The sequence below is a fragment of the Streptomyces sp. NPDC088157 genome, from assembly GCF_044741545.1.
GTDB lineage: Bacteria > Actinomycetota > Actinomycetes > Streptomycetales > Streptomycetaceae > Streptomyces.
Genome location: NZ_JBIUSU010000008.1, coordinates 94,936 through 209,514, shown reverse-complemented (window position 1 = coordinate 209,514; position 114,579 = coordinate 94,936). Strand labels below are relative to the sequence as shown.

Sequence of the window (114,579 nt, the reverse complement as noted above, 5' to 3'; positions counted from 1 at the left end):
TCTTTCCCATGTCTAACGATTATCCGGGAAAGTCATTCGCGCGTCTAAGGAAATATCGGATTCCCCTCGTGCCGGTGGCGGCAGGGGCGGCCGCGGTCGGGTTCGCGAGGTGCGGACACGCCACAGCGGCCGCCCCGGTCGATGCGTCTCGGGGCGGCCACCGTGCCTGTCACGTCACTTGTTCAGCGTGCAGGCGGCCAGGGCGTCGAGCCCCTGCGGCTTGGTGCCCTTGCGGCCGATCGAGATGGCGATGCGGTCGATCGTGGACACGCGCTTGTCCTTCAGCGGGCCGAGGATCGCGTTCTGCACGAAGTTGGCGCCGCCCTGGCCGACGGTGTTCTGCAGCCGGGTGTTGGCCTCGTCGATCTGCGTCTGGAGCAGCGTGAGGTTGCGGTCGACCTCGGCCTGCGCGGTGGCGGGGATCGCCGGGAGCTGCGAGGCGACGTCCGGGCAGCTGATGGTGCCCACGCCGGCCGCGTCGGCGCCGGTGTCGCCCGTCCCGGCCCCGTTGTCCGCCGCGCCGTTGTCCGCTCCTCCTGCGGCGGCGGTCTCCTCCGCGCCCGGGGTGGCCTCGGCCTCGTCGCCCGTGGCGGCACCCTCGCCGGTGTCCGCGACGCCGCCCGCGTCGAGGGCGCACGGGGCGAGCGCGTCGAGGCCCTGGGGCTTGGTGCCCTTGCGGCCGATCGAGATGGCGATGCGGTCGATCGTGGACACGCGCTTGCCCTCCAGCGGGCCGAGGATCGCGTTCTGCACGAAGTTGGCGCCGCCCTGGCCCACGGTGTCGACCAGCCGCTTGTTGGCCTCCGCGATCTGCGTCTGGAGCAGCGCGAGGTTGCGGTCGACCTCGGCCTGCGCGGAGGCGGGAATAGCGGGAAGCTGGGAGGCCACGTCGGGGCACGAGATGGTGCCGGGACTGGCGAGCGTCTGGGCGTTGGTGGTGCCGCTGCTCTTGGACTCCCCGGCGAGGGCGGAGTTGACGACCACCGCGCCGGTCAGTGCCAGAGCGGCGGCCGCGCCGATGACAACCACGCGACGCTTGTTGTACTTCGGAAGAGCCCTGGACATGCGGAAGCCTCACTTGGGTCAGGAGTGGGTTGACAAACGCGGCGCCGGCGTTCAGTCGTGAGTACGGGTAAGCGGTTGCCGTTGTTCAAACCCCCTGCAAAAACTTCTCAAGATCGGGTACCGGGCGACACCGTGAAGTCGAATTGACGATTCATGCAGAGCACTGCATACTCATGCATGTCGTTGAGCGCAGTCGTGAGGAGCAACGCAAGTGAGCAGCAACAGCGGTGACGTACGGCTCTGGGGCGGACGTTTCGCCGACGGTCCCGCCGAGGCCCTGGCGAAGCTGTCCGCCTCCGTCCACTTCGACTGGCGGCTCGCGCCCTACGACATCGCCGGTTCGCGTGCCCACGCGCGCGTGCTGCACAAGGCGGGCCTGCTCACCGAGGACGAGCTCACGCGGATGATCGCGGGCCTCGACCACCTCGAGGCGGACGTGGCCGACGGTTCCTTCGTGGGCACCATCGCCGACGAGGACGTCCACACCGCCCTGGAGCGCGGCCTCCTGGAGCGCCTCGGCGCCGACCTGGGCGGCAAGCTGCGCGCGGGCCGCTCCCGCAACGACCAGGTCGCCACCCTCTTCCGGATGTACCTGCGCGACCACGCCCGGATCATCGCCGGCCTGATCGCCGACCTCCAGGACGCGCTGATCGGTCTGGCGGAGGCCCACCCGGACGTGGCGATGCCCGGCCGGACCCACCTCCAGCACGCCCAGCCCGTGCTCTTCGCCCACCATGTCCTCGCACACGTGCAGCCGCTGTCCCGGGACGCGGAGCGCCTGCGCCAGTGGGACGAGCGCACGGCCGTGTCGCCGTACGGCTCCGGCGCCCTGGCGGGTTCCTCCCTCGGCCTGGACCCGGAGGCCGTGGCCAGGGACCTCGGCTTCGAGCACGGCAGTGTCGGCAACTCCATCGACGGCACGGCGTCGCGCGACTTCGTCGCCGAGTTCGCCTTCATCACCGCGATGATCGGGGTGAACCTCTCCCGGATCTCCGAGGAGATCATCATCTGGAACACGAAGGAGTTCTCCTTCGTGACGCTGCACGACGCGTTCTCCACCGGCTCGTCGATCATGCCGCAGAAGAAGAACCCCGACATCGCGGAGCTGGCGCGCGGCAAGTCGGGCCGCCTGATCGGCAACCTGACCGGCCTCATGGCGACCCTGAAGGCCCTCCCGCTCGCGTACAACCGCGACCTCCAGGAGGACAAGGAGCCGGTCTTCGACTCCTGCGACCAGCTCGAGGTCCTGCTCCCCGCCTTCACCGGCATGGTCGCCACCCTCACCGTCCACCGCGAGCGCATGGAGGAGCTGGCCCCGGCCGGCTTCTCGCTCGCCACCGACATCGCCGAGTGGCTGGTCAAGCAGGGTGTGCCGTTCCGTGTCGCGCACGAGGTGGCCGGCGAGTGCGTCAAGGTCGCCGAGGCCGACGGCAAGGAGCTCGACGGCCTCACCGACGAGCAGTTCGCGAAGATCTCCGCACATCTCACCCCCGAGGTGCGCTCCGTCCTCAACGTCCCCGGCGCGCTCGCCTCCCGCGACGGCCGCGGCGGCACGGCACCGAGCGCGGTCGCCGTCCAGCTCGCCGAGGTCAAGGCGGACGTGGCGACCCAGCACGCCTGGGCGACCGCGAAGGACAAGAAGTAGGGCGATCCCCGCACGGGTCCACGCGCGCGGCGCCTTCGGGGCACGCGCGCGTGGGGCTTTTCGCGCTCACGCGCGCGTGAAGCGAAGGCATCGCGGTTACGTTGGTCGGGAACTGTCAAGGAGCCGACCGAACGGAGCCCGGGATGCCCTTCGCCCGCCTCGCCTCAGCGACGACCCCCACCTGCCACCTCGGCCTGGGTCTCGCCGCCGTCGGCCGTCCCGGCTACATCAACCTCGGCCGGGACGAAGACCTCGGAGAGGACCGCGGCGTCGATACGCTGCGCGCCCGCACCCACGAACTCCTCGACGCCGCCTACGCGCAGGGCGTCCGCTACTTCGACGCGGCCCGCTCCTACGGCCGTTCCGAGGAGTTCCTCGCCGACTGGCTCAAGGCCAGGCCCGATGCCGACGACATCGTGGTGGGCAGCAAGTGGGGCTACACCTACACCGCCGACTGGACCACGGACGCGGAGCGGCACGAGGTCAAGGACCACGGCCTCGCGACCTACGAGCGTCAGCGCGCCGAGACGGCGGACCTGCTCGGCGACCGGCTCGACCTGTACCAGATCCACTCGGTGACCCCGGACAGCCCCGCCCTCACCGACAAGGAACTTCACGCGAAGCTGGCCGAGGCCGCGGCGCAGGGGCTCACCGTCGGTTTCTCCACCAGCGGCCCCGCCCAGGCCGACGCCGTCCGCGCCGCCCTCGCCGTGACGGTCGACGGCGAGCCCCTCTTCCGTACCGTCCAGTCGACGTACAACGCGCTGGAGACCTCGGCCGGCCCCGCCCTCGCGGAGGCCCATGACGCCGGGCTCACGGTGATCGTGAAGGAGGGCATGGCCAACGGACGCCTCGCGCCGGCTCACGCGCCGGACGTCCTGAAGGCGGTGGCGGCCGAGACGTCCCTCGGCTGTGACGCGGTCGCCCTCGCCCTGGTGCTGCGCCAACCCTGGGCGGGCGTCGTCCTCTCCGGCGCGGCGACCGCCACCCAGCTCGCCTCCAACCTGCACGCGGCGGTCGTGGACCTCGACGACGACCAGGTGCACCGGCTGGCCGCACTGGCCGAGGAGCCGCGGGCGTACTGGGAGCGGCGCGGCAGCCTGCCCTGGCACTGAGGTATCCGTCAGACCGGCAAGCATGAGTCAGACCTGCCCGGCGTGAGACACTTATGTCTCACATGGGTTATTCTTGTCTCATGGCTGTTGATCGTGATCACGTGCTGCGCAGTGCCGCGGCCCTGCTGACCCGCAGATCCACCGCGACGATGGACGAGGTCGCCAGGGCGGCCGGTATCAGCCGGGCCACCCTGCACCGTCACTTCGCCGGCCGCGACGTGCTCGTGCGCGCCCTGGAGACCCTCGGTATCGCGGAGTGCGAGGCGGCCCTGGACGCGGCGCGTCCGGACGAGGGGCCGGCGCGCGAAGCCGTACGCCGGCTCGTCGGGGAGTTCGAACCGGCCGCCGGCCTGCTGGCCTTCCTCTACACCGAGAACCAGCTGTTCGAGGGCGCGGAGCAGAACCAGGGCTGGACCCGGATCGACGAGCGGGTCTCCGGCCTGTTCCGGCGCGGACAGCTCGGCGGCGAGTTCCGCATCGACCTCACGCCCGCCTGGCTCACCGAGGCGCTGTTCGGCCTGCTGGCCTCCGGCGCCTGGATGGTGCAGAGCGGCAAGGGCGCCCCCAGGGACTTCCAGCACATGATCACCGAGCTGCTGCTCGGCGGCGCCCTACGGCAGCCGGTGCCGCGGAACCCTGCCCCGTAGCCCCGTAGCCCCGTAGCCCCGTAGCCCCGTAGCCCCGTAGCCCCGTAGCCCCGCAACATCCCGGGCCATAGAACCCCGGGCCACAGAACCCAGGGCCACAGAACCCCGGGCAGAATCCCGGGCCACAGAACCCAGGGCCACAGAATCCCGGGCCACAGAACCCCGCACCACGAAACCCCGCACCACAGAGAGAGGAATCATGACCAGCACCCTGCGGCCGGCGTCCACGACCGAGGCGGTGAAGCGTCCGGACCGTTGGCTCGCGCTCTCCGTCCTCGTGCTCGCCGTGCTGCTGGTGGCCGTCGACGCGACCGTCCTCGGTCTCGCGACCCCCTACATCAGCGAGGACCTCGAGCCCTCCGGTACCCAGCTCCTCTGGATCGGCGACGTCTACTCGTTCGTCATCGCCGGTCTGCTCGTCTCGATGGGCAGCCTCGGCGACCGCATCGGCCGCAAGCGGATCCTGCTCGTGGGCGCCACCGCGTTCGGGCTGATATCGATCCTCAACGCCTACGCGACGACCCCGGAGACGATGATCGCGGCCCGGGCCCTGCTCGGCGTCGCCGGCGCGACCCTGATGCCCGCCACGCTCGCCCTGATCCGCAACCTCTTCCTCGACCCGCGCGAGCGCAGCCTGGCGGTCGGCATCTGGGGCGCGACCGCCTCCGCGGGCACCGCGGTCGGACCCGTCGTGGGCGGTTTCCTCCTCGAACACTTCTGGTGGGGCTCGGTCTTCCTCATCAACCTGCCCGTGATGGTCGTCCTGGTCGTCGTCGGCATCAGGACACTCCCGGAGTCCCGCACCCCGAACCCCGGCCCGTGGGACCTGCCCAGTGTGCTGCTGTCCCTGGTCGGCGTGATCGGCATCGTCTACGCCGTCAAGGAGGCCGCCACACACGGCGTGACCTCGGTCTCGCTCGGCACGGGTCTGCTGGGCGCGGCCGCGCTGTACGGCTTCGTCCGCCGTCAGCTGACCCTCCCCGCGCCCCTGCTGGACATGCGGCTGTTCCGCCACCGCGGCTTCAGCGGCGCGGTCCTGGCCGACCTGCTGACCATCCTGGGCCTGTCCGGCCTGGTGTTCTTCCTCTCCCAGTACCTGCAACTCGTCCAGGGCAGGCGTCCGTTCGAGGCCGGACTGGCGGAGTTGCCCGCCGCCGTCGGCGCGGTGGTGGCCGGTCTGATCGCCGGCCGGGTGGCCCGCCGCTTCTCGGTACGGGCCGTGGTCTCGGGCGGCCTCGCGGCGATCGGCCTGGCGCTGGCCGCGCTGACGCTCATCGACCAGGACACCGGCTACCCGATGCTGGGCGCCGTCCTCCTGGTGGTCGGCGTGGGCGCCGGCTTCTCCTTCACGGTGACCTCGGACGTCATCCTCAGCTCCGTACCGAAGGACCAGGCGGGCGCCGCCTCCGCGGTCTCGGAGACGGCGTACGAACTGGGCGCGGCCCTGGGCATCGCCGTGCTCGGCTCGATCGTGACGGGCGTCTACAGGGGCTTCGCGGCCCCGGCGGGCACGCCGGAAGGGGCGCACGAGTCACTGGGCGGAGCGGTGGAGGCGGCGGGGCATCTGCCGACGTCCACGGCCGAGCAGATGCTGTCGTCGGCCCGGGAGGCCTTCGTGGACGGCCTGACCGTGGCGTCAGGAGTGGGCGCGGCAGTCCTGCTGGCTACGGCGGCGGCGGCATGGTTCATGCTGCGGAACGAGCGGCTGGACAGCCGACCCTGAGAGACGCGGGGGACAGGGCCTCCACCTCACCGGGTGAGGCCCGCGACCTCGGGGGCGCGGGGAACCGCGCGACGAGCCACAACGCACCCGCACCAGAACACGGCCCCCCCGCCGGAGGCGTTACGCGGCCTTCGCCTTGGTGGCGTACATGTCCACGTACTCCTGCCCCGACAGCCGCATGACCTCGGTCATCACGGAGTCCGTCACGGCCCGCAGCACATAGCGGTCCCGGTCCATCCCCTCGTACCGGGAGAACTCCATCGCCTCGCCGAACCGGACGGTGACCCGCCCCGGCCGGGGCATCCCCGCACCGCCCGGCTGCAGCTTGTCGGTGCCGATCATCGCGAACGGCACGACAGGCGCACCCGTCATCAGGGTCAGCCGGGCGATACCGGTCCGCCCCCGGTACAGCCGACCGTCGGGCGACCGGGTTCCCTCGGGGTAGATCCCGAAGACCTTCCCCTCCTCCAGCACCCGCCGTCCGGTCATCAGCGCCGCCACACCGCCGCGGCCGCCGTCGCGGTCGACCGGGATCATGCCGACTCCCGTGAAGAACCAGGCCATGAGCCGGCCCTTGAGGCTCTTGCCGGTGACGTACTCGTCCTTGCCGATGAAGAAGACCTGCCGGTCGCACACGAGCGGCAGGATCATCGAGTCGATGAACGTGAGGTGGTTGCCGGCCAGGATGACGGGGCCGTCGCCCGGGATGTGCTCCGCGCCCTCGACCCGAGGGCGGAACATCAAGCGCATGACCGGGCCGAGCACTGCCTTGATGAGCGCGAAGCGGGACAACGAGCCCTCCGATGTCAAGGGAAAACGGTATGAGTCTGTGCAGGTGAGGACGATACTCGCGGCCGAGGGGGTGACGCACATCGGGTCACCCAGGTCTTACGCACTGTTGACGTACGTTTACCTGTACGGCGGTATCGTCGCCTGCTTGTCATCTGCCCGGAACGAAGCGAACCACCGCGCGGAACCTGCCGGATGGCCGTACGGCACCTGCCATCCGCCGTCACCCGCGTGTTGGGGCCGAGGTCTCCCGACGGTCATGTCCACACCCCTACGATCGGCCCGCACGGACGAGCCGACGGCAGGAGACCCCTCATGGGAACGCAGGGCACGCAGGAGTCGAACCAGCAGGCGGGCGCGGGCGGAACCGGACGGCGGGCGCTCCTCGGCGCGGCCGTGCTCGGTGCCACCGGATCGGTCCTCGGTCTGTCGGGCCCGGCGAGAGCCGCCGAGCCGTCCCGCTCCGGCAAGGGGCTCGGGAGCCTGCCGGTGCCGACGATCATCGGTCACCGCGGCGCCAGCGGCTACCGGCCGGAGCACACCTTCGGCTCGTACCAGCTCGCCCTCGACCTGGGCGCCGACATCGTCGAGGCGGGGGACCTCGTCCCCACCAGGGACGGCCACCTGGTGTGCCGTCACGAGCCGGAGATCGGCGGCACGACGGACGTCGCCGACCGTCCGGAGTTCGCCGGCCGCAGGACGACGAAGATCCTCGACGGCGTCTCCACGACCGGTTGGTTCACCGAGGACTTCACGCTCGCCGAGCTGAAGACCCTGCGGGCTATCGAGCGCATCCCGGCCAACCGCCCGCACAACACGCTCTACGACGGCCGCTGGGAGATCCCCACCTTCGAGGAAGTCCTGAAATGGCAGGACGAGCAGACCCGCAAGCGCGGCAGGCAGGTCTGGATCTACCCCGAGACCAAGCACCCCACCTACTTCCGCAGGCTGGGCCTGGGGCTGGAGGAGCGGGTCGCCAAGCTGCTGCACAAGTACGGCAAGGACAGGAAGCACTCGCCGGTCATCGTGCAGTCCTTCGAGCCGAGCAGCATCCAGCGACTGAACAAGCTGGTCGACAACCCCCTCGTGGTGCTGCTGTCCGGCGCGACCTCGCGACCGTGGGACTTCGTCGAGGCGGGCGACCCGCGCACGGTCGCCGACCTGGTCACGCGGGCCGGCCTCAGGGAGATCGCGGGCTACGCCCAGGGCATCGGCCCGACCCTCGACCTGGTGATCCCCAAGGACGCCGCCGGCAACCTCACCACCCCGACCACCCTGGTGAAGGACGCCCACGCGGTCGGTCTGGTCCTGCATCCCTACACCATGCGCAACGAGAACCCCTTCCTGCCCACGAGCTTCCGCAAGGGCACGGACGCGGACGCCTACGGCGACTCGTTCGGCGCCTTCCGCACCTACTTCGCGACCGGCATCGACGGTGTCTTCACGGACAACCCGGACACCGGGCTGCTGGCCCGCGCGGACTTCGTCAACGGCTGAGTCCTCGTTGGAGTGACAGTCGGCCGCCCGGGCAACCAGCCACCCGGGCGGCCGCATCGTGTGGCACATGACGCACGATCTGCTCACCAGCCTGCGCCCGCTCCTCGCCGCGGAGGCCTCCGCCGAGGCCCACGCCGCCGGAACCGAACCCGGCGACCTCGAACAGGCGGTCTGGCTCCGTCTGCTGGAGCACCTCGCCGCCGACGGCCCGCCCCTCGACCCGCAGGGCTGGCTGCGCAGGGCCGTCCGCGCCGAGGTCCGCCGCGCCCGCCGTACGACCCGCCGGGAACAGCCCTACGAGAGCGACCCCGCCGACGACACCGACCGCGGACCCGAGCAGCTCGCCCTCACCGCCGCACGGCACCGCGCCCTGCGCGAGGCGGTGCACCGCCTGCCCGGCCGCTGCTCCCGTCTCCTCCAGGCACTCCTCTCGCCCCGGGACCTCACCTACCGCGAGATCGCGGGCGAGTTGGGTATCTCACAGGGCAGTCTCGGACCGGAACGTTCCCGATGTCTGGGATGTCTACGGCGTTTGCTGACGCCGGAGGTTGCGGCCCGCGAAGTGCGGGGATAGGAGTGAGGGACCACAGGCGATCAGGTGAGCGGGAGGCGTGCGCACATGGGCATGAGCGTGACCATCTCGGTGGCGACCGAGCAGGATGCCGAGCAGATCTTCAGATTGCAGTACCTGTGCTTCCAGAGTGAAGCCGCGCTGTACGCCAACTACCGCATCGCCCCGCTCGTCCAGAGCCTGGACTCGGTCCGGCAGGAACTCGCCGCCGACTGTGTCTTCGTGGCCCGTCTGGGCGAGGAGGTGGTCGGCTCGGTACGCGGGAGTCTCACCGAGGACGGCGCCGCCGCCATCGGCAAACTCTGCGTCCACCCGCGCCTCCAGGGCCACGGCATCGGAGCACGGCTGCTCCGCGCGGCCGAGGCGGCGCTGGCCGAGGAGCGCGGCGCCAAGAAGTTCCGCCTCTTCACCGGCCACCGCAGCGAGGGCAACCTCCGCCTCTACCGCCGGGTCGGCTACGAGACGGTCGGCACCTCCCAGGGCACGGACGGTGTGCCGATGATCGTCCTGGAGAAGCAGGCGGGGGAGTACGCGGCTACCGCGTAGCCGTACGGGACCTCCGCGGCACGCGCTACCGCGTAGCCGTACGGGACCTCCGCAGCCAGTACAGGGCCGACAGCGGCAGCAGCACCGGGATGAACACGTACCCCATCCCGTACTTCGACCACACGGTCGAGTCCGGGAAGGCGGACGGCTCGACCAGGGTCCAGGTGCCCACGATCAGCACCCCGGCAAGCTCGGCGGCGCAGCACACCTGCGCCGCCCTGCGGGCCGTCTCGCCGCCCCGCACCAGCGAGTACGTGATGAACCCGTACACCACGCCCGCCACCGCCGACAGCGCGTACGCCAACGGCGCCCGGTCGAAGCCGGTCGCGATCTCGTACGCCGACCGCGACACGGCCCCGACGACCATCACGCCGTAGAACCACACCAGCAGGATCCCGGGCCCGCTGATGAGCCGGTCCGGCTTGTCGTCCACCGACGTCATCTCAGCCTCCCCAGATGTCGTAGAGCCGCACTTCGAGCACGGCGAGCACCACTCCGCCCGCGGCGGCGGTCACCGAACCCCAGCGGGTGCGCTCGGACAGTGACATGAACCCCGCCGCCGGAACGCACGCGAACGCGCCCAGCAGATACGCCACGAAGATCGTCGTGCCCTGCTCCGGCTTCTCGCCCCGCGCCAGCTGCACGATCCCGACCACCAACTGGATGGCGGCCAGCAGGGAGACCACGGCCATCCCGATGAAGTGCCAGTCCTTGGTCGGCTGGTCGCGGTAGGCGGCCCAGCCGCACCAGGCGGCGAGCAGCAACGCGGCGACGCCGGTCGCCGACGTCAGGGCATCAAGCATGCAGTGACCCTATTACGGCGAGATCGGCGCCCTGCGATCGGCCCCGAGCCCCGGCGCGGGGTTCCCCGGCCGCGCGAGGCGCCGCACGGCACCCTGTCCGGCGGCCGTGGCGTTGGCCACAACCCACGGGGTGCGCGAACCCGACGCCTGCCTCGCGGCGAGGGCCCCGCCCGCCTTGCCGGCGCTGGTCACGGACGGGGAAGCGAAGATCTCCGGTCCGGGCCGGGGCAATCCCGAAGGCCGTCCACGGGTGTCCGGCATCCGGACAGCGGGGTCTTGGTCAGGACCGTACTTCTGCTTTACTGATGCTCATGACCACGACGAGCAGCCGCACCCTTGCGACCGAGGCGACCATGACGCCCGGTGCTCGTTGTATGTGTCGAATGTGCGCCTTCTAGAGGGCCCCCGCACCACCCCCGAGCTCGCGCCCCGAAGCGAGACGCCGTGGCAGGTCCGTACGCCGCATGCCCGCCGTACGTGACGCAAGCCGCGCCCCGCGCACATGTTTCTCCCCGGTTCCACGCCACAGCGAGAACCGTGTCGCGTCCTGACAGCCTGCACCCGTGCGCCCGGGCACACCCACGCCCGCGCACTCGACAGTGACGGAAACCCACGTGATCACCACCACGGGCCTCACCAAGGTCTACCGCTCGCGCGGCCGTGAGGTCACCGCCCTCGACGGCGTCGATCTACACGTCCGCGAAGGCGAGGTGTACGGCGTCATCGGCCAGTCCGGCGCCGGCAAGTCCTCGCTCATCCGCTGCATCAACCTCCTGGAGCGTCCCACCGCCGGCACGGTCACCGTCGCCGGACAGGACCTCACCGCGCTCGCCGGGCGCGGACCTCGCGCCGGCAAGGAGCTGCGGCAGGCACGCAGCCGGATCGGCATGGTCTTCCAGCACTTCAACCTCCTGTCCACCCGGACCGTGCGGGACAACGTCGAACTGCCCCTGGAGATCCTCGGCGTCTCGGGGCGGGAACGTTCCCGCAAGGCCCTGGAGCTGCTCGACCTGGTCGGACTCGCCGACAAGGCGAAGTCCTTCCCGGCCCAGCTCTCCGGCGGCCAGAAGCAGCGCGTCGGCATCGCCCGCGCACTCGCCGGCGACCCCAAGGTGCTGCTCTCCGACGAGGCCACCAGCGCACTCGACCCGGAGACCACCCGCTCCATCCTCCAGCTGCTGCGCGACCTGAACCGGCAGCTGGGCCTGACCGTCCTGCTCATCACCCACGAGATGGACGTGGTGAAGTCGATCTGCGACTCCGCCGCGCTGATGGAGAACGGCCGGGTCGTCGAGTCCGGCACGGTGAGCGAGCTGCTCGCGACCCCCGGCTCCGAACTGGCCGACGCGCTCTTCCCGGTCGGCGGCGAGGCCACCGGCGAGGACCGGACCGTCGTCGACGTCACCTTCCACGGCGAGGCCGCCACCCGCCCCGTCATCTCCCAGCTGTCGCGCACCTACAACATCGACATCTCGATCCTCGGCGCCGCCATCGACACCGTCGGCGGGCTCCAGGTGGGCCGCATGCGCATCGAACTGCCCGGCCGCTACGAGGACAACGTCGTGCCGATCGGCTTCCTGCGCGAACAGGGCCTGCAGATCGACGTCGTGGACAACGCGGCCCAGGAGCCCGTGCTGCTGAAGGAAGGTGCCAAGTGACCTGGTCCGAGATGCAGCCCCTGCTGTCCCAGGCATGTTGGGACACCCTCTACATGGTCGGCTGGTCCACGCTCATCGCCGTCGTCGGCGGCCTTCCGCTCGGCGTCCTGCTGGTCCTGACCGACCGGGGCGGCCTGCTGCAGAACCTCGTCGCCAACAAGGTGACCGGGCAGGTCGTGAACGTGGCCCGCTCGCTGCCGTTCATCATCCTGATGGTCGCGCTGATGGACTTCACCCGCACGATCACCGGGACGACCATCGGCCGCGAAGCCGCTATCGTGCCGCTCGCCATCGGAGCCATCCCGTTCTTCGCGCGCCTGGTCGAGACGGCCGTCCGCGAAGTGGACGGCGGACTCGTCGAGGCCGTGCAGGCGATGGGCGGCAACACCTGGACGATCGTGCGCAAGGTCCTGGTGCCGGAGTCCCTGCCCTCGCTCATCGCGAGCACCACGACCACGATCGTCGCCCTCATCGGCTACTCCGCCATGGCCGGCACGGTCGGCGCCGGCGGACTGGGCGACATCGCCATCCGCTACGGCTACCAGCGCTTCGAGACCGAGCTGATGTGGATCACCGTGGCGATCCTCGCCGTCGTCATCTCGCTCATCCAGTTCGCCGGCGACTACGCGGCCCGCTCCGTGCACCGCCGCGGCGGCCGCTCGGGCCCCGCGCCGAAGCTCCGCCTCCTGAAGGCCAAGGAGCCGGCGGCCGCGGACATCAGCAAGGTCGCCTGAGCCCACCCAGGGCCGCCCCCTTTGACTCCCCGCACACCCCACGCGGGGCCGCAACACCCTCAGGAAAGGCACTTTTCGTGCGTAACACCACCAAACTCACCGCCGCAGTCCTCGCCGTCGGCGCCCTCACCCTGGGGCTCACCGCCTGCGGCTCGGAGAAGGACTCCGGCTCCGCCTCCGACACCAGCGGTCCGCTGGTCGTCGCCGCGAGCCCGACCCCGCACGCCGAGATCCTGAACTTCGTCAAGGACAACCTGGCGAAGAAGGCGGGACTCGACCTGGAGGTCAAGGAGTTCACCGACTACGTCACGCCGAACACGGCGACGGAGGACGGCTCGGTCGACGCCAACTACTTCCAGAACCAGCCGTACCTCGACGACTTCAACAAGAAGAACGGCACCCACGTCGTGCCCGTCGTCACGGTCCACCTGGAGCCGCTCGGCCTCTACTCCCACAAGGTCAAGAGCGCCGACGCCCTGAAGAGCGGCGCCACCGTCGCCGTCCCGAACGACAGTGTCAACGAGGCCCGCGCCCTCAAGCTGCTCGCCGCGAACAAGCTCATCACGCTCAAGGACGGCGTGGGCAACGACGCGACCCCCTCGGACATCACCGAGAACCCGAAGAAGCTCAAGTTCAAGGAGCTGGAGGCGGCCCAGACCCCGCGCTCCCTGGACGACGTGGACGCCGCCGTCATCAACGGCAACTACGCCATCGAGGCCGACCTGAAGCCCGCGTCGGACGCCCTCGTACTGGAGTCCGCCACGGACAACCCGTACGGCAACTTCCTCGCCGTCAAGGACGGCGACGAGGACGACCCGCGGGTGAAGAAGCTGGCCGAGCTCCTCACCTCCGCCGAGGTCAAGAAGTTCATCGAGGACAAGTACGACGGCTCCGTCATCGCCTCCTTCTGAACACACCGGCCGACCGGGGAACCGACGGCCGCGCACGGGGTCCGCGCCTTCGTCCGGTGCGGACCCCGTGGTGTGGTTCCGGGTCACATGCTGCATGCTGGGCAGTTCAGCGGGCCCTGACGGACCGGCAGGTCACACCCCGAAGTTTCGAAGGTTACGGAGCGGCGCATGACGAGCACCTTCCCCACCATCTCCATCAGCACGGAGCGGTTGGTGCTGCGTCCCTTCGACGAGGACGACGTGCCCGCCCTGGCCGACATGATGAACGACGAGCAGGTCGCGGCCTGGACCGCCGCTCCCCAGCCCTACAGCGAGGCGGCCGCCCGCCGTTGGATCACCGACCACGCGCCCGCCGAACGCACCGCGGGCCGCGGCCTCGACCTCGCCGTCACCGAGTTCCTCACCCAGCGCCTGGTCGGCGTCATCCAACTCGCCAAGACCAACTGGCACGTGCGCTCCACCGAGCTGTCGTACATCATCGCGCCCTGGGCGCGCGGCGAGGGCTACGCCTCCGAGGCCGCGCTGGCCACCGCGCAATGGCTGTTCAACGACCAGAAGTTCGAGCGGATCGAGCTGCGCACGGCCGCCGACAACACCGCCTCCCAGCAGGTCGCCCAGAAGATCGGCTGTATCAGCGAGGGCGTGCTGCGGGGCGCCTGCATAGCGCGCGCCCGCACCGAGGACGGCACCTGGACCGACGTGCGCACCGACTACATCGTGTGGAGCCTCCTCCCGGAGGACCTGGACGGTGCCGGGGAGCACTTCGCGGAGAGCGGCGGTTTCACGTCGTACACCGACTGGAACTGACCCCCGGGCCGGTGCCACCACCGTTGCCGTGACCCGCCGAACAGGTACCCTCACGGAGCCCGCTGCCTGCGTGAACCCCGGGGGAGACTGACGACGATGGCCGACCGCGTCACGGTGATCGGCTGGGACGGTTCGCCGCTGACCGCAGCGGCCCGCTCGGCCCTGGGAGCCGCCACCCTGGTGGCCGGCGCCCCCCACCATCTGGCGCTGTCCGAGGTGCCGCCCGCGGCGGAACGCGTCCGGCTCGGCAGTGTCTCCCTCGCCGCCCGCCGCATCGCCGGCCACCGCGGCACCGCGGTCGTCCTGGCCGACGGCGACCCCGGCTTCTTCGGCGTCGTACGGACCCTGCGCGCACCCGAGTTCGGCCTGGAGGTCGAGGTCGTCCCGGCCGTCTCCGCCGTCGCCGCCGCCTTCGCCCGGGCCGGCATGCCCTGGGACGACGCCCACGTGGTCGTCGCACACCGGCGCACTCTGCGCCGTGCGGTGAACGTGTGCCGCGCCCACACCAAGGTCGCCGTTCTCACCTCCCCGGGCGCCGGCCCCGCCGAGCTCGGCCTGCTCATGGAGGGTGTGCACCGCACGTTCGTCGTCTGCGAGGAACTCGGCACCACCCGCGAACGGGTCAGCGTCCTCACCTCCGACAAGGCCGCCGACCACACCTGGCGCGACCCCAACGTCGTCATCGTCATCGGCGGCCCCACCGGGCCGGTCGTCTCCGGGGACAGCGGCTGGATCGCCGGCCGCGACCCGAGCGCCGGCCCGCGGGGCTGGGCCCTGCCCGCCGAGGCGTACGGCGGGGGACTCGGCGAGGGGGAGGCGGAGCTGCTCCGCGCCGCCCAACTCGCCCGGCTCGGCCCGCGCGTCGGCGACCTCGTCTGGGACATCGGCTGCGGCAGCGGCGCCTTCGCGACCGAGGCCGCGCGGGCGGGTGCCGCCGTCATCGCCGTCGACCGGGACATCGAGGCGTGTGCCCGTACCGACAGCTCCGCGCGCCGCTTCGGCGTCCAGCTCCAGATCGTCCACGGCACCGCCCCGCACGTCCTGGAGAACCTGCCCGAACCGGACGTCGTCCGGGTCGGCGGCGGGGGAGCGGCCGTGGTCTCCGCGGTCGCCGACCGCCGTCCGCAGCGCATCGTCACCCACGCCGGGACCCGCGACGCCGCCGAACTCGTGGGCCGTGACCTGTCCGAGCACGGCTACCGAGTCGAGTGCGCCCTCGTCCAGTCCGTCGAACTCGACACGCGGGCCTGGACGGAGCGGGAACGGAGTGTCGCGTTCCTCCTCACCGGAGAAATCGTGCGGAGCGCATCGCCTCGCTGAGGCCGCGGACGAGCGACGAACGCGAGACGGTCGGGCCGTGGTGGGGCCGTGGCCGGGGCCTTCACGACCGTCGATCGTGACCCCCCGCGCCCTCCCCGTGATCCTGTTGTCGTACCGCGCGCGGTAGGCTGGCCGATCGTCGTACTGCTTCCGTTCGCCCGGCACTTCGTCGGCCAATGTCCGGAAAACACATCCCTTTTGGGGTGGGTGTGGTACGGCAGAACCGGAGGGCGCGCAACGTGGCGCAGTCCACAGCGGGGCGTCGCGGATCAAGCTGTCGCGACGCGGCTACGACCGGGACAATGCCACTGAGTGGCTTTGTCGCTTTTTCGGGCGGGTCGTTCGTGCCGCTGGGCACGGACGCTCGTTCTTCACTGGGGGCGGTCGGTGCGCCGCTCCGGGTGAGCAGGTCGTAGAAGCACTAACCGATGGGCGAGGGGTACGCATGACCGACACCGGCCAGGTTCCGGGCGAGGGACTGCCGGAGAACGCAGGCATGGTGGAACAGCCGGGCGCCCCCGCGCACGGCGCGTACACCTACCTCTCCGAGACCACCGCCGAGGACGAAGACCTGTTGCTGCTGCCGGGTGCCCAGAGTGCGTGGGGCAACGAGGTGGCGCCGCCCGCCCCGGAGCCGGTGGTCGAGGCGGTGCACGAGCCGGGCCCGCACGAGACGGCCGGCCGCGACAGCGGTTCGGTGGACCTCAGCGCCGTCCGCCTCCCCGGCCCGTCGGCGCCCCAGGCGGCCCCGCGCCGCCCTCTGCACCTCGGCCCGCCGATCCCCGACACCTCCGCCAGCCCGGTCCGGTCCCTCGCCGACCGGGGTCCCGCCGGCGCGCCGGTACGACAGTCCGGTCCGCCCGCGTCCGGTCCCGAGTACCTCGACGTCCCGCACCTGCGCGAGATGCCCCCGCAGGGGGCGTCCCCCTGGGGCGCCGCGCAGGCCACGGCCCAGGTGACAGCCCAGGAGCCGGTCACGCACGGGGTGACGGCCGCGGAAACGGTTGTTCCGGCGCCCGTCGCGACGTCGCAGCAGTCCGAGCCGGCCGGCGCCGCCCAGGCCGTCGTGGCCCGGGTGGCGACCGAGGCGATCGCCGCGACCGCCCCACAGGAGTCCCAGGATGTCCAGGAGGCCGAGGCCGCGTACGCCGCGAGTCCTGGTGGTGGAATGCCCAGGCCCGGGCGGACTGCCTCGACCTATGGCGTGGTCGACCCCGGTGAGTTGCTCGGTGCCGCGATGATGGCGGAGGCGGAACAGCTTGCTCCCGCCGTCGCGGCCGGGGACTGGGGGCAGGACTCGGCCGCCGTTCCCTTCTCCGGCGACGACGCGGCCGTGAACGTCGGCGCGGTGCCGGCCGCCGGAGTGCCGGTCCAGGCGGCGCAGGCACCGGAAGTGACCCCGGACGTCGAGGCGGCGTACACGGAGCGGGCTGTCGTCCCCACCGATGGCGCCCAGCCGACCGAACCGATCACGACCGAGGTGGCAGAAACCACCGAAGTGGCAGAAGTGGCTGAGCCGGCAGAAGCGGCTGCGGTGGCAGAACCGGCTGAGCCGACAGAAGCCGTCGACGTGGCAACACCGGCTGAGGTGGCAGAAACCGCTGAGCCGGCAGAAGCCGTCGACGTGGCAGGGCCGGCCGGGACGGCGGTGCCGAGCCGGGCGGCCGAGGTGGCACAGGTGCCCGACTCTACGGAGATTCCTGAGGCGAACTCCGTGGAGGCAACTTCCGGTCAGGTGGTCGAGGTCGTTCCGTCGAGCCCGGCCGACGACCTTCGGCAACCGGAGCCCCAGACCCCCGAGGCAGCCCAGGAGCCCCACGTCGAGCTCGGCGGCACGCCGGCCGAAGCCCACGAGGCACCTGCCGCGGAGGGCGTCCCGAGCGCGGAGGGCGTCCCGAGCGCGGAGGGCGTCCCGAGCGCGGAGGGCGTCCCGAGCGCGGAGGGCGTCCCGAGCGCGGAGGGCGTCCCGAGCGCCGAGGTCGTTCCCGCATCCGAGCCGGTCGAGGCCCTTGAGTCCACCCCCGAGTCCGGATTCGCTCAGGCTTCCGAGCCCGCGGCGACGGTGACCCCCGACGAGGCCGAACCGGTGGCACCCGCTCAGGAAGCGGCCGTCCCCGCGCCCGAGGCCGGCACCGCGAGCACGTCCGTCGAACCGGAGGCCCCCGCTCCGGCGCCTGTCGACGTCGCCGAAGCCGTGCATCCGGTCGACACGTCCGTGGCGCCCGCCGAGGGCGCCCGCGTCGACTCGGCCGCGCAGCAGGCGGAGCCCGAGTCGGCCCCGCCGGTGGAGCCTGCTGCGGACCAGCCCGTCCAGCCGGTCCCGGACGCTCAGTCGGTGCCGCAGCCCGACCCGGAGCCGCAGCCGGTGGTGGAGCCGCAGTCCCAGGCAGCGGATGCCTCGGACGAGACCCCCGCCCCCTCCGTCCACATTGCGGCCCCCGTATCTCACGTTCCGGAAGTCGCGCCCTCGGAGACGGCCCCGCACCCCGCACCCGAATCCGCAGCCCTCACCGAAGAGCCGGAGCCCGTCCCCGCGGCAACCCTTGCGGAGCCGGAGCCGGAGCCGCAGCCGCAGCCGCAGTTGGAGCCGCAGCCGCAGCCGCAGCCGCAGTCGGAGCCGGTGACAGGTGAGTCGCCCGTCGGGGCACCCCCCGTGGAAGCCTCCCCCGAGCCCACGGCGGTCCCCTCGGACACCGTGGACGCCTCCGTCACCCCGCAGCACGCGCCCGCGCACCCGCAGCCGGTCCAGGCTCCGGTGACCGCTCCCGCGCCGCTCGCGGACGCACCCGGCGCGGAACTCCCCTCCGTCGCCTCCTCCTTGACGCAGCCGGACCGGACAGACCAGCTGGGCCGGACGGACCGCCCGGAGCCGTCGGACCAGCCGGAGCAGCCGGAGGAGCCCGTCGCGGACCAGTCCCAGGGCCGGTTCACGCCGGTCGAGGGCACGGTGCCCACCGCCCCGCACCTCGCTCCGACCCCGCCGCACCCGCTCGCGCTTCCCACGGACGAGCCGGTCCCCGACACGGTGGCGGAACAGCCGCGGGCCGCCGACGCGGGCGAAGCGGGACCCGCGCCGGCCGACGCCACGGTTCCCGCTCCGCGCGCCGCCGACCCCGCTCCCGCCCCGGCGATCCCGGACGCGGAGCACGAGACCCACATCGACCCCGATGTCGCACAGAGCCCGGAGGACCTGCGAACCAGGGCCGCCGACCAGGAAGAGAGCCCGGCCGCAGTGGAAGAAGTGCACGAGTCCACCGGCCCCGCCGCGCCTGCGTACGACGACGCCGAGCGCGAGGCGGTCCTGAAGGTCATGCGCGAGCGCCGGGACATCCGCAACGGTTTCCGCTCCGACCCGATCCCGCACGAGGTCCTGCTGCGCGTCCTGGAGGCCGCCCACACCGCGCCCTCCGTCGGCCACTCGCAGCCCTGGGACTTCGTCGTCATCCGCTCCGCCGACACCCGGCGCGCGATGCACGAACTGGCGGTCCGCCAGCGTGACGCGTACGCGAAGTCCCTGCCCAAGGGCCGGGCGAAGCAGTTCAAGGAACTGAAGATCGAGGCCATCCTCGACACCCCGGTGAACATCGTCGTCACCGCCGATCCGACCCGGGGCGGCCGGCACACCCTCGGCCGGCACACCCAGCCGCAGATGGCGCCCTACTCCTCCGCGCTCGCGGTCGAGAACCTCTGGCTCGCCGCCCGCGCCGAAGGACTCGGCGTCGGCTGGGTCAGCTTCTTCGACGAGCGCGAGATGGTCCGCGCGCTGGGCCTGCCCGAGCACCTCGAAGTGGTCGCCTACCTCTGCGTCGGTTACGTCGACGAGTTCCCGGACGAGCCCGAACTGATGCAGGCCGGGTGGGCCAAGCGCCGTCCGCTGTCATGGGTCGTCCACGAGGAGACGTACGGCCGTCGCGCGCTGCCCGGCGAGGACCCGCACGACCTGCTCGCCGAGACCGTCGCCAGCGTCCGCCCGCTCGACGCCAAGGCGCTCGGCGAGGCCTGGGAGCGGCAGAAGCGCATGACGAAGCCGGCCGGGGCGCTCGGCATGCTGGAGATCATCTCCGCGCAGCTGTCCGGCCTGTCCCGGCAGTGCCCGCCGCCGATCCCGGAGCCCGCGGCCGTCGCGATCTTCGCCGGTGACCACGGTGTGCACGCGCAGGGGGTCACCCCGTGGCCGCAGGAGGTGACGGCCCAGATGGTCGCAAACTTCCTCGGCGGGGGAGCGGTCTGCAACGCCTTCGCCACCCAGGTGGGCGCCGAGGTCTGCGTGGTGGACGTGGGCGTCGCCGCCGACCTCCCCGCGACCCCCGGTCTCCTGCCGCGCAAGATCCGCGCGGGCACGTCGGACATGACCACCGGCCCCGCGATGACCCGCGAGGAGGCCAAGCAGGCCATCGAGGTCGGCATCGAGACCGCCCGCGACCTGGTCGCGGCCGGCAACAAGGCGCTGCTCACGGGCGAGATGGGCATCGCGAACACCACGGCGTCCGCGGCCCTCATCTCGGTCTTCACGGGCGCCGACCCGGCCGAGGTCACCGGCCGCGGCACCGGTATCAACGACGAGACCCTCGCCCGCAAGACCGAGGTCGTGCGCCGCGCCCTGGATCTCCACCAGCCGGACCCGGCCGACCCCATCGGCGTCCTGGCCGCGATCGGCGGCTTCGAACACGCGGCGATGGTCGGCCTCCTCCTCGGCGGCGCCTCGCTCCGTACGCCCGTGATCCTGGACGGCGTCAGCGCCGGCGCCGCCGCCCTGGTCGCCCGTGCCATCGCCCCCGAGGTCCTCGCGGCCTGCATCGCGGGCCACCGCAGCGCCGAACCCGGTCACGTGGCCGCCCTGAACAAGCTGGGCCTGCGTCCCCTGGTCGATCTCGACCTCCGCCTCGGCGAGGGAACGGGCGCCCTGCTCGCCCTGCCGCTGGTGCAGAGCACGGCCCGCGCGATGCACGAGGTGGCGACGTTCGATTCGGCGGGTGTGACCGAGAAGTAGGGCCCGCCACGGGGCCGACGGGCATGCGCTTGTGCTGCCCCCGGCCCCGCCGCATGCTGAAGCCACCTCTAAAATGCGCACGTCAGGGCCGCTCCAGAGCCGCAGCGCCCACCCTCTGCTCTCTGCCCCTACGAGGAGCCGCACCCCTCATGGCCGAACACCCCGCCTACCCCGTAGGTCTCCGCCTCGCCGGCCGCAGGGTCGTCGTCCTCGGCGGCGGCCAGGTCGCCCAGCGCCGTCTCCCCGCGCTGATCGCGGCAGGCGCCGACGTCCACCTCGTGTCCCCCGGGGCGACCCCCTCGGTGGAGGCGATGGCGGACGCGGGCGAGATCACCTGGTCGAAGCGCCCGTACGCCGACGGCGACCTCGCCGAAGCCTGGTACGCGCTCATCGCCACGAGCGACGTCGAGGCGAACGGCCGGGCCTCCGCCGAAGCGGAGGCGCACCGCGTCTGGTGCGTCCGCTCCGACGACGCCGACCAGGCCACCGCCTGGACCCCGGCGACCGGCCACAGCGAGGGGGTCACGGTCGCCGTGCTCACCACCGACGCCCGCGGCCGAGACCCGCGCCACACCGCGGCCATCCGCGACGCGGTCGTCGAGGGTCTGCGCGACGGCACCCTCGTCGCCCCCCACCACCGCACCCGGACCCCCGGAGTGGCGCTGGTCGGCGGCGGTCCGGGCGACCCGGACCTGATCACCGTCCGCGGCCGGCGCCTCCTCGCCGAGGCGGACGTCGTCATCGCCGACCGGCTCGGCCCGCGCGACCTCCTCGCCGAACTCCCGCCGCATGTCGAGGTGATCGACGCGGCGAAGATCCCCTACGGCCGGTACATGGCCCAGGAGGCGATCAACAACGCGCTGATCGAGCACGCCAAGCAGGGCAAGTCCGTCGTCCGCCTCAAGGGCGGCGACCCGTACGTCTTCGGCCGTGGCATGGAGGAGCTCCAGGCCCTCGCCGAGGCCGGTATCGCCTGCACGGTCGTGCCGGGCATCTCCAGCTCGATCTCGGTGCCGGGCGCGGCCGGCATCCCGGTCACCCACCGGGGCGTCGCCCATGAGTTCACGGTGGTCAGCGGGCATGTCGCCCCCGACGACGAGCGTTCCCTGGTCGACTGGCCCTCCCTCGCGAAGCTCACCGGCACGCTGGTGATCCTCATGGGGGTCGACAAGATCGGGAGGATCGCCGAGACGCTCGTCGCGCACGGGAAGTCACCCGACACCCCGGTCGCCCTCGTCCAGGAGGGCACCACGGCCGCCCAGCGCCGCGTCGACGCGACCCTCGCCACGGTCGCCGAGACGGTCCGCACGCAGGAGGTCAGGCCCCCGGCGGTGATCGTCGTCGGCCCCGTCGTCGCCGTCGGCTCGCGGACCTCCGAGTAACCGCGGGTAACACAACCGTTCCGAGCCGTTGGCACCGCACCCAGGACAAGGCAGTATCACCCCTGTGGCCGATCTCATCACCGTTGAGGACCCCGACGACCCGCGCCTGCGCGACTACACCGGCCTGACCGACGTCGAGCTGCGCCGCAAGCGCGAGCCCGCCGAGGGCCTGTTCATCGCCGAGGGCGAGAAGGTCATCCGCCGGGCCAAGGACGCCGGGTACGAGATGCGCTCGATGCTGCTCTCCGCCAAGTGGGTCGACGTCATGCGCGACGTCATCGACGAGCTCCCGGCACCGGTCTACGCCGTCAGCCCGGAGCTCGCCGAACGGGTCACCGGCTACCACGTCCACCGAGGTGCGCTGGCCTCGATGCAGCGCAAGCCGCTGCCGGACACCGCCGGACTCCTCGTGACCGCCCGCCGGGGTGTCGTCCGCGGGGATCGGCAGGACGGCGCGGGCGAGCGTGTCGCGATCTTCGAGGGATTCGTCGATCACGCGAATCTCGGGGCCGCCTTCCGGAGCGCCGCGGCGCTCGGCATCAAGGCGATCCTGCTGTCACCGGACTGCGCGGACCCCCTCTACCGGCGCGCGATCAAGGTGTCGATGGGCGCCGTCTTCTCCGTCCCGTACGCCCGTTTCGACGCGTGGCCGGCGGGCCTCGACGTCGTGCGCGACGCCGGGTACGACATCCTCGCGATGACGCCGGACGAGAAGGCGACCCCTCTCGACAAGCTGGATCCGGAACGCTTCGACAGGTGCGCCATCATGCTCGGTTCGGAGGGACACGGACTGTCCACCTACGCCCTGCGGGCGGCGGACGAGTGGGTGCGTATCCCCATGTCCGCCGGGATCGACTCCCTCAACGTGGCCGCCGCCTCCGCCGTCGCGTTCTACGCGACCCGGCCCAGGCCCGTCTGAGCGACGTGCCGGACGGCGCCGACGTGAGGGCCGGACAGAGGCGACGCCGGCCCTCGTCCGCGAGCATCCGCGGTCAGCGCTGGTGGCACTCCCCGTGTCCCTTGACCCACTGGTGCTCCCGGTGGCCGGGAACACAGGCCCGTGTGGCCGACGGCGACCCAGATGCCTTCACCCACGCCATCGGCGCGCCCGGTGGGACGGGAACCGTCGAACCGGCCGGCGGCTCGCCACAGCCCATCACCCGGCCCCTCGGCATCGTCCCCGTCACCGCCTGACGCGGCACCGAGGGGGGAGCGCCGGGTCAGTCCCCGAGCGGGTCGCCCTCATGCGGCCGCAGATGCTGCTGCTCGTGCCGTACGACGCCGTCGTTGCCGCCGAGCCCGCGCGCCGGACCCTCGCAGCCCTGGACGACGGCGATGCCGAGCGCGACCAGCAGCGTCACCACGACGAACACGAACAGCCGCTGGCGCAGCAGACGCGGGTTGGCGGGCCGCCGCCCGCTCCCCGTGGTTCTCGGCCCCGGGCGCCCGGCCCCACCGCGGGACGCCGGCCGACTGCCGCCTCCGGGACGGGTGCTGCGCGAGGGAGCCGGCCGGGCCGCGGACCGCGACGACGGAGCACCGCCACTGCGTGCGGCACCGCTCCCGCGAGCCGGCGCTCCGCCCCGCGAAGGAACCGGACCGCGCGCGGACGGCGCCCCGCTGCGGGGCGGCGTGGCACCGGGACCGGACTGGTGGCGCAGCGTGCGCTCCGGGTGACCGGTCTCGGAGAGCCGCCCCGTGGGACGGTCCGCCTCGGCCGCCCGGGGCGCCGGAGGACGTGCGTCCGCCAGACCCTGGGCCTCCCGGGTCGCGATCTCCTTCAGGCGCAGGGAGAGATCGAGGGTGCTGGGCCGCTCCTCGGGGTCCTTCGCCAGACAGGCCCGCACCAGCGGGGCCAGCGCGTCCGGTACGCCGTGCAGCTGCGGCTCCTCGTGCACCACGCGGTACAGCATCACCTCGGAACTGCCGTGCCCGAAGGGCGAGTCGGCCGTCGAGGCGTAGGCGAGCGTGGCGCCGAGCGAGAACACGTCCGTGGCGGGGGTGACCAGCGCCCCGCGCACCTGCTCCGGCGCGAGGAACCCGGGAGAGCCGACCGCCGTACCGACGTGCGTCAGCGTGGAGGCGCCCGTCGCCCAGGCGATGCCGAAGTCGATGATCCGCGGGCCCTTGGGGGAGAGCAGGATGTTCGAGGGCTTCAGGTCTCGGTGCACGACGCCGGCCTCGTGGACGGCGACGAGCCCCTCCGACAGCGCGGCCCCGATCGAGGCCAGCTCGGCGGCACCGAGCGGCCCCTCGTCGTTGACCTTGTCATGGAGGGAGGGCCCGGGCACGTACTGCGTGGCGAACCACGGCCGGTCGGCGTCCAGATCCGCCGCGACCAGCCGCGCCGTGCATCCGCCGCGGATCCGCCGGGCGGCCGACACCTCGCGCGCGAACCGCGACCGGAACTCCTGGTCCTCCGCCAGATCGGGCCGGATCACCTTCAGCGCGACCCGCTGGCCCTTCTTGTCGGAGCCCAGATAGACGACGCCCATCCCGCCCGCGCCGAGCCGTCTGTGAAGCCTGAACGAGCCGACGACGCGCGGGTCCTCGCGCCTCAGGCGCATCATCGCCATGTTCATCCCCGCTGCCCGGTCCGTGTGACGTGGCACAGCTTACGTTTCCGCGGCCGTTCGCGCGCAGAGGCCGCGCCCTCTCGTACCGATCGATTGTCAGGGTCCGCCGGGAGACTTGAAGGGTGGTCAGCAGGCCTGCGAGCAGGCAGGTTTTGGCGGACCGACGACCTCAACCACCGCTCACGGAGGGCGGGTTGTCCCTGGGGAGGGTGACCCCGCCGGGAGCGGTGCCGACGCCGGCGACACGACGCGCACCCCGGGGGCGGCGGCCGGCCGGGCGGGCGGCCGAGCGGATACGGGGGTGCGTCGCAGGGTGCTGGAAGTGAGTGAAGTCACGCCGGGGCCCCGTCCCACCCGTGAAGCGATGCGGGAAAACCGGACCGGACCGGACAGCCCCTCCGGGAAGACCCCGAGACCCAGGACCATGTCTCCACCCAGGGGAGTACTCCGCAGGTCATGGCTCATCCTCCGGGAGGCCCGGCAATCGGTACGAGGGCATGACGCCCGGCGGCGGCCACCCGCCTAGATTTGAGGTCAAGCGGCGGGTGCAGCACTCGTCCCCCGAGGTCAGACACCCGCCGCTGCCAACGACAACTGATCAGGTCAGGAGAGGGACCATGGCCCTTACGGCACCGCGGACGATGATCCGCACACAGGGACGCGGCACGCGTCCCCGTCGCACGGGCCGCCGCCACCCCCTGGTGGCGACGCTGATGGCCCTTCCCCTGGCGGTCCTGCTCCTCGTCGTCTTCGACGGCTGGGAGACAGTGGCCACACAGGCGTCGTCCGTGGGAGTGATGCTGGGGCGCTGAGCGGCGACCCCAGGCCCGGAAGAGCGGTCCGGGCGGGGACATCCACCCATGAAACCCCGTGGGGACGGGGGTGCGGCGGACGGCAAATGATGCAGGCGCAGCTGGGGAGCTGCGCCTGCATTGCTTTTCCCCCGCCCGCGACCTCGGTGAGCTCGGCTGCGTACCCTCGCGGGCAGACCCGACCGCCGCCGCCCAGGGAGCCCCGTGACCAGCCCCGTGACCGCGCATCCCCTGCTCGCCGAGCTCACCCTCCGAGCCGGGGCCCGGGCCCACGAGGGCACGTCGGCCTGTCCCTGCGGCGGGGCCACCCTCGCCGACCGCCCCGACGCCACCGTCGTCCGGCATGCCGCCACCGTCGCGAAGGCGCACGCCCCCGACACCGACCCGGCCGGCCTCGCCCCGCGCCTCGCCCTGGCCGCCGGCCTCCCCGGCATCCTCCTGCCGCCGCTCACGCCGGCCGCGACCCCGCTGCACGGCCGTCTCGTCACGTTCTGGCCGTACGGCACGCCGGTGGACCCGGACGACCCCGACGCGGCTCCCTGGGAGGCCGCGGGCATCCTGCTCGCCCGTCTGCACCGCACGCCCGCCCCGGCCGCTCTGCCCGCGATGCGCGGCCCCGCCAAGGCGGCCCACGCCGTGGCGCGTCTCCGCGCGGCCGGGCCGCACGCCGCCGTCGCCCCGGTCCTGAGCGCCTGGCGCGCGCTCCCCGCCTGGGCCCGCGCCGAAGCCCCCATGCCCGACACCACCACCCTCTGTCACGGCGACCTCCACCTCGGCCAGCTCGTCCGCCACCCGGCTCCGGACGGCCCCTGGCGCCTGATCGACGTCGACGATCTCGGCGTCGGCGTCCCGGCCTGGGATCTCGCCCGCCCCGCCGCCTGGTACGCCTGCGGTCTGCTCCCGCCCGAGGAGTGGAGCCGTTTCCTGGCCGCCTACCGGGCCGAGGGCGGCCCCGCCGTCCCCGAGGAGGGCGACCCCTGGCCCGCCCTCGACGTACCGGCGCGCGCACTCACCGTGCAGGGTGCGGCACGGACCGTCACGAAGGCGGTGGTGCAGGGCCGGGCGCTGGACGAGGTCGAGCAGTGCCTCGTCGACGCCTGTGCCCGAATGGGTTTCGTCCCCCCGCGGTTGGCGGCGGATTCCGCGAAGTAGGGTGCAACCGACCGCAGCCGGACAGTGTCTGTCCTGGCGGTACGCGAAACAGCACCGACCGGCGAGGAGTTGAGCCGAACCATGCAGTGCCCGAAGTGTCACGCTCAGATGCACACGTACAACCGCAACGGCGTCCAGATCGAACAGTGCAGCAACTGTCGTGGGATCTTCCTCGACTACGGCGAGCTGGAGGCGCTGACCCGAGTCGAGTCCCAGTGGTCCCAGCCGGCTCCGCCGCCCCCGGGCGCCCCGCAGGCGTACCCCGCCGCCCCGGCCGCTCCCGCCTGGGGCGCCCCGCACGGCGGCGGTCACGGGGGTCACTACGGCGGCCACCACCGCCAGAAGAGCTTCGGCCACATGCTGTTCTCCAGCTGAACCGGCATCGACAAGAAGCCCCCGACCGCGAAGGCGGCCGGGGGCTCTCGGTGTGTGGACGATACTGGGATTGAACCAGTGACCTCTTCCGTGTCAGGGAAGCGCTCTCCCGCTGAGCTAATCGTCCGCGGGATCACGACGCGAAGGCCGTGTGCACTGCGTGCGCGATACTGGGATTGAACCAGTGACCTCTTCCGTGTCAGGGAAGCGCTCTCCCGCTGAGCTAATCGCGCGGGTACGGATCTTGAACAGATCCAGTGGACGATACTGGGATTGAACCAGTGACCTCTTCCGTGTCAGGGAAGCGCTCTCCCGCTGAGCTAATCGTCCTTGGAGGTGGAGACGGGATTTGAACCCGTGTAGACGGCTTTGCAGGCCGTTGCCTCGCCTCTCGGCCACTCCACCAGGAGTGTAGGGGACCGGGAGGACCCCTTGTTCCTTCGAGCGGACGACGAGGCTCGAACTCGCGACCTCAACCTTGGCAAGGTTGCGCTCTACCAACTGAGCTACGTCCGCCTGTCGGTTCGGTCGGCTCTCGCGTCCCGGCGACGTGTTGAACTCTAGCGGATTCCCGGGCCAGTACAAAAACGCGTTTGTGCAGCGTGCTGCGCTGTGTCTACGCGCGGACCTGGTCAGGGCCCCCGGCCGGGACATGCGGGACAGGCCCGAACCGCGTCCCGGGAGCGCCGCCATACACTCGACCACGTGCCCGACCTCCCTCCCTTCGCCCGTTTCGGCACCCGTGTCGCCACCGGCCTCCTCGACGTGACCAGCGATCCCGCGGCCCTCGACACCGCCGGATTCTGGGCCGTCTGTGCCGACTTCGAGGGCCGTCCGGTCTGCGCGCGCTTCGCCGACGTACGCGAGGAGGCCGTCCCCGCTCCCGTGCCCGGGGCGTGGCGAGGACCCTCGGCCGGTGACTGGACGTCCTCTCTCGACCACGCCGCGTACACGGCCGGTGTGCGCCGCGTCCGCGAGCACATCGCGGCCGGCCAGGTGTACCAGGCCAACCTCTGCCGCGTCCTGACCGCGCCGGTGACGACCGACGCCGACGTGGACGCGCTGGCCGCCCTGCTCGCCCGGGGAAACCCGGCGCCCTATGCAGGAACGATTCGCCTACCGGCTCACGGCATCGAGACCGCCACCGCGTCGCCCGAACTGTTCCTGCGCCGCGACGGCCGGGTCGTCGAGTCCGGGCCCATCAAGGGCACCGGACGCACCGAGGCGGACCTCCTCGAGAAGGACTACGCCGAGAACGTGATGATCGTGGACCTCGTCCGCAACGATCTGGGGCAGGTCTGCGCCACCGGCAGCGTGACCGTCCCCGACCTGTGCGCCGTCGAGAAGCACCCGGGCCTCGTCCACCTCGTGTCCACGGTCCGCGGCGAGCTCCGCGACGGCGTCGGCTGGCCGGAACTGCTCGGCGCCGCGTTCCCGCCCGGCTCGGTCACCGGCGCCCCCAAGTCCAGCGCCCTGCGGATCATCGACGCGCTGGAGACGGCGCCCCGCGGCCCGTACTGCGGCGGCATCGGCTGGGTCGACGCCGACCGGGGGACGGGCGAGCTGGCCGTCGGCATCCGCACCTTCTGGATCGACCGGGCGCCCGAGGGCTCGGCGGTGCTGCGCTTCGGCACCGGCGCGGGCATCACCTGGGGTTCGGACCCCGAGGCCGAGTGGGCGGAGACCGAGCTGAAAGCCTCCCGGCTGCTCGCGATAGCGTCGGGGGCGTACGAGGCCACGGGAGCGTACGAGGCCGAGGGAGAGGGACTGACGTGAAGATCTGGCTCGACGGCGGGCTGCAGGACAGCGAGGCCGCCCGCGTCTCCGTCTTCGACCACGGACTGACCGTGGGCGACGGCATCTTCGAAACGGTGAAGACGGTGGACGGCGTGAGCTTCGCGCTGACCCGCCATCTCGACCGGCTGACCCGGTCCGCGCGCGGTCTCGGCCTGCCGGACCCCGATCACGACGAGGTCCGCCGCGCCTGCGCGGCCGTCGTCGAGGCCAACCCGATGCCGCTCGGCCGGCTGCGCATCACCTACACCGGCGGATACGGCCCCCTCGGCTCGGACCGCGGCGAACAGGGTCCCACGCTCGTCGTCGCCCTCGGCGGGACCACCCGGCGCGCCGACTCCACAGCCGTCATCACGGTCCCCTGGACCCGCAACGAACGCGGCGCGCTCACCGGCCTGAAGACGACTTCGTACGCGGAGAACGTCGTCGCCCTGGCCCGCGCCCATCAACACGACGCCACCGAGGCGCTGTTCGCCAACACCGTCGGACAGCTCTGCGAGGGCACCGGGTCCAATGTGTTCGTCGTCCTGGACGGTGAGATCCACACCCCGCCGCTCTCCTCCGGCTGCCTCGCGGGCATCACGCGCGAGCTGACCGTCGAGTGGACGGGCGCCAAGGAGACCGACCTGCCGCTGGACGTGCTGGAGCGGGCCGAGGAGGTCTTCCTCACCTCCACCCTGCGCGACGTCCAGGCCGTCCACCGCGTCGACGGCCGCGAACTGCCGGGCGCACCCGGGCCGGTGACGGCCAAGGCGATGCGGATCTTCACCGAGCGGGCCGGCGACGACCTCGACCCGTGAGCACGTGAACTCGTGGGTCCGGGACCGCAAGGGCCCGGGAAAACAGGCTGACGTCGCCCGCCGTGGCGGGTAGAAAGCCCTTGATGACCACGACCCTGCGGCCGACCGAGCCGCTTCAGCGCACCTCCGACGGGGCGCTGTCGCGCCACTACCAGGTCTGCGTGAACAGCCGTCCCGTCGGAACGGTCCGCGTCTCGACGTCCCCGAGCTTCGGGCCCGGGGCCGCCCGGATCACCGACCTGCGCATCGAAGAACCGGACCGCGGGCGCGGCCGGGGCACGGTGGCCGCGCTGGCCGCCGAAGAAGTGGCCCGGGGCTGGGGCTGCGGGCGGATCGAAGTCAGGGTGCCCGCCGACGCGCACACCGGGCTCAGGCTGGCGACGGCGCTCGGCTACGTCCACCGCAACCGCGGCATGGAGAAGCCGCTCGCCGCCACCGCTCCCCGGCTGCCCGAAGGCAGCCGGGGCAGGCCCATGACGGAGACCGAGTTCCTGCCCTGGCTGGAGCACGGCGTCGCGGTCTACGCCCAGGACTGGGCGGACCGCGGGGTGCCCGAGGACGAGGCGTGGGCCAAGTCCCGACGGGACCACGAACTGCTGCTGCCGCAGGGCCGGGCGACGGAGAACATGCTGTTCAGCGTCCTGGAACAGGAGGGCACCCCGGTCGGCGCCCTCTGGCTGGCCTTCGCCGACGACAAGGCGTTCGTGTACGACGTCGAGGCCGACGAGGCCTTCCGCGGCCGGGGCCACGGCCGCTCCCTGATGCTGCTGGCCGAGGCGCAGGCGATCACGGCGGGCAAACGCGTTCTCGGCCTCAACGTCTTCGCCGGCAACACCCCGGCCGAGCGGCTCTACGAATCGCTCGGATATCTGCCCGTGCACTACTCGATGTACAAGAACCTGCTCTGAGCCGGCCCGCGCGGAGCCCGCCTCACGCCTGCTCGGCCAGCAGCCGGTCGGCGATCTCCTCGACGCGCTCGCGCAGCCCCTCCTGGCTCTTGCCGCCGTCGAGACGCTCACCGCCGATGACGTACGTCGGGGTGCCGGTGACGCCGATCGCCTTGCCCTCGGCCTGGTCGGCGTCCACGATCAGGATGTGCCGTCCGTCGATCAGGGCGGTGTCGAACTCCTCGGCGTCCAGACCGAGTTCACCGGCGACCTCGATCAGGAAGGGTTCTCCCCCACGGTCCAGCTCCTCGACCCGGCCCAGCACCGCCTCGACGTAGGGCCACCCCTGTCCCTGTTCCAGGGCCTCCTCGGCAGCCTGCGCGGCGGCGAAGGCGTGCTTGTGCTTGTCCAGCGGGAAGTGCCGCAGCCGCAGCTCCAGCCGGTCGCCGTAGCGTTCGCGCAGGGCGCGCAGGTCGTCGAGAGCGCCGCGGCAGTCCGGGCACTGGAGCTCGCACCAGATGTCGAGGACGGCGGCGGGACGGGCGGCCGCGGTGCCGGGCGCGGGGACGGATGCCTGGGCCGGGGCGGAGGAGGAGGTCGGGGACGAGTCGCTCATGACGCCAGTCTCCCAGTCCGTGTCCCGCCGCCCCAATCCGGACCGCCGGCCGCCCGGACAGGGCGCTGCGTCCGGCGCGGAGGCCACGGGTACGTGCGGCACGGTCCGTGCGGCACCTGCGGAGGAGTCGACCCGGAGATGTCCCTGATGTCCGGCCGGGGCATGGCCCGTGAGCGGTGCGCAGGTGCAGGATGGAAGGGAAGAAGCACGGGCCCCGTCGGCCGTGGTGCCTGGTCGACGTGACCTCTGCCCGAGTGAGCCAACGCCTGGAGGACCGGATGATTGCCGAGACCGTCTGTTCCGCCGTCGCCGCGGCCGGCCTCGGCATCGCGGTCGTCACGGCCTACCGCAAGCGCTTCCTGGCGGCCGCCCGTATCGCCGCCTATGCCCTGGTGCCGCTGGGCCTCGTGATGACCGGCGTCGTCGACTGGATCGCCGACACCGCCTTCAGCCCGACGGCCTGGGCGGGCTTCGTCGTGCTCGGCGGGGCCTGGGCCCTGTTCGCCACCACCCGGGCCGTGGAGCGTCGCCGTGGCGGCACCCGCAAGGAGCGCAGAGCGGCGGCCCGCGCCGCGCGGACCGAGCCGGTGGCCCCCGCCGCCTCCGCACCCTCCCTGGATCAGGCCTCCCGCCCGGCGGCCCGTCCCGCGCCCGCACCCCGGGCGACCGGTGGTTCCGACGACTTCAGCGACATCGAGGCCATCCTGAAGAAGCGCGGCATATGACGGGCCGCGTATGAAGCGCCGCGCGGCAGCGTGACGCCCGACTCCTGAAGCAGGGCGGAGGGCGCGGGGCGCCTCCGCCGGGGCCTCGCATCAGACGTCGGCCACGGCCGCGGTCATGGACCCGTTGCCGGTGGCCTCGCGATTGAAACGACACAGTCGGCCTGCCCGTGCGCGGAAGTGATCACGGCCTGAAAGCGGTGTCACGGATTCCGGCGAACTCCCGCTCAAACCGCGCGGGTGATCGCGCCCGGGGCGTCGGCTGCGTCATCATCGCCCGCGAGATGCTGGACACGACACAGAGCGACGCCGCGCCGCCGCAGGACGAGCCGCGCGGGTGCCTCTTCGCCCTTTCCCAGCCACCGCTGATGATCTTTCTTGCGGTGATCGGGTGTCTGCTGCTCATGGCTTCGCTGCATGATCTGCTGCTGCTCTGAGCCGTACCCGCGGTCCCCGGCGCCACCCGCCGGGGCCGCGTCGGCAGCGAGGACCGCCGAGGACCGCCGAGGACCGCCGAGGGATGCCTGGGGCCGCCGAGGGACGCCGGGGAGCGGCGGGCCGGCGCACCACCGAAGGCCACCGAGGAACGCCGAGCGTCGGCGAAGGCGTGGAGCGGACCCGGCTGGGGGAGACCGGTCTCAGCCCGCCGCCTCCTTGCGGCGCGCCCGGTAGGCGGCCACATGCAGACGATTGCCGCAGGTGCGGCTGTCGCAGTACCGGCGGGACCGGTTGCGGGAGAGATCGACGAAGGCGCGCCGGCAGTCCGGGGCCTCGCAGCGCCGAAGCCGCTCCTGCTCCCCGGCCACCACGAAGAACGCCAGCGCCATTCCGCAGTCGGCCGCCAGATGATCGGCGACGGAGGCGCCGGGGGCGAAGTAGTGCACATGCCAGTCGTAGCCGTCGTGATCCGTCAGGCGAGGCGTGGTGCCCGCGGCGGCGACGAGCTCGTTGATCAGTGCGGCGGCGGTCCGCGGGTCCGACGCCGCGAAGATGCCGGCGAACCGCCCACGGATCTTGCGCACCGCGGACAGGTCGAACTCGGAGAGCACGCCGACGTCGCTGATCTCGTGCTTTCGCACGAAATCCGCGAGAGTGGCGACATCCGGCAGCGCGTCCGGAGAGATGTCGTCCTCCGGTGCGGTGTTCACCAGTTCCACCACGGCATCGAGCGCACACCGGGTGTCGTGGGTGATCAGCACATTTCGCTCCCTGGCCTGGGGGTCGGGCGAGCGCCCGCCGATGCTGGCCGATGGTAGCCGCACCGGGCCGTCGGGCAACGGCCGCCGACGGACCGGACCCTCTGGGCGCCGTACGCCGCCAGGCCGGGGGAGACCGGTCCGCCCGTGGCGCACGCACGCCGACGCCGCCCCACGGCAGCCCGTGGTGCGGCGTCGGCGCATGCCCTATTCGGTTGTCCTGGCCCGAGCCGTCTCCCCGAGTGGACGGCGCCGGGCAGCTCGGTGTGAGCCTCGCCCTAGCTCTCCGCCAGGATGTGCGAGAGCTCCTGATCGAGATCGAAGTGCCGGTGTTCCGTGCCCGGGGGCACGGCCGCGTCCGTCCGCTTCAGGAAGGACTCCAGGGCCCGCGCAGGGGCCTCGAGCAGGGCTTCGCCCTCGGGAGAGCTCAGGGCGATGCAGACGACGCCCTGACCGTGACTGCGCGACGGCCAGACACGGACGTCGCCGGTGCCCGTGGGCCGGTGCAGGCCCTCGGCGAGCAGGTCGCGGGCGAACACCCACTCGACGGTCTCCTCGGCACCGGTGTGGAAGGTGGCGTGCACGGCGTAGGGGTCGGCCGTGTCGTACCGCAGGCCTGCGGGGACAGGCAGGGATGACTCGCTCGACACAACGAGGCGCAGGTGCAGCTCGCAGCTGACCGTGGTGTTCATAAGCGCCAGGGCCTTTCGCTCAGTGTGCGCTCGGGGATTCGCACGTCGGCGAAATCGACATGCCACCTACGGTGCCGTTGTAAACCCCTCTGAGTGTTTTGCGTGCCTTTACGTAACTCTTCCGGCCGACAGCGCGTTCGCCCCGTACCACCATTCCGGTGACCGGATTCTCTCGGGTAGGGTCAGGCTGTATGAACACGGGGAGTAACGAGTCGGGCGAGGCGGTCGTGGCGGCGGACAGGTCGAATTCGCACGGAGCGGCGGAGCCCGAGCAGGGGCTCGGCTCCAGGGCGCCCGAATTCGTCAAGGCGCGCCGCATGCTCCACCTGAGCTGGCAGGTCGGCGTCTTCGTGATCGGCCTGGCCGTGGTGGTCGCCGGCATCATCATGCTGCCGTTGCCCGGTCCCGGCTGGGTCGTGATCTTCGGTGGCATGGCGATCTGGGCGACGGAGTTCGTCTGGGCGCAGCTGGCGCTCCGCTGGACCAAGCGCAAGGTCACCGCGGCGGCCCAGCGCGCGCTCGACCCGAAGGTCCGTCGTCGCAACATCACCCTGACCGTGATCGGCCTTGTGATCATCTCCGTTCTGGTGGGCGTCTACGTGTGGAAGTTCGGCTTCGAGATGCCCTGGAAGATCAAGGATCAGTGATCCGCCGCGGCGGCGCGGGAAGGGGTCGGTCGTGGTCACGGCCATCCCCTGACATGGGGTAATGTTCTTCCTGCGTCCGGGCGATTAGCTCAGTGGGAGAGCGCTTCGTTCACACCGAAGAGGTCACTGGTTCGAACCCAGTATCGCCCACCCGGAACGGCGGCCCGTCTGCGAGAACGCAGACGGGCCGCCGTCGTTCGGCGCGCCGGCAGACCCTCGTCGGTCGACGCCCGCCACCAAGATCACTCCCGTCTGCCGTACGGGACAGCGCCGGCTCCTCGGCCGCCCCGCTCCCGCGGCACCACTGCCTGACGGCCCCCGCTCCCACCCGGCGGCGCCGCTCCCGCGGCCACCACGGTCGACGCACACCCGCCGGGCTCCTCGGGCACCCATGTCGCCGGCCTCCGTCCCAGCCCAGCGGTGCGACTCTCGCGGCCACCACGGTCGACGCAATCCGCCGCGTTCCTCGGGTACGGTCGACGGCCCCAGCCCCCACCCAGCGGCGCCACTCTCGCGGGCGCCACGGTCGACGCCACGCGCCCCGCTGGGCCACCCCACCCCCGACGCCCACTGCCTGCGCATCCCCTGCCCGCCCGGCCGCGCAGCCGCCTCGGCTGCCGCTGTCGGCGCATTCCCTCCCCGCCGGCCGCCCCGCTCGGCACCCCTGTCGGCACATCCCGCCCCGCCCCGCCTGGCCGCCCCGCCTGGGCCACCGCTGCCGACGTGCACCCTTCTCACGGCCCTCCCGCGCCGCCGTGCTCCGCCGCTCGTCTCACCTGCCCCGGCCGCCCGCCCTCGCACAGTCGCCCGGCCGCCCGCCCCACGCGGTGGTCCCCGCAGCCCCCTACGGCCGCGCCTCCACGCCTCCGCGCCTCCCGAGCCTTCTCCGCAGCCCCGCCTCCGCGTCTCCCGAGCCCCTCCGCAGCCGCGCCCAGCACTTCCCGAGCTCCTGCGTCGCCGCCTCTCCAGAGTCCCCACGCCTCCACGCCTTCTCTGCAGCCGAGCCTCCGCGCTTCCCGAGCCCCTCCCCAGCCGCGCCCAGCACTTCCCGAGCTCCTGCGTCGCCGCACCTCCAGAGTCCCCGCGCCTCTGCGTCCCCGACTCTCCTCCGCAGCCGCACCTCCAGAGTCCCCACGCCCTCCGGGCCTCCCGAGCCCCCTCCGCAGTCGCGCCCCCGCACTTCCCGAACCTCATGCATCGCCGCACCTCCCGAGCCCCGCGTCGCCGCACCTCCCCCCTCTCCCCCCGGTCCCGGCGGGCTCGCGCCCCCTGCGGCAACTCCTTTCCTCCGCGCGGATTTCGCCCCCCGGCTCGTGCGTCCCGACGGCCCGTCAGCGGTTCGGCGCCTCGAACAGCCGTCTCTCACCTGTGAGTTCGCCGGGCCGGTGAGCCGGTGCCGCCCCTTCAGGGGCGGTTCGCCGCGAGGTCCGCGCACAAGAAATTCCTGTCCGAATCATTGACGCTCTCTCAACCCCCTCGTACCTTGTGCCAGCAAGCGCTTTCTTGAAACGATTCATGCAAGCGGCAACGACGCTGCGGGGAGGGTCCGACTGTGGGAACCAGCAGGAATGTTGAGAGGCGAACGATCCTGAAGGCCGCGGGGGCGACGGCGGCCACACTGGGCCTGGCCGCGACCACGGGGTGCGGGGGAGACAGCGGTACGTCGGCGGACGGGACGGTCACGATCCGTTACGCCTGGTGGGGTTCCGAGGACCGTGCCCAGCGCATCAACAAGACCATCGCGCTCTTCGAGAAGAAGTATCCGAAGATCAAGGTGAAAACGGACTTCCAGCCTTATGTCGACTTCTGGAAGAAGTTCAACACCCAGGCTTCGGGCGGGAATCCGCCGGACGTCTTCCAGAACGCCATTGGATTCCTGCGCAAATACGACGCGAAGAATGTGCTGCTGGATCTCGGCGGTCAGGTCAAGGCGGGCAATCTCTCCATGGACGGCTTCCGGGCCGGGCTGGACAAGTTCGGCGAGGTCGACGGCAAGCTCCTGGGCATCCCGGTCGGTTCCAACTCGATGGCCCTGGTGATCGACAAGCCCGTCTACACCAAGGCCGGCGTGAAGCCTGCGCAGGGATGGACCTGGGACGACTTCGACGCGGCGATGAAGAAGATCCGCGACAAGGCGGGGCGCGCCGGCGACAGCGGCATGTACGGCGTGATGTACCTGTACGACCTCTATCTGCGCCAGAACGGCAAGGCGTTCTTCACCCAGGACGGACTCGGCTTCACCGAGGCGGATCTGACGGACTGGTGGACGAAGGCCAAGAAGGGCGTCGAGGAGGGGATCTACGCCGATCCCAAGAAGGTCGCCCAGATCAAGCCCAAGTCGGCGGTCTCCGGGGAGCTCGCCGCCAGTGAGTTCACCTGGGACAACTTCACCGTCCGCTACACCTCGGAGGGCAAGAGCGAGTACGGGCTCGCGCCCATTCCGACCACGGACGGCAAGAAGACCGGTCAGTACCTCGGTTCTCTGATGCTCAGCGCCTCCAAGCGGACGCAGCACCCCAAGGAGGTCGCCCAGTTCATCGACTTCATGGTGCACGACCCCGAGGTCGCCAAGATCATGGGCTACGACCGGGGCGTGCCCGCGACGCAGGCCCAGTTCGACGCGTTCAAGCCGACCGACGAGGTCAACAAGTCGATCGCCGCCTACGAGACGTCCCTTGTCTCCGCGGGAGTGCTGGAGCCCATCACCCCGCACCCGAACGGCGCCGACATCTGCGAGGCGGCCTTCCTGCGCATCGCCGAGGAGCTCGCCCTGGGAACGCGCTCGGTGAGCGAGGCCGTCAAGCAGTTCTTCACCGAGTCGAAGACGGCTCTCGGCAGCTGATGGGAACCACCGTGACACACGCCCCTGCGATGGAGGACCTGTCCAAGGACTCCGAGCCGCGGCACGGTCCGGTCGACTCCTCGCGCCCCGCCGCCCTCAAGCGGCGGGGCCGCCGGGAGAACCTGGCCGGCTATCTCTTCATGTCCCCCTGGATCGCCGGATTCCTGCTGCTGACCGCGGGTCCGATGGTCGCCTCGCTCTACTTCGCGTTCACCGACTACAACCTGTTCGACGCGCCGAAGTGGATCGGGCTCGACAACTTCTCGGAGATGTTCGGCGACCCGCGCTGGCGCCACTCGGTGAAGGTGACGCTCTGGTACGTCGCCGTCGGTACGCCGCTCAAGCTGCTGCTCGCCCTCGGAGTGGCGCTTCTGCTCGCGCAGAAGCGGCGCGGCCAGGCCTTCTACCGGGCCGCGTTCTACGCGCCCTCGCTGATCGGGGCGAGCGTCTCCGTCGCGATCGTCTGGAAGGCGATCTTCGCGGACGACGCGATCGTCGACCGTACGCAGCAGATCTTCGGAGTCGATGTCGGCGGCTGGACCGGCGACCCGGAAATGATCATCTACAGTCTGGTGGCGCTCACCGTCTGGCAGTTCGGCGCCCCCATGGTCATCTTTCTCGCCGGCCTCAAGCAGGTGCCGCGCGAGCTGTACGAGGCAGCCGAGGTCGACGGGGCGGGCAAGCTGCGGCGGTTCTGGAACATCACGCTGCCGATGATCTCCCCGGTCCTCTTCTTCAACGTCCTGCTGGAGACGATCCACTCCTTCCAGATCTTCAGCTCGGCGTACATCGTCGGCGGCGGCGCCGGCAGCAACGCCTGCGGGCCCGCCGACGGTTCGATGGTCTATACCTGCTACCTCTACGTCCAGGGCTTCGAGAACAGCCGGATGGGTCTGGCCTCGGCCATGGCCTGGATGCTGCTCGTCGCGGTCGCCCTGGTGACGGCGGTGCTGTTCTGGTCCCAGAAGCGCTGGGTGCACTACGAGGAGGGCGCCCGATGAGCGCACAGGCCACCGACCTCACGCCGGCCCCGTCCACGCGGGCGGGTGCCTTCCGGCGCAGGCTGCCCGGGTCCCTGGCCTGGCACATCGGGGCGCTGGCGATCCTCGCGGTGATCCTCTACCCGGTGATCTGGGTCATCGGCGGCTCCTTCAAGAAGAGCGAGGACATCGTCGGGAGCCTCGACCTCTTCCCGGGCGACCCGATCGTCTCGAACTACACGGGGCTCTCCGACGGCATCGCGGACATCGCGATCTCCACGTTCTTCGTCAACTCGCTCCTGCTCGCGGTCGGTTCCGTTGTCGGGATCGTGGTGTCCTGCTCGCTGACCGCGTACGCCTTCGCGAAGATCAGGTTCGCGGGGCGCAACCTGCTGTTCACGCTGATGATCGGCACGCTGCTGCTGCCGTACCACGTGTTGCTGATCCCGCAGTACGTGCTGTTCCGCAACATGAACATGATCAACACGTACACCCCGCTCCTGCTGGGGAAGTACCTGGCGACGGAGGCGTTCTTCGTCTTCCTGATGGTGCAGTTCATGCGCAATCTGCCCAAGGAGCTCGACGAGGCGGCCCGCCTCGACGGCTGTGGACATCTGCGCATCTACTGGTCGATCGTGCTCCCGTTGTGCCGGCCGGCGCTGATCACCAGCGCGATCTTCACCTTCATCAACTCCTGGAACGACTTCATGGGCCCGCTGATCTACCTCAACGAGCCCGACAAGTACACCGTCTCCCTCGGCCTGAAGATGTTCGTGGACCAGGAAGGCGTGGCCAACTACGGCGGCATGATCGCGATGTCGTTGGTCGCCCTGCTGCCGGTGCTCGCCTTCTTCCTGGCCTTCCAGCGCTATCTGATCGACGGTATGGCGACGTCCGGACTGAAGGGCTGACGCGGATGGCCGACGCACGGGTCAAGGCCAGGCCCCCGCGGGGGGAGTCCCTCTTCGCCGAGCGGTTCGCCGTGTTCGCCGAGTGTCTGCTCACCGGGGTGTGGATCGCGGCGGCCTCGCTGGCCGTGGTCACCTACCCGGCCGCCTTCGCCGCCGGGGCGCGCCATCTGCGCCGGCGTACCGCCCATGAGGCGGGCGGCTGGCGGGAGTTCGTGGCGGACTTCCGCCTGGCGGTGCGCTGGGGGTGGCTCGCCGGGCTCGCCGGATGGGCGGCGGTGGCCGCGGTCTGGGTGGACATCCAGGCGGTGCGGGCCGGGATTCCCGGCGGGCCGTTGGTCGGGGCCGTCGGCGTGTTCGCGCTGATCGGGCTCGCCGTCGCCGGACTGCGCGCGGCGGCCGTGTGGACGCCGGGCGCCACCTGGCGGACGCTGCTCGCCGAGGCCGGCCGCCGGACCGTGCTCGACCCCGCCGGCTCCTTCCTCATCGTCGGCGGGCTGGCCGTGGTGGCCCTGTCCGCCTGGTTCGTCGCGCCGCTGGCGGTCCCCGTGCTCGGGGCCGTCGCGGCGGCGGCCGTCGCCGTGGAGGAGCGTCACCGGCACCGCTGACGGGCGGTGCCCCGCGCACCGGGTCGGCGCCCCGGCGTCGGACCTGCATCTGTCATGCCCCTGACCATTCGCACGGAACTGCTTCCCGCACTGCTTCCCGCACGGAACGGAAAGGCTGTATCCCTATGTCCCCCATTCCCCGCAGGTCCCTCCTCAAGGCGGCGGCCGTCGCCGGCGCCGCCGCGCAGTTCAGCTGGGCGCTGGGTGCGAAGGACGCCGAGGCCGCGCCGAGAGCCGCGGCGGCGGACGCGGATCCGGTGACCCTGGACTGGCTGGAGGAGGGCGGCCTCGGCGCCGCCCCCGGCTCCACACTCGGTGTGCCCTGGCCCATGGGCACGTACCAGGAGGACCAGACCTTCGCGCTGACGGACGCCGACGGCAAGGACGTCCCCGTGCAGTCCTGGCCGCTCGCCTACTGGCCGGACGGATCCCTCAAGTGGACGGCCCACGCGGTCGGTTCGGGCTCCGGCAAGCTCACCCTCGCCGCCGGCACCCCCTCCGCCCCCGCCAAGAAGGTCACCGTCGACAAGCGTGGCGGCACCATCGACGTGTCGACGGGTGTCATCACCGCGAAGATCGGCAAGTCGGGCGCCACGCTCATCAAGTCCGTCACCCGCGGCTCCACCGAGATCGCCAGGAACGGCCGGCTGGTCATGATCCGGCAGCCCGAGATCGAGGACGAGGACCAGGGCACCGTCAAGACCGAGCGCTTCGAGGGCGCCATCGACGGCGTCACCGTCGAGCAGGCGGGTCCGGTCCGCGCGGTCGTCCGCATCGACGGCAAGCACCGCAAGGGCAGCCGCAGCTGGCTGCCGTTCTCCATCCGCCTCTACTTCTACGCCGGCGCCGACTCCTTCCGCATGGTGCACACCATCACCTACGACGGGAAGCAGGAGCCCGGCAAGGCGAGCGGCGACTTCATCCGGGGGCTGGGCGTCCGCTTCACCGTCCCGATGCGCGACGAGTCCTACGACCGGCACATCCGCATCGGCGGCGAGGGCACCGGCCTGCTGCGCGAGGCGGTCAAGGGCATCACCGGTCTGCGCCGTGACCCCGGCGCGGCGGTGCAGGCGGCCCAGTACGCGGGCCAGAAGCTCCCCGACCCCGCCACCTGGGACCAGCGGGTCACCACCCGCCTGCAGTACATCCCCGAGTGGGGCGACTACACCCTCTCCCAGCTCTCCGCCGACGGGTTCACCCTCCGCAAGCGCACCAAGAAGGGCCACGGCTGGATCGGCGCCGGCGGCGGCAAGCAGGCGTCCGGCTTCGGGTACGTCGGCGGGGCGAGCGGCGGATTCTCCTTCGGACTCAGGGACTTCTGGGAGAAGCACCCCGCCCAGCTCGACATCCGCGACGCGCACACCGACGAGGCCGAGGTCACCCTCTGGCTCTGGTCGCCCGAGGCGCAACCCATGGACCTGCGCTTCTACCACGACGGCATGGACCAGGACACCTTCCCCGAACAGCTCGAGGGCCTCAACATCACCTACGAGGACTACGAGCCCGGCTTCGGCACCCCCTACGGAATCGCCCGTACCTCCGAACTCCTCTTCTGGGCCAACGAGTCCACGCCCGCACCCGAGAAGCTCGCCGAACAGGTCGAGGCCGTACGGGTGCTGCCCCAGCTCGCCGCCCCGCCCAAGCAGCTCATCAAGGCCAAGGTGTTCGGCCCGGGTCTGTACTCCGAGCCGGACCGTTCCACTCCCGCCAAGGCGAAGATCGAGGACCACCTCGACTTCCTCTTCACCTACTACAAGGGCCAGGTGGAGCAGCGCCGCTGGTACGGCTTCTGGGACTACGGCGACATCATGCACACCTACGACACCGTGCGGCACCAGTGGCGGTACGACATCGGCGGCTACGCCTGGGACAACTCCGAGCTGTCGCCGGACCTCTGGCTCTGGTTCGCCTATCTGCGCAGCGGCCGCGCGGACATCTTCCGCTTCGCCGAGGCGATGACCCGGCACACCGGTGAGGTCGACGTCTACCACCTCGGCCAGTGGGCGGGACTCGGCACCCGGCACGGCGTGCAGCACTACGCCGACAGCGCCAAGCAGCAACGCATCGCCAACACCACCTACCGCCGCTACTACTACTTCCTCACCGCCGACGAACGCGTCGGCGACCTCATGCACGCCAACGTCGACTCCGACGAGACGTTCCTCGCCCTGGACCCGCTGCGCAAGATCCGCACCGAGCCGTACACACCCGACCGGCACGCCCTGTCGATCGGCTTCGGCACCGACTGGAGCGGCCTGGTGTCGGCGTGGCTGACCGAATGGGAGCGCAAGGGCCCCAAGTGGGAGAAGGCCAAGGCCCGCGTCCTGTCCACCATGGAGACGATCGGCGCCCAGCCCAACGGCTTCGTACAGGGCAGCGGCCTGTACGACCTGGATACCGGCAGGTTCGCGGTGGCCACGGCTCCCGTCGTCGGCGTCTCGCACCTGTCCGCCGTCTTCGGCCTGAACGAACTGTGCGCCGAGCTCATCCACCTGGTCGACATACCGAAGTTCAAGGAGGCGTACCTCGACTACTGCCGCTACTTCAACGCCACCAAGGCGGAACAGGCGGCGCGCTACGGCAGCAACTTCGGCTCTCTGCTGCTCTTCCAGGGCCACTCGCGTCTCGACGCGTACGCCGCCGTCCAGACCGGGGACGCGGCGCTCGCCAAGCGGGCGTGGACGAAGTTCTACAGCTCCGACGGCTACACCGAGTCCTCGCCGTGGAAGACGGAGCCGGTGAGCGGCCCCGCCGCCCTGGTCGCGGGCAGCGAGGCCACTTGGGTGGCCACCAACGACACCGCCCTCTACGGCCTCGCCGCCATCGAGAACCTGGCGCTGCTCGGCGACAGAATGCCGTGACGGCAGGCTAGTTCATCCGCCCCAGGACCTCCCGCACCCGCCGGACATCGCGCAGCCGCTGCTCGTACGTCGCACCGAGTGCGAGCAGCAGCAGCCCGGCGAGGGCGGGAGGCACCCAGCGGGGGAGCGCGTCCGTCATCTGGACCAGATACGGGGCGAGCTCGTGCAGCGCGTCCAGGGCGAGCACCGAGCCGCCCAGCACGAGCGGCGCCCGCAGCCGGTGCCGGGCGCCCAGCAGGGTGAGCAGCAATCCGGCCGCGCCCAGCAGCAGCGGGCGGGTCCACTCGAGGTCGCCCCAGGCCGTGGCCAGGCTCGGCAGGAGCGTGACGGTGAGACCGGGGCCGTACGCCGTCCAGGACGACGCCGCCGGGTCCCGGCGCCGGCGCAGGGCTCCGACCAGCAGCGCCGGGACCGTGACCGGCAGCGTGTACGCCTCCGGGAGCCCCACCTGCCAGGCCGCCAGCCGGACCCACGCGGCCAGCACGAAGAGCGCCACGGCCGCGTAGCCGACGTAACGGCGGTCCGGGCGTACGGCCGTGCCCGCCGCGATCACCGCGCACAGGGACAACACCAGGGCGAGCAGCGGCGGGTCGGTCACCGCGAGGCCGATGGCGACGAGCCCGGCGACGCCTCCTGTCGCCTCGACCGCCACCGTCGTCACCGGGTCGTCCAGCCGTGCCGCGACCAGGGCCGCGACCACCGGGACGACGAGCACCAACAGGGCGACGTGCTCCGGACGCCAGCCGGCGGACGCGCCCACGGCGCAGGCCAGGCCCGCGGCGTACCCGAAGGAGGCGGCCGCGTACACCGGCGCCGGCCGACCGCGCATCGCGGCCGCCGCGAACACGGCCGTCAGCGAGGCGAGCACGGCGAGGGTCGCCGGCTCGGTGGCCAGGGAGAGAAAGGCGAGGCTGAGGGAGGTGAGCAGGGCGAGCGCGGTGGCCGTCCGTGCCGCCGGGGCCGGGGCCGGGAGCGTCAGCGCCAGAAGCGCCGGCACCGCCAGGCCGTGGATCAACAGGGCCGCGAGGTAGGGGAGTTGCAGCGCCGTGGGCGTGACGAGCGCCGCGGCCCACGTCAAGGCCAGAGCGGCCGTCAGCGCCTGCGGGCGCCACCGCTCGCTCCGGACCGCCGTCACCAGGACCGCGGCGACCGCGGCGAGGATCAGCGGCGCGGTGGCGGCGTACGGCGGCCAGGAGGTGTCGGCCGTCACCGCGGCACGGGCGTCGGCCGGAACCCCGGACCACAGGTACCGGAGCCACGCCGTCGGTCCCAGCAGCGTGACGCCCACGGCCGGCGCCGCCCACAGCACCGCGCCCGCCTGGACGACACCGGAGGCCAGGGCCGCACCCCGGCGCATCGCCTCCGGGCCCCGGGCGGCGGCCAACAGCGCGATGCCGCAGGCCAGGTAGGCCGGCACCGTCCAGTCACCGGGCGCCGACACCCGCAGGACGCCGCCCAGGCCGGCCACCACGCACAGGGCGCCGACCACCGCCGTGCCCGTCACCAGATCCGTCCGGGGCGCGAACCGCGCCACGCCCAGGGCGATCGCCGTCGCGAGGAGGAGGAGCGCCGCCGCACGGGCGGCGGCGCTCGGACCGGCCGCTCCCAGGGAGAGCAGACCGGCCGCCAGGACACCGCAGCCGCCCGTGCCGAACGCGCACACCACGGCGGCCAGGCGCACCGGACGCTCGGACACCCGCAGCGCCACCACGGCGTCGAACGCCGTCGTCAGCAGTACCGCGGCGGTCACCGTGTGCGGCCCGCCGCCCAGCGCGACCGCCCAGAGCAGAAGCGGGAGCTGAGCGGCTGTCAGCGCGGCCGGGCGGGGCAGTCGCAGCGCGGCCGAACCCGGCAGCGCGGTGAGCGCCGTGCCGTACGCCGCCCACACCGCCGCCAGCGCCGTCGACGCGGCCGCCGCGTACGTCGTGCCGTCCACCGCCGTGAACACGACCTCGTGCAGGGCGTACGCGTCCAGCACCGTCAGCGCGAGGCCGAGGCCCGCGACCGACTCGGCGGTCGAACGCAGCCCCCTGCGCAGCAGCGCCACGGGCGCGCCGAGCACCGCCAGCGTGACCGCGCCGAGCACCAGGGAACGGCCGGCGATGCCCAGATGACCCCAGCTGACCAGCGTGAACACCATCGCCGCGATCGTGAGCAGGATGCCGCCCAGCAGGAGGAGGACGTTCTGCACGCCCGGAGCGGTGGCCTCGGGGCGGGAGGACGGTTCCGGCGGCGTCGGGCCGTGCGGCCATACCGGTGGGGCCGGCCGAGCCGCCTGCTGAAGCGTTGTGACCAGCCAGGCGCGGCGGGCCAGCAACTGGGCCCGGCGGGCGTCCAGTTGCCGGAGCTCGCTGTCGAGGAACCGCAGTTCCTCGGCCGGGGGCGGAAAATACGTCATGCGTCGCAGTGTGGTCCGCGTCACGCACGGCGGCATGAGCGCACGTACTCAGAACGTACTCAAATGCCGCCGGTCAGACCCCCGCGCGGGCACACTCGGCCCATGGACTGGACCCGTTACCGCTTCCGCAGCCTCTGGGCGCTGCCCGCGCCGCCCGCCCGCGTGTACGACGCGCTGGAGCGGGTCGAGGAGTACCCGCGCTGGTGGCGCCAGGTGCGCGAGGTGAACCGGGTCGACGGCGCGACCGGCGTCATCCGCATCCGCGCCCTCCTCCCGTACGACATGACCTTCACCGCGCGCGAGGTACGGCGCGACGCGGCGGCCGGGATCCTGGAGAGCGCGTTCTCGGGCGACATCGACGGCTGGGCGCGCTGGACGGTCACCGCCGACGGCTCCGGCACCCTGGCCCGCTACGACCAGGTGGTCCAGGTCGGCAAGCCGCTGCTGAGGGTGCTCGCCGTCCCCGGGCGGCCGCTGTTCCGTCTCAACCACCGGCTGATGATGCGCGCAGGACGGCGCGGCCTCGCCGCGTACTTGCAAGCGGTTTGAAGGAAGCCCGCGAGGACCTGTATTGTTCGGTGCGTTCCCGGGCGATTAGCTCAGTGGGAGAGCGCTTCGTTCACACCGAAGAGGTCACTGGTTCGAACCCAGTATCGCCCACCGGGAAGGGCCGGTCCGCATCACGCGGACCGGCTTTTTCGTGTCCGGCGACGCGGCCTACGCCGCCGCCGGCAGCTCCGGGCGCAGCGGCCAGGAGGTGTCCACCGTCTCCGGTGTGCCGCTGCGCGCGAACCATGCCTGGAGCCCTCGCGCCTGCGCCGCGTGCCAGGCGGTCTGGAGCGCGTGCAGATCGGCGGGGGACAGGCGTTCCAGTCGGGCCGCGAACCGCCGGCCCAACGCCCGCACGACCTCCAGCGCGGCCAGCGCGTCCGCCGCCGCGTCGTGCGCGTCGGCCAGCGTCACGCCGTAGTGCGCGCACAGGTCGGTGAGCGTGCGCCGGCCCTTGCGGTAGCGGTCCAGATGCTTGTCGAGGACCCGTGGGTCCAGCACCCGCAGGGGTGCCGCGTCCGTCCAGTTGCCCAGCGCGGACGCGCGGTGCCTGCGCAGCTCACGGTCGAGCAGCGTCAGGTCGAACGGCGCGTTCATCACCACCAACGGGCGCCCCGCGGCGGCCTGTTCCGCGAGCAGCTCGGCTATCTCGAACATCACCGGCGCCGGCCAGCGGCCGTTGCGCTGGAGGTGGTCGTCCGTCAGCCCGTGCACCTCCGTCGCCCCGGCGGGCACCGGCACGCCCGGGTTCACCAGCCAGCGGCTCACCCGCGGCCGTGCCCCCGGCGCGTCCTGGACGACGAGGGCGGCCGACACGATCCGGTCGGTCTCCACGTCGACGCCCGTCGTCTCCGTGTCAAAGGCGGCCAGAGGCCCCTCGTACCAGTACGTCATACCCACACAACCCCTCGTTCACCCACGGCAGCTGACGCCCCGTCTTCTGCCTGTTTGGTGATACCCGGGCTGTTTGCGCCGTACGCCGGAAGGACACAACACGAGTACGGGTCCTCGCAGTTCAGCGGCCCGTCACGGGGACTGGCTTTGCGTGGAAGGCTGTTGGTCATGGCGATAGCGCAGCCCGAGCGGGGCGGGCTGCTGCCCGAACGCGAGGAGCTTCACCGCGGCACGCTCGCCACCACCGCCTGCATGGAGACACTGCAGGTGGGCTATCTGCACGCGGTCGCGGCGGCGGCGGGTTGCTCGCTGTCCCAGCCGTTCCCCGACAACGGCATCGACTGGCACGTCAGCCACAGCGCACCCCACCACACCGTCGACGACGAGGTCACCATCAAGGTGCAGCTCAAGGCCACCTACCAGATCCGGCCCAACCCGCCCGGCCGGTTCTTCTCCTTCACGCTCGACAACGACCACCTGCGCAAGCTCGCCCGCACTCCGGTGTCGGTGCACAAGATCCTCGTCGTGATGCTCGTCCCGCGGTCCCAGGACCAGTGGCTGCGGGCCGGCCACGACCGCCTCGACCTGCGGCACTGCTGCTACTGGGTCAATCTCGCCGGCCACCCGATCACCGGCCGGACCCGGACCACCGTGCGGATACCGACCACACGCATCTTCGACGACCGGGCGCTGTGCGAGATCATGACGCGAGCCGGGACGGGAGGCAGACCATGACCCACCGCCCCCTCGACGAGCCGCTGCGGCCCGTACGGCCGCACCCCGAGGCCCACTGGAACAGGTCCCCCGAGGCCGGGGAGGTCGACCCGGCCGTCCTCGGCGCCCTGCTGCGCCGGCACGGCTGGCAGCGGCGCGGCGGCGCCGCCGGCCGCTACGGCCGCTGGACCCCTCCCGGACCGGGCGGTCGTGGGACCAGCCTGCTCGTGCCGGAGAGCCGGGCCTTCCCCGACAGCGACGACCTGCTCGGCGAGGCGCTCCTCGCCCTGGCCCGCAGCGGTACGCCCTCCGCGCGCGAGGTGCTCGTCGGGCTCGCCGTACCGAGCGACGAGATCCGCTGGTGGCGGGACACACCGGCGGGGCCCGCCGGGACCGCGTCCTGGGCCGTCGAGGAACAGCTGCGCGCCGCCGCCCGCCAGATGTTGCTGGCCGGCGCGCTCGCCACGCGCGCGCGTGCCGGCTACTACGGCGCCCGGCACCGGCGCGCGGCCCTCGCGACGCTGGAGAGCGTCCTGGTCGGCTCCGCGGCCGGCGGGCGCCGCCTGACGGCCTTCGCGCCCGTCGCGGGCGCCCGGTCCCTGGCCGTACGCCTCCACCAGGCCCTGTACGCGGTCCGGGAGGCCATCGACTACCAGCGGGCCACCGGCGGCATGGACGCCTTCGACGGCGCCGTGGAGGCCGGCGCCAGCCGCGAGCTCACCGAGGCGCTGATCGTCCTCGTCCGGGGCACCGAGGGCGCCCGGATCTCCGTCGAGTGGGCACCGGCCGCCGGGGTCCCGGAGACGTGCGCGGCGGGCGGAGAACCGGTCGAGTTCTCGCCCGGCGACCTGTCCGTGCTGCGCGAGGCGGGCGCCCGCTATCTCCGCGAGGAGCCCTCCGTGTCCGTGCGGGTCACCGGCACCGTCGTCCGGATGCGCAGGTCGGGGCCGCGCGGGGAGGGAAGCGTACGGCTGCGGGTGCTGGCCGGCGCCGAGATCCCGCACGTCCGGCTCATCCTCGACGAGGAGGACTACCGCATCGCCGGGCAGGCCCACCTGGTCGGGCTGCCGGTACGGGTGCAGGGCCGGCTGGAGAGCAGGGGCGGCTTCCGCCGGCTCACCGGCGCCTGCGGGGTCGTGCCCGTGCAGGTCGACGAGGCGGAGCGGGACCGGCTGATGAAGTCCTTGCAGGAGAATCTCGACTACTTCGAGGAGGCCTGCGGAGGGGAGCAGCTCGGGGACTGATTTCGCGGTCGGCGGGTGCGGGTCGGTACGATCGCCTCTTGCGCGCGCTCACGGTATGGCGCCGCACCCCCTTCAGTCAGGAGAGACCGGTGTCAGACGTCCGTGTGATCATCCAACGCGATTCCGAGCGGGAAGAGCGCACGGTGACGACGGGCACCACGGCCGCCGACCTCTTCGCGGGCGAGCGCTCCGTCATCGCCGCGCGCGTGGCCGGCGAGCTGAGGGACCTGTCGTACGTGCTCGCGGACGGCGAAGAGGTCGAGGGCGTCGAGATCTCCTCCGAGGACGGCCTGAACATCCTGCGCCACTCCACCGCGCACGTGATGGCCCAGGCCGTGCAGGAGCTCTTCCCCGAGGCCAAGCTGGGCATCGGCCCGCCGGTCAAGGACGGCTTCTACTACGACTTCGACGTCGAGAAGCCGTTCACGCCCGAGGATCTCAAGGCCGTCGAGAAGAAGATGCAGGAGATCCAGAAGCGGGGGCAGAAGTTCGCCCGCCGTGTGGTCACCGACGAGGCCGCCCGCGAAGAGCTCGCCGACGAGCCGTACAAGCTGGAGCTCATCGGCATCAAGGGCTCGGCCTCCACCGACGACGGCGCGGACGTCGAGGTCGGCGCCGGCGAGCTGACGATCTACGACAACCTGGACGCCAGGACCGGTGACCTCTGCTGGAAGGACCTCTGCCGCGGTCCCCACCTGCCGACCACCCGCAACATCCCGGCCTTCAAGCTGATGCGCAACGCGGCCGCCTACTGGCGCGGCAGCGAGAAGAACCCCATGCTCCAGCGCATCTACGGCACCGCCTGGCCCTCCAAGGACGAGCTGAAGGCCCACCTCGACTTCCTCGCGGAGGCCGAGAAGCGCGACCACCGCAAGCTGGGCAGCGAGCTGGACCTCTTCTCGATCCCCGAGCAGATCGGTTCCGGCCTCGCCGTCTTCCACCCCAAGGGCGGGATCATCCGCCGGGTCATGGAGGACTACTCGCGCCGCCGCCACGAGGAGGAGGGCTACGAGTTCGTCTACACCCCGCACGCGACGAAGGGGAAGCTCTTCGAGACCTCGGGCCACCTGGACTGGTACGCCGACGGCATGTACCCGCCCATGCAGCTCGACGAGGGCGTGGACTACTACCTCAAGCCCATGAACTGCCCGATGCACAACCTGATCTTCGACGCCCGCGGCCGCTCCTACCGTGAACTGCCGCTGCGCCTCTTCGAATTCGGGACCGTGTACCGGTACGAGAAGTCGGGCGTCGTGCACGGCCTGACCCGCGCGCGCGGCTTCACCCAGGACGACGCGCACATCTACTGCACCCGCGAGCAGATGGCCGACGAGCTCGACAAGACGCTCACCTTCGTCCTCGGCCTGCTGCGCGACTACGGGCTGAACGACTTCTACCTGGAGCTGTCCACCAAGGACCCGGAGAAGTTCGTCGGCTCGGACGAGGTCTGGGAGGAGGCGACCGAGACGCTCCGCCAGGTCGCCGAGAAGCAGGGCCTCCCGCTCGTTCCCGACCCGGGTGGCGCCGCCTTCTACGGCCCCAAGATCTCCGTCCAGACCAAGGACGCCATCGGCCGCACCTGGCAGATGTCGACCATCCAGCTGGACTTCAACCTGCCGGAGCGCTTCGACCTGGAGTACACGGGACCGGACGGTGCCAAGCAGCGCCCCGTGATGATCCACCGTGCCCTCTTCGGCTCCATCGAGCGGTTCTTCGCGGTGCTGCTCGAGCACTACGCGGGCGCCTTCCCGGCGTGGCTGGCCCCGGTCCAGGCGCTCGGCATCCCGATCGGCGACGCGCACGTGGAGTACCTGGAGAAGTTCGCCGCGGCCGCGAAGAGGAAGGGCCTGCGGGTGGAGGTGGACTCCTCCTCCGACCGTATGCAGAAGAAGATCCGCAACGCCCAGAAGCAGAAGGTGCCCTTCATGGTCATCGCGGGCGACGAGGACATGGCGGGCGGTGCGGTCTCCTTCCGCTACCGCGACGGCTCGCAGGAGAACGGCATCCCGATCGACGAGGCCATCGCGAAGATCGCGAAGGTCGTCGAGGAGCGGACGCAGGTCTGATCCCGTCGTACGCGGGCCCTCGGGGAGCTCACCTCTCCGGGGGCCCTTTGACGTCCTCGGTGTCGCCCTCCTGCGAGAACACCTGGATCAGCCACGACGAGAACGACCCGGTCACCGCACCCAGCAGCGCCAGCCCGCACGCCATCATGCCGACCGCGATCAGACGGCCGCCCCTGGTGACCGGGGTGACGTCGCCGTAGCCGACGGTGGTGAGCGTCTCGCAGGTCCACCAGAGGGCGTCGCCGAAGGTCTTCATGTTCGCGCCCGGCGCCCCGCGTTCCTGGTCGTACACGGCGAGGGCGCCGGCGAAACCGAGCAGTCCCGTGGACAGTCCGGCGTAGGTGATCACGCGCGCGTGCAGCGAGAACCGGGGCTCTCCGTGCCGGCGCTGCACGGTCTCGTAGAGCTTGACGATCCGCAGCGGGCGCAGCAGGGGAAGCAGGGCGACCAGTCCGTCCAGCCAGTGGGTCCGAACGAAGCGCAGCCGCTGTCCGCTGAACCGCCAGCGCACGGCGTAGTCCACGGCGAACATCACCCACGCCGTGAGCATCACCGCGAAGCAGAGGTCCCGCCAGCCGTCCTCGATGCCCTGGGCCAGGACGTGGATGGCGTACCCGGCGAGGAAGGCGAGGGAGGCCAGCGCGAGGGGGATCTCGGCGCGCTCTTCCCAGCGGGCCGTCCGGCTGTCTTCGTCCATCGGCCCAGCTTGGCCCGCGCGGCTTTTCCCGCAGCCCCGCCGACACGCCGCGAATGGGCGAAGCCATATGCTGCCTTGCATGACGAGTGAGCCGGAACAGCAGATCGGAGTGGGCACGCAGGACGCGTTCCAGCGTCTGTGGACGCCCCACCGGATGGCCTACATCCAGGGTGAGAACAAGCCGACCGGCCCGGGTGCCGACGACGGCTGTCCCTTCTGCTCGATCCCGGCCAAGTCCGACGAGGACGGGCTGGTCGTCCGGCGCGGTGAGCACGTGTACGCGGTGCTGAACCTCTACCCGTACAACGGCGGCCACCTGATGACCGTCCCCTACCGGCACGTGGCCGACTACACCGATCTGACGGTGCCGGAGACCGCCGAGCTGGCCGAGCTGACCAAGCAGGCGATGACGGCCCTGCGTACCGCGTCCGGCGCGCAGGGCTTCAACATCGGCATGAACCAGGGTGCTGTCGCGGGCGCCGGCATCGCCGCGCACCTGCATCAGCACATCGTGCCCCGCTGGGGCGGCGACACGAACTTCATGCCGGTGGTGGGCCACACGCGCGTGCTGCCGCAGCTCCTGGCGGACACGCGAGAGATGCTGGCGGAGGCCTGGCCGACGGGCGCCTAAGGGTTGTCCCGTCATCCCTGGTGGATCTGCGCGCGGCGTCGGATGCGGTGCATCGCAAGGCGGAGGCACGTCCGCGTACTGGATGTGTTCGGGTGTTCCGACAACGCGCGAGGTGCCGTAGCTGTCGTCGTGCGCCCGCCGGGGATCACGGGACAGCCCTTGGTCCCCGATCCCTCGCGGCCCGTTCTCCTCAGCCGCGGCCGGTGTCACCTGCCCGTCCGACGTTCGAGCACGAGGCCCGTTCAGGGCCGAGGGGCCCCTGGGGCACGGCCCCAGGGGACGGCCACCTCAACCTGGCCGCGCACGAAACACCGGCCCGGCCGCCGGAGGCCTACGCGTCATAGGTGTCGGCCTTGCGCGGTGACACGTCCTGGACGGCACCGCTGAGGGCCGACGAGCGCGAGCTGAACTTCTCGATGTCCACGTCATGCTCCTTGAGCACCTTGATCGCGGCCGTGTGCACCACGCGCAGGACCGGCGTGGCCGCGCGCAGCGCGTCGTCGGCCATGAAGCGATGGCGCCAGGGCTGGTCCGCCCAGGCGTGCCGCAGACCGAAGGGCTCGGGCAGACCGATCGAACCGCCGAGCCACTTCAGCAGCGGCGGGTACCAGCTGATCGTGGCCCGCGCGGCCAGCCGGACCACCTCGTCGGCGGTGACCAGCGGCAGCTTGACCGTCCGGGTCTCCCAGAACCGGACGCTCTTGGCGACCTCCTTGGTGGGGGCCTCCGACTTCGTGGTGAACAGACCGTTCACCGGGCCCAGGGCGTGTCCGGTGACCTCGATGCGCAACGTCTCGTGCAGCACCGTCACCGTGATCAGCATGGTGATGATCAACTGGCCGTCCCAGAGCGGCCACTGGACGCCGAGGTAGTGCCGGTCGCCGCCGCCGAACTGCTGGTTGTTGCAGATGTCCTCTATGGCCCTCGGCTTGACCTGGTACGCCTCGACGTCGGTGCCCTCCGGCCGGGCGACCGCCTTGGCGTTCTCACCGACCGGGGTGACGATCCAGTGCCGGACCGTGGGCGGCGGGAAGCCGCCGGTCTTCAGGCTCTGCCGGGGCAGCAGGTTCAACTGGTCGTGGATGGCCCGGACGACCGTCCAGCTGCGGAACTCGTGGACGCCCTTCACGGGGTCGGTCGGCGTCAGCTCCTCGGCGAGGTGCCAGGCGCCCCAGCGCGTGCCCATGCCGAGTATGCCCTTGGGTCCGGCGTAGAAGACCGAGTTGGACTGCTGTTCGGCGCTGAGCCGGGCCAGGGACTGGCGCAGCTGCTCGGCCGCCGTCTGGTTCGGGCTGGTCGGCACCGCCTCGGGGACCTTGGCGCCGACGCTGCTGCCGGACAGCAGACTGTCCCAGCGCTCGCGCAGGTCCTTCGCGGTGCCCTCGCAGATCCGCTTGGCCAGGAACCAGCCGGCCACGGGCGCCACGACGCACCCGCGCGCGTACCAGCCCACGATGCCGGTGAACGGCATCTTGACCAGGAAGAGCACGGCGAGGGCGCCCACGGCGACGAGCAGGCCGGTGCCGACGCCGGAGACCCGCTTGTTGTCCAGCTTGCCCATGGTCGCCCGCAGCTGGAAGACCAGCAGCCACACCAGCAGCCCGGGCAGGAAGAGCACACCGCACAGCAGCATCACGCCGGTCAGCTTCTGGTCGCGCTCCCGGCGGATGCGGTTGGCCGCGAGGCAGTGCTCGACGACCGCCTGGGGCTCGCTGCCGAAGGACTGGATGAGCGGCTTGCGGCCGACGCCCAGCATGCGGTCGATCACCGCCTGGGAGAACGCCTCACCGAGGTTGGGCCGGAAGATCCTGGCCCAGCTGCGGCCGGGGTTGACCGCCGTCTGGTGCCACTCGTTGTCGGCCTTCTTGATGTCCTCGACCGGGTTGTCCCGGTAGGCCGCCGAGGCCAGGGCGAAGGTCGGCGTCTGCCCGCCGTCGCCCGTCTGCGGCACCTGTGGTCCGAAGATGTCCGCATAACCGCTGCCAACGGTCATTCCCGCCCCCGATCGCCGCCGCTCCCGCTTCTGCGGCTTTCCCGACTTCCGTACTTCGCACACCTGTTGATCAGGTCATCAGCGTATCCGCAGGCACCGACATCCGTCGGCGGACGGCCGAAGCCGCCCGCCGAATCGGAGGGAAACGTTCCACCGCGCTGCCGCACCGGCCACTTGAAGGCCGCCGGGCATCAACCGTCAGCTGCCCTGCGCCTGTTGACGGACCTTCTCGGCGACCTGCGCCGGCATCGGCTCGTGCCGGGCGTAGGAGCGGTGGAAGCGGGCCGTGCCGTGGGAGAGGGAGCGCAGATCGACCGCGTACCGGCCGATCTCGATCTCGGGCACCTCGGCCCGGACGAGGGTGCGGTCGCCGCTGGTCTGCTCGGTCCCCAGCACCCGTCCGCGCCGCCCCGACAGGTCGCTCATCACGGCCCCCACGTAGGCGTCGCCGACCAGGACGGTCACCTCGGCCACCGGTTCCAGCAGATGGATCCTCGCGTCGGCCGCCGCCTCCCGCAGCGCGAGCGCGCCGGCCGTCTGGAACGCGGCGTCGGAGGAGTCCACCGAGTGCGCCTTGCCGTCCAGCAGGGTGATCCGGACGTCGACCAGCGGATGCCCGGCCTCCACCCCCCTGCCCGCCTGTGCCCGGACGCCCTTCTCGACGGACGGGATGAACTGGCGGGGCACCGCGCCGCCGACGACCTTGTCCACGAACTCGATGCCGGTGCCGCCCGGCAGCGGTTCCACCTCGATCTCGCAGACGGCGTACTGACCGTGTCCGCCGGACTGCTTGACGTGCCGTCCGCGCCCGGTGGACTTCGCCGCGAACGTCTCCCGCAGGGGCACCTTGTGCGGGACGACGTCGACCTGGACGCCGTAGCGGGTGCGCAGCCGCTCGAGGGCCACGTCCGCGTGGGCCTCGCCGAGACACCACAGGACCACCTGGTGGGTGTGCTGGTTCTGTTCCAGGCGCATCGTCGGGTCCTCGGCGACCAGCCGGCCCAGACCCTGCGAGAGCTTGTCCTCGTCGGCCTTGCTGTGCGCCTGGATGGCGAGCGGCAGCAGCGGGTCGGGCATCTGCCAGGGCTCCATGAGCAGCGGGTCGTCCTTGGCGGACAGGGTGTCGCCGGTCTCCGCGCGGCCGAGTTTCGCCACGCACGCGAGGTCGCCCGCGATGCAGTGGGTCAGGCTCCGCTGCTGTTTGCCGAACGGCGCGGACAGGGCGCCGATGCGCTCGTCGACGTCGTGGTCCTCGTGGCCGCGGTCGGCGAGGCCGTGCCCCGAGACATGGACGGTCTCGTCGGGATGGAGCGTGCCGGAGAAGACCCGGACCAGCGAGACCCGGCCCACGTAGGGGTCGGAGGAGGTTTTGACGACCTCCGCGACCAGTGGCCCGTCCGGGTCGCACGAGGTCGGCTCGCGCGACTCGCCGCCCACCGTCGTCACGCGCGGCGCCGCGCGCTCCAGGGGCGTCGGGAAGCCCCTGGTGACCAGTTCCAGCAGCTCGACCGTGCCGAGGCCCTGGCGGGCGCCCTCCGTGGCGGGGGCCGCCGCGAGGACGGGGAAGAACGTGCCGCGCGCGACGGCCCGCTCCAGGTCCTCGATCAGCGTCTTGACGTCGATCTGCTCACCGCCGAGATAGCGGTCCATGAGGGTCTCGTCCTCGCTCTCGGCGATGATCCCCTCGATCAGCCGGTTGCGGGCCTCCTCGATGTCCGGCAGCTGGTCCTCGCCCGGCTCGGACTCCTTGCGCTCGCCGGTGGAGTAGTCGAACAGTTTCCGGGACAGCAGCCCGGTCAGCCCGGTCACGGGCGCGTGCCCGTCGGGCCCCTCGGGCCCACGCAACGGCAGGTACAGCGGGAGGACCGCGTCCGGGTCGTCGCCGCCGAAGGCCTCCGCGCAGATCCGTGTCATCTCCTCGAAGTCCGCGCGGGCGGCCTCCAGGTGGGTCACGACGATCGCGCGGGGCATGCCGACTGCCGCGCACTCCTCCCACACCATGCGGGTCGAACCGTCCACGCCGTCCGACGCCGAGACGACGAAGAGGGCCGCGTCCGCCGCGCGCAGACCGGCCCTGAGTTCCCCGACGAAGTCGGCGTATCCGGGGGTGTCCAGAACATTGATCTTGATGCCGTCCCATTCGACGGGCACCAGGGACAGCTGCACCGAGCGTTGCTGACGGTGCTCGATCTCGTCGTAGTCGGAGACGGTGCCGCCGTCCTCCACGCGGCCCGCCCGGTTCACCGCTCCCGCCGTCAGCGCGAGAGCTTCCACCAAGGTGGTCTTGCCCGATCCGCAGTGGCCGACCAGCACCACATTCCGTACGGACGCGGGGTGGTCGGCCGCTGTAGCCCTGCCGGCGGCTCCGGGATGTGCATTCGCCTTGTCGCCCATTTTCCTTGCCTCCCGTACACGGTGAGGTCACTGGGGGCGCGGGCACGACGGCCCCGCGTGCGATGGCGGCTCCGGCGACGCCCGCGGTCCTTCGAGCTTTCCACTCCCGTCACGGCGCGTCCATACGGCGGACGCGACCCGGCCGTGGCCCGGCTGCCGTCAGGCCGTGACACGGTGGTCCGGGTGCCCGACCGTCGCACACACACGCGCGTGGCTACGATGGGCCAGCCGGTGGCCAGCAGGGGCCGCGCGGCGACACCGACCCTCGGGAAGGCCATGCTGAACAAGTACGCGCGTGCATTCTTCACGCGTGTCCTCACACCGTTCGCCGCGTTTCTCATCCGCCGGGGTGTGAGCCCCGACACGGTCACGCTCCTCGGCACCGCCGGCGTGATCGCGGGCGCGCTGGTCTTCTACCCCAGGGGCGAGTTCTTCTGGGGCACGATCGTGATCACGCTCTTCGTCTTCTCCGACCTGGTCGACGGCAACATGGCCCGCCAGCTCGGCCGCACCAGCCGCTGGGGCGCCTTCCTGGACTCCACCCTCGACCGGGTCGCCGACGGCGCCATCTTCGGCGGATTCGCGCTCTGGTACGCGGGCAACGGCGACGACAACGTCCTGTGCGCCGTCTCGATCTTCTGCCTGACCAGCGGCCAGGTGGTGTCGTACACGAAGGCCCGGGGCGAGTCGATCGGCCTGCCGGTCGCCGTCAACGGGCTGGTGGAGCGCGCGGAGCGCCTGGTGATCTCCCTGGTCGCGGCCGGTCTGGCGGGTCTGCACACGTTCGGCGTGCCCGGCATCCAGGTGCTGCTCCCGATCGCGCTGTGGATCGTCGCCGTCGGCAGCCTGGTCACGCTGATCCAGCGCGTCGTCACGGTCCGGCGGGAGTCGGCCGAGGCGGAGGTGGAGGCCGCCGCGGCCGAGGAGGCCCAGGGACTCGAGGCCCAGGGACACGAGGCCCGGGGGAGCGAGGCCCAGGGACACGAGGCCCAAGGGCACGAGGCCCAAGGGCACGAGGCCCAAGGGCACGAGGCCCAGGGGAGCGAGGCCGCGAAGTGAGTGCCCAGGAGCGCCTGACGGACGCGCTGTACGGCCTCGGCTGGAGCACCGTCAAGAAGCTCCCCGAGCCCGTCGCCGTACACCTCGGCCGGACCGTCGCCGACCTCGCGTGGAAGCGACGCGGCAAGGGCGTGCGGCGGCTGGAGAGCAACTACGCGCGCGTGCTGCCGGACGCGAGCCCCGAGCGGCTGGCCGAGCTCTCGCGTGCGGGGATGCGCTCCTATCTGCGCTACTGGATGGAGTCCTTCCGGCTGCCGACCTGGAGCGCCGAGCGCGTCGCCGGCGGCTTCGACCCCAAGGACGTGCACCACCTGACCGACGGGATCGCCTCCGGCCGGGGCGTCGTCCTCGCCCTGCCCCACATGGCCAACTGGGACCTGGCCGGCGCCTGGGTCACCACCGAGCTGGGGACGCCCTTCACCACCGTCGCCGAACGCCTCAAGCCCGAGACGCTGTACGACCGGTTCGTCGCCTACCGGGAGGGCCTCGGCATGGAGGTGCTGCCGCACAGCGGCGGGACCGCCTTCGGCACCCTGGCCCGGCGGCTGCGCGACGGCGGGCTGGTCTGCCTGGTCGCCGAGCGCGATCTGTCCGCCTCCGGCGTCGAGGTGGACTTCTTCGGGGACACCGCCAGGATGCCCGCCGGACCCGCCCTGCTCGCCCAGCAGACGGGCGCGCTGCTGCTCCCCGTCACGCTCTGGTACGACGACTCGCCCGTCATGCGGGGTCGCGTGCATCCCCCGGTCGAGGTACCCGAGACAGGTACGCGGGCCGAGAAGACGTCTGTCATGACACAGGCGCTGGCGGACGCCTTCGCCACCGGCATCGCCGACCACCCGGAGGACTGGCACATGTTGCAGCGGTTGTGGCTCGCGGACCTGGAACCCCGCCCGTCGGACGGGGACGCCGCGTGAGAATCGGCATCGTCTGCCCCTACTCCTGGGACGTTCCCGGCGGCGTCCAGTTCCACATCCGCGACCTCGCCGAGTACTTCGTCCGGCTCGGCCACGAGGTGTCCGTGCTGGCCCCGGCCGACGACGACACCCCGCTGCCGCCGTACGTCGTGTCGGCCGGCCGTGCGGTCCCGGTGCCGTACAACGGCTCGGTGGCGCGCCTCAACTTCGGCTTCCTGTCCGCCGCGCGCGTGCGGCGCTGGCTGCACGACGGGGCGTTCGACGTCGTCCACATCCACGAGCCGACCTCGCCGTCGCTCGGCCTGCTGACCTGCTGGGCGGCCTCGGGCCCGATCGTGGCGACCTTCCACACGTCCAACCCGCGCTCGCGGGCCATGATCGCCGCGTACTCCATCCTCCAGGCCGCCCTGGAGAAGATCAGCGCCCGCATCGCGGTCAGCGAGTACGCCCGGCGGACGCTGGTGGAGCACCTCGGCGGGGACGCGGTGGTCATCCCCAACGGCGTCGACGTCGACTTCTTCGCCAAGGCCGAGCCGAACCCCGCCTGGCAGGGGGACACCATCGGCTTCGTCGGGCGCATCGACGAGCCCCGCAAGGGTTTGCCCGTGCTGATGCGGGCCCTGCCGAAGATCTTCGCCGAGCGCCCGCACGCGCGGTTGCTCGTCGCCGGCCGCGGCGACGAGAAGGAGGCGGTGGAGAGCCTGCCCAAGGAGCTGCGCGCGCGCGTGGAGTTCCTCGGCATGGTCAGCGACGAGGACAAGGCGCGCTTCCTGCGCAGCGTCGACCTGTACGTCGCGCCCAACACCGGCGGCGAGAGCTTCGGCATCATCCTCGTCGAGGCCATGTCGGCCGGGGCCCCGGTGCTCGCCTCCGACCTGGACGCCTTCGCCCAGGTCCTCGACCAGGGCGCGGCCGGCGAACTGTTCGCCAACGAGGACGCGGACGCGCTGGCCGAGGCGGCGGTACGGCTCCTGGCCGACCCGGAGCGCAGGGCCGAGCTGCGGGAGCGGGGCAGCGCGCACGTACGGCGCTTCGACTGGTCGACCGTCGGCGCGGACATCCTGTCGGTGTACGAGACGGTCACGGCCGGCGCGGCGGCGGTGGCGGCCGACGACGACCGGGGCTCGCCGGGGCTGCGGGCCCGGCTCGGGCTGGCGCGGGACTGACCCGCTCCGCCGTCGCGCGGGTCACGGGTAGCCTTGCCGCCCGTGACCGCAACCCTGATCTGGACCCTGGTCGTCCTCGTCGCGATCGGCCTGTACCTGAGCTGGACGGCGGGACGGCTGGACCGGCTGCACGCCCGCATCGACGCCGCCCGCGCCGCGCTGGACGCGCAGCTGCTGCGCCGGGCGTCCGTGGCGCAGGAGCTGGCCACCTCCAAGGTGCTCGACCCCGCCGCCTCGATCGTCCTGTACGAGGCCGCGCACGCGGCGCGGCAGGCGGAGGAGGAGCAGCGGGAGGTCGCCGAGAGCGAGCTCAGCCAGGCCCTGCGGGCCGTCTTCGCGGACGCCCGGCAACTGGACGTCGTACGCGAGGCTCCCGGGGGGGACGCGGCGGCCCACGAGCTCACGGAAGCCGTCCTCCGGGTCCCCATGGCCCGCCGCTTCCACAACGACGCCGTGGGCGCCGTCCGCAGACTGCGTGAGCACCGCAAGGTCCGCTGGTTCCGGTTGGCCGGCCACGCCCCGTTCCCGATGGCGTTCGAGATGGACGACGAACCGCCGGCCGCCCTGGCGGGCCGCGCGACCTGAGCCGGCGAACTACGGGGTCCACGAGGCGACGGCCTGCATGATCGACGCCGCGTGATCGACCAAAAGGATCCACGGGCTTGCCATTGGCCCTTGCTGTGGACTGGTCCACTCGCGTTTCCTCGGTGCTGCAGAAATCCACTTTTCTACGAGCGAGGTCACCCCGTGTCCAGCACGATCTCCGAAAACCAGACCCCCGAGACCGGCACCGCGCGCGTGAAGCGCGGGATGGCCGAGCAGCTCAAGGGCGGCGTGATCATGGACGTCGTCACGCCGGAGCAGGCGAAGATCGCCGAGGACGCGGGCGCCGTCGCCGTCATGGCGCTGGAGCGGGTCCCGGCCGACATCCGCAAGGACGGCGGCGTGGCCCGGATGTCCGACCCGGACATGATCGAGGGCATCATCGAAGCCGTCTCGATCCCGGTCATGGCGAAGTCCCGCATCGGCCACTTCGTCGAGGCGCAGGTCCTGCAGTCGCTCGGCGTCGACTACATCGACGAGTCCGAGGTCCTCACCCCGGCCGACGAGGTCAACCACTCCGACAAGTGGGCGTTCACCACCCCGTTCGTCTGCGGTGCCACCAACCTCGGTGAGGCCCTGCGCCGCATCGCCGAGGGCGCCGCGATGATCCGCTCCAAGGGCGAGGCCGGCACCGGCAACGTCGTCGAGGCCGTGCGGCACCTGCGGCAGATCAAGAACGAGATCGCCCGCCTGCGCGGCTACGACAACAACGAGCTGTACGCCGCGGCCAAGGACCTGCGTGCCCCGTACGAGCTCGTCAGGGAGGTCGCCGAGCTCGGCAAGCTCCCCGTCGTGCTGTTCTCCGCCGGTGGGGTCGCCACCCCGGCCGACGCCGCGCTGATGCGCCAGCTCGGCGCCGAGGGCGTCTTCGTCGGCTCCGGCATCTTCAAGTCCGGCGACCCGGCCAAGCGCGCCGCCGCCATAGTGAAGGCCACCACCTTCTACGACGACCCGAAGATCATCGCGGACGCCTCCCGCAACCTCGGCGAGGCCATGGTCGGCATCAACTGCGACACCCTCCCCGAGGCCGAGCGCTACGCCAACCGTGGCTGGTAACCATCCCATGAGCCACGAAGCCCCCGTCATAGGCGTCCTGGCCCTCCAGGGCGACGTACGGGAGCACCTCATCGCCCTGGCCGCGGCCGACGCCGTGGCCAGGCCGGTGCGGCGCCCCGAGGAACTCGCCGAGGTCGACGGTCTCGTCATACCCGGCGGTGAGTCCACCACCATCTCCAAGCTGGCCGTCCTCTTCGGCGTGATGGAGCCGCTGCGCGCGCGCGTGCGGGACGGAATGCCCGTCTACGGGACCTGCGCGGGCATGATCATGCTCGCCGACAAGATCCTCGACCCGCGCTCGGGCCAGGAGACCGTCGGCGGCATCGACATGATCGTGCGCCGCAACGCCTTCGGGCGTCAGAACGAGTCCTTCGAGGCCGCCCTCGACGTGAAGGGCGTCGCGGGCGATCCGGTGGAAGGCGTGTTCATCCGCGCCCCCTGGGTCGAGTCCGTCGGCGCCGCGACCGAGGTGCTCGCCGAGCACGAGGGCCACATCGTCGCCGTCCGCCAGGGCAACGCGCTCGCCACGTCGTTCCACCCTGAACTCACCGGCGACCACCGTGTGCACGGCCTGTTCGTGGACATGGTGCGGGCGAACCGGACAGCGGCGTCCTTGTAGGATCTGGGGGTCCCCTCAGGCTCCGCGAGCCCGGGGAGTTCGTCCAGGTTGGGTTACGCGAAGGAGACAGGCAGATGTCCGGCCACTCTAAATGGGCTACGACGAAGCACAAGAAGGCCGTGATCGACGCCAAGCGCGGCAAGCTCTTCGCGAAGATGATCAAGAACATCGAGGTCGCGGCGCGCACCGGTGGCGCCGATGTGTCCGGCAACCCGACGCTGTTCGACGCCATTCAGAAGGCCAAGAAGAGCTCGGTCCCGAACAAGAACATCGACTCCGCGGTCAAGCGCGGCGCCGGCCTCGAGGCCGGTGGCGCCGACTACGAGACGATCATGTACGAGGGCTACGGCCCGAACGGCGTCGCGGTCCTCATCGAGTGCCTCACCGACAACCGCAACCGCGCCGCCTCCGACGTCCGCGTCGCCATGACCCGCAACGGCGGCTCCATGGCCGACCCGGGCTCGGTGTCGTACCTCTTCAACCGCAAGGGTGTCGTCATCGTCCCCAAGGGCGAGCTCGCCGAGGACGACGTGCTCGGCGCGGTCCTCGACGCGGGCGCCGAGGAGGTCAACGACCTCGGTGAGTCCTTCGAGGTCCTCTCCGAGGCCACCGACCTGGTCGCGGTGCGCACCGCGCTCCAGGAGGCCGGCATCGACTACGACTCCGCCGACGCCAACTTCGTCCCGACCATGCAGGTCGAGCTCGACGAGGACGGCGCCCGGAAGATCTTCAAGCTGATCGACGCGCTCGAGGACAGCGACGACGTGCAGAACGTGTTCGCCAACTTCGACGTCAGCGACGAGGTCATGGAGAAGGTCGACGCGTAGCTCCGCCGCTGACCGAGCGGACGCGTCGGGCCGGTGGGACACGTCCTACCGGCCCGACGTCGTTGTCAGTGGCAGCGGATAGCCTGGCGACCGTCAGAGATCACCGTCGACGGACCGCAAACAGCGATCGAGGAACCCCGGCGGTGTTCGGCCACGTCCGCGAGAGCGGCGGCGGTCCGGCCGCGAAGAGGGGAGAGCGCGTGCGGGTACTGGGGGTGGACCCGGGACTGACGCGATGCGGTGTCGGCGTCGTCGAAGGGGTCGCGGGCCGGCCGCTCACCATGCTCGGCGTGGGTGTCGTACGGACGCCCGCGGACGCCGAGCTGGGGCAGCGCCTGGTCGGCATCGAACAGGGCATCGAGCGGTGGCTCGACGAGTACCGGCCCGAATACGTCGCCGTGGAGCGGGTGTTCAGCCAGCACAACGTCCGCACGGTCATGGGGACCGCCCAGGCCAGCGCCGTAGCCATGCTGTGCGCCGCCCGCCGGGGCATCCCCGTCGCCCTGCACACCCCGAGCGAGGTCAAGGCCGCCGTCACCGGCAGCGGACGCGCGGACAAGGCCCAGATCGGCGCGATGGTCACCCGCCTCCTGCGGCTCGACGCGCCCCCCAAGCCCGCCGACGCCGCCGACGCCCTCGCGCTCGCCATCTGCCACATCTGGCGCGGACCCGCGCAGAACCGACTCCAGCGGGCCGTCGCCCAGCACGCGGCCGCGGCCCCGACGACATCGAAAGGCCGTACGGCATGATCGCCTTCGTCAGCGGCACGGTCGCCGCACTCGCTCCCGACGCGGCCGTGGTCGAGGTGGGCGGCGTGGGCATGGCCGTCCAGTGCTCGCCGAACACGCTGTCCACGCTCCGGCTCGGCCGCCCGGCCAAGCTCGCCACCTCCCTCGTCGTACGGGAGGACTCACTGACCCTGTACGGCTTCGTGGACGACGACGAGCGCCAGGTCTTCGAACTGCTGCAGACGGCGAGCGGGGTGGGCCCCCGGCTCGCCCAGGCCATGCTGGCGGTACACGCGCCGGACACCCTGCGCCGCGCGGTCGCCACGGGCGACGAGAAGGCCCTCATCGCGGTGCCGGGCATCGGCAAGAAGGGTGCCCAGAAGCTGCTGCTGGACCTCAAGGACCGCCTGGGCGAGCCGCTCGGCGCCCCCGCGGTCGGCGCACCGGTCACCAGCGGCTGGCGCGACCAGCTGCACGCCGCCCTGATCGGCCTCGGCTACGCGACCCGCGAAGCCGACGAGGCGGTCGCCGCCGTGACCCCGCAGGCCGAGGCCGCCGCCGGCGCACCCCAGGTGGGCCACCTCCTGAAGGCCGCCCTTCAGACCCTGAACCGCGCCCGCTAGGAGACGTCAGTGAACTGGGACGACACGACCGAAGAGACCGCCCCCGAGCGGCTGGTCGGCTCTGTCGCCGACCGCGAGGACCAGGCGGTCGAGGCCGCGCTGCGCCCCAAGGACCTCGGCGAGTTCATCGGCCAGGAGAAGGTCCGCGAACAGCTCGACCTCGTCCTGCGCGCCGCACGCGCGCGTGGCGCCACGGCCGACCACGTCCTGCTCTCCGGCGCCCCCGGACTCGGCAAGACCACCCTGTCGATGATCATCGCCGCCGAGATGGGCGCCCCGATCCGCATCACCAGCGGCCCGGCCATCCAGCACGCGGGCGACCTCGCGGCGATCCTCTCCTCCCTCCAGGAGGGCGAGGTCCTCTTCCTCGACGAGATCCACCGCATGTCGCGGCCCGCCGAGGAGATGCTCTACATGGCGATGGAGGACTTCCGCGTCGACGTCATCGTCGGCAAGGGCCCCGGCGCCACCGCCATCCCGCTCGAACTGCCGCCCTTCACCCTGGTCGGCGCCACCACGCGCGCGGGCCTGCTGCCGCCGCCGCTGCGCGACCGCTTCGGTTTCACGGCGCACATGGAGTTCTACGAGCCCGCCGAACTCCAGCGCGTCATCCACCGCTCCGCCGATCTCCTCGACGTGGAGATCGACACCGCCGGCGCCGCCGAGATCGCCGGCCGTTCCCGCGGCACCCCCCGGATCGCCAACCGGCTGCTGCGCCGCGTACGTGACTACGCGCAGGTCAAGGCGGACGGGAGGATCACCCGCGCGATCGCGGAGGCCGCGCTGAAGGTCTACGAGGTGGACGGCCGTGGACTCGACCGCCTCGACCGCGGGGTCCTGGAGGCCCTGCTGAAGCTGTTCGGCGGCGGCCCGGTCGGCCTCTCCACCCTCGCCGTGGCGGTGGGGGAGGAACGCGAGACCGTCGAGGAGGTCGCCGAACCCTTCCTGGTGAGAGAGGGACTGCTCGCCCGTACCCCGCGGGGGCGGGTGGCCACCCCGGCCGCATGGGCGCATCTCGGCCTCACCCCGGCCCGGGGAAGTGGACAACAGGACCTGTTCGGGGCGTGACACGGAGGGCGGCGGCGAAGGCATTGGCCGGGTCAGGAACCCAGGTGCCATGCTGAGCGTTGTTCCCTGCGCGCGGACTCGCTTAGACTCCGCCGATGCCGCCGTTGTCGGCAGCACACAACCCCCATCCATCAGGCCGCTCCACCATCGCGGTCGTCTGAAGGAAGTCCGTCCCGTGAGTCCTGTGACCCTCCTCCCGTTCATCGTGCTCATCGGGGCCATGTTCCTGATGACCCGGTCGGCCAAGAAGAAGCAGCAACAGGCCGCCAGCATGCGTAACGACATGCAGCCCGGCAGTGGTGTCCGCACCATCGGGGGCATGTACGCGACGGTGAAGGAGGTCAACGAGGACACGGTCCTCCTCGACGCCGGTCCGGGCGTCGACCTGCTCTTCGCGAAGAACTCCATCGGTGCCGTCCTGACCGACGACGAGTACAACCGCATCGTCCACGGCATCGAGCACGACCTGAAGTCCGACTCCGACGTCGTCCCGGACGACGCCTCCTCCCTCACCGAGTCCGCCGAGACCGACGACTCCGTCGACGAAGCTGCCGCCTCCGACGACAAGGCCGTCGACCTCGGCAAGAAGGACGAGCCCGACGAGGCGCAGGAGAAGGCCGCCGAGGCCGAGCCGGCCGAGGCCGACGAAGAGCCGAAGAAGACCGACGGCGACTCCGACGCGAAGAAGTAGCCACGTCCCCGGCGCAGACGGGTCTCACCCGTCGGGCCGGGGCGCGCGCATCTCGCCAGGGGATCCCGACACCATGTCATGGCCGCCGCCGCGCTGACCCGGCGCAAGGCGGCCCGAGAGGGAGTACGAGAAGGTGGCAGCACCTAAGAAGGGCCGGAGCGCGAGTGCCCAGAGCAAGCCGGGGCGCTCGCTGGCCCTGATCCTGATCGCCATCGTGGGGCTCACCGGAGGCATGTTCGCCTCCGGTCACACCACTCCGCGTCTCGGCATCGACCTTGCCGGCGGTACCAGCATCACGCTGAAGGCGAAGTCGGACCAGGGATCCGCGATCAACAAGGCCAACATGAACACCGCGGTCGAGATCATGAACCGCCGTGTCAACGGGCTGGGCGTCTCCGAGGCGGAGGTGCAGACCCAGGGCAGCGACAACATCATCGTGAACATCCCCAAGGGCACCAACTCCGAGAAGGCCCGGGAGCAGGTCGGTACCACCGCCAAGCTGTACTTCCGTCCGGTCCTGGCCCAGGAGGCGACCGGCTCCGCCGTCACCGCCTCGCCGAGCGCGTCCTCGAGCGGCTCGCCCAGCGCCTCCCCGAGCCCCTCGACGAGCGCCTCCGCCTCCACCGGTGAGAAGGCGACCTCCTCGTCCTCCCCGTCGGCCTCCGCCACCTCGCAGGGCCGCGCCGTCACCGACGCGCTGAAGGCCGACTCCACTCCGTCCGCCTCGGCGAGCAACAAGGCGAGCACCTCCGCCAGCCCGTCGGCCTCCGCGAGCAGCAGCGCCGCCGTCTCCGCGGACGACGCCGCGCTCCAGGCCAAGTACGCCGCCCTGGACTGCTCCAAGGAGTCGGTCCGCGCCAAAACCGGCGAGGGCGTCAAGCCCCAGGACACGACCGTGGCCTGCGGCGAGATCGACAAGGTCTGGTACAAGTACCTGCTCGGCCCCGCCGCCGTCGACGGCACCGAGGTCGACAAGGCCAAGGCCGTCTTCGACACACAGGGCGCCGCCGGCTGGCAGGTCACCATGACCTTCACCAAGCAGGGCGGCAAGAAGTTCGCCGACATCACCGGCAAGCTCGCGCAGAACCAGCAGCCGCAGAACGAGTTCGGCATCGTGCTCGACGGCAACGTCGTCTCCAGCCCGTACGTGCAGAACTCCATCACCGGCGGCCAGGCCCAGATCTCCGGCAGTTTCACGCAGACGGAGGCCCAGGGCCTCGCCAACATGCTGTCCTACGGCGCGCTCCCGCTGTCCTTCCAGGAGCAGAGCGTGACCACCGTGACGGCGGCGCTCGGCGGTGACCAGCTGCACGCCGGTCTGCTGGCCGGCGCGATCGGTCTCGCGCTGGTCGTGATCTACCTGGTGGCCTACTACCGCGGCCTGGCGCTCATCGCGCTCGCGTCGCTGCTGGTCTCCGCTGCTCTCACCTACGTGCTCATGGCCCTGCTCGGCCCGGCCATCGGCTTCGCGCTGAACCTGCCCGCCGTCTGTGGCGCCATCGTCGCCATCGGCATCACAGCGGACTCGTTCATCGTGTACTTCGAACGGGTGCGAGACGAGATCCGCGAGGGCCGTACCCTGCGACCCGCCGTCGAGCGGGCCTGGCCGCGCGCCCGGCGCACCATCCTGGTCTCCGACTTCGTGTCGTTCCTCGCCGCCGCGGTGCTGTTCATCGTCACGGTCGGCAAGGTCCAGGGCTTCGCGTTCACGCTGGGCCTGACCACCGTCCTGGACGTGGTCGTGGTCTTCTTCTTCACCAAGCCGCTGATGACGCTCATCGCTCGGCGGAAGTTCTTCGCGAGCGGCCACAAGTGGTCCGGCCTCGACCCGAAGAGCCTGGGTGCCCAGCCGCCGCTGCGCCGCACCCGCCGTCCCGGTGGTCCCGCCGCCGGCCCCGTCGAGACGAAGGAGGCATGAGCGATGTCGAAACTCGGTAACCTCGGCGCCCGACTGCACCGTGGCGAGATCAGCTACGACTTCATCGGCCACCGCAAGCTCTGGTACGGCATCTCGATCCTGATCACCATCACGGCCATCGTCGGCCTGGCGGTGCGCGGCCTGAACATGGGCATCGACTTCCAGGGCGGCGCAGTCTTCACCACCGAGAAGACGAGCGTCTCCGTCTCCCAGGCCGAGGAGTACGCGAAGTCGGCGTCCGGCCATGACGCGGTCGTGCAGAAGCTCGGCAACGGCACGATGCGCATCCAGATCGCCGGCATGGACATCAAGCAGTCCAACCAGATCAAGGACGATCTCGCCACGGACTTCAAGACCGACCCGGAGACGATCACCGCCGAACTGGTCGGTCCCAGCTGGGGTGACCAGATCGCCAACAAGGCCTGGCAGGGCCTGGCGATCTTCATGGTCCTGGTCGTGATCTACCTGGCGATCGCCTTCGAGTGGCGGATGGCCATCGCGGCTCTGGTCGCCCTGATCCACGACATCACCATCACGGTCGGCATCTACGCCCTCGTCGGCTTCGAGGTCACGCCCGGCACGGTGATCGGCCTGCTGACGATCCTCGGCTACTCGCTGTACGACACGGTCGTCGTCTTCGACTCCCTGAAGGAGCAGACGAAGGACCTCACCAAGCAGACCCGCTTCACCTACAGCGAGATCGCCAACCGCTCGATCAACGGCACCCTGGTCCGCTCCATCAACACCACGGTCGTCGCGCTGCTGCCGGTGGCGGGCCTGCTGTTCATCGGCGGCGGCTTCCTCGGCGCGGGCACGCTCAACGACATCTCGCTGTCGCTGTTCGTCGGCCTCGCGGCCGGTGCCTACTCCTCGATCTTCATCGCCACGCCGCTCGTCGCCGACCTCAAGGAGCGCGAGCCGCAGATCAAGGCGCTGAGGAAGCGGGTCCTGGCCAAGCGTGCGCAGGCCCCCGCCGAGGACGCCCTCGCACCGGCCCGCGGCGACGACACCTACGACGACGAGCCCGACGACGCCGAAGCCGCGGTCGTCGGCCCGCGCACCCAGCCCGCGTCCAGGGGCCGGGGCCGCGGCCGCCCGTCGGGGAAGCGCCGATGACCGAGCTCACCGACATCACGACGCTGCTCCTCAGCCGCATCCGTGACGTGGCCGACCACCCGGAGCCCGGGGTGATGTTCAAGGACATCACCCCGCTCCTGGCGGACCCGGTGGCGTTCACCGCGCTCACCGACGCGTTCGCCGAGGTCGCCGAACGCACCGGCGCCACCAAGGTCGTCGGCCTGGAGGCCCGGGGCTTCATCCTGGGCGCCCCGGTGGCCGTCCGCGCCGGCCTCGGCTTCATCCCCGTACGCAAGGCCGGCAAGCTCCCCGGCGCCACCCTCGGCCAGGCCTACGACCTGGAGTACGGCTCGGCCGAGATCGAGGTGCACGCCGAGGACCTGGCCGCCGACGACCGCGTGCTGATCGTCGACGACGTCCTCGCCACCGGCGGCACCGCCGAGGCGTCGATCCAGCTCATCCACCGGGCCGGCGCCCAGGTCGCGGGCGTCGCCGTCCTGATGGAGCTCGGCTTCCTCGGCGGCCGCCCCCGCCTGGAGGCGGCTCTCGGCGGAGCGCCTCTGGAGGCCCTGCTCAGGATCTGAGCGCGGCCGCGAGCCGCCGTACGCCAAGTGGGCGGGCCCGGAGAAATCCGGAGCCCGCCCCTTGTGTTTCTCCGGTAGACGGTCCTCACATCGGCCTGAAGGCGATCCCGGAGCTCAGGATCGCTACGATGGGTGCTCCGGAGCCTGACCGGGGCACCCGGATCGCGCCCGAGGAGTCCTCTTGCCAGACGAGGCCCAGCACCTGACCGCCGCCAAGCCCGAGTCCGTCTCGGGCCCCGCGGCCACGCCCGCGTCGCACGCGAAGGACGACGGCCGGGGGCCGGTCGAGCACGACCGGTCCGAGCCCGTCGACAAGCCGGCCGAGCAGCCCCGGCCCAAGCCGGCCCAGTCCGAGACCCCCTCGGCCGCGCCCGCCGACCGCCCGGCCGCCGCGCAGCCGTCGGCCCGCTCGGGCTCCTCCAACCGCGTCCGCGCCCGCCTCGCCCGGCTCGGCGTCCAGCGCCAGAACCCGTACAACCCGGTCCTGGAACCGCTGCTGCGGATAGTGCGCAGCAACGACCCCAAGATCGAGACGGCGACGCTCCGGCAGATCGAGAGGTCCTACCAGGTCGCCGAGCGCTGGCACCGGGGCCAGAAGCGCAAGAGCGGCGACCCGTACATCACGCACCCGCTCGCGGTGACCACGATCCTCGCCGAGCTGGGCATGGACCCGGCGACGCTCATGGCGGGCCTGCTGCACGACACCGTCGAGGACACCGAGTACGGCCTGGAGGACCTGCGCCGCGACTTCGGTGACCAGGTCGCCCTGCTGGTCGACGGGGTCACCAAGCTGGACAAGGTCAAGTTCGGCGAGGCCGCGCAGGCCGAGACCGTGCGCAAGATGGTCGTCGCCATGGCCAAGGACCCGCGTGTCCTGGTCATCAAGCTCGCCGACCGTCTGCACAACATGCGCACCATGCGCTACCTCAAGCGCGAGAAGCAGGAGAAGAAGGCGCGCGAGACGCTGGAGATCTACGCGCCGCTCGCCCACCGCCTGGGCATGAACACCATCAAGTGGGAACTGGAGGACCTCGCCTTCGCGATCCTCTACCCCAAGATGTACGACGAGATCGTACGGCTGGTGGCCGAACGGGCGCCGAAACGTGACGAGTACCTGGCCATAGTGACCGACGAGGTCCAGGCCGACCTGCGCGCAGCCCGCATCAAGGCGACCGTCACCGGCCGCCCGAAGCACTACTACAGCGTCTACCAGAAGATGATCGTCCGCGGCCGCGACTTCGCGGAGATCTACGACCTGGTGGGCATCCGCGTCCTCGTGGACACCGTCCGGGACTGTTACGCGGCCCTCGGCACCGTGCACGCGCGATGGAACCCGGTCCCCGGCCGGTTCAAGGACTACATCGCGATGCCCAAGTTCAACATGTACCAGTCGTTGCACACGACGGTCATCGGCCCCAACGGCAAGCCGGTCGAACTCCAGATCCGCACGTTCGACATGCACCGCCGCGCCGAGTACGGCATCGCCGCGCACTGGAAGTACAAGCAGGAGGCCGTCGCGGGCGCCTCCAAGGTGCGCTCGGACCAGCCGAGGACCACCGGCAAGGACGACCACCTCAACGACATGGCGTGGCTCCGCCAGCTCCTCGACTGGCAGAAGGAGACCGAGGACCCCGGCGAGTTCCTGGAGTCCCTGCGCTTCGACCTGTCGCGCAACGAGGTGTTCGTCTTCACGCCGAAGGGCGACGTGATAGCGCTGCCGGCCGGCGCCACGCCCGTGGACTTCTCGTACGCGGTGCACACCGAGGTGGGCCACCGCACCATAGGAGCCCGCGTCAACGGACGCCTCGTCCCGCTGGAATCGACCCTGGACAACGGCGACCTGGTGGAGGTCTTCACCTCCAAGGCCGCCGGGGCCGGGCCGTCGCGGGACTGGCTGAACTTCGTCAAGTCGCCGCGTGCCCGCAACAAGATCAGGGCCTGGTTCTCCAAGGAGCGCCGCGACGAGGCCATCGAGCAGGGCAAGGACGCCATCGCGCGGGCGATGCGCAAGCAGAACCTGCCGATCCAGCGCATCCTCACCGGTGACTCGCTGGTCACGCTGGCGCACGAGATGCGCTACCCGGACATCTCCTCCCTGTACGCGGCGATCGGCGAGGGCCACGTCGCCGCGCAGAACGTCGTGCAGAAGCTGGTGCAGGCCCTCGGCGGCGAGGAGGCGGCCACCGAGGAGATCGACGAGACGGTCCCGTCCCGCAGCCGTGGGCGTAAGCGGCGCAGCAACCAGGACCCCGGAGTGGTCGTCAAGGGCGTCGACGACGTCTGGGTCAAGCTGGCCCGCTGCTGTACGCCCGTACCCGGCGACCCGATCATCGGCTTCGTCACGCGCGGTAGTGGCGTATCGGTTCACCGCAGCGACTGCGTCAACGTGGACTCACTCTCCCGTGAGCCGGAGCGCATCCTCGAGGTCGAGTGGGCGCCCACCCAGTCCTCGGTCTTCCTGGTCGCCATCCAGGTCGAGGCCCTGGACCGTTCCCGTCTCCTCTCGGACGTCACGCGGGTCCTGTCCGACCAGCACGTCAACATCCTGTCCGCGGCCGTCCAGACCTCCCGCGACCGGGTGGCCACCTCCCGCTTCACCTTCGAGATGGGCGACCCCAAGCACCTGGGGCACGTCCTGAAGGCCGTACGCGGGGTGGAGGGCGTCTACGACGTGTACCGGGTGACATCGGCGCGCAGACCGTAGCCGAGCACACGAGAGGCCCCCGTACGCGAGGTACGGGGGCCTTTTCGACGACAGGGCCGGCCGGTGATCAGCCGCCGAACTCGTGGAGGCCCTTCAGGGCCTGGTCCAGCAGTGCCTGACGGCCTTCCAGCTCCCGCTCCAGCTTGTCGGCCTTCGCGGAGTTGCCCTGGGCACGGGCCTGGTCGATCTGCGTCCGCAGCTTGTCCACGGCGGCCTGCAGCTGACCGGTCAGACCCGCGGCACGCGCGCGTGCCTCCGGGTTCGTCCGGCGCCACTCGGTCTCCTCGGACTCCTGCATCGCCCGCTCCACGGCGTGCATCCGGCCCTCGACCTTCGGCCGGGCGTCGCGCGGCACGTGGCCGATGGCCTCCCAGCGCTCGTTGATCGAGCGGAAGGCGGCACGCGCCGCCTTCAGGTCACCGATCGGCAGGAGCTTCTCGGCCTCCTCGGCCAGCTCCTCCTTGAGCTTCAGGTTCTCCGTCTGCTCCGCGTCCCGCTCGGCGAACACCGAACTGCGGGCGGCGAAGAAGACGTCCTGGGCGCCGCGGAAGCGGTTCCACAGGTCGTCCTCGTGCTCGCGCTGGGCGCGGCCCGCGGCCTTCCACTCCGCCATCAACTCGCGGTAACGGGCCGCCGTCGGACCCCAGTCCGACGAGGCGGACAGCGCCTCGGCCTCGGAGACCAGCCGCTCCTTGGTCCGGCGGGCCTCCTCGCGCTGCGCGTCCAGCTGGGCGAAGTGCGCCTTGCGGCGCTTGGAGAACGCCGAGCGCGCGTGCGAGAACCGGTGCCACAGCTCGTCGTCCGACTTGCGGTCGAGTCGCGGCAGCCCCTTCCAGATGTCCACCAGCGACCGCAGCCGCTCACCGGCGGCCCGCCACTGGTCGGACTGCGCAAGCTGCTCCGCCTCGGTGACCAGGTCCTCCTTGGCCTTGCGGGCCTCGTCGGACTGCTTGGCCCGCTGCTGCTTGCGCTCCTCGCGCCGTGACTCGACGGTCGCCACCAGCTTGTCCAGCCGTTCCCGCAGCGCCTGGAGATCACCGACCGCGTGGTGCGCGTCGACCTGTTCGCGGATGTGGTCGATCGCGACCTGAGCGTCCTTCGTCGACAGATCGGTGGTCTTGACTCGCTTCTCGAGGAGGCCGATCTCGACAACCAGGCCCTCGTACTTGCGCTCGAAGTAGGCCAGCGCTTCCTCGGGGGAGCCTGCCTGCCAGGAACCGACCACCTGCTCGCCGTCGGCCGTACGCACGTACACGGTCCCCGTCTCGTCGACGCGGCCCCACGGGTCGCTGCTCACAGCGCCTCCTCCACATGATGCCTCCGAGGGGCTTCAGCGCCCCTGGGCATCGTCCACAGTTTCGTCACGGCCAACATAGGCGACCGGCGGGCCGCCTGTCCGCATCCAGCGCGACCGAAATTGCGCAGTTGACCGCCCCTTAGTCGGCAGGTCGCCGTCAGGATTTCGTGACCGTCGCCTTGTTGATCACGACCGTCGCGTTCGGGGCGCCGTCACCGGCTCCCGTGTTCTCACCGGCGGCGGCGATCTTCTTCAGAACCTTCATGCCGTCGGCCGACACCGTTCCGAAGGGGGTGTAGCTGGGCGGCAACTGGCTGTCCTGGTAGACGAGGAAGAACTGGCTGCCACCGGTGTGCGCCTGACCCGTGTTGGCCATCGCGATCGTGCCCGCCGGGTAGGTGTTGTTCTTGAGGGCGGCGTCCTTCAGGTTCTCGTCCGGAATGGTGTAGCCGGGGCCGCCGCTGCCGCTGCCCGTCGGGTCGCCGCACTGGAGCACGTAGATGCCGTTGGTGGTGAGGCGGTGGCACTTGGTGTGGTCGAAGTAGCCCTTGCCCGCGAGGAAGCTGAACGAGTTCACCGTGTGCGGCGCGGCCTTCGCCTTGAGCGCTATGCCGATGTCGCCGCAGGTCGTCGCGAGCGTCATCGTGTACTGCGCCGACTTGTCGATCGTGACCGCCGGCTCCTTCTTCCAGGTCTGCGTCTTGACCGAACCCGCGGCTGCCTTCTCGCACGGGTCCTTGGCCGCGCTGGGCGTCGGGGACGGCGTCGTCTCCGCGCTCGCGTTCGCCTTGTCGTCGTCCTTCAGGACGCCCGTCGTGTAGAGCGCCAGACTGCCGATGATGATCACGCCGAGCACCGACGCGATCACCGAGTTGCGCACGCGCGCCTTGCGTCGCGCGGAGGTGCGCCGCTGCTGCTGCCGCAAGAACTTCTCCCGGGCGAGCTGACGCTTCCGCTGTTCCTGGGTGACCACCGGGTTCTCTCCTCGTGCGTCTCGTACGTCGACTGGGACGCGTGCGTCTTGTGAGCCGACCGCCTGCGTGTGCCCCGTACCGTATATGGGTTCGCTGAGGAAACGGCAGCGCCGGTAGGCTCTGACCACTGGCGCAGTCGCCCAGAAGCCCACGCGTATCGACACAAACGAAGGACGATCGTGCTCATTGCCGGGTTCCCCGCCGGGGCCTGGGGGACGAACTGTTATCTCGTCGCCCCCGCCGCCGGTGAGGAGTGCGTGATCATCGACCCGGGCCACCAGGCGGCCGCGGGCGTCGAGGAGGCGATCAGGAAGCATCGGCTCAAGCCCGTCGCCGTCGTCCTCACCCACGGCCACATCGACCATGTGGCCTCGGTCGTCCCGGTGTGCGGAGCGCACGACGTACCGGCCTGGATCCACCCCGAGGACCGCTACATGATGAGCGACCCCGAGAAGGCGCTCGGCCGGTCCATCGGGATGCCGCTGATGGGCGAGCTGACCGTGGGGGAGCCGGACGACGTCCGTGAACTCACCGACGGCGTCGCGCTGGACCTGGCGGGTCTGGAGTTCTCCGTCGCCCATGCGCCGGGCCATACCAAGGGGTCGGTGACCTTCCGGATGCCCGAGACGGCCGACGTCCCGTCGGTCTTCTTCTCCGGGGATCTGCTGTTCGCCGGCTCCATCGGACGCACCGACCTGCCCGGCGGCGACATGGCCGAGATGCTCGACTCGCTGGCCCGCGTGTGCCTGCCGCTCGAGGACTCGACCGTGGTGCTGTCCGGCCACGGCCCCCAGACGACCATCGGCCAGGAGCGCGCCGCCAACCCGTATCTGCGGCAGGTGGCGGCCGACGGCCAGGGAGCGGGTACGCACACCCCTCCCCGACGAGGAATGTGACGAGAGACCTTCCGTGAGCACCTTCCAGGCCCCCAAGGGCACGTACGACCTGATCCCGCCGGACAGCGCCACGTACCTCGCCGTCCGCGAGGCCATCGCCGCGCCGCTGCGCAACTCGGGCTACGGCTACATCGAGACGCCCGGCTTCGAGAGCGTGGAGCTCTTCGCGCGTGGTGTCGGTGAGTCGACCGACATCGTGACGAAGGAGATGTACTCCTTCGAGACCAAGGGCGGCGACCGACTCGCGCTGCGCCCCGAGGGCACGGCGTCCGTGCTGCGCGCCGCGCTCGAGGCCAACCTGCACAAGGCGGGCAACCTGCCGGTGAAGCTCTGGTACTCCGGCTCGTACTACCGCTACGAGCGCCCCCAGAAGGGCCGTTACCGGCACTTCTCCCAGGTGGGCGCCGAGGCGATCGGGGCGGAGGACCCGGCGCTGGACGCCGAACTGATCATCCTGGCCGACCAGTCGTACCGGTCGCTGGGGCTGCGGAACTTCCGCATCCTCCTCAACAGCCTCGGCGACAAGGAGTGCCGCCCGGTGTACCGGGAGGCGCTGCAGAACTTCCTGCGGGGCCTGGACCTCGACGAGGACACGCTTCGCCGCGCGGAGATCAACCCGCTCCGGGTCCTGGACGACAAGCGCGAGTCGGTCCAGAAGCAGCTCGGGGACGCGCCGCTGCTGCGCGACTACCTCTGCGACGCCTGCAAGGCGTACCACGAGGAGGTCCGGGAGCTGATCACAGCGGCGGGCGTGGTCTTCGAGGACGACCCGAAGCTGGTCCGCGGCCTCGACTACTACACCCGTACGACCTTCGAGTTCGTCCACGACGGGCTGGGTTCCCAGTCCGCGGTGGGCGGTGGCGGCCGCTACGACGGTCTCTCCGAGATGATCGGCGGTCCCGCGCTGCCGTCGGTGGGCTGGGCGCTGGGCGTCGACCGTACGGTGCTGGCGCTGGAGGCGGAGGGCGTGGAGCTGGCGCTGCCCGCCGCGACCTCCGTGTTCGCCGTCCCGCTCGGCGAGGAGGCCCGCCGGGTCCTCTTCGCGAAGGTCACCGAACTGCGCAAGCTCGGCGTCGCGGCCGACTTCTCCTACGGCGCCAAGGGCCTCAAGGGCGCCATGAAGAACGCCAACCGCAGCGGGGCCCGCTACACGATCGTCGCCGGTGAACGCGACCTCGCCGAGGGCGTCGTCCAGCTGAAGGACATGGAGTCGGGCGAGCAGACGGCGATCGGCGTCAACGAGATCGTGGCGGAACTCGAGTCGAGGCTGGGCTAGCGGGCCCGGCAGGGCGGGCTGGGCGCCGGGTCGGCCGACCCGGCGCCCTCGTCGTGCGCCGGAGCGTCAACCTGGCGGTCGCCTGTCCGCCCTCCGGGGTGGGCCGTCGTCCGAGGGGCATGCGCGTGTGCCGTCGGGCCCGGTGTACTGCCCGGCCTTGGCCGGATCCGAACGCCGGGGGGCGGCCGTACGTACTTCCTTATGTCCACCGAACGGTGCGCACCCGGTGCTGTGCGGCACAATGGCCCCTGCCCGAAGATGGTCCAACTCTCAAGTGACGGAATCGGCGTGATGAGCAAGACGACAGTGCAAGACGTCTCCAGGGAGTCCGAGCCCGAGCGCGTCGCCGCGACCGGGCCACGGACGGTGGGCGGCAGCCGTGCGTTCGCGATCCTGCTGCTGATCACCGGTGCGGCCGGTCTGCTGGCCGCCTGGGTCATCACGCTCGACAAGTTCAAGATCCTCGAGGCCAAGGTCGACGGCACGACCTTCACGCCCAGTTGCAGCATCAGCCCGATCATCAGCTGCGGCAGCGTCATGGAGAGCAAGCAGGCCGCCGCCTTCGGCTTCCCCAACCCGATGCTCGGCCTCGTCGCCTACGGCATCGTGATCTGCGTCGGCATGAGCCTGCTGACCCGGGTGAGCTTCCCGCGCTGGTACTGGCTGACCTTCAACTTCGGCACCCTCTTCGGCGTGGCCTTCTGCACCTGGCTCCAGTACCAGTCCCTGTACGAGATCAACGCCCTGTGCCTGTGGTGCTCGCTGGCCTGGGTCGCGACGATCACCATGTTCTGGTACGTCACCTCGTTCAACGTGCGCAACGGCCTCCTGCCCGCCCCGGGCTGGCTGAAGCGCTTCCTCGGCGAGTTCACCTGGGTCCTGCCGGTCACCCACGTCGGCATCATCGCCATGCTGATCCTGACCCGCTGGGGCGCCGACCTCTGGGCCTGAGCCCGGTACCGCACGGGCGCCGGACCGGACGGACCGGCCCCGCACGGGCACCGGACGGGACTGTCGGACCTCTGACGTAGGCTCCGATGTGTGGAGCCCGACCTGTTCACCGCCGCAGCGGAAGACCGCCAGGAGAAGGACCCCGCCGGGAGCCCCCTGGCGGTCCGGATGCGCCCGCGCACCCTCGATGAGGTGGTGGGCCAGCAGCACCTGCTGAAGCCGGGCTCACCCCTGCGCCGTCTGGTCGGCGAGGGGGCCACGGGCCCGGCCGGGCCCTCCTCGGTGATCCTCTGGGGGCCGCCCGGCACCGGGAAGACGACCCTGGCCTACGTCGTCTCCAAGGCCACCAACAAGCGGTTCGTCGAACTGTCGGCCATCACCGCGGGCGTCAAAGAGGTCCGCGCGGTCATCGACGGCGCCCGCCGCGCCATCGGCGGCTACGGCAAGGAGACCGTCCTCTTCCTCGACGAGATCCACCGCTTCAGCAAGGCCCAGCAGGACTCGCTCCTGCCGGCCGTCGAGAACCGCTGGGTGACGCTGATCGCGGCGACCACCGAGAACCCGTACTTCTCGGTCATCTCGCCCCTGCTCTCCCGTTCCCTCCTGCTGACCCTCGAGCCCCTCACGGACGACGGACTGCGCGACCTGGTCAGGCGCGCCGTGGCCGACGAACGCGGCCTCAAGGGCGCCGTCACCCTCCCCGAGGACACCGAGGCGCATCTGCTGCGCATCGCCGGCGGCGACGCCCGCCGCGCCCTCACCGCACTGGAGGCCGCCGCCGGAGCAGCCCTGGACCAGGACGAGTCCGAGATCAGCCTCCAGACCCTGGAGCAGACGGTCGACCGTGCCGCGGTGAAGTACGACCGCGACGGCGACCAGCACTACGACGTCGCCAGCGCCCTCATCAAGTCCATCCGGGGTTCGGACGTCGACGCGGCCCTGCACTACCTGGCCCGCATGATCGAGGCCGGCGAGGACCCGCGCTTCATCGCCCGCCGCCTGATGATCTCCGCCAGCGAGGACATCGGCCTCGCCGACCCGAACGCCCTGCCGATCGCGGTCGCCGCCGCCCAGGCAGTCGCCATGATCGGCTTTCCCGAGGCCGCCCTCACCCTCAGCCACGTCACCATCGCCCTCGCCCTGGCGCCGAAGTCCAACGCCGCGACGACGGCGATCGGCGCAGCCCTGGAGGACGTACGCAAGGGACTGGCCGGCCCGGTGCCGCCGCACCTGCGCGACGGGCACTACAAGGGGGCCGCCAAGCTGGGGCACGCGCAGGGGTACGTGTATCCGCACGACCTGCCCGAGGGCATCGCCGCCCAGCAGTACGCCCCCGACGCCATCAAGGACCGCGCGTACTACGAGCCCACCCGGCACGGCGCCGAGGCACGGTACGCGGACGCGGTGGAGTGGACCAGGCGGCGCCTCGGTCGTAACGGGTCCTGAGCACCCTGTAGACTCGCCCGAAGTGCCGCGTCCCGTGCAGTCAGAACAGGACAGTCGGCCGGAGCGCCGGTCCCAGGACCTCGCTCCAGGAGCGTCGCGCACCGTCGAACGGTGTCGCGGGCAGCCCATCACCACCCGCGATTGCGGGAACGGTCGATGGGCAACTCGCGTGCTGCACGTATGTGCCCAGACCAGGGGAGCGGCTGCCCGACAGGTCCCATGTGGACCCGGCGGGTTTCCCCGGCTGCGGATGCGACCTCCCTTAACCCTGACAAGCCGGAAATTCTGGAAAGTGAGAGATCGTGGCGAACCAGCCCCGTCCCAAGGTCAAGAAGTCGCGTGCCCTCGGCATCGCGCTGACCCCGAAGGCCGTCAAGTACTTCGAGGCCCGCCCCTACCCGCCGGGTGAGCACGGCCGTGGCCGCAAGCAGAACTCGGACTACAAGGTCCGTCTGCTCGAGAAGCAGCGTCTGCGCGCGCAGTACGACGTGTCCGAGCGCCAGCTCGTCCGCGCCTACGAGCGTGCCTCCAAGGTCCAGGGCAAGACCGGTGAGGCCCTGATCATCGAGCTCGAGCGCCGTCTCGACGCGCTGGTCCTGCGTTCGGGCATCGCCCGCACGATCTACCAGGCCCGCCAGATGGTCGTCCACGGCCACATCGAGGTCAACGGCCAGAAGGTCGACAAGCCGTCCTTCCGCGTCAAGCCGGACGACGTCGTCATGGTGCGCGAGCGCAGCCGTGAGAAGACGCTGTTCTCGATCTCCCGCGAGGGTGGCTTCGCCCCCGACGGCGAGACCCCGCGCTACCTCCAGGTGAACCTCCGCGCCCTGGCCTTCCGCCTGGACCGCGAGCCGAACCGCAAGGAGATCCCGGTCATCTGCGACGAGCAGCTCGTCGTCGAGTACTACGCCCGCTGATCCTCTCCGGGATCGGTCCGCGGCGGTCGCAGGACTGCGCGCCCAGGCCCGTCGTCCCCCTGCCCTTCGGGGCGGGCGGGACGGCGGGCTTTCGCACACCCTTAATGCGGTACGGAACGCCGGCGCCGGCGCGATAGGCTCGCCTCCAGACATAGGTGTTCGTCAGACAGGGAGCGGGTGCACGCAGTGTCCGGTGGAGAGGTGGCCGGCATCCTGGTGGCCGTGTTCTGGGCGATCCTGGTCTCCTTCCTCGCCGTCGCGCTGGCGAGGCTGGCCCAGACGCTCAGGGCGACCACCCGACTCGTCGCGGACGTGACCGAACAGGCCGTCCCGCTGCTGGCCGACGCCTCCGCGGCGGTGCGCTCCGCGCAGACCCAGATCGACCGGGTCGACGCGATCGCCACCGACGTCCAGGAAGTCACGTCGAACGCCTCGGCGCTGTCCACCACGGTCGCCTCCACCTTCGGCGGCCCCCTGGTGAAGGTTGCGGCCTTCGGCTACGGCGTCCGCCGGGCCCTCGGCGGCCGCAAGGACGACGTGCCCGCCCGGGAACCCCGGCGGACCGTGATCGTGGGCCGTACGGTCTCCCGGCGGGAGAAGCGCAAGCCCCGTGGAAAGAGGGACTGAGACCAGCGATGTTCCGCCGTACCTTCTGGTTCAGCACGGGTGTCGCCGCCGGTGTCTGGGCCACCACCAAGGTCAACCGCAAGCTGAGGCAGCTGACCCCCGAGAGCCTGGCCGCGACCGCGGCCAACAAGGCGCTCGAGACGGGAGCGCGCCTCAAGGACCGTGCGGTGGGCTTCGCGCTCGACGTCCGCGACAACATGGCCCAGCGGGAGGCCGAGCTGGGGGAGGCGCTGGGGATCCACCAGGACCCCGAACTCCCCGCACCCAGGCGGCACGCCGCCATCGAGAACAACCGCAGCACCCCCCAGTACCCCGAGCACATCGAGAACACGACGTACTCGCACAACCGGAATGAGGACCACTGATGGAGTCGGCCGAGATCCGCCGCCGCTGGCTGAGCTTCTACGAGGAGCGCGGGCACACCGTCGTCCCTTCGGCGTCGCTCATCGCGGACGACCCGACTCTGCTCCTGGTCCCCGCCGGCATGGTCCCCTTCAAGCCGTACTTCCTCGGCGAGGTCAAGCCGCCGTGGTCGCGCGCCACCAGCGTGCAGAAGTGCGTGCGCACGCCGGACATCGAAGAGGTCGGCAAGACCACCCGCCACGGCACGTTCTTCCAGATGTGCGGCAACTTCTCCTTCGGCGACTACTTCAAGGAAGGCGCCATCAAGTACGCCTGGGAGCTGCTCACCACGCCCCAGGACAAGGGTGGTTACGGCCTGGAGCCGGAGAAGCTCTGGATCACCGTCTACAAGGACGACGACGAGGCCGAGCGCCTCTGGCACGACGTCGTCGGCGTGCCCAAGGAGCGCATCCAGCGCCTCGGCATGAAGGACAACTACTGGTCCATGGGCGTCCCCGGACCCTGCGGCCCCTGTTCCGAGATCAACTACGACCGCGGCCCCGAGTTCGGCGTCGAGGGCGGCCCCGCCGTCAACGACGAGCGGTACGTGGAGATCTGGAACCTGGTCTTCATGCAGTACGAGCGCGGCCAGGGCATCGGCAAGGACAACTTCGAGATCCTGGGCGAACTGCCGAGCAAGAACATCGACACGGGCCTCGGCCTGGAGCGCCTCGCCATGATTCTGCAGGGCGTGCAGAACATGTACGAGATCGACACCTCGATGGCCGTCATCAAGAAGGCCACCGAGCTGACCGGCGTCGAGTACGGCGAGGCCCACGACTCGGACGTCTCCCTGCGCGTGGTCACCGACCACATGCGCACGTCCGTGATGCTCATCGGCGACGGCGTCACCCCCGGTAACGAGGGCCGCGGTTACGTGCTGCGCCGCATCATGCGCCGCGCCATCCGCAACATGCGCCTCCTCGGCGCCACCGGCCCGGTCGTCAAGGACCTCATCGACACCGTCATCGAGATGATGGGCCAGCAGTACCCGGAGCTCGTCAGCGACCGGCAGCGCATCGAGACGGTGGCCCTCGCCGAGGAGGCCGCCTTCCTCAAGACGCTGAAGGCCGGCACCAACATCCTCGACACCGCCGTCTCCGAGACCAAGGCCTCCGGCGGCCAGGTCCTCGCCGGCGACAAGGCCTTCCTGCTCCACGACACCTGGGGCTTCCCCATCGACCTCACCCTCGAGATGGCCGCCGAGCAGGGGCTGTCCGTGGACGAGGACGGCTTCCGCCGTCTGATGAAGGAGCAGCGGGAGCGCGCCAAGGCCGACGCCCAGTCCAAGAAGACCGGCCACGCCGGCGTGGGCGCCTACCGCGAGATCGCCGACAAGGCCGGGGCGACCGACTTCATCGGTTACGCCGACATCGAGGGCGAGTCGACGATCGTCGGCATCCTCGTCGACGGCGCCTCCTCGCCGGCCGCCACCGAGGGCGACGAGGTCGAGATCGTCCTCGACCGCACCCCGTTCTACGCCGAGGGCGGCGGCCAGATCGGTGACACCGGCCGTATCAGGGTGGACACCGGCGCCGTCGTCGAGATCCGCGACACCCAGAAGCCGGTCCCCGGCGTGTACGTCCACAAGGGCGTCGTCCAGGTCGGCGAGGTCACGGTCGGCGCCAAGGCCCATGCCTCGATCGACCAGCGCCGCCGCACGGCCATCGCCCGCGCCCACTCGGCCACGCACCTCACCCACCAGGCGCTGCGCGACGCCCTCGGCCCGACGGCCGCCCAGGCCGGTTCCGAGAACCAGCCCGGCCGCTTCCGCTTCGACTTCGGCTCCCCGTCCGCCGTCCCGACGGCCGTGATGACCGACGTCGAGCAGAAGATCAACGAGGTGCTCGCCCGCGACCTGGACGTCCAGGCCGAGGTCATGGGCATCGACGAGGCCAAGAAGCAGGGCGCCATCGCCGAGTTCGGCGAGAAGTACGGCGAGCGGGTCCGGGTCGTGACCATCGGCGACTTCTCCAAGGAGCTCTGTGGCGGCACGCACGTGCACAACACCGCCCAGCTGGGTCTGGTGAAGCTGCTCGGCGAGTCGTCGATCGGCTCGGGTGTCCGCCGGATCGAGGCCCTCGTCGGTGTCGACGCCTACAACTTCCTGGCCCGTGAGCACACGGTCGTCGCCCAGCTCCAGGAGCTGATGAAGGGACGTCCGGAGGAGCTTCCGGAGAAGGTCTCCGCCATGCTCGGCAAGCTGAAGGACGCCGAGAAGGAGATCGAGAAGTTCCGCGCGGAGAAGGTCCTCCAGGCCGCCGGCGGGCTCGTGGAGTCCGCCAAGGACGTCGGCGGCGTCGCCCTGGTCACCGGTCAGGTCCCCGACGGCACCACCCCCGACGACCTGCGCAGGCTCGTCCTCGACGTGCGCGGCCGCATCCAGGGCGGCCGGGCCGCCGTGGTCGCCCTGTTCACGGTCAACAACGGCAAGCCGCTGACCGTCATCGCCACCAACGAGGCGGCCCGCGAGCGCGGTCTCAAGGCCGGCGACCTGGTCCGTACGGCCGCCAAGACCCTCGGCGGCGGCGGTGGCGGCAAGCCGGACGTCGCCCAGGGCGGTGGCCAGAACCCGACCGCCGTCGGTGACGCCGTCGACGCCGTCGAGCGGCTCGTGGCGGAAACGGCCAAGTGAGCGAGCCGATGAGGAAGGGCCGTCGACTCGCGATCGACGTCGGGGACGCCCGGATCGGGGTCGCCTCGTGCGACCCCGACGGGATCCTCGCCACTCCGGTGGAGACGGTTCCCGGCCGGGACGTCCCGGCAGCTCATCGCCGGCTGAAGCAGCTGGTCGAGGAGTACGAGCCGATCGAGGTCATTGTCGGTCTGCCCCGCTCCCTCAAGGGGGGCGAGGGCCCGGCCGCGGTGAAGGTCCGCGGCTTCGCACAACAGCTGGCGAACAAAATCGCGCCCGTATCCGTACGTCTGGTCGACGAGAGGATGACGACCGTGACGGCCAGTCAGGGACTGCGCGCCTCGGGGGTGAAGTCCAAGAAGGGCCGCTCGGTGATCGACCAGGCAGCCGCTGTGATCATCCTTCAGCAGGCGCTGGAATCCGAACGAGTGTCAGGCAAAGCACCGGGCGAGGGCGTCGAAGTGGTCATCTGATCGCGATACGGTAACGTTCCGCGCGATGCGGCGGTGTTCGAACAGCCGCCGCACAGAGAGAGGCGAAACGGTGACGGGCCCGCGAAGGCCGAGTGATCGCCGCCTCGCGGCTCTAGGGGATCGATGACTGAGTATGGCCGGAGCGCAGGCTCCGAACCGTGGAATCCGGAGGACCCGTTGTACGGGGACGGCGGATGGGAAGGGCAGCAGGCCCCCACGGGTCAGCAGCCTGCCTACGGCGGCCAGCCACAGCACCACCACTACCCGCAGCAGTCGCAGCAGCAGCAGTCGGAATACGGCGACTGGAGCCAGGCGCAGGCGCAGCAGTACGACCAACAGCAGTACGGCGGACAGCAGTACGACCAACAGCAGTACGACCAACAGCAGTACGACCCGCAGTATCAGGGCTACGACCAGCAGCAGTTCGCCCACCAGAACCAGCAGGCCTATCCCGACGGGTACCAGGAGGGCGGCTGGGACGGCACGGGCACGCACGCCCACGTCCCGTACGCGGCCGACCCCGGCGACCCCTACGGTCAGCAGGCCGCGGCCTACGGCGCCGAACAGCCCGACTTCTACGGCACTCCGGAGGCGTATCCGCCGCCGGAGCCGCCTGCCCGGCGTCGCGCCGAGCCCGAACCCGTCCAGGCGTCCGAGCCGGTGGAGGCACCGGAGCCCGAACAGAAACCCGACTGGGATCCCGGTCCCGACCAGGGGGAGCACGCCTTCTTCGCGGGCGGCGGGGCCGAGGACGACGAGGACGACGACGAGCCGGAGGGCCGCGGAAACCGGCGGGGCCGGGGCGGCAAGGGCACGAAGAGCAAGAAGAAGAGCCGCAACGGCTGCGCCTGTCTCGTCGTGGTGCTGGTGTTCGGCGGTGGGGTCGCCGGCGTCGGCTACTTCGGCTACGACTACTACAAGAATCGTTACGGCGCGGCTCCGGATTTCGCGGGCGCCGGCACCGGCCAGAACGTGAGCATCGAGGTGCCCAAGGGCTCCGGCGGCGCCGCCATCGGCCGACTGCTGAAGGACGCCGGCGTCGTCAAGAGCGTGGACGCGTTCGTCTCGGCGTTCACGGGCAATCCGGAAGCGGGCCGGATCCAGGCGGGCGCGTACATCCTGAAGAAGGAGATGTCCGCGAAGAGCGCCGTGGAGATGATGCTCGATCCGAAGAGCCAGGCCAATGTGGTCGTCACCCCGGGGCAGCGGAACGTGGCCGTCTACAAGAGCATCGACACCAAACTCGGGCTTTCCTCCGGCACCACCAGGACAGTGGCGGAAAAGCAGTACAAGACGCTCGGTCTGCCCAGCTGGGCGAATGACAACGGCGACATCAAGGACCCGCTGGAGGGCTTCCTCTTCCCGGGTACGTACGGCGCCGCCAAGGGTATGAAGCCCGAGGCGATCCTGAAGTCGATGGTCGCCCACGCCAACGAGGAGTACGGCGAGTACGACCTCGCCGCCAAGGCAAAGACGCTCAAGCTGGAAAACCCGTTGCAGGTCATCACGGTCGCCAGCCTCGTCCAGGCCGAAGGCAAGACGCACGACGACTACCGCAAGATGGCGGAGGTCGTCTACAACCGGCTCAAGCCGACGAACGACCAGACCAACCAGTTGCTCCAGTTCGACTCGACCTTCAACTACCTCAAGGGCGAGAGTAAAATCCACATCAGCGAGTCCGAGATCAACAGCAACAAGGACCCGTACAACACCTACACCAACAGGGGCCTGCCGCCCGGTCCGATCGGCAATCCCGGTGAGGACGCGCTGAAGGCCACGATGAATCCGACCACCGACGGCTGGATCTACTTCGTGGCGACCGACGGCGAGAGCAACACCGAATTCGCCAAGACCTACGCGGAATTCCAGCGACTCAAGGACAAGTTCGATGCCAGCACGGGCAACTGACGCCCGCCGGGCCGCGGTACTCGGCAGCCCGATCGCCCACTCCCTCTCCCCGGTGCTGCACCGCGCCGCGTACGAGGCGCTGGAACTCACCGGCTGGACGTACGACCGCTTCGACGTCGACGAGCAGGCGCTGCCCGCCTTCGTCGACGGGCTCGGCGCCGAGTGGGCAGGTCTGTCGCTGACCATGCCGCTGAAGCGTGCGGTCATCCCGCTGCTCGACGAGATCAGCGAGACGGCGGCCGCCGTGGAGGCGGTCAACACCCTCGTGCTCACCGAGGACGGCCGTCGGCTCGGCGACAACACCGACATCCCCGGCGTGGTCGCGGCCCTGCGCGAGCGTGGCATCGAACAGGTCGACTCGGCCGCGATCCTCGGCGCCGGCGCCACCGCGTCCTCCGCGCTGGCCGCCCTGGCCAGGGTCTGCACCGGCGAGATCGTCGCCTATGTCCGCAGTGCGGCCCGCGCCGCCGAGATGCGGCAGTGGGGCGAGCGGCTCGAGGTCGAGGTCCGGATCGCCGACTGGGCGGACGCCGCCGACGCGCTGGTCTTCCCGCTGGTCGTCGCGACCACCCCGGCCGGGGCTACGGACGCCCTCGCCGCCTCGGTGCCGGAGCGCCCCGCGACCCTCTTCGACGTGCTCTACGACCCGTGGCCGACCGAGCTGGCCGCCCGCTGGTCCATGTTCGGCGGCGCCGTCGTCAGCGGCCTCGACCTGCTGGTGCACCAGGCGGTCCTCCAGGTGGAGCGGATGACCGGCCGCGGGCCGGCGCCGGTGGCCGCGATGCGCAAGGCGGGCGAGCACGCGCTCGCCTCCCGCCGGGCTCCGCACCGCCCGTGACCCTGTCGCCGGGTGCTCGCCCGTCCGCTTGCTGGACCGGCGACCGGCTCCGGGGCCGGGACGTGGGAGGATCGGAGGTGGCGGGCCGGGGCCGCGCACCCGGTCACGCCGACGACGTACGCGATGGACGCGCGTACGCAGAGCAGTACCAGGGCGCGAGTACTGAGGAGCATCGTTGAGCAGGCTGCGTTGGCTGACCGCGGGGGAGTCCCACGGTCCCGCACTTGTCGCGACGCTGGAGGGCCTTCCCGCCGGCGTGCCGATCACCACGGAGATGGTCGGGGACCATCTCGCGCGGCGGCGGCTCGGTTATGGGCGCGGTGCGCGGATGAAGTTCGAGCGCGACGAGGTGACCTTCCTCGGTGGTGTCCGGCACGGTCTGACCATGGGTTCGCCGGTCGCGGTCATGGTGGGCAACACGGAGTGGCCGAAGTGGGAGCAGGTCATGTCGGCCGACCCGGTCGACCCGGAGATCCTCGCGGGCCTCGCCCGCAACGCCCCGCTCACCCGCCCGCGCCCCGGACACGCCGATCTGGCCGGGATGCAGAAGTACGGCTTCGACGAGGCCCGTCCGATCCTGGAGCGCGCTTCCGCCCGGGAGACCGCGGCCCGGGTCGCGCTGGGCGCGGTGGCCCGCTCGTACCTGAAGGAGACCGCCGGCATCGAGGTCGTCTCGCACGTCGTCGAGCTGGCCGCGGCCAAGGCGCCCTACGGGGTCTACCCGACCCCGGCGGACGTGGAGAAGCTGGACGCGGATCCGGTGCGCTGCCTGGACGCGGACGCCTCCAAGGCGATGGTCGCCGAGATCGACCAGGCCCACAAGGACGGCGACACCCTCGGCGGCGTCGTGGAGGTCCTCGCCTACGGCGTGCCGGTGGGTCTGGGCTCGCACGTGCACTGGGACCGACGGCTGGACGCCCGCCTCGCCGCCGCGCTGATGGGCATCCAGGCGATCAAGGGAGTCGAGGTCGGAGACGGCTTCGACCTCGCGCGCGTGCCGGGCTCGAAGGCACACGACGAGATCCTCGCCACCGACGACGGGATCAAGCGTGCCTCCGGCCGCTCCGGTGGCACCGAGGGCGGCCTGACCACCGGCGAGCTGCTGCGCGTACGCGCGGCGATGAAGCCGATCGCGACCGTGCCGCGGGCCCTGCAGACCGTGGACGTCGTCACCGGCGAGGCGACCCAGGCACACCACCAGCGCTCGGACGTGTGCGCCGTCCCGGCCGCCGGGATCGTCGCCGAGGCGATGGTCGCCCTGGTGCTCGCGGACGCGGTGGCGGAGAAGTTCGGCGGCGACAGCGTCGCCGAGACCCGCCGCAACGTGCGGTCGTACCTCGACAACCTGCACATCCGATGAGCGGGCCACGGGTCGTTCTGGTCGGCCCGATGGGCGTCGGCAAGTCCACCGTCGGGCAGCTGCTCGCCGAGCGGCTCGGCGTCGGCTACCGGGACACCGACGACGACATCGTCGCCGAGGCGGGCCGCAGCATCGCGGAGATCTTCGTCGACGAGGGCGAGGAGACCTTCCGCGCCATCGAGAAGCGGGCCGTGCGGCGCGCACTCGCCGAGCACGACGGCGTCCTGGCGCTCGGCGGCGGCTCGATCCTGGACGCGGACACGCGCGACCTGCTGGCCGGACAGTGCGTGGTCTACCTGGCCATGGATGTCGAGGAAGCCGTCAAGCGCACCGGTCTCAACACGGCCCGTCCGCTGCTCGCCGTCAACCCGCGCAAGCAGTGGCGCGAGCTGATGGACGCCCGTCGCCATCTCTACGAGGGCGTCGCCACCGCGGTCGTGACCACGGACGGCCGTACGCCCGAAGAGGTCAGCCAAGTGGCCTTGGACGCTTTGGAGTTGAAGGAAGCATGAGCAGCGAGTCCGTTACGCGTATCCGGGTCGGCGGCAGCGCGGGCTCGGATCCGTACGAGGTTCTGGTCGGCCGTCAGCTGCTGGGCGAGCTGGGTGGGCTGATCGGCGACCGAGTCAGCCGGGTCGCCGTGATCCACCCCGAGGCGCTCGCCGGGACCGGCGAAGCGCTCCGCGCCGATCTGGCCGAACAGGGCTACGAGGCCGTCGCCATCCAGGTGCCGAACGCGGAGGAGGCCAAGACCGCCGAGGTCGCCGCCTACTGCTGGAAGGCGCTCGGCCAGTCCGGGTTCACCCGCACCGACGTGGTCGTGGGCGTCGGCGGAGGCTCGACCACCGACCTCGCCGGGTTCGTCGCCGCGACCTGGCTGCGCGGGGTGCGCTGGATCGCCGTCCCGACGACCGTGCTGGCCATGGTCGACGCGGCCGTCGGTGGCAAGACCGGTATCAACACCGCAGAGGGCAAGAACCTCGTCGGTTCCTTCCACCCGCCGGCCGGTGTCCTGTGCGACCTGGCCGCGCTGGACTCCCTGCCGGTCAACGACTACGTCTCCGGGCTCGCCGAGGTCATCAAGGCCGGCTTCATCGCCGACCCGGCCATCCTCGAGCTGGTCGAGTCCGACCCCGAGGCCGCCCGCACCCCGGCCGGCCCGCACACCGCCGAGCTCATCGAGCGCTCCATCAGGGTCAAGGCGGACGTCGTGTCGTCCGACCTGAAGGAGTCGGGTCTGCGGGAGATCCTCAACTACGGCCACACGCTGGCGCACGCCATCGAGAAGAACGAGCGCTACAAGTGGCGGCACGGCGCGGCCGTCTCCGTCGGCATGCACTTCGCCGCCGAACTGGGCCGCCTGGCCGGACGGCTGGACGACGCCACGGCCGACCGCCACCGCACGGTCCTGGAGTCGGTGGGGCTGCCGCTGCACTACCGCCACGACCAGTGGCCCAAGCTGCTGGAGAACATGAGGCTCGACAAGAAGTCCCGCGGCGACCTGCTGCGGTTCGTCGTCCTGGATGGCCTGGGCAAGCCGAACGTTCTCGAGGGCCCCGACCCGGCCGTCCTGCTGGCCGCGTATGGCGAGGTGAGCGAGTAGGAGCGTGGGGCGGGCGAGTAGGTCCGCCGCTTCCCCTTCCGCCCGATTCGCTTTCCCCACCGGGCACTTCGGACCGCCCCCGGCCGTTCACCGATCGACGGCCGGGGGCGGTACCGTTCAGTAGCGAAGAGGGGGTCCGCGCCCCCACAGCCAGCGCCCATTGCCTGTACGAGACGGAGTGGCACCGGATGCAGCACGCAGTGGGTTCTCCGCTGCCACCGCCCCACCAGCCGGGCGGCGCTTCCCAGCAGCAGCCGGGGTACCTCGGCGCCCCCTCGGGCCCGGTTCCGCCCGCGCCCCGGCCGCCGGTCCCGCCCGTGCCGCATCCGCCCGCCCCGCAGCACGCGCCGGTCCCGGGCCACGCGCCGGTCCCGCAGGGCACCGACACCACCGGGCACGTCCCGCTGCCGCCCGGCGGCCCCGTCCCCATGCCCAGCGCGCCGCCCGCCCCGACCGTCCCCGACCCGGCTGCCACGACGCTGGCCGTACTGCTGATCGGTCCGGCGGGCGCCGGCAAGACGAGCGTCGCCAAGTTCTGGGCCGACCACCGCCGCGTCCCCACGGCCCACGTCAGCCTCGACGACGTACGCGAATGGGTCCGCTCGGGCTTCGCCGACCCGCAGTCGGGGTGGAACGACCACTCCGAGGCCCAGTACCGCCTGGCCCGCCGCACCTGCGGCTTCGCCGCGCGCAACTTCCTGGCCAACGGCATCTCGTGCATCCTGGACGACGCGATCTTCCCCGACCGCCCGGCCGTGGGCCTGGGTGGCTGGAAACGGCACGTGGGCCCGGGCCTGCTGCCCGTCGTCCTCCTCCCGGGCCTGGAAGTCGTCCTGGAACGGAACGCGGAACGCTCCGGCAACCGCCGCCTCACCGACGAGGAGGTGGCCCGCATCCACGGCCGCATGGCCGGCTGGTACGGATCCGGTCTCCCGATCATCGACAACTCCCAACTGGACGTCCCGACGACGGCGAGAGTGCTGGACGACGTGCTGGCGAGGGCGATCGCCAGCCCCCCGAAGTGGTAGAGCGTCCCAGAGCCTCCCAGGGGGCGGGCCTGGAGCGGCCTGCGAGTCCGTAGCGGCCTGCGGCCTCGCCGCGTGGGGGGCGCCCCGCTCCGGTCGGGCCCGTGATCGGCGACGATCCTCCTGCCCCACCCCGTTCCCCCGAACGCCCTCCCAACCGGCACGATCCGGCCACTCCTCCTACGCTCGTGTCATGTCAGAGGTCTACGCGTCCCGCCGCACACGGCTGAGAGAACGCTGCAACGCCAGCGGCAGCGCCAGCGCGCTGATCTCCCGCCCCGCCAACGTGAGATACCTCGCCGGCGCCGCCCCGCACGGCGCGGTCCTGCTGCTGGGCAGGCGCGAGGATCTCCTCATCTGCGCGGGCCCGCTCGACGACCGCTCGAGCGAGGGCCGGCCGGACGAGGCCCTGCGCGTGCACTTCCTGCGCCACCCCGGAGGCGATCCGGCGGTCGCCGCCGCCGATCTCCTCGTCGGCGAGGGTGGAGACTCCCTCGCGGTGGAGGAACATCACCTCACGGTCGCCCGCCACCGCGAACTGCGCTCCGTCGCGCCCCGGCTGCGCCTCGCCGACCTGGACGGCGCGGTCGAACAGCTGAGGGTGGTCAAGGACGAGGAGGAGATCTCCTGTCTGCGGATCGGCGCCGAGATCGCCGACCAGGCCCTGGGCGAGCTGCTGGAGTCCATCCTGGTGGGCCGTACGGAACGGCACCTGGCTCTCGAACTGGAGCGGCGCCTGGTCGATCACGGTGCCGACGGACCCGCGTTCACCACGTCCGTCGCCGCCGGCCCGAATTCCGGCCGGCGCGGCCACCGGCCGACCGACCGGCGCGTCGAGGAGGGCGACTTCCTCTCCGTCTGTCTGGGGGCGAGCTACCGCGGCTACCGCTGCGAGATCGGCCGCACCTTCGTGATCGGCACGTCCCCCGCCGACTGGCAGATCGAGCTCTACGACCTCGTCTTCGCTGCCCAGCGCGCCGGACGCGAGGCCCTGGCACCGGGCGCCGCCTATCGGGACGTGGACCGCGCGGCCCGCCAGATCCTGGACTCCGCAGGGCACTCGGAGGGCCTCCAGGAGCTCACCGGGCACGGTGTCGGACTGGAAATCGAAGAGGACCCGCAGTTGACTCCCGCGGCCATGGGTAAACTGGACGCTTGCGTGCCGGTCACCGTCGAACCGGGGGTCCACCTCCCGGGACGGGGCGGTGTCCGGATCGATGACACGCTCGTCGTGCGCCCCGAGGCGGACGGCGGACCCGAGCTACTCACCATTACGACCAAGGAGCTGCTCGCCCTCTAGCGACACCAGGGAAGTGAAGGCACGCCCGCCCTTCCCAGGCGCCGCTCGGTGCGTGCCCCGGGGTCGTCCACGTCAGTCCAGGAGATTCCGCAACCGTGGCTTCCACGAACGACCTCAAGAACGGCCTGGTGCTCAAGCTCGAAGGCGGCCAGCTCTGGTCCGTCGTCGAGTTCCAGCACGTCAAGCCCGGCAAGGGCCCGGCCTTCGTGCGCACCAAGCTGAAGAACGTGCTTTCCGGCAAGGTCGTCGACAAGACGTTCAACGCCGGCGTCAAGGTCGAGACGGCCACTGTCGACAAGCGCGACATGCAGTTCTCGTACATGGACGGCGAGTACTTCGTCTTCATGGACATGGAGACCTACGACCAGCTCATGGTCGACCGCAAGGCTGTCGGCGACGCCGCCAACTTCCTGATCGAGGGCTTCACGGCCACCGTGGCGCAGCACGAGGGCGAGGTGCTCTTCGTCGAGCTGCCGGCCGCCGTCGAGCTCGTCGTCCAGGAGACCGAGCCGGGCCTCCAGGGCGACCGCTCCACCGGTGGCACCAAGCCCGCCACCCTGGAGACCGGTCACCAGATCCAGGTGCCGCTCTTCATCACCACCGGTGAGAAGATCAAGGTCGACACCCGCACCAGCGACTACCTCGGCCGGGTGAACAGCTAACCGTGGCTGCTCGCAACACGGCCCGCAAGCGCGCCTTCCAGATCCTCTTCGAGGGCGACCAGCGCGGAGCCGACGTCCTGACAGTCCTCGCGGACTGGATCCGGCTTTCCCGGGCCGACACCCGGCAGCCGCCGGTGAGCGAGTACACGATGCAGCTCGTCGAGGGCTACGCGGAACACGCGCGGCGCATCGACGAGCTGCTCTCCCAGTACTCGGTCGGCTGGACGCTGGACCGGATGCCGGTCGTCGACCGCAACATCCTGCGTCTCGGCGCCTACGAGCTGATCTGGGCCGACGAGACCCCGGACGCGGTCGTCCTCGACGAGATGGTGCAGCTGGCGAAGGAGTTCTCCACGGACGAGTCGCCCTCGTTCGTCAACGGCCTGCTCGGCAGGCTCAAGGAGCTCAAGCCGTCCCTGCGGCGCGAGTAGCTCCGCCGGGAGAGCCGGGGGGCTGCGGGCCGTAAGGGGCCTGCGGGCCGCCTGTGGCTCGCCGCGAGGTTCCCCGCGCCCCCCGGGGGCGCGAACATGCCGGAGGGCCCACAGCACGCGCTGTGGGCCCTCCGGCATGTTCGCGCCAAAGCAGAAGTGGCCGGAACCGCTGGGTCCCGGCCACTGCGAGGGTACGTTTCTGCTCAACCGTGGAGCGGCTAGCCCTCCTCGTGCGACACCGCACGACGCGCGTCCGCGTCCAGGACGCCCCAGCTGATCAGCTGCTCGGTCAGGACCGAGGGCGACTGGTCGTAGATGACGGCGAGGGTGCGCAGGTCGTCCTGGCGGATCGACAGCACCTTGCCGTTGTAGTCACCGCGCTGCGACTGGATGGTGGCCGCGTATCGCTGAAGGGGGCCCGCCTTCTCGACCGGCACGTGCGCCAGTCGCTCAAGGTCGAGGACCAGCTTCGGCGGCGGCTCGGCGGCGCCGCCCGGAGTGGTGCCGGGCAGCAGTTCCTGCACCGGAACGCCGTAGAAGTCCGCCAGCTCGGCAAGGCGCTGCACGGTCACGGCGCGGTCGCCGCGCTCGTACGAACCGACCACGACCGCCTTCCAGCGTCCCTGGGACTTCTCCTCGACACCGTGGAGGGAAAGGCCCTGCTGGGTGCGGATCGCCCGGAGCTTGGCCCCGAGCTGTTTGGCGTATTCGCTGGACATATAGCTCCCCGGCACTGGGTCGACGCGGCGTGGGCCGCGTGCTGGTAACTCACTGTGAGGTTACGCAGCGTGATTCTTCTGCGTCAAGCCGAATGGTCCACACCGACGCTTCCGTGGTATCGCCGGCCGATTACGCCAAGGGGGTGATCGAGGGTGTCCTCCCGGCCTGCTACCGTGGATGGCGCAAATCCGACGTCCTTTAAGGTCCGTCCCGTGAGGCGGAGAAGGAGGTCCGTTTCTTATGGACAAGCAGGACACCCAGCAGGACATCCCACAGGATCTTCGGCAGGCCGATGCGCGGCCCGTGCTCGAAGGCCCCGACATCGCGCGTGTGCTGACCCGCATCGCCCACGAGATCGTCGAACGCGCCAAGGGCGCCGACGACGTGGTGCTGCTCGGCATCCCGACCCGCGGCGTCTTCCTCGCCCAGCGGCTCGCCGCCAAGCTCGAGGAGATCACCGACCGCGCAATTCCGGTCGGCTCCCTCGACATCACCATGTACCGCGACGACCTGCGCATGCACCCGCCGCGTGCGCTGGCCCGCACCGAGATCCCCGGTGACGGTCTGGACGGCAAGCTGGTCGTCCTCGTCGACGACGTGCTCTTCTCCGGCCGCACCATCCGCGCCGCCCTCGACGCCCTGAACGACCTCGGGCGCCCGCGCGCGGTCCAGCTCGCGGTCCTCGTCGACCGCGGCCACCGGGAACTGCCCATCCGCGCCGACTACGTCGGCAAGAACCTCCCCACGTCGTTGCGGGAGACGGTCAAGGTCCAGCTCGCCGAGGAGGACGGTCGCGACACCGTGCTGCTCGGTGTGAAGCAGACCGCCCAGCAGTAGCACGCGCGCGTGCGGCCCCGTCGCCGTGCGTCGCGCAGCCGTGCCCCTGCACGCCCGTGTTCTCCCCATACCTGAACTGCCTTACGGAGCCTGACAGATGCAGCGTCATCTCATCTCGGCCGCCGACCTCACCCGCGACGACGCCGTCCTGATCCTCGACACCGCGGAGGAGATGGCCCGGGTCGCCGACCGGCCCATCAAGAAACTGCCGACCCTGCGCGGCCGCACGATCGTCAACCTCTTCTTCGAGGACTCCACGCGCACGCGTATCTCCTTCGAGGCAGCCGAGAAGCGACTCTCCGCGGACGTCATCAACTTCTCCGCCAAGGGGTCGTCGGTGTCCAAGGGCGAGTCCCTGAAGGACACCGCGCAGACGCTGGAGGCCATGGGCGTCGACGCGGTCGTGATCCGGCACGGCGCCTCCGGGGCGCCGTACCGCCTGGCCACCTCCGGCTGGATCGACGCGGTCGTCGTCAACGCCGGCGACGGCACCCACCAGCACCCCACGCAGGCCCTCCTGGACGCCTTCACCATGCGCCGCCGACTGGTCGGCCGGGACGCCGGGATCGGCCAGGACCTCGCCGGCAAGCGCATCACGATCGTCGGCGACGTGCTGCACAGCCGGGTGGCCCGCTCCAACGTCGACCTGCTGCACACGCTCGGCGCCGAGGTCACCCTGGTCGCCCCGCCCACCCTGGTGCCGGTCGGCATCGAGACCTGGCCGTGCGAGGTGTCGTACGACCTCGACAGCACGTTGCCCAAGTCCGACGCGGTGATGATGCTGCGCGTGCAGCGCGAGCGGATGAACGCCGCGTTCTTCCCGACCGAGCGCGAGTACTCGCGGCGCTACGGCCTCGACGGCGACCGGATGGCGCGGATGCCCGAGCACGCCATCGTGATGCACCCCGGCCCGATGGTCCGCGGCATGGAGATCACCGCCGAGGTCGCCGACTCCGAGCGCTGCACCGTCGTCGAACAGGTCGCCAACGGCGTGTCGATCCGAATGGCCGTCCTCTACCTGCTCCTGGGCGGCAACGAACCCGCCGTCAGCCACGCCCGCTCCACCGAGGAGAAGTAAGAACATGAGCAAGATCCTGATCCGTGGTGCGAAGGTGCTCGGCGGTGAGCCGCAGGACGTCCTGATCGACGGCGCGGTCATCGAGGCCGTGGGAACGGGGCTGTCCGCCGAGGGGGCCGAGGTCGTCGAGGCGGCCGGCAAGGTGCTGCTGCCGGGCCTGGTCGACCTGCACACCCATCTGCGCGAGCCGGGCCGCGAGGACTCCGAGACGGTGCTGACGGGCACGCGCGCGGCCGCTTCCGGCGGCTACACGGCCGTCTTCGCCATGGCCAACACCTTCCCCGTGGCGGACACCGCCGGCGTGGTCGAGCAGGTGTACCGGCTCGGGCAGGAGCACGGCTACTGCGATGTGCAGCCCATCGGCGCCGTGACCGTCGGCCTGGAGGGCAGGAAGCTCGCGGAACTCGGCGCCATGCACGAGTCGGCCGCCGGCGTCACCGTCTTCTCCGACGACGGCAAGTGCGTCGACGACGCCGTGATCATGCGCCGGGCCCTGGAGTACGTGAAGGCCTTCGGCGGGGTCGTCGCCCAGCACGCGCAGGAGCCGCGGCTGACCGAGGGCGCCCAGATGAACGAGGGCGTCGTCTCCGCCGAGCTGGGTCTCGGGGGCTGGCCCGCGGTGGCCGAGGAGTCGATCATCGCCCGGGACGTCCTGCTCGCCGAGCACGTCGGCTCCCGGGTCCACATCTGCCACCTCTCCACCGCCGGATCGGTCGAGATCGTCCGCTGGGCCAAGTCCCGCGGCATCGACGTCACCGCCGAGGTCACCCCGCACCACCTGCTCCTCACGGACGAGCTGGTCCGGTCGTACAACCCGGTCTACAAGGTGAACCCGCCGCTGCGCACCGAACGGGACGTGCTCGCCCTGCGCGAGGCGCTCGCCGACGGCACCATCGACATCGTCGCCACCGACCACGCCCCGCACCCGCACGAGGACAAGGACTGCGAGTGGGCCGCCGCCGCCATGGGCATGGTCGGCCTGGAGACCGCGCTGTCGGTGGTCCAGGAGACGATGGTGCAGACGGGCCTGCTGGACTGGGCCGGGGTCGCGAGCCGGATGTCCTTCAAGCCCGCCCTGATCGGACAGGCCAACGGCCACGGGCGTCCCGTCTCGGCAGGTGAGCCCGCCAACCTCACGCTCGTCGACACGGAATACCGTGGGTCCGTGGACCCCGCGGGCTTCGCCTCGCGCAGCCGGAACACTCCGTACGAGGGGCGTGAGCTGCCGGGCCGTGTCACGCACACGTGGCTCCGGGGCAAGGCCACGCTCGTCGACGGGAAGCTCACGTGACATCTGCTGCACTACTGCTCGCGGCCGAGAGGGAATCGGCCGAAGTGACCGACTGGGCCGCGCGGATCGGCTGGGTCGTCGGCCTCGGTCTGTTCGTCGCGCTCGTCTACTGGCTGATGCGCGAGGGCTGGAAGTGGCGCGGCACGCTCCAGGGCGACCTGCCGCAGCTCCTCACCGCGCCGGACGACCGCGGCCCGGCGAGACTGAGCATGAGCGGCCGCTACCACGGCTCCACCACCGCCGGGCAGTGGCTCGACCGCATCGTGGCGCACGGCCTGGGCACCCGCAGCCGGGTCGAGCTCACCCTGACGGACGCGGGACTGGACGTCGTACGCCCCGGCGCGACCGACTTCTTCGTCCCGGCCGCCGCACTGCGCGAGGCCCGGCTCGACAAGGGCATCGCCGGCAAGGTCCTCACCGAGGGCGGACTGCTGGTGGTGACCTGGGCGCACGGCGACAGACTGCTCGACTCCGGTTTCCGCTCGGACCACGCGGCCGAGCACAACGAGTGGGTCGACGCTGTCAACTCCATGATCGACAAGACGGAAAACCCGACGGAAACGGAAGGCGCACGATGACGACCTCCACCAGGGGAACCACCAGGGTTCCCGCCGTACTCGTCCTGGAGGACGGCCGGATCTTCCGCGGCCGTGCCTACGGGGCCGTGGGGGAGACCTTCGGCGAAGCGGTGTTCTCCACCGGCATGACCGGCTACCAGGAGACCCTCACCGACCCGTCGTACGACCGCCAGATCGTCGTCGCGACCGCCCCGCAGATCGGCAACACCGGCTGGAACGACGAGGACGACGAGTCGGGCCGCATCTGGGTCTCCGGCTACGTCGTGCGCGACCCCGCGCGCGTGCCCTCCAACTGGCGCTCCAAGCGCTCCCTGGACGACGCCCTGGTGCAGCAGAACGTCGTCGGCATCTCCGGCATCGACACCCGCGCGCTCACCCGCCACCTCCGCGAGAGCGGCTCGATGCGCGCCGGCATCTTCTCCGGCGAGGCGATCGGTTCCGAGACCGAGCTCCTCGCGCGCGTGCAGGCCCAGCCGCACATGAAGGGCGCGAGCCTCTACGAGGAGGTCGCCACCAAGGAGGCCTACGTCGTCCCGGCGGTCGGTGAGAAGCGGTTCACCGTCGCCGCCGTCGACCTCGGGATCAAGGGCATGACCCCGCACCGCATGGCCGAGCGCGGCATCGAGGTGCACGTGCTCCCGGCGACGGCCTCGGCGGCCGAGCTGTACGCCGTGAACCCCGACGGCGTGTTCTTCTCCAACGGCCCGGGCGACCCGGCCACCGCCGAAGGTCCGGTCGCGCTGATGACCGAGGTGCTGGAGCGCAGGACGCCGCTCTTCGGCATCTGCTTCGGCAACCAGATCCTCGGCCGCGCCCTCGGCTTCGGCACCTACAAGCTGAAGTACGGCCACCGCGGCATCAACCAGCCGGTCCAGGACCGTACGACCGGCAAGGTCGAGGTCACCGCGCACAACCACGGCTTCGCCGTGGACGCGCCGCTCGACCGGGTCAGCGAGACCAAGTTCGGCCGCGCCGAGGTCTCCCACGTCTGCCTGAACGACGACGTCGTGGAGGGGCTCCAGCTGCTCGACCAGCCGGCCTTCTCCGTCCAGTACCACCCCGAAGCGGCAGCGGGCCCGCACGACGCCGCCTACCTGTTCGACCGCTTCGTATCCCTGATGGAGGGCCAGCGTGCCTAAGCGCACCGATATCCAGTCCGTCCTGGTCATCGGCTCCGGCCCGATCGTCATCGGACAGGCCGCCGAGTTCGACTACTCCGGCACCCAGGCGTGCCGCATCCTGCGCGCCGAGGGCCTGCGCGTCGTCCTGGTCAACTCCAACCCGGCGACGATCATGACCGACCCGGAGATCGCCGACGCCACCTACGTCGAGCCGATCACTCCCGAGTACGTCGAGAAGATCATCGCCAAGGAGCGCCCGGACGCGCTGCTGCCCACCCTGGGCGGTCAGACGGCCCTCAACACGGCGATCTCGCTCGCCGAGAACGGCGTCCTGGAGAAGTACGGCGTCGAGCTGATCGGCGCCAACGTGGAGGCCATCAACAAGGGCGAGGACCGCGACCTGTTCAAGGGCGTCGTGGAAGCCGTCCGCGCGAAGATCGGGCACGGCGAGTCGGCCCGCTCGGTCATCTGCCACACCATGGACGAGGTCATCGCCGGCGTCGACGAGCTCGGGGGCTACCCGGTCGTCGTCCGGCCCTCCTTCACCATGGGCGGCGCCGGCTCCGGCTTCGCCCACGACGAGGAGGAGCTGCGCCGCATCGCCGGCCAGGGCCTCACGCTGTCGCCGACCACCGAGGTCCTCCTGGAGGAGTCCATCCTCGGCTGGAAGGAGTACGAGCTGGAGCTGATGCGCGACAAGCACGACAACGTCGTGGTCGTCTGCTCCATCGAGAACTTCGACCCCATGGGCGTGCACACCGGCGACTCGATCACCGTCGCCCCGGCGATGACGCTGACCGACCGCGAGTACCAGATCCTGCGCGACATCGGCATCGCCGTGATCCGCGAGGTCGGCGTGGACACGGGTGGCTGCAACATCCAGTTCGCGGTGAACCCCGAGGACGGCCGCGTCATCGTCATCGAGATGAACCCGCGCGTGTCGCGTTCCTCGGCCCTCGCCTCGAAGGCGACCGGCTTCCCGATCGCCAAGATCGCGGCCAAGCTCGCCGTCGGCTACACCCTGGACGAGATTCCCAACGACATCACCCGGGAGACCCCGGCCTCCTTCGAGCCCACGCTCGACTACGTGGTGGTCAAGGCCCCGCGCTTCGCCTTCGAGAAGTTCCCGAGCGCCGACTCCACGCTGACGACGACCATGAAGTCGGTCGGCGAGGCCATGGCCATCGGGCGCAACTTCACCGAGGCCTTCCAGAAGGCGCTGCGCTCGCTGGAGAAGAAGGGCAGCCAGTTCACGTTCGTCGGCGAGCCCGGCGACAAGGACGAGCTGCTGCGGGAGGCCGTACGGCCCACGGACGGCCGTATCAACACCGTCATGCAGGCCATCCGCGCGGGCGCGACGCCCGAGGAGGTCTTCGAGTTCACGAAGATCGACCCCTGGTTCGTCGACCAGCTCTTCCTCATCAAGGAAACCGCCGACGAGCTGGCCGCCGCCGACCGCCTGGACGTCGAGCTGCTCGCCGAGGCCAAGCGGCACGGCTTCTCGGACCAGCAGATCGCCGAGCTCCGCGGGCTGCGCGAGGACGTCGTGCGCGAGGTCCGGCACGCGCTCGGCATCCGCCCGGTCTACAAGACGGTCGACACCTGCGCCGCCGAGTTCGCCGCGAAGACGCCGTACTTCTACTCCTCCTACGACGAGGAGAACGAGGTCGCGCCACGCGAGAAGCCGGCCGTCATCATCCTGGGCTCCGGCCCGAACCGCATCGGCCAGGGCATCGAGTTCGACTACTCCTGCGTCCACGCCTCCTTCGCGCTGTCCGACGCCGGGTACGAGACGGTGATGGTCAACTGCAACCCGGAGACCGTCTCCACGGACTACGACACCTCCGACCGCCTGTACTTCGAGCCGCTGACGCTGGAAGACGTGCTGGAGATCGTCCACGCGGAGTCGCTGGCAGGACCGATCGCCGGTGTGATCGTGCAGCTCGGCGGACAGACACCACTGGGCCTGGCGCAGGCGCTCAAGGACAACGGCGTGCCGATCGTCGGCACGCCGCCCGAGGCCATCCACGCGGCCGAGGACCGGGGCGCCTTCGGACGCGTGCTCGCCGAGGCCGGTCTGCCGGCCCCGAAGCACGGCACGGCCACCACCTTCGCCGAGGCCAAGGCCATCGCGGACGAGATCGGCTACCCGGTCCTGGTGCGGCCCTCGTACGTGCTCGGCGGCCGCGGCATGGAGATCGTGTACGACGAGACCCGGCTGTCGTCCTACATCGCCGAGTCCACCGAGATCAGCCCCACCCGGCCGGTCCTCGTCGACCGCTTCCTCGACGACGCCATCGAGATCGACGTCGACGCGCTCTACGACGGCGAGGAGCTGTATCTCGGCGGCGTCATGGAGCACATCGAGGAGGCCGGCATCCACTCCGGCGACTCGGCGTGCGCCCTGCCCCCGATCACCCTGGGCGGCTTCGACATCAAGCGCCTGCGGGCCTCCACCGAGGCGATCGCCAAGGGCGTCGGCGTACGCGGCCTGATCAACATCCAGTTCGCGATGGCCGGCGACATCCTCTATGTCCTGGAGGCCAACCCGCGCGCGTCCCGGACGGTCCCCTTCACCTCGAAGGCGACCGCGGTCCCGCTGGCGAAGGCCGCCGCCCGCATCTCCCTGGGCGCCACTGTCGCGGAGCTGCGCGCCGAGGGACTGCTCCCGGCGACCGGCGACGGCGGTGAGCTGCCGCTGGACGCGCCGATCTCCGTCAAGGAGGCCGTGATGCCGTGGAGCCGCTTCCGGGACACCTCCGGCCGCGGCGTCGACACCGTCCTCGGCCCGGAGATGCGCTCCACCGGCGAGGTCATGGGCATCGACTCCGTCTTCGGCACGGCGTACGCCAAGTCGCAGGCGGGTGCGTACGGCCCGCTGCCCACCAAGGGCCGCGCGTTCATCTCCGTCGCCAACCGCGACAAGCGCTCGATGATCTTCCCGGCCCGCGAGCTGGTCGCCCACGGCTTCGAGCTGCTCGCCACCTCGGGAACGGCCGAGGTCCTCCGGCGCAACGGTCTCAACGCGCGGGTCGTGCGCAAGCAGTCCGAGGGCACCGGCCCGAACGGCGAGAAGACCATCGTCCAGCTCATCCACGACGGCGAGGTCGACCTCATCGTCAACACCCCGTACGGCACCGGCGGCCGCCTCGACGGCTACGAGATCCGCACGGCGGCCGTGGCGCGGTCCGTTCCCTGCCTGACGACGGTCCAGGCGCTCGCCGCCGCCGTGCAGGGCATCGACGCCCTGAACCGCGGTGACGTGGGCGTCCGCTCACTCCAGGAACACGCGGAACACCTGACCGCGGCCCGCGACTAGCAGCCCTCGGGGGGACACCGGAAACGGTGTCCCCCTCTTCATGAGACCTCTGCGCGAGGCTCCTTGGAGGACACCACCATGTACAAGCAATTCTTCCGGCTGGTCTTCCGGCGGATGGACCCCGAGCGCGCCCACCACCTGGCCTTCCGCTGGATCCGGCTCGCCGTCCGTGTCCCCGTGCTGCGCACGTTCGTCGCGGCCGCCCTGGCCCCCCGGTACCGGGAACTGCGCACCGAGGCCTTCGGCCTGCGGATGCACGGCCCCTTCGGGCTCGCCGCGGGCTTCGACAAGAACGCGGTCGCGATCGACGGGATGTCGATGCTGGGCTTCGACCACGTCGAGATCGGCACGGTCACCGGGGAGCCGCAGCCCGGCAATCCCCGGCAGCGGCTCTTCCGCCTCGTGAAGGACCGGGCGCTCATCAACCGGATGGGCTTCAACAACGAGGGCTCGCTGGCCGTGGCCGCGCGCCTGGCCTCCCGTACGCCCGTCTTCAAGCCGGTGGTGGGCGTCAACATCGGCAAGACCAAGGTCGTACCTGAGGAGGAGGCCGTCGCCGACTACGTGAAGTCGACCGAGCGGCTCGCCCCGTACGCCGACTACCTGGTCGTCAACGTGTCCTCGCCGAACACGCCGGGGCTGCGCGACCTCCAGGCCACCGACGCGCTGCGGCCGCTGCTGAGCGCCGTCCGCGAGGCCGCCGACCGCGTGGTGACCGCGCGGCGCGTCCCGCTGCTGGTGAAGATCGCCCCGGACCTGGCCGACGAGGACGTCGACGCGGTCGCCGACCTGGCGGTGGAGCTCGGCCTGGACGGCATCATCGCCACCAACACCACCATCGCGCGCGAGGGGCTCGGCCTGGCCTCCGAACCCTCGCTGGTGAAGGAGACCGGCGGACTGTCCGGAGCGCCCCTCAAGGCCCGCTCGCTGGAGGTCCTGCGCCGCCTCTACGCGCGCGTGGGCGACCGCGTCACCCTCGTGGGCGTCGGCGGCGTCGAGGACGCCGAGGACGCCTGGCAGCGCATCCTGGCCGGCGCCACGCTGGTCCAGGGATACAGCGCCTTCGTCTACGAGGGGCCCTTCTGGGGCCGTGCGATCCACAAGGGCCTGGCCGCCCGCCTGCGGACGAGCCCCTACGCCACTCTCGCCGACGCCGTCGGCGCCGACGTGAGGAAGACGGCATGACCCTGGAACCCTTCGGCGCGCGGTTGCGCCGGGCCATGGACGAGCGCGGCCCGCTCTGCGTCGGCATCGACCCGCACGCCTCCCTGCTCGCCGAGTGGGGCCTGAACGACGACGTCGCAGGCCTCGAGCGGTTCAGCCGCACGGTCGTCGAGGCGACGGCGGACCGGGTCGCCCTGCTGAAGCCGCAGAGCGCCTTCTTCGAGCGGTTCGGCTCACGCGGGATCGCGGTCCTGGAGAAGTCGGTGCAGGAGGCGCGGGCGGCCGGCGCCCTGGTCGTGATGGACGCCAAGCGGGGTGACATCGGCTCCACCATGGCCGCGTACGCCGAGTCCTTCCTGCACAAGGACGCCCCGCTGTTCTCCGACGCCCTCACCGTCTCGCCCTATCTCGGTTACGGGTCCCTGTCCCCGGCGGTGGTGGCGGCGCGCGAGAGCGGCGCCGGGCTGTTCGTGCTGGCGCTGACCTCCAACCCGGAGGGCCGCGAGGTGCAGCACGCGGTGCGGGCCGACGGGCGGAACGTGGGCGCGACGATGCTGGCGCATCTGGCCGCGGAGAACGTGGGGGAGGCGCCGCTGGGCTCCTTCGGGGCGGTCGTCGGCGCCACGCTGGGCGACCTCTCGACCTACGACCTCGACATCAACGGTCCGCTCCTCGCGCCCGGCGTGGGCGCCCAGGGAGCGACCCCGGCCGATCTGCCGCGGGTTTTCGGGTCGGCGGTGCGCAATGTCGTACCGAACGTGAGTCGGGGTGTGTTGCGTCACGGTCCCGACATCGTCGCTCTGCGTGACGCCGTGGATCGGTTCGCGCGAGAGGTCCGGACCGCCGTGGCCTCCGCCTGACGGGCTTCGGCCGCCCGACCGGGGGCTCGGTCGGGCGGCTCGGGGACGACTTGAGTCTGGATACATCCTCAAATCCAGGGCACTATGTCTTAAATGTCCGGCCTGACGGAGGCTGACCAGGACTTTTCCTCTGTTCTCGCTGACTCTGGCGGAGTTGGCCGCTAGTCTCCGACGCAGAGTGAACGGGCAGCGTGTTGCTCGTAGCTCACCGGGTGAGGGCCGACTAGGTTCCTCACCGGTCCGTATCCGACAGTTCGACATCCGAGGTGACGTAGGCGTGGCTCTTCCGCCCCTTACCCCCGAACAGCGCGCAGCCGCGCTCGAAAAGGCCGCCGCGGCTCGCCGGGAGCGGGCCGAGGTCAAGAATCGACTGAAGCACTCCGGCGCCTCGCTTCACGAGGTCATCAAGCAGGGTCAGGAAAACGACGTCATCGGCAAGATGAAGGTCTCCGCCCTCCTGGAGTCGCTCCCGGGCGTGGGCAAGGTCCGCGCCAAGCAGATCATGGAGCGACTCGGCATCTCCGAGAGCCGCCGCGTGCGTGGCCTCGGTTCCAACCAGATCGCGTCCCTGGAGCGTGAGTTCGGCAGCACCGGTTCCTGATTCCCGACTCCTGCGGGACGGGAGTCCCGGGCACTCCGGGATTGCTGGAATAATCGCTGCATGGCAGTAACACTCCGGGGGACGACCCCCGAACCCCCGGACGCACGTCCGCGGCTGACCGTGCTCTCCGGCCCCTCCGGGGTCGGCAAGAGCACGGTCGTCGCTCATATGCGCAAGCAACATCCCGAGGTCTGGCTCTCGGTGTCGGCGACGACCCGCAAGCCCCGCCCGGGTGAGAAGCACGGAGTCCACTACTTCTTCGTCACCGACGAGGAAATGGACAAACTGATCGCCAACGGCGAGTTGCTGGAGTGGGCCGAGTTCGCCGGCAACCGCTACGGCACTCCGCGCGCCGCTGTGCTGGAGCGCCTGGAGTCGGGCGAGCCGGTCCTCCTGGAGATCGATCTCCAGGGCGCCCGGCAGGTCCGCGAGTCCATGCCCGAGGCGCAGTTGGTGTTCCTGGCTCCTCCCTCCTGGGAGGAGCTGGTGCGCAGACTCACCGGGCGGGGCACCGAACCGCCCGAGGTGATCGAGCGCCGCCTGGAGGCGGCGAAGATCGAACTCGCGGCCGAGCCGGAGTTCGACGTGACCCTGGTCAACACCTCCGTCGAGGACGTGGCGCGCGAGCTGCTAGCCTTGGTGGATGTTGTGTGATCGCGATTCTGTGATCATGACCGATCTTTTCCCATCCATCGGAAGGTAGAGCGTGTCCTCTTCCATCTCCGCGCCCGAGGGCATCATCAACCCGCCGATCGACGAGCTGCTCGAGGCCACCGACTCGAAGTACAGCCTCGTCATCTACGCGGCCAAGCGGGCCCGCCAGATCAACGCGTACTACTCGCAGCTCGGCGAGGGCCTCCTCGAGTACGTCGGTCCGCTCGTGGACACCCACGTCCACGAGAAGCCGCTTTCGATCGCCCTCCGGGAGATCAACGCCGGTCTGCTGACGTCCGAGGCCGTCGAGGGCCCGGCTCAGTAGTATTTTCGGCTCGCAGTAGGTTTTTCCACAGGCCCGGCAGCACGTCTGCCGGGCCTGTGGTGTCTGATGGACTCGTACGCCGGGAGCAGCGACGTACGTTTTCCGAGGTGCGGGGAGAGACGGTGGACAAGCCGAAGGTCGTCCTGGGGGTCAGCGGTGGCATCGCCGCGTACAAGGCCTGCGAGCTGCTGCGCCGACTGACCGAGTCGGGCCACGACGTCCGCGTGGTCCCCACCGCCTCCGCGCTGCACTTCGTCGGCGCCGCCACCTGGTCCGCCCTCTCCGGACACCCCGTCTCCACCGAGGTCTGGGACGACGTCCACGAGGTCCCGCACGTCCGCATCGGCCAGCACGCCGACCTGGTGGTCGTCGCCCCGGCCACGGCGGACATGCTCGCCAAGGCCGCCCACGGCCTCGCCGACGACCTCCTCACCAACACGCTCCTCACGGCCCGCTGTCCGGTCGTCTTCGCCCCCGCGATGCACACGGAGATGTGGGAGCACCCGGCCACCCAGGAGAACGTGGCGACCCTGCGCCGCCGCGGTGCCGTCGTCGTGGAACCGGCCGTCGGCCGCCTCACCGGCGTGGACACCGGCAAGGGGCGGCTGCCCGACCCGGCCGAGATCTTCGAGGTCTGCCGCCGCGTCCTGGCCAGGGGGGTCCGTGAACCCGACCTCACCGGCCGGCACGTCGTGGTCAGCGCCGGCGGCACCCGCGAGCCCCTCGACCCGGTCCGCTTCCTCGGCAACCGCTCCTCCGGCAAGCAGGGCTACGCCCTCGCCCGCACCGCCGCCGCCCGTGGCGCCCGCGTCACGCTGATCGCGGCGAACACCGGACTGCCCGACCCGGCCGGGGTCGACGTCGTCCAGGTCGGCACAGCCGTGCAGCTGCGCGAGGCGGTCCTGAAGGCGGCCGCGGACGCCGACGCGGTCGTCATGGCCGCGGCCGTGGCCGATTTCAGGCCGGAGACGTACGCGGCCGGAAAGATCAAGAAGCAGGACGGCCGGGAACCGGACCCCATCGTTCTTGTGCGGAATCCGGACATCCTCGCGGAGATTGCCGCCGACCGGGCGCGCTCCAACCAGGTGGTTGTCGGCTTCGCCGCCGAGACCGACGACGTCCTCGCGAACGGCCGGTCGAAGCTACGGCGCAAGGGCTGCGATCTGCTGGTGGTGAACGAGGTGGGCGAGCGCAAGACGTTCGGTTCCGAGGAGAACGAGGCCGTCGTGCTGGGCGCCGACGGCAGCGAAACGCCCGTGCCGCACGGCCCGAAGGAGGCCCTGGCCGAAACCGTGTGGGACCTGGTGGCACAGCGCCTGAGCTGACGGTTCGACCCGACTCGCCCATCCATGGGGCCCGGCCGATTCGGGCGCGGCGCCCCTGGCCAACGGTGCTCGGCATTCGGCAGAATGCCCGTGCCGCAGGTCACAGCGCTCCCGAGAGGCGAGACGGGTGGGCCGGTGGCGGGGCACGACCGATAAACTGTTCTCGGACGACGCCGGGCGCAGCTCCTGTCGCGTCCGCCAATGATCAGCCAGCAGCCGCTGCAACCCCAGGGAGCGTTGTGTCCCGTCGCCTGTTCACCTCGGAGTCTGTGACCGAGGGTCACCCCGACAAGATCGCTGACCAGATCAGCGACACCATTCTCGATGCCCTGCTGCGCGAGGACCCGGCCTCCCGAGTCGCCGTCGAGACCCTGATCACGACGGGTCTGGTGCATGTGGCCGGTGAGGTCACCACCAAGGCCTACGCGCCGATTCCCCAGCTCGTGCGCGACAAGATCCTCGAGATCGGCTACGACTCCTCCAAGAAGGGCTTCGACGGCGCCTCCTGCGGTGTCTCGGTGTCCATCGGCGCGCAGTCCCCGGACATCGCCCAGGGTGTCGACACGGCGTACGAGAACCGGGTCGAGGGCGACGAGGACGAGCTGGACCGCCAGGGCGCCGGTGACCAGGGCCTGATGTTCGGCTACGCGTCGGACGAGACGCCGACCCTGATGCCGCTGCCCATCTTCCTGGCGCACCGCCTGTCGAAGCGCCTGTCGGACGTCCGCAAGAACGGGACCATCCCCTACCTGCGCCCCGACGGCAAGACCCAGGTCACCATCGAGTACGACGGTGACAAGGCCGTCCGCCTCGACACGGTCGTCATCTCCTCGCAGCACGCGAGCGACATCGACCTGGACTCCCTGCTCGCCCCCGACATCCGCGAGTTCGTGGTGGAGCCGGAGCTGAAGGCGCTCCTGGACGAGGGCATCAAGATCGACACCGACAACTACCGCCTGCTGGTCAACCCGACCGGCCGCTTCGAGATCGGCGGCCCGATGGGCGACGCCGGCCTCACCGGTCGCAAGATCATCATCGACACCTACGGCGGCTTCGCCCGTCACGGCGGCGGCGCCTTCTCGGGCAAGGACCCGTCCAAGGTCGACCGCTCGGCCGCGTACGCGATGCGCTGGGTGGCGAAGAACGTGGTGGCGGCGGGTCTGGCGGCCCGCTGCGAGGTCCAGGTCGCCTACGCGATCGGCAAGGCCGAGCCGGTCGGTCTCTTCGTGGAGACCTTCGGCACCGCCAAGGTCGACGTCGAGAAGATCGAGAGGGCCATCGACGAGGTCTTCGACCTCCGCCCGGCCGCGATCATCCGCGACCTCGACCTGCTGCGCCCGATCTACGCCCAGACGGCCGCGTACGGCCACTTCGGTCGTGAGCTGCCCGACTTCACGTGGGAGCGCACGGACCGCGTGGAAGCGCTGCGCAAGGCCGCGGGTCTGTAGCCTCCGGCCCCTCAGCGATCCGCCGAGGCCCGGCCCCTGCCTGGGGGCCGGGCCTCGGCGCGTCCTCAAGGGCGCCGACGAACGGCGGAATCGGCTCGCGGCGCGGGGCCGCACAGGCGGTGATCTTCCGGTGCGAGGGTCGCGGCTGCCTCGGTGGAGTCCGCCCCCTTGGGCGGGCGGTGAAACCGGCGGGATTCATGCCGCGCCCGGCTTGATCGCGGGAGGGTGACGCCGGGGCGCCTTCGGGCGCCCTCGGTTGTCAGTGGGGTTTGGTAAGAATGCAGGTGTGAGCAGCGAGAACGGGCAGGGGGGCGGGGGCGCGGCCGGGGAGGGCGCGCCGCCGGAGCAGCTCGCGCTGATCCGGGAGAGCGTGCGCCGGGCCAAGGCGCCGCGGGCCAAGCCCCGGACGTGGCGGGGGGCCGCGCTGGCCGAGGAGCTGCCGGTCGCGCGGGTGCTCGTCGACAAGGGTGTGCTGCATCTCGACCGGTACTTCGACTATGCGGTGCCGGCCGAGCTGGACGCCGACGCGCAGCCCGGGGTGCGGGTGCGGGTGCGCTTCGGGGCCGGGCGTGGCCGGGTGCGGGACGGGCGGCGCGAGGGCGGAGGGCTGATCGACGGGTTCCTCGTCGAGCGGCTCGCCGCGTCGGACTACTCCGGCCCGTTGGCGGCGCTCGCCCAGGTGGTGTCACCCGAGCCGGTGCTGAGCCAGGAGCTGCTGGGGCTGGCCCGGGCCGTGGCCGACCGGTACGCGGGAAGCCTGGCCGACGTCCTGCAACTGGCCGTGCCGCCGCGCAACGCGCGTGCCGAGCAGCGGCCCTCCCCCGTACCGCTGCCGCCGCCGAACACCCCGGAGCCCGGGTCCTGGGCGCGGTACGAGCGAGGGGGCGCGTTCCTGGAGTCGCTGGCGTCCGGGGGCGCGCCACGGGCGGTGTGGAACGCGCTGCCCGGACCCGGATGGAGCGAGGAGCTGGCGCGGGCCGTCGCCGCGACGCTCGCCTCGGGACGCGGGGCACTGGTCGTCGTACCCGACGGGCGGGCCGCCGCACGGGTCGACGCGGCGTTGACGGCGTTGCTGGGCGAGGGGCGGCATGCGCTGCTGACCGCGGACGCCGGGCCCGAGAAGCGGTACCGGGAGTGGCTGGCCGTGCGGCGGGGGTCCGTGCGAGCGGTCGTCGGGACGCGCGCCGCGATGTTCGCGCCGGTGCGGGATCTCGGTCTGGTCGCGCTCTGGGACGACGGGGACGACAGCCACGGCGAGCAGCACGCGCCGCAGCCGCATGCGCGGGAGGTGCTGCTGCTGCGGGCCGCGCAGGACAAGTGCGGTTTCCTGCTGGGAGGTTGGAGCTGCACCGTGGAGGGCGCGCAGCTCGTCGAGAGCGGGTGGGCGCGACCGCTGATCGCCGCCCGCGAACAGGTGCGGCGCAGCGCTCCGCTCGTGCGCACCGTGGGCGACCAGGACCTCGCGCGGGACGAGGCCGCCCGGGCCGCCCGGCTGCCCACCCTCGCCTGGCAGGCGGCCCGGGAGGGGCTGCGGCACGGGCCGGTGCTCGTGCAGGTGCCGCGGCGGGGCTATGTGCCGCGGATGGCTTGTGCGCGGTGCCGGGCCGCCGCCCGGTGCCGGCACTGTTCCGGGCCGTTGGAGGCGCGGGACGGGGGCGCGCTGTGGTGCGGGTGGTGCGGGCGTGAGGAGAGTGCCTGGCACTGCCCGGAGTGCGGCTCGTTCCGGTTGCGGGCGCAGGTCGTGGGAGCGCGGCGGACCGCCGAGGAACTGGGGCGGGCGTTTCCCGCCGTCCCGGTGCGGACGTCGGGGCGGGAGCAGGTGCTGGACACCGTGCCGGGGGCGCCCGCGCTCGTCGTGTCCACGCCCGGGGCCGAGCCGGTCGCCGAGGGCGGGTACGCGGCCGCGCTGCTGCTGGACGGCTGGGCCATGCTCGGGCGGCCCGATCTGAGGGCCGGCGAGGACGCGTTGCGCCGCTGGATCGCGGCCGCCGCGCTCGTACGGCCGTCGCAGGAGGGGGGAACCGTGGTCGTCGTCGCCGAGCCGACCCTGCGGCCCGTGCAGGCCCTGGTGCGCTGGGATCCCGTGGGGCACGCGGTGCGCGAGCTCGCAGAGCGGGCCGAGCTGGGCTTTCCGCCGGTGTCGCGGATGGCGGCGGTGTCGGGGACGGCGCAGGCCCTGGCCGCGTTCCTGGAGGCCGTCGAACTGCCGCGGGAGGCGGAGCTGCTGGGACCGGTTCCGGTGCCGGCCGGCCCGGTGGGAGGGCCCCGGCGGCCGGGGGCGCCGCCACCGGGGGAGGAGTGGGAGCGGACACTCATCCGGGTGCCGCCCGGGAGGGGCGCCGCGCTGGCGGCCGCCCTGAAGACGGCACAGGCGGCTCGGATGGCCCGGGGCGGCGAGGAGGCGGTGCGGGTGCGGATCGATCCACCGGACATCGGCTGAGGGCCGAAGGGGAGCCGACGGAGGCGGTGCGCGGAAGGCGGAGGCCTTGGTGCGCGTGAGGCCGGCGGCGGTGCCGTGTCCGGGGCACGGCGGTGGCGGTGTGGGGCACGGCGGTGCCGGTGGCGGTGTGCGGGGCGGCCGGGAATGCGGCTGCCCTCTCGGGCGAGGGCCGAGAGGGCAGGGCGGAGAGGTGCTCGGTGTGGGGTGCGGCGCGTCAGCCGTTGCGCGGGCCGGGGAAGGCGGTCGGCCGCGCCTCGTCGCGCAGGGCCGGGCTGCCGGCCGTCGGCTGGGTCGGCATCGAGCGGGCGGCGGGAACCGTGGGAACCGTCGGGATGCCCGTGTTCACGCTGACCGTACGGGCTGCGGCGGGCTCCGTCGGCCGCTCGGCCTCGGCGGTCGCGGTGGAGGCGGAGGTGGCGGCCGCCTGGGCGGCGGCGCGGCGGGCGCCGTAGCGGCGGTGCACGGCCTGCTTGGTGACGCCGAGCGCGGAGCCCACCGCGTCCCACGAGAAGCCGAGCGAACGGTCGAAGTCCACCGCCGCGGTGACGAGGGTCTCGACGCTGTCCCGCAGCTCCTGGGCGAGACGGACGGTGGGGGCGGGGGCACGTCCGTAGACGACGAAGCCCGTGGACGGGCCGGAGCGGCGGGGGCGGTAGACGTTGCCCAGCTGGGCGGTGAGGGTGCGCAGTGCGTCCACCTGCCGGCGGACGCGCTCGATGTCCCGCACCAGCAAGTGCAGGCTGGCCCGGGCCTGGGCGTCGTGGGTTGCATGGTCGGCCATGAACAAGCCTCTCGAACCGGCGATGAAGTAGGTGTGGTCAATCTTTCTTGACCAACGCGGGTGCGCTCCGCTGGTCACGGTGTGGGGGCGTATGGGCATATGCGTACGCCCCCTGGAGCGGGGATGCGCGGCTCCGGAGGGGCTGCTCGTCGTCGGCGGCCCTCCTGCCCGTCGTCATAAACTTGTGCGTCGCCCGTCGTCCGTCCCGCCCGAGAGGCCCCGCCCACTCATGAAGCTCGTCTTCGCCGGTACCCCCGAGGTCGCCGTTCCCGCTCTGGACGCTCTGATCGCCTCCGGGCGGCACGAGGTGGCCGCCGTCGTCACGCGGCCCGACGCGCCGGCCGGACGGGGGCGGAGGCTGGTCGCCTCGCCCGTGGCCCAGCGCGCGGAGGAAGCGGGCATCGAGGTGCTGAGGCCCGCCAAGCCCCGGGACCCGGAGTTCCTGGAGCGGTTGCGCGAGATCGCGCCCGACTGCTGTCCCGTCGTGGCCTACGGCGCGCTGCTGCCCAGGGTGGCGCTGGACATCCCGGCCCGTGGCTGGGTCAACCTGCACTTCTCGCTGCTGCCGGCCTGGCGTGGCGCCGCTCCCGTGCAGCACTCCGTCATGGCGGGGGACGAGATCACCGGCGCCTCCACCTTCCTCATCGAGGAGGGGCTCGACTCGGGGCCGGTGTACGGGACGGTCACCGAGGAGATCCGGCCCACCGACACCAGCGGTGACCTGCTCACCCGGCTGGCCTTCGCCGGCAGCGGGCTGCTCGCCGCGACCATGGACGGGATCGAGGACGGCACCCTGAAGGCGGTGCCGCAGCCGGGCGAGGGCATCACCCTCGCGCCGAAGATCACCGTCGAGGATGCCCAGGTCGACTGGGCCACTCCGGCCCTGCGGGTCGATCGCGTCGTGCGGGGGTGCACTCCCGCCCCCGGCGCCTGGACCACCTTCCGCGGGGAGCGGCTCAAGCTGATCCAGGTCAAGCCGGTTCCCGAGCGGACCGAACTCGCCCCGGGCACGCTCCTCGTCGGCAAGAACAGCGTGCACGTCGGCACGGGCTCGTACGCGGTCGAGCTGCTGTGGGTGCAGGCGCAGGGCAAGAAGCCGATGCGGGCCGCCGACTGGGCGCGGGGCGTCCGGATCGGGGACGGCGAGATCCTCGGGGCGTAACGCTCCTGCACAAGCGCCGCATGGTCCGTGAGCCCACGTGGTCTGCGAGCCGTTGTGGTCCGTGAGCCCGTGTGGTCTGCGTGCCCGCACGGTCGTGCGGTCCGCGTGCCCGTGTGGTCTGCGTGCCGACGTGGGCCGTGAGCCCACGTGGTCTGCGAGTCTGTGTGGTCCGTGAGCACGTGCGGTCCGCGTGCCCGCACCGTCCGCGTGTCCGCGACGCTTCGCAAGCCGTCCGTTCCGCGAACCAGAACCAGTACGCCCGTCGCCCAAGCCCCGCCCGTCCCGCGGGCGGATACCGACCGTCTCGCAAGGCTCGCCCGGCGTACCCACCGACGTACGCTGGACGCATCTTCCATCCTGCAATCCGGAGCACCTTTTCGTGAGCGATCAGCCCCACCGTTCCCGCAAGCCGGGCAAGCCCTACCGGCGGCCCCAGAAGGACCCCGTCCGCCTCCTCGCCTTCGAGGCGCTGCGGGCCGTGGACGAGCGGGACGCGTACGCCAACCTCGTGCTGCCGCCGCTGCTGCGCAAGGCGCGCGAGAAGGAGGGACCCGACAAGTTCGACGGGCGGGACGCGGCCCTCGCCACCGAACTGGTCTACGGGACCCTGCGCCGGCAGGGGACGTACGACGCCGTCATCTCCGCCTGTGTCGACCGGCCGCTGCGCGAGGTCGACCCGCCGGTACTCGACGTGCTGAGTCTCGGCGTGCACCAGCTGCTCGGAACGCGCATCCCGACCCACGCGGCCGTGTCCGCCACGGTCGACCTGGCCCGGGTCGTGCTCGGCGACGGGCGCGCCAAGTTCGTCAACGCCGTGCTGCGCAAGGTCGCGGCGCACGATCTCGACGAGTGGATCGAGAAGGTCGCTCCGCCCTACGACGACGACCCCGAGGACCATCTCGCGGTGGTGCACTCGCACCCGCGCTGGGTCGTGTCCGCGCTGTGGGACTCCCTCGGCGGCGGGCGGGCCGGCATCGAGGACCTGCTGGCGGCGGACAACGAGCGGCCCGAGGTGACGCTCGTGGCCCGGCCCGGCCGGTCCACCACCGAGGAGCTGCTCGGCGAGGAGGCCGCGGTCGCCGGGCGCTGGTCGCCGTACGCCGTGCGGCTCACCGAGGGCGGTGAGCCCGGGGCCATCGGCGCCGTACGGGACGGGCGTGCGGGCGTGCAGGACGAGGGCAGCCAGCTCGTGGCGCTCGCCCTGGCCAACGTGCCGCTCGACGGGTCGGACACGAAGTGGCTGGACGGGTGCGCCGGGCCCGGAGGCAAGGCCGCGCTGCTCGCCGCGCTCGCCGCCGAGCGGGGGGCCGCCCTGCTCGCCTCCGAGAAGCAGCCGCACCGCGCGGGCCTCGTCGCCAAGGCCCTGGCCGGTAACCCCGGGCCCTACCAGGTCATCGCCGCCGACGGGACGAGGCCGCCGTGGCGGCCCGGCTCGTTCGACCGAGTGCTGATGGACGTACCGTGCACGGGCCTCGGCGCCCTGCGGCGGCGGCCCGAGGCGCGCTGGCGGCGCCGGCCGGAGGACCTCGACGGGTTCGGGCCGCTCCAGCGCGGGCTGCTGCGGACCGCGCTGGAGTCCGTCCGGGTCGGGGGCGTCGTCGGGTACGCCACCTGCTCGCCGCATCTGGCCGAGACCCGGGCCGTCGTCTCCGACATCCTCAAGCAGTACCCGCAGGCCGAGCTGATCGACGCGCGGCCGCTGCTGCCGGGAGTGCCGGCGCTGGGCGACGGGCCCGATGTCCAGCTGTGGCCGCATCTGCACGGAACCGACGCCATGTATCTGGCGCTGATCAAGAAGACCGGCTGACACCGGCGCGGTCGCAGGCAGGACACGACGAGGGCCGGGCGCCCCCCCCGGGGGGGGGGGGGGCCCGCGGCGGGGGGGGGGGGGGGCCCCCCCCGGGGGGGGCCGGGGGGGGGGGGCGGGCGGGGCGCGGCACGCCCGGGGGGTCGGCGGGGCCGGGCC

The 114,579-nt window shown here is 71.3% G+C and carries 102 protein-coding genes and 7 tRNA genes (1 of these 109 only partly in view); 86 read left to right on the top strand and 23 right to left on the bottom strand.

Annotated elements, in window-relative coordinates; genetic code table 11:
- Together ACIPFH_RS30655 and ACIPFH_RS30650 are read right to left on the bottom strand one after the other, a co-directional pair.
- A protein-coding gene (locus ACIPFH_RS30655; protein WP_401831454.1) for a pyridoxamine 5'-phosphate oxidase family protein crosses the window boundary here: on the bottom strand, positions 1–10 show its 5' portion. Its footprint begins 572 nt before the window's first position; only the first 10 of its 582 coding nucleotides appear in the window; its start codon is at positions 8–10; its stop codon lies beyond the left edge, outside the window.
- A gap of 164 nt (positions 11–174) precedes the next feature.
- On the bottom strand, positions 175–1,065 hold the full coding sequence (locus ACIPFH_RS30650; protein WP_356260729.1) for a hypothetical protein: 891 nt from the start codon (positions 1,063–1,065) through the stop codon (positions 175–177).
- 211 nt (positions 1,066–1,276) lie between these two features.
- Here ACIPFH_RS30650 and argH point away from each other — a divergent pair, with 211 nt between their 5' ends.
- The 4 genes from argH to ACIPFH_RS30630 all read left to right on the top strand — a co-directional run bounded on the left by argH (position 1,277) and on the right by ACIPFH_RS30630 (position 6,195).
- A complete protein-coding gene (gene argH / locus ACIPFH_RS30645; protein WP_401831452.1) occupies positions 1,277–2,710 on the top strand; it encodes an argininosuccinate lyase in 1,434 nt (477 codons plus the stop codon).
- A gap of 143 nt (positions 2,711–2,853) precedes the next feature.
- On the top strand, positions 2,854–3,825 hold the full coding sequence (locus ACIPFH_RS30640; protein WP_401831450.1) for an aldo/keto reductase: 972 nt from the start codon (positions 2,854–2,856) through the stop codon (positions 3,823–3,825).
- Positions 3,826–3,905: 80 nt separating this feature from the next.
- Positions 3,906–4,472, top strand: a complete 567-nt coding sequence (locus ACIPFH_RS30635) for a TetR/AcrR family transcriptional regulator (RefSeq protein ID WP_401831448.1) — start codon at positions 3,906–3,908, stop codon at positions 4,470–4,472.
- Between the two features lie 199 nt (positions 4,473–4,671).
- On the top strand, positions 4,672–6,195 hold the full coding sequence (locus ACIPFH_RS30630) for an MFS transporter (RefSeq protein WP_401831445.1): 1,524 nt from the start codon (positions 4,672–4,674) through the stop codon (positions 6,193–6,195).
- Between the two features lie 120 nt (positions 6,196–6,315).
- Here the strand turns inward: ACIPFH_RS30630 and ACIPFH_RS30625 are convergent, their stop codons facing one another.
- Positions 6,316–6,987 carry a lysophospholipid acyltransferase family protein gene (locus ACIPFH_RS30625; protein ID WP_401831915.1) on the bottom strand — a complete coding sequence of 224 codons (672 nt, stop codon included), beginning with the start codon at positions 6,985–6,987 and terminating at the stop codon, positions 6,316–6,318.
- 312 nt (positions 6,988–7,299) lie between these two features.
- Here ACIPFH_RS30625 and ACIPFH_RS30620 point away from each other — a divergent pair, with 312 nt between their 5' ends.
- The 3 genes from ACIPFH_RS30620 (at position 7,300) to ACIPFH_RS30610 (ending at position 9,598) form a co-directional block, all read left to right on the top strand.
- Positions 7,300–8,481: a glycerophosphodiester phosphodiesterase gene (locus ACIPFH_RS30620; protein ID WP_401831443.1), complete on the top strand. Its 1,182-nt coding sequence runs from the start codon at positions 7,300–7,302 to the stop codon at positions 8,479–8,481.
- 67 nt (positions 8,482–8,548) lie between these two features.
- Complete coding sequence (locus ACIPFH_RS30615; RefSeq protein WP_356259177.1) at positions 8,549–9,055, top strand: sigma-70 family RNA polymerase sigma factor; 507 nt, start codon at positions 8,549–8,551, stop codon at positions 9,053–9,055.
- Between the two features lie 45 nt (positions 9,056–9,100).
- Entirely contained in the window at positions 9,101–9,598 is a 498-nt protein-coding gene (locus ACIPFH_RS30610) for a GNAT family N-acetyltransferase (protein WP_356259174.1), read from the top strand.
- Between the two features lie 25 nt (positions 9,599–9,623).
- Here the strand turns inward: ACIPFH_RS30610 and ACIPFH_RS30605 are convergent, their stop codons facing one another.
- A complete protein-coding gene (locus tag ACIPFH_RS30605; RefSeq protein ID WP_401831440.1) occupies positions 9,624–10,040 on the bottom strand; it encodes a hypothetical protein in 417 nt (138 codons plus the stop codon).
- Between the two features lies 1 nt (position 10,041).
- Entirely contained in the window at positions 10,042–10,401 is a 360-nt protein-coding gene (locus ACIPFH_RS30600) for a hypothetical protein (RefSeq protein WP_401831437.1), read from the bottom strand.
- 614 nt (positions 10,402–11,015) lie between these two features.
- On the opposite strand from ACIPFH_RS30600, the gene ACIPFH_RS30595 reads away from it, so the two are divergent.
- The 9 genes from ACIPFH_RS30595 (at position 11,016) to ACIPFH_RS30555 (ending at position 23,397) form a co-directional block, all read left to right on the top strand.
- Positions 11,016–12,059, top strand: coding sequence for a methionine ABC transporter ATP-binding protein (locus ACIPFH_RS30595; protein ID WP_401831435.1), 1,044 nt, complete (start codon positions 11,016–11,018; stop codon positions 12,057–12,059).
- On the top strand, positions 12,056–12,793 hold the full coding sequence (locus ACIPFH_RS30590; RefSeq protein ID WP_401831432.1) for a methionine ABC transporter permease: 738 nt from the start codon (positions 12,056–12,058) through the stop codon (positions 12,791–12,793). The genes ACIPFH_RS30595 and ACIPFH_RS30590 overlap by 4 nt, the downstream gene beginning before the upstream one ends.
- A 77-nt stretch (positions 12,794–12,870) precedes the next feature.
- Positions 12,871–13,704, top strand: coding sequence for a MetQ/NlpA family ABC transporter substrate-binding protein (locus tag ACIPFH_RS30585; RefSeq protein ID WP_401831429.1), 834 nt, complete (start codon positions 12,871–12,873; stop codon positions 13,702–13,704).
- 168 nt (positions 13,705–13,872) lie between these two features.
- A complete protein-coding gene (locus tag ACIPFH_RS30580; protein WP_401831426.1) occupies positions 13,873–14,511 on the top strand; it encodes a GNAT family N-acetyltransferase in 639 nt (212 codons plus the stop codon).
- Positions 14,512–14,607: 96 nt separating this feature from the next.
- Positions 14,608–15,831, top strand: coding sequence for a precorrin-6y C5,15-methyltransferase (decarboxylating) subunit CbiE (gene cbiE / locus ACIPFH_RS30575; protein ID WP_401831425.1), 1,224 nt, complete (start codon positions 14,608–14,610; stop codon positions 15,829–15,831).
- Positions 15,832–16,276: 445 nt separating this feature from the next.
- Entirely contained in the window at positions 16,277–20,821 is a 4,545-nt protein-coding gene (cobT, locus tag ACIPFH_RS30570) for a nicotinate-nucleotide--dimethylbenzimidazole phosphoribosyltransferase (protein WP_401831423.1), read from the top strand.
- A 149-nt stretch (positions 20,822–20,970) separates the two neighbouring features.
- Entirely contained in the window at positions 20,971–22,203 is a 1,233-nt protein-coding gene (gene cobA, locus ACIPFH_RS30565) for a uroporphyrinogen-III C-methyltransferase (protein ID WP_401831421.1), read from the top strand.
- A 64-nt stretch (positions 22,204–22,267) separates the two neighbouring features.
- A complete protein-coding gene (locus tag ACIPFH_RS30560) occupies positions 22,268–23,122 on the top strand; it encodes an RNA methyltransferase (RefSeq protein ID WP_356261901.1) in 855 nt (284 codons plus the stop codon).
- 143 nt (positions 23,123–23,265) lie between these two features.
- On the top strand, positions 23,266–23,397 hold the full coding sequence (locus ACIPFH_RS30555; RefSeq protein WP_401831419.1) for a hypothetical protein: 132 nt from the start codon (positions 23,266–23,268) through the stop codon (positions 23,395–23,397).
- 26 nt (positions 23,398–23,423) lie between these two features.
- Here the strand turns inward: ACIPFH_RS30555 and ACIPFH_RS30550 are convergent, their stop codons facing one another.
- Positions 23,424–24,785 (bottom strand): protein kinase, encoded by a 1,362-nt coding sequence (locus ACIPFH_RS30550; protein ID WP_401831913.1) that lies wholly within the window; start codon positions 24,783–24,785, stop codon positions 23,424–23,426.
- A gap of 611 nt (positions 24,786–25,396) precedes the next feature.
- Between ACIPFH_RS30550 and ACIPFH_RS30545 the strand changes: the two genes are divergently transcribed.
- The 3 genes from ACIPFH_RS30545 (at position 25,397) to ACIPFH_RS30535 (ending at position 27,118) form a co-directional block, all read left to right on the top strand.
- Positions 25,397–25,591, top strand: a complete 195-nt coding sequence (locus ACIPFH_RS30545) for a hypothetical protein (protein WP_351762250.1) — start codon at positions 25,397–25,399, stop codon at positions 25,589–25,591.
- Between the two features lie 216 nt (positions 25,592–25,807).
- A complete protein-coding gene (locus tag ACIPFH_RS30540) occupies positions 25,808–26,743 on the top strand; it encodes a phosphotransferase enzyme family protein (protein ID WP_401831910.1) in 936 nt (311 codons plus the stop codon).
- A gap of 81 nt (positions 26,744–26,824) precedes the next feature.
- Entirely contained in the window at positions 26,825–27,118 is a 294-nt protein-coding gene (locus ACIPFH_RS30535; protein WP_356261896.1) for a zf-TFIIB domain-containing protein, read from the top strand.
- Between the two features lie 55 nt (positions 27,119–27,173).
- On the opposite strand, the gene ACIPFH_RS30530 is transcribed toward ACIPFH_RS30535, so the two are convergent.
- From ACIPFH_RS30530 to ACIPFH_RS30510, 5 genes are all read right to left on the bottom strand, one after another.
- Positions 27,174–27,245: transfer RNA gene (locus ACIPFH_RS30530), tRNA-Val, on the bottom strand.
- 34 nt (positions 27,246–27,279) lie between these two features.
- Positions 27,280–27,351, bottom strand: a tRNA-Val gene (locus ACIPFH_RS30525).
- Between the two features lie 25 nt (positions 27,352–27,376).
- Positions 27,377–27,448: transfer RNA gene (locus ACIPFH_RS30520), tRNA-Val, on the bottom strand.
- 1 nt (position 27,449) lies between these two features.
- Positions 27,450–27,523: transfer RNA gene (locus tag ACIPFH_RS30515), tRNA-Cys, on the bottom strand.
- A 38-nt stretch (positions 27,524–27,561) separates the two neighbouring features.
- Positions 27,562–27,634 (bottom strand) — tRNA-Gly (locus ACIPFH_RS30510).
- 189 nt (positions 27,635–27,823) lie between these two features.
- On the opposite strand from ACIPFH_RS30510, the gene ACIPFH_RS30505 reads away from it, so the two are divergent.
- The 3 genes from ACIPFH_RS30505 to ACIPFH_RS30495 all read left to right on the top strand — a co-directional run bounded on the left by ACIPFH_RS30505 (position 27,824) and on the right by ACIPFH_RS30495 (position 30,620).
- A complete protein-coding gene (locus ACIPFH_RS30505) occupies positions 27,824–28,894 on the top strand; it encodes a chorismate-binding protein (RefSeq protein ID WP_401831416.1) in 1,071 nt (356 codons plus the stop codon).
- On the top strand, positions 28,891–29,712 hold the full coding sequence (locus tag ACIPFH_RS30500) for an aminotransferase class IV (RefSeq protein WP_401831414.1): 822 nt from the start codon (positions 28,891–28,893) through the stop codon (positions 29,710–29,712). Before ACIPFH_RS30505 ends, ACIPFH_RS30500 begins: the two co-directional genes overlap by 4 nt.
- 83 nt (positions 29,713–29,795) lie before the next feature.
- Positions 29,796–30,620 carry a GNAT family N-acetyltransferase gene (locus ACIPFH_RS30495; RefSeq protein ID WP_401831411.1) on the top strand — a complete coding sequence of 275 codons (825 nt, stop codon included), beginning with the start codon at positions 29,796–29,798 and terminating at the stop codon, positions 30,618–30,620.
- Between the two features lie 22 nt (positions 30,621–30,642).
- Here the strand turns inward: ACIPFH_RS30495 and ACIPFH_RS30490 are convergent, their stop codons facing one another.
- A complete protein-coding gene (locus tag ACIPFH_RS30490; protein ID WP_401831406.1) occupies positions 30,643–31,215 on the bottom strand; it encodes a DsbA family protein in 573 nt (190 codons plus the stop codon).
- Positions 31,216–31,493: 278 nt separating this feature from the next.
- On the opposite strand from ACIPFH_RS30490, the gene ACIPFH_RS30485 reads away from it, so the two are divergent.
- Both ACIPFH_RS30485 and ACIPFH_RS30480 read left to right on the top strand, forming a co-directional pair.
- Positions 31,494–31,940, top strand: coding sequence for a hypothetical protein (locus ACIPFH_RS30485; protein WP_401831405.1), 447 nt, complete (start codon positions 31,494–31,496; stop codon positions 31,938–31,940).
- Between the two features lie 167 nt (positions 31,941–32,107).
- A complete protein-coding gene (locus ACIPFH_RS30480; protein ID WP_401831931.1) occupies positions 32,108–32,374 on the top strand; it encodes a hypothetical protein in 267 nt (88 codons plus the stop codon).
- A 201-nt stretch (positions 32,375–32,575) separates the two neighbouring features.
- On the opposite strand, the gene ACIPFH_RS30475 is transcribed toward ACIPFH_RS30480, so the two are convergent.
- A complete protein-coding gene (locus ACIPFH_RS30475) occupies positions 32,576–33,136 on the bottom strand; it encodes a CGNR zinc finger domain-containing protein (protein ID WP_356261878.1) in 561 nt (186 codons plus the stop codon).
- A 275-nt stretch (positions 33,137–33,411) separates the two neighbouring features.
- The gene (locus ACIPFH_RS30470) at positions 33,412–33,825 is read right to left on the bottom strand and encodes an SsgA family sporulation/cell division regulator (RefSeq protein ID WP_004002642.1); all 414 of its coding nucleotides are present in this window, start codon (positions 33,823–33,825) and stop codon (positions 33,412–33,414) included.
- A 191-nt stretch (positions 33,826–34,016) separates the two neighbouring features.
- Here ACIPFH_RS30470 and ACIPFH_RS30465 point away from each other — a divergent pair, with 191 nt between their 5' ends.
- The 7 genes from ACIPFH_RS30465 to ACIPFH_RS30435 all read left to right on the top strand — a co-directional run bounded on the left by ACIPFH_RS30465 (position 34,017) and on the right by ACIPFH_RS30435 (position 42,671).
- On the top strand, positions 34,017–34,472 hold the full coding sequence (locus ACIPFH_RS30465) for a TIGR02611 family protein (RefSeq protein ID WP_401831404.1): 456 nt from the start codon (positions 34,017–34,019) through the stop codon (positions 34,470–34,472).
- A gap of 78 nt (positions 34,473–34,550) precedes the next feature.
- Positions 34,551–34,622 (top strand) — tRNA-Val (locus ACIPFH_RS30460).
- Between the two features lie 1,402 nt (positions 34,623–36,024).
- The gene (locus ACIPFH_RS30455; RefSeq protein ID WP_401831403.1) at positions 36,025–37,314 is read left to right on the top strand and encodes an ABC transporter substrate-binding protein; all 1,290 of its coding nucleotides are present in this window, start codon (positions 36,025–36,027) and stop codon (positions 37,312–37,314) included.
- The gene (locus tag ACIPFH_RS30450) at positions 37,314–38,315 is read left to right on the top strand and encodes a carbohydrate ABC transporter permease (protein ID WP_401831401.1); all 1,002 of its coding nucleotides are present in this window, start codon (positions 37,314–37,316) and stop codon (positions 38,313–38,315) included. The genes ACIPFH_RS30455 and ACIPFH_RS30450 overlap by 1 nt, the downstream gene beginning before the upstream one ends.
- Positions 38,312–39,205 (top strand): carbohydrate ABC transporter permease, encoded by an 894-nt coding sequence (locus ACIPFH_RS30445; protein ID WP_356264677.1) that lies wholly within the window; start codon positions 38,312–38,314, stop codon positions 39,203–39,205. The genes ACIPFH_RS30450 and ACIPFH_RS30445 overlap by 4 nt, the downstream gene beginning before the upstream one ends.
- Before the next feature lie 5 nt (positions 39,206–39,210).
- On the top strand, positions 39,211–39,810 hold the full coding sequence (locus tag ACIPFH_RS30440; protein ID WP_401831400.1) for a hypothetical protein: 600 nt from the start codon (positions 39,211–39,213) through the stop codon (positions 39,808–39,810).
- 125 nt (positions 39,811–39,935) lie between these two features.
- On the top strand, positions 39,936–42,671 hold the full coding sequence (locus tag ACIPFH_RS30435) for a Tat pathway signal sequence domain protein (RefSeq protein ID WP_401831397.1): 2,736 nt from the start codon (positions 39,936–39,938) through the stop codon (positions 42,669–42,671).
- Between the two features lie 7 nt (positions 42,672–42,678).
- Here ACIPFH_RS30435 and ACIPFH_RS30430 read toward each other — a convergent pair whose 3' ends face one another.
- Positions 42,679–45,105, bottom strand: coding sequence for an SCO7613 C-terminal domain-containing membrane protein (locus ACIPFH_RS30430; RefSeq protein ID WP_401831396.1), 2,427 nt, complete (start codon positions 45,103–45,105; stop codon positions 42,679–42,681).
- Between the two features lie 66 nt (positions 45,106–45,171).
- On the opposite strand from ACIPFH_RS30430, the gene ACIPFH_RS30425 reads away from it, so the two are divergent.
- Positions 45,172–45,618, top strand: a complete 447-nt coding sequence (locus ACIPFH_RS30425) for an SRPBCC family protein (RefSeq protein WP_401831393.1) — start codon at positions 45,172–45,174, stop codon at positions 45,616–45,618.
- A gap of 39 nt (positions 45,619–45,657) precedes the next feature.
- A tRNA-Val gene (locus ACIPFH_RS30420) sits at positions 45,658–45,729 on the top strand.
- A 57-nt stretch (positions 45,730–45,786) separates the two neighbouring features.
- Here the strand turns inward: ACIPFH_RS30420 and ACIPFH_RS30415 are convergent.
- A complete protein-coding gene (locus tag ACIPFH_RS30415; RefSeq protein WP_401831391.1) occupies positions 45,787–46,512 on the bottom strand; it encodes a 3'-5' exonuclease in 726 nt (241 codons plus the stop codon).
- A 168-nt stretch (positions 46,513–46,680) separates the two neighbouring features.
- On the opposite strand from ACIPFH_RS30415, the gene ACIPFH_RS30410 reads away from it, so the two are divergent.
- The 3 genes from ACIPFH_RS30410 (at position 46,681) to thrS (ending at position 50,536) form a co-directional block, all read left to right on the top strand.
- A complete protein-coding gene (locus ACIPFH_RS30410; protein WP_401831388.1) occupies positions 46,681–47,247 on the top strand; it encodes a DUF4365 domain-containing protein in 567 nt (188 codons plus the stop codon).
- A complete protein-coding gene (locus ACIPFH_RS30405) occupies positions 47,244–48,470 on the top strand; it encodes a hypothetical protein (RefSeq protein ID WP_401831386.1) in 1,227 nt (408 codons plus the stop codon). The genes ACIPFH_RS30410 and ACIPFH_RS30405 overlap by 4 nt, the downstream gene beginning before the upstream one ends.
- 89 nt (positions 48,471–48,559) lie before the next feature.
- Complete coding sequence (gene thrS / locus ACIPFH_RS30400) at positions 48,560–50,536, top strand: threonine--tRNA ligase (RefSeq protein ID WP_401831385.1); 1,977 nt, start codon at positions 48,560–48,562, stop codon at positions 50,534–50,536.
- Between the two features lie 28 nt (positions 50,537–50,564).
- On the opposite strand, the gene ACIPFH_RS30395 is transcribed toward thrS, so the two are convergent.
- Positions 50,565–51,233: a potassium channel family protein gene (locus tag ACIPFH_RS30395; RefSeq protein WP_401831383.1), complete on the bottom strand. Its 669-nt coding sequence runs from the start codon at positions 51,231–51,233 to the stop codon at positions 50,565–50,567.
- A gap of 67 nt (positions 51,234–51,300) precedes the next feature.
- Here ACIPFH_RS30395 and ACIPFH_RS30390 point away from each other — a divergent pair, with 67 nt between their 5' ends.
- Complete coding sequence (locus ACIPFH_RS30390) at positions 51,301–51,864, top strand: HIT domain-containing protein (protein WP_356257472.1); 564 nt, start codon at positions 51,301–51,303, stop codon at positions 51,862–51,864.
- Positions 51,865–52,195: 331 nt separating this feature from the next.
- On the opposite strand, the gene ACIPFH_RS30385 is transcribed toward ACIPFH_RS30390, so the two are convergent.
- Together ACIPFH_RS30385 and ACIPFH_RS30380 are read right to left on the bottom strand one after the other, a co-directional pair.
- Positions 52,196–53,857, bottom strand: a complete 1,662-nt coding sequence (locus ACIPFH_RS30385; protein WP_356257475.1) for a hypothetical protein — start codon at positions 53,855–53,857, stop codon at positions 52,196–52,198.
- A 198-nt stretch (positions 53,858–54,055) separates the two neighbouring features.
- Positions 54,056–56,251: an elongation factor G-like protein EF-G2 gene (locus tag ACIPFH_RS30380; protein ID WP_401831380.1), complete on the bottom strand. Its 2,196-nt coding sequence runs from the start codon at positions 56,249–56,251 to the stop codon at positions 54,056–54,058.
- Positions 56,252–56,470: 219 nt separating this feature from the next.
- Here ACIPFH_RS30380 and pgsA point away from each other — a divergent pair, with 219 nt between their 5' ends.
- The 15 genes from pgsA (at position 56,471) to ACIPFH_RS30305 (ending at position 71,888) form a co-directional block, all read left to right on the top strand.
- Positions 56,471–57,310, top strand: a complete 840-nt coding sequence (gene pgsA, locus ACIPFH_RS30375) for a phosphatidylinositol phosphate synthase (protein ID WP_401831909.1) — start codon at positions 56,471–56,473, stop codon at positions 57,308–57,310.
- Entirely contained in the window at positions 57,307–58,224 is a 918-nt protein-coding gene (locus ACIPFH_RS30370; RefSeq protein WP_401831379.1) for a phosphatidylinositol mannoside acyltransferase, read from the top strand. Before pgsA ends, ACIPFH_RS30370 begins: the two co-directional genes overlap by 4 nt.
- Positions 58,221–59,390 carry a glycosyltransferase family 4 protein gene (locus ACIPFH_RS30365; RefSeq protein ID WP_401831376.1) on the top strand — a complete coding sequence of 390 codons (1,170 nt, stop codon included), beginning with the start codon at positions 58,221–58,223 and terminating at the stop codon, positions 59,388–59,390. Before ACIPFH_RS30370 ends, ACIPFH_RS30365 begins: the two co-directional genes overlap by 4 nt.
- 33 nt (positions 59,391–59,423) lie before the next feature.
- The gene (locus tag ACIPFH_RS30360) at positions 59,424–59,975 is read left to right on the top strand and encodes a hypothetical protein (protein WP_401831375.1); all 552 of its coding nucleotides are present in this window, start codon (positions 59,424–59,426) and stop codon (positions 59,973–59,975) included.
- A 162-nt stretch (positions 59,976–60,137) separates the two neighbouring features.
- On the top strand, positions 60,138–61,049 hold the full coding sequence (pdxS, locus tag ACIPFH_RS30355; protein ID WP_401831372.1) for a pyridoxal 5'-phosphate synthase lyase subunit PdxS: 912 nt from the start codon (positions 60,138–60,140) through the stop codon (positions 61,047–61,049).
- 7 nt (positions 61,050–61,056) lie between these two features.
- Positions 61,057–61,668, top strand: a complete 612-nt coding sequence (gene pdxT / locus ACIPFH_RS30350; protein WP_401831370.1) for a pyridoxal 5'-phosphate synthase glutaminase subunit PdxT — start codon at positions 61,057–61,059, stop codon at positions 61,666–61,668.
- Between the two features lie 74 nt (positions 61,669–61,742).
- Positions 61,743–62,495, top strand: a complete 753-nt coding sequence (locus ACIPFH_RS30345) for a YebC/PmpR family DNA-binding transcriptional regulator (RefSeq protein ID WP_356257494.1) — start codon at positions 61,743–61,745, stop codon at positions 62,493–62,495.
- 200 nt (positions 62,496–62,695) lie between these two features.
- A complete protein-coding gene (gene ruvC, locus ACIPFH_RS30340; protein WP_401831906.1) occupies positions 62,696–63,244 on the top strand; it encodes a crossover junction endodeoxyribonuclease RuvC in 549 nt (182 codons plus the stop codon).
- Positions 63,241–63,846 carry a Holliday junction branch migration protein RuvA gene (ruvA, locus tag ACIPFH_RS30335; protein ID WP_401831367.1) on the top strand — a complete coding sequence of 202 codons (606 nt, stop codon included), beginning with the start codon at positions 63,241–63,243 and terminating at the stop codon, positions 63,844–63,846. The genes ruvC and ruvA overlap by 4 nt, the downstream gene beginning before the upstream one ends.
- 9 nt (positions 63,847–63,855) lie before the next feature.
- Positions 63,856–64,914: a Holliday junction branch migration DNA helicase RuvB gene (gene ruvB, locus ACIPFH_RS30330; RefSeq protein ID WP_401831364.1), complete on the top strand. Its 1,059-nt coding sequence runs from the start codon at positions 63,856–63,858 to the stop codon at positions 64,912–64,914.
- Between the two features lie 175 nt (positions 64,915–65,089).
- On the top strand, positions 65,090–65,605 hold the full coding sequence (gene yajC, locus ACIPFH_RS30325) for a preprotein translocase subunit YajC (protein ID WP_401831362.1): 516 nt from the start codon (positions 65,090–65,092) through the stop codon (positions 65,603–65,605).
- 133 nt (positions 65,606–65,738) lie between these two features.
- On the top strand, positions 65,739–67,523 hold the full coding sequence (secD, locus tag ACIPFH_RS30320; protein WP_401831360.1) for a protein translocase subunit SecD: 1,785 nt from the start codon (positions 65,739–65,741) through the stop codon (positions 67,521–67,523).
- Positions 67,524–67,526: 3 nt separating this feature from the next.
- On the top strand, positions 67,527–68,639 hold the full coding sequence (secF, locus tag ACIPFH_RS30315) for a protein translocase subunit SecF (RefSeq protein WP_401831358.1): 1,113 nt from the start codon (positions 67,527–67,529) through the stop codon (positions 68,637–68,639).
- Positions 68,636–69,184 (top strand): adenine phosphoribosyltransferase, encoded by a 549-nt coding sequence (locus ACIPFH_RS30310; RefSeq protein ID WP_401831356.1) that lies wholly within the window; start codon positions 68,636–68,638, stop codon positions 69,182–69,184. Before secF ends, ACIPFH_RS30310 begins: the two co-directional genes overlap by 4 nt.
- Before the next feature lie 181 nt (positions 69,185–69,365).
- A complete protein-coding gene (locus tag ACIPFH_RS30305) occupies positions 69,366–71,888 on the top strand; it encodes a RelA/SpoT family protein (protein ID WP_401831354.1) in 2,523 nt (840 codons plus the stop codon).
- A 67-nt stretch (positions 71,889–71,955) separates the two neighbouring features.
- On the opposite strand, the gene ACIPFH_RS30300 is transcribed toward ACIPFH_RS30305, so the two are convergent.
- Positions 71,956–73,185 carry a DUF349 domain-containing protein gene (locus ACIPFH_RS30300; RefSeq protein ID WP_356255795.1) on the bottom strand — a complete coding sequence of 410 codons (1,230 nt, stop codon included), beginning with the start codon at positions 73,183–73,185 and terminating at the stop codon, positions 71,956–71,958.
- A 157-nt stretch (positions 73,186–73,342) separates the two neighbouring features.
- The gene (locus ACIPFH_RS30295; protein WP_401831352.1) at positions 73,343–74,158 is read right to left on the bottom strand and encodes a peptidylprolyl isomerase; all 816 of its coding nucleotides are present in this window, start codon (positions 74,156–74,158) and stop codon (positions 73,343–73,345) included.
- A 180-nt stretch (positions 74,159–74,338) separates the two neighbouring features.
- On the opposite strand from ACIPFH_RS30295, the gene ACIPFH_RS30290 reads away from it, so the two are divergent.
- The 18 genes from ACIPFH_RS30290 to nusB all read left to right on the top strand — a co-directional run bounded on the left by ACIPFH_RS30290 (position 74,339) and on the right by nusB (position 92,909).
- On the top strand, positions 74,339–75,055 hold the full coding sequence (locus ACIPFH_RS30290) for an MBL fold metallo-hydrolase (protein ID WP_401831351.1): 717 nt from the start codon (positions 74,339–74,341) through the stop codon (positions 75,053–75,055).
- A 13-nt stretch (positions 75,056–75,068) separates the two neighbouring features.
- Positions 75,069–76,331, top strand: a complete 1,263-nt coding sequence (gene hisS / locus ACIPFH_RS30285; protein ID WP_401831349.1) for a histidine--tRNA ligase — start codon at positions 75,069–75,071, stop codon at positions 76,329–76,331.
- Between the two features lie 291 nt (positions 76,332–76,622).
- Positions 76,623–77,282 carry a vitamin K epoxide reductase family protein gene (locus ACIPFH_RS30280; protein WP_401831348.1) on the top strand — a complete coding sequence of 220 codons (660 nt, stop codon included), beginning with the start codon at positions 76,623–76,625 and terminating at the stop codon, positions 77,280–77,282.
- A gap of 90 nt (positions 77,283–77,372) precedes the next feature.
- Entirely contained in the window at positions 77,373–78,728 is a 1,356-nt protein-coding gene (locus tag ACIPFH_RS30275; protein WP_401831345.1) for a replication-associated recombination protein A, read from the top strand.
- A 302-nt stretch (positions 78,729–79,030) separates the two neighbouring features.
- Positions 79,031–79,645, top strand: a complete 615-nt coding sequence (gene rpsD / locus ACIPFH_RS30270; RefSeq protein WP_020128844.1) for a 30S ribosomal protein S4 — start codon at positions 79,031–79,033, stop codon at positions 79,643–79,645.
- Between the two features lie 177 nt (positions 79,646–79,822).
- Positions 79,823–80,272: a DUF948 domain-containing protein gene (locus ACIPFH_RS30265; protein WP_356255812.1), complete on the top strand. Its 450-nt coding sequence runs from the start codon at positions 79,823–79,825 to the stop codon at positions 80,270–80,272.
- A gap of 8 nt (positions 80,273–80,280) precedes the next feature.
- The gene (locus ACIPFH_RS30260; protein ID WP_356255815.1) at positions 80,281–80,637 is read left to right on the top strand and encodes a hypothetical protein; all 357 of its coding nucleotides are present in this window, start codon (positions 80,281–80,283) and stop codon (positions 80,635–80,637) included.
- A complete protein-coding gene (gene alaS / locus ACIPFH_RS30255; protein WP_401831343.1) occupies positions 80,637–83,309 on the top strand; it encodes an alanine--tRNA ligase in 2,673 nt (890 codons plus the stop codon). The genes ACIPFH_RS30260 and alaS overlap by 1 nt, the downstream gene beginning before the upstream one ends.
- A gap of 8 nt (positions 83,310–83,317) precedes the next feature.
- Positions 83,318–83,782 carry a Holliday junction resolvase RuvX gene (ruvX, locus tag ACIPFH_RS30250; RefSeq protein ID WP_401831905.1) on the top strand — a complete coding sequence of 155 codons (465 nt, stop codon included), beginning with the start codon at positions 83,318–83,320 and terminating at the stop codon, positions 83,780–83,782.
- Between the two features lie 123 nt (positions 83,783–83,905).
- Positions 83,906–85,690, top strand: a complete 1,785-nt coding sequence (gene mltG, locus ACIPFH_RS30245) for an endolytic transglycosylase MltG (RefSeq protein WP_401831340.1) — start codon at positions 83,906–83,908, stop codon at positions 85,688–85,690.
- Entirely contained in the window at positions 85,671–86,528 is an 858-nt protein-coding gene (locus tag ACIPFH_RS30240; RefSeq protein ID WP_401831337.1) for a shikimate dehydrogenase, read from the top strand. The genes mltG and ACIPFH_RS30240 overlap by 20 nt, the downstream gene beginning before the upstream one ends.
- A 175-nt stretch (positions 86,529–86,703) precedes the next feature.
- On the top strand, positions 86,704–87,888 hold the full coding sequence (aroC, locus tag ACIPFH_RS30235) for a chorismate synthase (RefSeq protein WP_401831335.1): 1,185 nt from the start codon (positions 86,704–86,706) through the stop codon (positions 87,886–87,888).
- Positions 87,885–88,400, top strand: a complete 516-nt coding sequence (locus ACIPFH_RS30230) for a shikimate kinase (RefSeq protein WP_401831333.1) — start codon at positions 87,885–87,887, stop codon at positions 88,398–88,400. Before aroC ends, ACIPFH_RS30230 begins: the two co-directional genes overlap by 4 nt.
- Positions 88,397–89,491 carry a 3-dehydroquinate synthase gene (gene aroB / locus ACIPFH_RS30225; protein ID WP_356255832.1) on the top strand — a complete coding sequence of 365 codons (1,095 nt, stop codon included), beginning with the start codon at positions 88,397–88,399 and terminating at the stop codon, positions 89,489–89,491. The genes ACIPFH_RS30230 and aroB overlap by 4 nt, the downstream gene beginning before the upstream one ends.
- 188 nt (positions 89,492–89,679) lie before the next feature.
- Positions 89,680–90,519, top strand: a complete 840-nt coding sequence (locus ACIPFH_RS30220; protein WP_401831332.1) for a Pro-rich N-terminal domain-containing protein — start codon at positions 89,680–89,682, stop codon at positions 90,517–90,519.
- A gap of 190 nt (positions 90,520–90,709) precedes the next feature.
- Positions 90,710–91,816 carry an aminopeptidase P family protein gene (locus tag ACIPFH_RS30215; protein WP_401831329.1) on the top strand — a complete coding sequence of 369 codons (1,107 nt, stop codon included), beginning with the start codon at positions 90,710–90,712 and terminating at the stop codon, positions 91,814–91,816.
- A gap of 95 nt (positions 91,817–91,911) precedes the next feature.
- Positions 91,912–92,478: an elongation factor P gene (gene efp, locus ACIPFH_RS30210; RefSeq protein ID WP_020117452.1), complete on the top strand. Its 567-nt coding sequence runs from the start codon at positions 91,912–91,914 to the stop codon at positions 92,476–92,478.
- 2 nt (positions 92,479–92,480) lie between these two features.
- A complete protein-coding gene (gene nusB / locus ACIPFH_RS30205) occupies positions 92,481–92,909 on the top strand; it encodes a transcription antitermination factor NusB (protein ID WP_356255840.1) in 429 nt (142 codons plus the stop codon).
- Positions 92,910–93,127: 218 nt separating this feature from the next.
- On the opposite strand, the gene bldD is transcribed toward nusB, so the two are convergent.
- Positions 93,128–93,628: a transcriptional regulator BldD gene (gene bldD, locus ACIPFH_RS30200; protein WP_020128858.1), complete on the bottom strand. Its 501-nt coding sequence runs from the start codon at positions 93,626–93,628 to the stop codon at positions 93,128–93,130.
- A gap of 241 nt (positions 93,629–93,869) precedes the next feature.
- Here bldD and pyrR point away from each other — a divergent pair, with 241 nt between their 5' ends.
- The 14 genes from pyrR to ACIPFH_RS30130 all read left to right on the top strand — a co-directional run bounded on the left by pyrR (position 93,870) and on the right by ACIPFH_RS30130 (position 110,670).
- A complete protein-coding gene (gene pyrR / locus ACIPFH_RS30195) occupies positions 93,870–94,466 on the top strand; it encodes a bifunctional pyr operon transcriptional regulator/uracil phosphoribosyltransferase PyrR (protein ID WP_356260818.1) in 597 nt (198 codons plus the stop codon).
- 97 nt (positions 94,467–94,563) lie between these two features.
- Positions 94,564–95,544, top strand: a complete 981-nt coding sequence (locus ACIPFH_RS30190) for an aspartate carbamoyltransferase catalytic subunit (RefSeq protein WP_328483050.1) — start codon at positions 94,564–94,566, stop codon at positions 95,542–95,544.
- Between the two features lie 4 nt (positions 95,545–95,548).
- Complete coding sequence (locus ACIPFH_RS30185) at positions 95,549–96,835, top strand: dihydroorotase (RefSeq protein WP_401831327.1); 1,287 nt, start codon at positions 95,549–95,551, stop codon at positions 96,833–96,835.
- On the top strand, positions 96,832–97,413 hold the full coding sequence (locus ACIPFH_RS30180; RefSeq protein WP_401831325.1) for a hypothetical protein: 582 nt from the start codon (positions 96,832–96,834) through the stop codon (positions 97,411–97,413). The genes ACIPFH_RS30185 and ACIPFH_RS30180 overlap by 4 nt, the downstream gene beginning before the upstream one ends.
- Positions 97,410–98,552: a glutamine-hydrolyzing carbamoyl-phosphate synthase small subunit gene (carA, locus tag ACIPFH_RS30175; protein WP_356260809.1), complete on the top strand. Its 1,143-nt coding sequence runs from the start codon at positions 97,410–97,412 to the stop codon at positions 98,550–98,552. Before ACIPFH_RS30180 ends, carA begins: the two co-directional genes overlap by 4 nt.
- On the top strand, positions 98,545–101,853 hold the full coding sequence (gene carB, locus ACIPFH_RS30170) for a carbamoyl-phosphate synthase large subunit (protein WP_401831323.1): 3,309 nt from the start codon (positions 98,545–98,547) through the stop codon (positions 101,851–101,853). Before carA ends, carB begins: the two co-directional genes overlap by 8 nt.
- 78 nt (positions 101,854–101,931) lie before the next feature.
- On the top strand, positions 101,932–103,038 hold the full coding sequence (locus ACIPFH_RS30165; RefSeq protein ID WP_401831321.1) for a quinone-dependent dihydroorotate dehydrogenase: 1,107 nt from the start codon (positions 101,932–101,934) through the stop codon (positions 103,036–103,038).
- On the top strand, positions 103,035–103,877 hold the full coding sequence (pyrF, locus tag ACIPFH_RS30160) for an orotidine-5'-phosphate decarboxylase (RefSeq protein WP_401831319.1): 843 nt from the start codon (positions 103,035–103,037) through the stop codon (positions 103,875–103,877). The genes ACIPFH_RS30165 and pyrF overlap by 4 nt, the downstream gene beginning before the upstream one ends.
- Before the next feature lie 277 nt (positions 103,878–104,154).
- Positions 104,155–104,478: an integration host factor gene (locus ACIPFH_RS30155; protein WP_003977346.1), complete on the top strand. Its 324-nt coding sequence runs from the start codon at positions 104,155–104,157 to the stop codon at positions 104,476–104,478.
- Between the two features lie 60 nt (positions 104,479–104,538).
- Entirely contained in the window at positions 104,539–105,132 is a 594-nt protein-coding gene (gene gmk, locus ACIPFH_RS30150) for a guanylate kinase (protein ID WP_356260799.1), read from the top strand.
- A gap of 52 nt (positions 105,133–105,184) precedes the next feature.
- The gene (gene rpoZ, locus ACIPFH_RS30145; RefSeq protein WP_003988945.1) at positions 105,185–105,457 is read left to right on the top strand and encodes a DNA-directed RNA polymerase subunit omega; all 273 of its coding nucleotides are present in this window, start codon (positions 105,185–105,187) and stop codon (positions 105,455–105,457) included.
- 122 nt (positions 105,458–105,579) lie between these two features.
- Entirely contained in the window at positions 105,580–106,782 is a 1,203-nt protein-coding gene (coaBC, locus tag ACIPFH_RS30140; RefSeq protein ID WP_401831902.1) for a bifunctional phosphopantothenoylcysteine decarboxylase/phosphopantothenate--cysteine ligase CoaBC, read from the top strand.
- A gap of 239 nt (positions 106,783–107,021) precedes the next feature.
- Positions 107,022–108,230 (top strand): methionine adenosyltransferase, encoded by a 1,209-nt coding sequence (gene metK, locus ACIPFH_RS30135; RefSeq protein ID WP_401831316.1) that lies wholly within the window; start codon positions 107,022–107,024, stop codon positions 108,228–108,230.
- Between the two features lie 286 nt (positions 108,231–108,516).
- Positions 108,517–110,670: a primosomal protein N' gene (locus ACIPFH_RS30130; protein WP_401831313.1), complete on the top strand. Its 2,154-nt coding sequence runs from the start codon at positions 108,517–108,519 to the stop codon at positions 110,668–110,670.
- Between the two features lie 214 nt (positions 110,671–110,884).
- Here ACIPFH_RS30130 and ACIPFH_RS30125 read toward each other — a convergent pair whose 3' ends face one another.
- On the bottom strand, positions 110,885–111,451 hold the full coding sequence (locus ACIPFH_RS30125) for a hypothetical protein (protein ID WP_401831311.1): 567 nt from the start codon (positions 111,449–111,451) through the stop codon (positions 110,885–110,887).
- A gap of 229 nt (positions 111,452–111,680) precedes the next feature.
- Here ACIPFH_RS30125 and fmt point away from each other — a divergent pair, with 229 nt between their 5' ends.
- Together fmt and ACIPFH_RS30115 are read left to right on the top strand one after the other, a co-directional pair.
- Positions 111,681–112,613 carry a methionyl-tRNA formyltransferase gene (gene fmt, locus ACIPFH_RS30120; RefSeq protein WP_401831309.1) on the top strand — a complete coding sequence of 311 codons (933 nt, stop codon included), beginning with the start codon at positions 111,681–111,683 and terminating at the stop codon, positions 112,611–112,613.
- Positions 112,614–112,992: 379 nt separating this feature from the next.
- Positions 112,993–114,420 carry an RsmB/NOP family class I SAM-dependent RNA methyltransferase gene (locus tag ACIPFH_RS30115; RefSeq protein WP_401831307.1) on the top strand — a complete coding sequence of 476 codons (1,428 nt, stop codon included), beginning with the start codon at positions 112,993–112,995 and terminating at the stop codon, positions 114,418–114,420.
- Positions 114,421–114,579: the final 159 nt, after the last annotated feature.

Excerpts from the sequence above, each read along its gene's own strand:
- ruvA (WP_401831367.1), top strand. The coding sequence starts at position 63,241 with ATGATCGCCTTCGTCAGCGGCACGGTCGCCGCACTCGCTCCCGACGCG.
- secF (WP_401831358.1), top strand. The coding sequence starts at position 67,527 with ATGTCGAAACTCGGTAACCTCGGCGCCCGACTGCACCGTGGCGAGATC.
- ACIPFH_RS30610 (WP_356259174.1), top strand. The coding sequence starts at position 9,101 with ATGGGCATGAGCGTGACCATCTCGGTGGCGACCGAGCAGGATGCCGAG.
- ACIPFH_RS30640 (WP_401831450.1), top strand. The coding sequence starts at position 2,854 with ATGCCCTTCGCCCGCCTCGCCTCAGCGACGACCCCCACCTGCCACCTC.
- ACIPFH_RS30415 (WP_401831391.1), bottom strand. The coding sequence starts at position 46,512 with ATGACGTACTGGTACGAGGGGCCTCTGGCCGCCTTTGACACGGAGACG.
- ACIPFH_RS30410 (WP_401831388.1), top strand. The coding sequence starts at position 46,681 with ATGGCGATAGCGCAGCCCGAGCGGGGCGGGCTGCTGCCCGAACGCGAG.
- mltG (WP_401831340.1), top strand. The coding sequence starts at position 83,906 with ATGACTGAGTATGGCCGGAGCGCAGGCTCCGAACCGTGGAATCCGGAG.
- ACIPFH_RS30430 (WP_401831396.1), bottom strand. The coding sequence starts at position 45,105 with ATGCCGCCGTGCGTGACGCGGACCACACTGCGACGCATGACGTATTTT.
- ACIPFH_RS30185 (WP_401831327.1), top strand. The coding sequence starts at position 95,549 with ATGAGCAAGATCCTGATCCGTGGTGCGAAGGTGCTCGGCGGTGAGCCG.
- ACIPFH_RS30220 (WP_401831332.1), top strand. The coding sequence starts at position 89,680 with ATGCAGCACGCAGTGGGTTCTCCGCTGCCACCGCCCCACCAGCCGGGC.
- ACIPFH_RS30600 (WP_401831437.1), bottom strand. The coding sequence starts at position 10,401 with ATGCTTGATGCCCTGACGTCGGCGACCGGCGTCGCCGCGTTGCTGCTC.
- ACIPFH_RS30440 (WP_401831400.1), top strand. The coding sequence starts at position 39,211 with ATGGCCGACGCACGGGTCAAGGCCAGGCCCCCGCGGGGGGAGTCCCTC.
- ACIPFH_RS30190 (WP_328483050.1), top strand. The coding sequence starts at position 94,564 with ATGCAGCGTCATCTCATCTCGGCCGCCGACCTCACCCGCGACGACGCC.
- ACIPFH_RS30580 (WP_401831426.1), top strand. The coding sequence starts at position 13,873 with ATGACGAGCACCTTCCCCACCATCTCCATCAGCACGGAGCGGTTGGTG.
- ACIPFH_RS30485 (WP_401831405.1), top strand. The coding sequence starts at position 31,494 with ATGATTGCCGAGACCGTCTGTTCCGCCGTCGCCGCGGCCGGCCTCGGC.
- ACIPFH_RS30550 (WP_401831913.1), bottom strand. The coding sequence starts at position 24,785 with ATGAACATGGCGATGATGCGCCTGAGGCGCGAGGACCCGCGCGTCGTC.
- bldD (WP_020128858.1), bottom strand. The coding sequence starts at position 93,628 with ATGTCCAGCGAATACGCCAAACAGCTCGGGGCCAAGCTCCGGGCGATC.
- ACIPFH_RS30405 (WP_401831386.1), top strand. The coding sequence starts at position 47,244 with ATGACCCACCGCCCCCTCGACGAGCCGCTGCGGCCCGTACGGCCGCAC.
- ACIPFH_RS30165 (WP_401831321.1), top strand. The coding sequence starts at position 101,932 with ATGTACAAGCAATTCTTCCGGCTGGTCTTCCGGCGGATGGACCCCGAG.
- ACIPFH_RS30380 (WP_401831380.1), bottom strand. The coding sequence starts at position 56,251 with ATGGGCGACAAGGCGAATGCACATCCCGGAGCCGCCGGCAGGGCTACA.
- ACIPFH_RS30435 (WP_401831397.1), top strand. The coding sequence starts at position 39,936 with ATGTCCCCCATTCCCCGCAGGTCCCTCCTCAAGGCGGCGGCCGTCGCC.
- fmt (WP_401831309.1), top strand. The coding sequence starts at position 111,681 with ATGAAGCTCGTCTTCGCCGGTACCCCCGAGGTCGCCGTTCCCGCTCTG.
- ruvX (WP_401831905.1), top strand. The coding sequence starts at position 83,318 with ATGAGGAAGGGCCGTCGACTCGCGATCGACGTCGGGGACGCCCGGATC.
- ACIPFH_RS30125 (WP_401831311.1), bottom strand. The coding sequence starts at position 111,451 with ATGGCCGACCATGCAACCCACGACGCCCAGGCCCGGGCCAGCCTGCAC.
- ACIPFH_RS30445 (WP_356264677.1), top strand. The coding sequence starts at position 38,312 with ATGAGCGCACAGGCCACCGACCTCACGCCGGCCCCGTCCACGCGGGCG.
- ACIPFH_RS30345 (WP_356257494.1), top strand. The coding sequence starts at position 61,743 with ATGTCCGGCCACTCTAAATGGGCTACGACGAAGCACAAGAAGGCCGTG.
- pyrF (WP_401831319.1), top strand. The coding sequence starts at position 103,035 with ATGACCCTGGAACCCTTCGGCGCGCGGTTGCGCCGGGCCATGGACGAG.
- ACIPFH_RS30450 (WP_401831401.1), top strand. The coding sequence starts at position 37,314 with ATGGGAACCACCGTGACACACGCCCCTGCGATGGAGGACCTGTCCAAG.
- cobT (WP_401831423.1), top strand. The coding sequence starts at position 16,277 with ATGACCGACACCGGCCAGGTTCCGGGCGAGGGACTGCCGGAGAACGCA.
- ACIPFH_RS30280 (WP_401831348.1), top strand. The coding sequence starts at position 76,623 with ATGAGCAAGACGACAGTGCAAGACGTCTCCAGGGAGTCCGAGCCCGAG.
- ACIPFH_RS30545 (WP_351762250.1), top strand. The coding sequence starts at position 25,397 with ATGGCCCTTACGGCACCGCGGACGATGATCCGCACACAGGGACGCGGC.
- cobA (WP_401831421.1), top strand. The coding sequence starts at position 20,971 with ATGGCCGAACACCCCGCCTACCCCGTAGGTCTCCGCCTCGCCGGCCGC.
- ACIPFH_RS30650 (WP_356260729.1), bottom strand. The coding sequence starts at position 1,065 with ATGTCCAGGGCTCTTCCGAAGTACAACAAGCGTCGCGTGGTTGTCATC.
- ACIPFH_RS30425 (WP_401831393.1), top strand. The coding sequence starts at position 45,172 with ATGGACTGGACCCGTTACCGCTTCCGCAGCCTCTGGGCGCTGCCCGCG.
- ACIPFH_RS30215 (WP_401831329.1), top strand. The coding sequence starts at position 90,710 with ATGTCAGAGGTCTACGCGTCCCGCCGCACACGGCTGAGAGAACGCTGC.
- ACIPFH_RS30385 (WP_356257475.1), bottom strand. The coding sequence starts at position 53,857 with ATGACCGTTGGCAGCGGTTATGCGGACATCTTCGGACCACAGGTGCCG.
- cbiE (WP_401831425.1), top strand. The coding sequence starts at position 14,608 with ATGGCCGACCGCGTCACGGTGATCGGCTGGGACGGTTCGCCGCTGACC.
- carA (WP_356260809.1), top strand. The coding sequence starts at position 97,410 with ATGACGACCTCCACCAGGGGAACCACCAGGGTTCCCGCCGTACTCGTC.
- ACIPFH_RS30260 (WP_356255815.1), top strand. The coding sequence starts at position 80,281 with ATGTTCCGCCGTACCTTCTGGTTCAGCACGGGTGTCGCCGCCGGTGTC.
- pgsA (WP_401831909.1), top strand. The coding sequence starts at position 56,471 with ATGGGCCAGCCGGTGGCCAGCAGGGGCCGCGCGGCGACACCGACCCTC.
- ACIPFH_RS30465 (WP_401831404.1), top strand. The coding sequence starts at position 34,017 with ATGAACACGGGGAGTAACGAGTCGGGCGAGGCGGTCGTGGCGGCGGAC.
- ACIPFH_RS30490 (WP_401831406.1), bottom strand. The coding sequence starts at position 31,215 with ATGAGCGACTCGTCCCCGACCTCCTCCTCCGCCCCGGCCCAGGCATCC.
- ACIPFH_RS30605 (WP_401831440.1), bottom strand. The coding sequence starts at position 10,040 with ATGACGTCGGTGGACGACAAGCCGGACCGGCTCATCAGCGGGCCCGGG.
- ACIPFH_RS30390 (WP_356257472.1), top strand. The coding sequence starts at position 51,301 with ATGCTGCCTTGCATGACGAGTGAGCCGGAACAGCAGATCGGAGTGGGC.
- gmk (WP_356260799.1), top strand. The coding sequence starts at position 104,539 with ATGGCAGTAACACTCCGGGGGACGACCCCCGAACCCCCGGACGCACGT.
- alaS (WP_401831343.1), top strand. The coding sequence starts at position 80,637 with ATGGAGTCGGCCGAGATCCGCCGCCGCTGGCTGAGCTTCTACGAGGAG.
- ACIPFH_RS30535 (WP_356261896.1), top strand. The coding sequence starts at position 26,825 with ATGCAGTGCCCGAAGTGTCACGCTCAGATGCACACGTACAACCGCAAC.
- ACIPFH_RS30630 (WP_401831445.1), top strand. The coding sequence starts at position 4,672 with ATGACCAGCACCCTGCGGCCGGCGTCCACGACCGAGGCGGTGAAGCGT.
- ACIPFH_RS30395 (WP_401831383.1), bottom strand. The coding sequence starts at position 51,233 with ATGGACGAAGACAGCCGGACGGCCCGCTGGGAAGAGCGCGCCGAGATC.
- ACIPFH_RS30230 (WP_401831333.1), top strand. The coding sequence starts at position 87,885 with ATGAGCGGGCCACGGGTCGTTCTGGTCGGCCCGATGGGCGTCGGCAAG.
- ACIPFH_RS30310 (WP_401831356.1), top strand. The coding sequence starts at position 68,636 with ATGACCGAGCTCACCGACATCACGACGCTGCTCCTCAGCCGCATCCGT.
- ACIPFH_RS30495 (WP_401831411.1), top strand. The coding sequence starts at position 29,796 with ATGACCACGACCCTGCGGCCGACCGAGCCGCTTCAGCGCACCTCCGAC.
- pyrR (WP_356260818.1), top strand. The coding sequence starts at position 93,870 with ATGGACAAGCAGGACACCCAGCAGGACATCCCACAGGATCTTCGGCAG.
- pdxT (WP_401831370.1), top strand. The coding sequence starts at position 61,057 with ATGAGCCACGAAGCCCCCGTCATAGGCGTCCTGGCCCTCCAGGGCGAC.
- ACIPFH_RS30635 (WP_401831448.1), top strand. The coding sequence starts at position 3,906 with ATGGCTGTTGATCGTGATCACGTGCTGCGCAGTGCCGCGGCCCTGCTG.
- ACIPFH_RS30620 (WP_401831443.1), top strand. The coding sequence starts at position 7,300 with ATGGGAACGCAGGGCACGCAGGAGTCGAACCAGCAGGCGGGCGCGGGC.
- ACIPFH_RS30240 (WP_401831337.1), top strand. The coding sequence starts at position 85,671 with ATGCCAGCACGGGCAACTGACGCCCGCCGGGCCGCGGTACTCGGCAGC.
- ACIPFH_RS30470 (WP_004002642.1), bottom strand. The coding sequence starts at position 33,825 with ATGAACACCACGGTCAGCTGCGAGCTGCACCTGCGCCTCGTTGTGTCG.
- aroB (WP_356255832.1), top strand. The coding sequence starts at position 88,397 with ATGAGCAGCGAGTCCGTTACGCGTATCCGGGTCGGCGGCAGCGCGGGC.
- ACIPFH_RS30615 (WP_356259177.1), top strand. The coding sequence starts at position 8,549 with ATGACGCACGATCTGCTCACCAGCCTGCGCCCGCTCCTCGCCGCGGAG.